This window comes from Methanomassiliicoccales archaeon (assembly GCA_013415695.1).
Lineage (GTDB): Archaea > Thermoplasmatota > Thermoplasmata > Methanomassiliicoccales > JAAEEP01 > JAAEEP01.
On record JAAEEP010000002.1, the window covers coordinates 55,552 to 150,109 of the forward strand.

General features: G+C 51.4%; 89 protein-coding genes and 1 tRNA gene (1 of these 90 cut by a window edge). 29 read left to right on the forward strand and 61 right to left on the reverse strand.

What is annotated here, in order from left to right; translation table 11 throughout:
• Both GKC03_01350 and GKC03_01355 read right to left on the reverse strand, forming a co-directional pair.
• Positions 1-1,709, reverse strand: partial view of a DNA polymerase II gene (locus GKC03_01350; protein ID NYT11180.1) — the 5' portion only. It extends 730 nt beyond the left edge of the window; the window shows 1,709 of its 2,439 coding nt (coding positions 1-1,709); the start codon lies at positions 1,707-1,709; its stop codon lies off the left edge, out of view.
• Positions 1,710-1,713: 4 nt separating this feature from the next.
• The gene (locus GKC03_01355; protein ID NYT11181.1) at positions 1,714-2,904 is read right to left on the reverse strand and encodes a redox-regulated ATPase YchF; all 1,191 of its coding nucleotides are present in this window, start codon (positions 2,902-2,904) and stop codon (positions 1,714-1,716) included.
• Between the two features lie 122 nt (positions 2,905-3,026).
• Here GKC03_01355 and GKC03_01360 point away from each other — a divergent pair, with 122 nt between their 5' ends.
• Positions 3,027-4,106, forward strand: a complete 1,080-nt coding sequence (locus GKC03_01360; protein NYT11182.1) for a DUF1611 domain-containing protein — start codon at positions 3,027-3,029, stop codon at positions 4,104-4,106.
• A gap of 2 nt (positions 4,107-4,108) precedes the next feature.
• Here the strand turns inward: GKC03_01360 and GKC03_01365 are convergent, their stop codons facing one another.
• Genes GKC03_01365 through eif1A form a run of 10 tightly spaced genes read right to left on the reverse strand, consistent with a single transcriptional unit; the run spans position 4,109 to position 10,365 of the window.
• Entirely contained in the window at positions 4,109-4,873 is a 765-nt protein-coding gene (locus tag GKC03_01365) for a DUF169 domain-containing protein (GenBank protein ID NYT11183.1), read from the reverse strand.
• Positions 4,874-4,921: 48 nt separating this feature from the next.
• On the reverse strand, positions 4,922-5,710 hold the full coding sequence (rsmA, locus tag GKC03_01370) for a ribosomal RNA small subunit methyltransferase A (GenBank protein NYT11184.1): 789 nt from the start codon (positions 5,708-5,710) through the stop codon (positions 4,922-4,924).
• A 7-nt stretch (positions 5,711-5,717) separates the two neighbouring features.
• Positions 5,718-6,266, reverse strand: coding sequence for a DUF655 domain-containing protein (locus tag GKC03_01375; GenBank protein NYT11185.1), 549 nt, complete (start codon positions 6,264-6,266; stop codon positions 5,718-5,720).
• Between the two features lie 12 nt (positions 6,267-6,278).
• A complete protein-coding gene (locus GKC03_01380; GenBank protein NYT11186.1) occupies positions 6,279-6,605 on the reverse strand; it encodes an RNA polymerase in 327 nt (108 codons plus the stop codon).
• 7 nt (positions 6,606-6,612) lie between these two features.
• Positions 6,613-6,903 (reverse strand): 50S ribosomal protein L21e, encoded by a 291-nt coding sequence (locus GKC03_01385; GenBank protein NYT11187.1) that lies wholly within the window; start codon positions 6,901-6,903, stop codon positions 6,613-6,615.
• Positions 6,900-8,144: a tRNA pseudouridine(54/55) synthase Pus10 gene (locus GKC03_01390; GenBank protein NYT11188.1), complete on the reverse strand. Its 1,245-nt coding sequence runs from the start codon at positions 8,142-8,144 to the stop codon at positions 6,900-6,902. The genes GKC03_01385 and GKC03_01390 overlap by 4 nt, the downstream gene beginning before the upstream one ends.
• Positions 8,145-8,169: 25 nt before the next feature.
• On the reverse strand, positions 8,170-8,712 hold the full coding sequence (locus GKC03_01395) for a hypothetical protein (protein ID NYT11189.1): 543 nt from the start codon (positions 8,710-8,712) through the stop codon (positions 8,170-8,172).
• Between the two features lie 9 nt (positions 8,713-8,721).
• Positions 8,722-9,261 (reverse strand): RNA-processing protein, encoded by a 540-nt coding sequence (locus GKC03_01400; protein ID NYT11190.1) that lies wholly within the window; start codon positions 9,259-9,261, stop codon positions 8,722-8,724.
• A 3-nt stretch (positions 9,262-9,264) separates the two neighbouring features.
• Positions 9,265-10,035, reverse strand: a complete 771-nt coding sequence (locus tag GKC03_01405) for a serine protein kinase RIO (GenBank protein ID NYT11191.1) — start codon at positions 10,033-10,035, stop codon at positions 9,265-9,267.
• Positions 10,036-10,050: 15 nt separating this feature from the next.
• Positions 10,051-10,365, reverse strand: coding sequence for a translation initiation factor eIF-1A (gene eif1A / locus GKC03_01410; protein ID NYT11192.1), 315 nt, complete (start codon positions 10,363-10,365; stop codon positions 10,051-10,053).
• A gap of 249 nt (positions 10,366-10,614) precedes the next feature.
• On the opposite strand from eif1A, the gene GKC03_01415 reads away from it, so the two are divergent.
• Positions 10,615-10,692, forward strand: a tRNA-Glu gene (locus tag GKC03_01415).
• 27 nt (positions 10,693-10,719) lie between these two features.
• Here the strand turns inward: GKC03_01415 and GKC03_01420 are convergent.
• The 9 genes from GKC03_01420 to GKC03_01460 form a co-directional block, all read right to left on the reverse strand.
• A complete protein-coding gene (locus tag GKC03_01420; GenBank protein NYT11193.1) occupies positions 10,720-13,038 on the reverse strand; it encodes a hydrogenase iron-sulfur subunit in 2,319 nt (772 codons plus the stop codon).
• Entirely contained in the window at positions 13,035-13,973 is a 939-nt protein-coding gene (locus GKC03_01425; GenBank protein ID NYT11194.1) for a heterodisulfide reductase, read from the reverse strand. Before GKC03_01425 ends, GKC03_01420 begins: the two co-directional genes overlap by 4 nt.
• A gap of 12 nt (positions 13,974-13,985) precedes the next feature.
• The gene (locus GKC03_01430; protein ID NYT11195.1) at positions 13,986-14,543 is read right to left on the reverse strand and encodes a 4Fe-4S dicluster domain-containing protein; all 558 of its coding nucleotides are present in this window, start codon (positions 14,541-14,543) and stop codon (positions 13,986-13,988) included.
• A gap of 291 nt (positions 14,544-14,834) precedes the next feature.
• Positions 14,835-15,233 carry a hypothetical protein gene (locus GKC03_01435; protein NYT11196.1) on the reverse strand — a complete coding sequence of 133 codons (399 nt, stop codon included), beginning with the start codon at positions 15,231-15,233 and terminating at the stop codon, positions 14,835-14,837.
• A gap of 170 nt (positions 15,234-15,403) precedes the next feature.
• Positions 15,404-16,015: a MarR family transcriptional regulator gene (locus GKC03_01440; GenBank protein NYT11197.1), complete on the reverse strand. Its 612-nt coding sequence runs from the start codon at positions 16,013-16,015 to the stop codon at positions 15,404-15,406.
• Between the two features lie 29 nt (positions 16,016-16,044).
• Complete coding sequence (locus GKC03_01445) at positions 16,045-16,557, reverse strand: hypothetical protein (GenBank protein NYT11198.1); 513 nt, start codon at positions 16,555-16,557, stop codon at positions 16,045-16,047.
• Positions 16,554-18,377, reverse strand: coding sequence for an ABC transporter ATP-binding protein (locus tag GKC03_01450; protein ID NYT11199.1), 1,824 nt, complete (start codon positions 18,375-18,377; stop codon positions 16,554-16,556). The genes GKC03_01445 and GKC03_01450 overlap by 4 nt, the downstream gene beginning before the upstream one ends.
• Positions 18,374-20,203, reverse strand: coding sequence for an ABC transporter ATP-binding protein (locus GKC03_01455; GenBank protein NYT11200.1), 1,830 nt, complete (start codon positions 20,201-20,203; stop codon positions 18,374-18,376). Before GKC03_01455 ends, GKC03_01450 begins: the two co-directional genes overlap by 4 nt.
• Before the next feature lie 62 nt (positions 20,204-20,265).
• The gene (locus tag GKC03_01460) at positions 20,266-20,622 is read right to left on the reverse strand and encodes a helix-turn-helix transcriptional regulator (GenBank protein NYT11201.1); all 357 of its coding nucleotides are present in this window, start codon (positions 20,620-20,622) and stop codon (positions 20,266-20,268) included.
• Between the two features lie 84 nt (positions 20,623-20,706).
• On the opposite strand from GKC03_01460, the gene hcp reads away from it, so the two are divergent.
• Together hcp and GKC03_01470 are read left to right on the forward strand one after the other, a co-directional pair.
• Positions 20,707-22,320: a hydroxylamine reductase gene (gene hcp, locus GKC03_01465; GenBank protein NYT11202.1), complete on the forward strand. Its 1,614-nt coding sequence runs from the start codon at positions 20,707-20,709 to the stop codon at positions 22,318-22,320.
• An 8-nt stretch (positions 22,321-22,328) separates the two neighbouring features.
• Positions 22,329-23,162: a 4Fe-4S dicluster domain-containing protein gene (locus GKC03_01470; protein ID NYT11203.1), complete on the forward strand. Its 834-nt coding sequence runs from the start codon at positions 22,329-22,331 to the stop codon at positions 23,160-23,162.
• 38 nt (positions 23,163-23,200) lie between these two features.
• On the opposite strand, the gene GKC03_01475 is transcribed toward GKC03_01470, so the two are convergent.
• From GKC03_01475 to GKC03_01485, 3 genes are read right to left on the reverse strand one after another with little or no spacing between them, the layout of a single operon-like run.
• A complete protein-coding gene (locus GKC03_01475; protein ID NYT11204.1) occupies positions 23,201-24,322 on the reverse strand; it encodes an HAD hydrolase family protein in 1,122 nt (373 codons plus the stop codon).
• 13 nt (positions 24,323-24,335) lie between these two features.
• The gene (locus GKC03_01480; GenBank protein NYT11205.1) at positions 24,336-25,163 is read right to left on the reverse strand and encodes a phosphoribosylglycinamide formyltransferase; all 828 of its coding nucleotides are present in this window, start codon (positions 25,161-25,163) and stop codon (positions 24,336-24,338) included.
• Positions 25,157-26,125 carry a carbohydrate kinase family protein gene (locus GKC03_01485; GenBank protein ID NYT11206.1) on the reverse strand — a complete coding sequence of 323 codons (969 nt, stop codon included), beginning with the start codon at positions 26,123-26,125 and terminating at the stop codon, positions 25,157-25,159. Before GKC03_01485 ends, GKC03_01480 begins: the two co-directional genes overlap by 7 nt.
• A 105-nt stretch (positions 26,126-26,230) precedes the next feature.
• Here GKC03_01485 and GKC03_01490 point away from each other — a divergent pair, with 105 nt between their 5' ends.
• Positions 26,231-26,920, forward strand: a complete 690-nt coding sequence (locus tag GKC03_01490; GenBank protein ID NYT11207.1) for a MarC family protein — start codon at positions 26,231-26,233, stop codon at positions 26,918-26,920.
• Between the two features lie 179 nt (positions 26,921-27,099).
• On the opposite strand, the gene GKC03_01495 is transcribed toward GKC03_01490, so the two are convergent.
• On the reverse strand, positions 27,100-29,139 hold the full coding sequence (locus GKC03_01495) for a hypothetical protein (protein ID NYT11208.1): 2,040 nt from the start codon (positions 29,137-29,139) through the stop codon (positions 27,100-27,102).
• A gap of 78 nt (positions 29,140-29,217) precedes the next feature.
• A complete protein-coding gene (locus tag GKC03_01500) occupies positions 29,218-31,014 on the reverse strand; it encodes a hypothetical protein (protein NYT11209.1) in 1,797 nt (598 codons plus the stop codon).
• A gap of 56 nt (positions 31,015-31,070) precedes the next feature.
• Here GKC03_01500 and GKC03_01505 point away from each other — a divergent pair, with 56 nt between their 5' ends.
• From GKC03_01505 to GKC03_01520, 4 genes are read left to right on the forward strand one after another with little or no spacing between them, the layout of a single operon-like run.
• Positions 31,071-32,096, forward strand: coding sequence for a sulfite oxidase (locus GKC03_01505; GenBank protein ID NYT11210.1), 1,026 nt, complete (start codon positions 31,071-31,073; stop codon positions 32,094-32,096).
• Between the two features lie 7 nt (positions 32,097-32,103).
• Positions 32,104-33,630: an energy-coupling factor ABC transporter ATP-binding protein gene (locus GKC03_01510; protein ID NYT11211.1), complete on the forward strand. Its 1,527-nt coding sequence runs from the start codon at positions 32,104-32,106 to the stop codon at positions 33,628-33,630.
• On the forward strand, positions 33,614-34,438 hold the full coding sequence (locus tag GKC03_01515) for an energy-coupling factor transporter transmembrane protein EcfT (protein NYT11212.1): 825 nt from the start codon (positions 33,614-33,616) through the stop codon (positions 34,436-34,438). The genes GKC03_01510 and GKC03_01515 overlap by 17 nt, the downstream gene beginning before the upstream one ends.
• A 10-nt stretch (positions 34,439-34,448) precedes the next feature.
• Entirely contained in the window at positions 34,449-35,210 is a 762-nt protein-coding gene (locus GKC03_01520; GenBank protein ID NYT11213.1) for a hypothetical protein, read from the forward strand.
• Here GKC03_01520 and mvaD read toward each other — a convergent pair.
• On the reverse strand, positions 35,198-36,157 hold the full coding sequence (gene mvaD / locus GKC03_01525; GenBank protein ID NYT11214.1) for a diphosphomevalonate decarboxylase: 960 nt from the start codon (positions 36,155-36,157) through the stop codon (positions 35,198-35,200). The two genes, GKC03_01520 and mvaD, sit on opposite strands and share 13 nt — an antisense overlap.
• Positions 36,158-36,165: 8 nt before the next feature.
• Positions 36,166-36,570: an archease gene (locus tag GKC03_01530; GenBank protein ID NYT11215.1), complete on the reverse strand. Its 405-nt coding sequence runs from the start codon at positions 36,568-36,570 to the stop codon at positions 36,166-36,168.
• Between the two features lie 144 nt (positions 36,571-36,714).
• Here GKC03_01530 and nadX point away from each other — a divergent pair, with 144 nt between their 5' ends.
• The 4 genes from nadX to GKC03_01550 are packed head-to-tail and all read left to right on the forward strand — an operon-like array spanning position 36,715 to position 41,415.
• A complete protein-coding gene (gene nadX, locus GKC03_01535) occupies positions 36,715-37,533 on the forward strand; it encodes an aspartate dehydrogenase (protein NYT11216.1) in 819 nt (272 codons plus the stop codon).
• Between the two features lie 54 nt (positions 37,534-37,587).
• Positions 37,588-38,676, forward strand: coding sequence for an aminopeptidase P family protein (locus tag GKC03_01540; GenBank protein NYT11217.1), 1,089 nt, complete (start codon positions 37,588-37,590; stop codon positions 38,674-38,676).
• Positions 38,676-40,052, forward strand: a complete 1,377-nt coding sequence (locus GKC03_01545) for a TldD/PmbA family protein (GenBank protein NYT11218.1) — start codon at positions 38,676-38,678, stop codon at positions 40,050-40,052. Before GKC03_01540 ends, GKC03_01545 begins: the two co-directional genes overlap by 1 nt.
• 1 nt (position 40,053) lies before the next feature.
• Positions 40,054-41,415, forward strand: a complete 1,362-nt coding sequence (locus GKC03_01550; GenBank protein NYT11219.1) for a TldD/PmbA family protein — start codon at positions 40,054-40,056, stop codon at positions 41,413-41,415.
• Positions 41,416-41,431: 16 nt separating this feature from the next.
• Here GKC03_01550 and GKC03_01555 read toward each other — a convergent pair whose 3' ends face one another.
• The 4 genes from GKC03_01555 to ilvB all read right to left on the reverse strand — a co-directional run bounded on the left by GKC03_01555 (position 41,432) and on the right by ilvB (position 44,924).
• Positions 41,432-41,800, reverse strand: coding sequence for a hypothetical protein (locus GKC03_01555; protein ID NYT11220.1), 369 nt, complete (start codon positions 41,798-41,800; stop codon positions 41,432-41,434).
• A 78-nt stretch (positions 41,801-41,878) separates the two neighbouring features.
• Positions 41,879-42,877 carry a ketol-acid reductoisomerase gene (ilvC, locus tag GKC03_01560; GenBank protein NYT11221.1) on the reverse strand — a complete coding sequence of 333 codons (999 nt, stop codon included), beginning with the start codon at positions 42,875-42,877 and terminating at the stop codon, positions 41,879-41,881.
• 74 nt (positions 42,878-42,951) lie between these two features.
• Positions 42,952-43,266, reverse strand: coding sequence for a hypothetical protein (locus tag GKC03_01565; GenBank protein ID NYT11222.1), 315 nt, complete (start codon positions 43,264-43,266; stop codon positions 42,952-42,954).
• A complete protein-coding gene (gene ilvB / locus GKC03_01570) occupies positions 43,245-44,924 on the reverse strand; it encodes a biosynthetic-type acetolactate synthase large subunit (protein NYT11223.1) in 1,680 nt (559 codons plus the stop codon). The genes GKC03_01565 and ilvB overlap by 22 nt, the downstream gene beginning before the upstream one ends.
• Positions 44,925-45,192: 268 nt before the next feature.
• On the opposite strand from ilvB, the gene GKC03_01575 reads away from it, so the two are divergent.
• The 4 genes from GKC03_01575 (at position 45,193) to GKC03_01590 (ending at position 49,592) form a co-directional block, all read left to right on the forward strand.
• A complete protein-coding gene (locus tag GKC03_01575) occupies positions 45,193-46,185 on the forward strand; it encodes a histone deacetylase (GenBank protein NYT11224.1) in 993 nt (330 codons plus the stop codon).
• A 106-nt stretch (positions 46,186-46,291) separates the two neighbouring features.
• Entirely contained in the window at positions 46,292-47,308 is a 1,017-nt protein-coding gene (locus tag GKC03_01580) for a type II glyceraldehyde-3-phosphate dehydrogenase (GenBank protein NYT11225.1), read from the forward strand.
• A 47-nt stretch (positions 47,309-47,355) separates the two neighbouring features.
• Positions 47,356-48,363, forward strand: coding sequence for a type I glyceraldehyde-3-phosphate dehydrogenase (gap, locus tag GKC03_01585; protein NYT11226.1), 1,008 nt, complete (start codon positions 47,356-47,358; stop codon positions 48,361-48,363).
• Positions 48,364-48,374: 11 nt separating this feature from the next.
• Positions 48,375-49,592 carry a phosphoglycerate kinase gene (locus tag GKC03_01590; protein ID NYT11227.1) on the forward strand — a complete coding sequence of 406 codons (1,218 nt, stop codon included), beginning with the start codon at positions 48,375-48,377 and terminating at the stop codon, positions 49,590-49,592.
• Here the strand turns inward: GKC03_01590 and GKC03_01595 are convergent, their stop codons facing one another.
• From GKC03_01595 to GKC03_01650, 12 genes are all read right to left on the reverse strand, one after another.
• The gene (locus GKC03_01595; GenBank protein ID NYT11228.1) at positions 49,593-50,744 is read right to left on the reverse strand and encodes an aminotransferase class I/II-fold pyridoxal phosphate-dependent enzyme; all 1,152 of its coding nucleotides are present in this window, start codon (positions 50,742-50,744) and stop codon (positions 49,593-49,595) included.
• A gap of 2 nt (positions 50,745-50,746) precedes the next feature.
• Positions 50,747-51,703: a diaminopimelate epimerase gene (locus GKC03_01600; protein NYT11229.1), complete on the reverse strand. Its 957-nt coding sequence runs from the start codon at positions 51,701-51,703 to the stop codon at positions 50,747-50,749.
• Complete coding sequence (lysA, locus tag GKC03_01605; GenBank protein NYT11230.1) at positions 51,595-52,854, reverse strand: diaminopimelate decarboxylase; 1,260 nt, start codon at positions 52,852-52,854, stop codon at positions 51,595-51,597. The genes GKC03_01600 and lysA overlap by 109 nt, the downstream gene beginning before the upstream one ends.
• A gap of 2 nt (positions 52,855-52,856) precedes the next feature.
• On the reverse strand, positions 52,857-54,212 hold the full coding sequence (locus tag GKC03_01610; GenBank protein ID NYT11231.1) for an aspartate kinase: 1,356 nt from the start codon (positions 54,210-54,212) through the stop codon (positions 52,857-52,859).
• Complete coding sequence (locus tag GKC03_01615) at positions 54,209-54,988, reverse strand: 4-hydroxy-tetrahydrodipicolinate reductase (GenBank protein ID NYT11232.1); 780 nt, start codon at positions 54,986-54,988, stop codon at positions 54,209-54,211. Before GKC03_01615 ends, GKC03_01610 begins: the two co-directional genes overlap by 4 nt.
• A gap of 12 nt (positions 54,989-55,000) precedes the next feature.
• A complete protein-coding gene (locus GKC03_01620) occupies positions 55,001-55,873 on the reverse strand; it encodes a 4-hydroxy-tetrahydrodipicolinate synthase (GenBank protein ID NYT11233.1) in 873 nt (290 codons plus the stop codon).
• Positions 55,874-56,296, reverse strand: a complete 423-nt coding sequence (locus tag GKC03_01625; GenBank protein NYT11234.1) for an Lrp/AsnC family transcriptional regulator — start codon at positions 56,294-56,296, stop codon at positions 55,874-55,876.
• 139 nt (positions 56,297-56,435) lie between these two features.
• On the reverse strand, positions 56,436-56,867 hold the full coding sequence (locus GKC03_01630) for a hypothetical protein (protein ID NYT11235.1): 432 nt from the start codon (positions 56,865-56,867) through the stop codon (positions 56,436-56,438).
• 9 nt (positions 56,868-56,876) lie between these two features.
• A complete protein-coding gene (locus GKC03_01635) occupies positions 56,877-57,518 on the reverse strand; it encodes an orotate phosphoribosyltransferase-like protein (protein ID NYT11236.1) in 642 nt (213 codons plus the stop codon).
• Positions 57,519-57,588: 70 nt separating this feature from the next.
• Complete coding sequence (locus GKC03_01640; GenBank protein NYT11237.1) at positions 57,589-58,497, reverse strand: 2-dehydropantoate 2-reductase; 909 nt, start codon at positions 58,495-58,497, stop codon at positions 57,589-57,591.
• Positions 58,498-58,504: 7 nt separating this feature from the next.
• A complete protein-coding gene (locus GKC03_01645) occupies positions 58,505-59,476 on the reverse strand; it encodes a methylated-DNA--[protein]-cysteine S-methyltransferase (GenBank protein ID NYT11238.1) in 972 nt (323 codons plus the stop codon).
• Complete coding sequence (locus tag GKC03_01650) at positions 59,451-60,197, reverse strand: hypothetical protein (protein ID NYT11239.1); 747 nt, start codon at positions 60,195-60,197, stop codon at positions 59,451-59,453. The genes GKC03_01645 and GKC03_01650 overlap by 26 nt, the downstream gene beginning before the upstream one ends.
• A gap of 410 nt (positions 60,198-60,607) precedes the next feature.
• On the opposite strand from GKC03_01650, the gene GKC03_01655 reads away from it, so the two are divergent.
• Entirely contained in the window at positions 60,608-61,114 is a 507-nt protein-coding gene (locus tag GKC03_01655) for a two pore domain potassium channel family protein (GenBank protein NYT11240.1), read from the forward strand.
• 53 nt (positions 61,115-61,167) lie between these two features.
• Here the strand turns inward: GKC03_01655 and GKC03_01660 are convergent, their stop codons facing one another.
• From GKC03_01660 to GKC03_01670, 3 genes are all read right to left on the reverse strand, one after another.
• Positions 61,168-62,652 (reverse strand): MFS transporter, encoded by a 1,485-nt coding sequence (locus GKC03_01660; protein ID NYT11241.1) that lies wholly within the window; start codon positions 62,650-62,652, stop codon positions 61,168-61,170.
• Positions 62,653-62,790: 138 nt separating this feature from the next.
• Positions 62,791-63,114 carry a cupin domain-containing protein gene (locus GKC03_01665; protein NYT11242.1) on the reverse strand — a complete coding sequence of 108 codons (324 nt, stop codon included), beginning with the start codon at positions 63,112-63,114 and terminating at the stop codon, positions 62,791-62,793.
• On the reverse strand, positions 63,111-63,611 hold the full coding sequence (locus GKC03_01670; protein ID NYT11243.1) for a nitroreductase: 501 nt from the start codon (positions 63,609-63,611) through the stop codon (positions 63,111-63,113). Before GKC03_01670 ends, GKC03_01665 begins: the two co-directional genes overlap by 4 nt.
• Positions 63,612-63,702: 91 nt before the next feature.
• On the opposite strand from GKC03_01670, the gene GKC03_01675 reads away from it, so the two are divergent.
• Positions 63,703-64,737 (forward strand): radical SAM protein, encoded by a 1,035-nt coding sequence (locus tag GKC03_01675; protein NYT11244.1) that lies wholly within the window; start codon positions 63,703-63,705, stop codon positions 64,735-64,737.
• Here GKC03_01675 and GKC03_01680 read toward each other — a convergent pair.
• Positions 64,734-66,257, reverse strand: a complete 1,524-nt coding sequence (locus tag GKC03_01680) for a mechanosensitive ion channel (protein ID NYT11245.1) — start codon at positions 66,255-66,257, stop codon at positions 64,734-64,736. The two genes, GKC03_01675 and GKC03_01680, sit on opposite strands and share 4 nt — an antisense overlap.
• 130 nt (positions 66,258-66,387) lie before the next feature.
• Here GKC03_01680 and GKC03_01685 point away from each other — a divergent pair, with 130 nt between their 5' ends.
• On the forward strand, positions 66,388-67,275 hold the full coding sequence (locus GKC03_01685; GenBank protein ID NYT11246.1) for a hypothetical protein: 888 nt from the start codon (positions 66,388-66,390) through the stop codon (positions 67,273-67,275).
• Here GKC03_01685 and GKC03_01690 read toward each other — a convergent pair.
• Genes GKC03_01690 through thiL form a run of 3 tightly spaced genes read right to left on the reverse strand, consistent with a single transcriptional unit; the run spans position 67,260 to position 69,930 of the window.
• Positions 67,260-67,916 carry a hypothetical protein gene (locus tag GKC03_01690; protein NYT11247.1) on the reverse strand — a complete coding sequence of 219 codons (657 nt, stop codon included), beginning with the start codon at positions 67,914-67,916 and terminating at the stop codon, positions 67,260-67,262. The two genes, GKC03_01685 and GKC03_01690, sit on opposite strands and share 16 nt — an antisense overlap.
• A 51-nt stretch (positions 67,917-67,967) precedes the next feature.
• Entirely contained in the window at positions 67,968-68,969 is a 1,002-nt protein-coding gene (gene amrS, locus GKC03_01695) for an AmmeMemoRadiSam system radical SAM enzyme (protein NYT11248.1), read from the reverse strand.
• 4 nt (positions 68,970-68,973) lie between these two features.
• On the reverse strand, positions 68,974-69,930 hold the full coding sequence (gene thiL, locus GKC03_01700) for a thiamine-phosphate kinase (protein ID NYT11249.1): 957 nt from the start codon (positions 69,928-69,930) through the stop codon (positions 68,974-68,976).
• A gap of 239 nt (positions 69,931-70,169) precedes the next feature.
• Here thiL and larA (GKC03_01705) point away from each other — a divergent pair, with 239 nt between their 5' ends.
• From larA (GKC03_01705) to folP, 3 genes are read left to right on the forward strand one after another with little or no spacing between them, the layout of a single operon-like run.
• On the forward strand, positions 70,170-71,411 hold the full coding sequence (gene larA, locus GKC03_01705; GenBank protein NYT11250.1) for a nickel-dependent lactate racemase: 1,242 nt from the start codon (positions 70,170-70,172) through the stop codon (positions 71,409-71,411).
• A 43-nt stretch (positions 71,412-71,454) separates the two neighbouring features.
• Positions 71,455-72,528 carry a (Fe-S)-binding protein gene (locus GKC03_01710; protein ID NYT11251.1) on the forward strand — a complete coding sequence of 358 codons (1,074 nt, stop codon included), beginning with the start codon at positions 71,455-71,457 and terminating at the stop codon, positions 72,526-72,528.
• Position 72,529: 1 nt separating this feature from the next.
• A complete protein-coding gene (gene folP, locus GKC03_01715; protein NYT11252.1) occupies positions 72,530-73,681 on the forward strand; it encodes a dihydropteroate synthase in 1,152 nt (383 codons plus the stop codon).
• Between the two features lie 7 nt (positions 73,682-73,688).
• Here folP and GKC03_01720 read toward each other — a convergent pair whose 3' ends face one another.
• From GKC03_01720 to cysK, 3 genes are read right to left on the reverse strand one after another with little or no spacing between them, the layout of a single operon-like run.
• Positions 73,689-73,883 carry a DUF2116 family Zn-ribbon domain-containing protein gene (locus tag GKC03_01720; GenBank protein ID NYT11253.1) on the reverse strand — a complete coding sequence of 65 codons (195 nt, stop codon included), beginning with the start codon at positions 73,881-73,883 and terminating at the stop codon, positions 73,689-73,691.
• Between the two features lie 36 nt (positions 73,884-73,919).
• Positions 73,920-75,056, reverse strand: a complete 1,137-nt coding sequence (locus tag GKC03_01725) for a M20/M25/M40 family metallo-hydrolase (GenBank protein ID NYT11254.1) — start codon at positions 75,054-75,056, stop codon at positions 73,920-73,922.
• A 4-nt stretch (positions 75,057-75,060) separates the two neighbouring features.
• Positions 75,061-75,987: a cysteine synthase A gene (gene cysK / locus GKC03_01730; GenBank protein ID NYT11255.1), complete on the reverse strand. Its 927-nt coding sequence runs from the start codon at positions 75,985-75,987 to the stop codon at positions 75,061-75,063.
• A 391-nt stretch (positions 75,988-76,378) separates the two neighbouring features.
• Between cysK and GKC03_01735 the strand changes: the two genes are divergently transcribed.
• From GKC03_01735 to GKC03_01745, 3 genes are all read left to right on the forward strand, one after another.
• Positions 76,379-76,921, forward strand: coding sequence for a 4Fe-4S dicluster domain-containing protein (locus GKC03_01735; GenBank protein NYT11256.1), 543 nt, complete (start codon positions 76,379-76,381; stop codon positions 76,919-76,921).
• A 1-nt stretch (position 76,922) separates the two neighbouring features.
• Positions 76,923-78,206 carry an NAD(P)/FAD-dependent oxidoreductase gene (locus GKC03_01740; protein ID NYT11257.1) on the forward strand — a complete coding sequence of 428 codons (1,284 nt, stop codon included), beginning with the start codon at positions 76,923-76,925 and terminating at the stop codon, positions 78,204-78,206.
• 83 nt (positions 78,207-78,289) lie between these two features.
• Positions 78,290-78,640, forward strand: a complete 351-nt coding sequence (locus tag GKC03_01745; protein ID NYT11258.1) for a hypothetical protein — start codon at positions 78,290-78,292, stop codon at positions 78,638-78,640.
• Positions 78,641-78,678: 38 nt separating this feature from the next.
• Here GKC03_01745 and GKC03_01750 read toward each other — a convergent pair whose 3' ends face one another.
• From GKC03_01750 to larA (GKC03_01760), 3 genes are all read right to left on the reverse strand, one after another.
• Positions 78,679-79,827, reverse strand: a complete 1,149-nt coding sequence (locus GKC03_01750) for a UxaA family hydrolase (GenBank protein NYT11259.1) — start codon at positions 79,825-79,827, stop codon at positions 78,679-78,681.
• Positions 79,828-79,842: 15 nt separating this feature from the next.
• A complete protein-coding gene (locus GKC03_01755; protein NYT11260.1) occupies positions 79,843-80,142 on the reverse strand; it encodes a UxaA family hydrolase in 300 nt (99 codons plus the stop codon).
• An 80-nt stretch (positions 80,143-80,222) separates the two neighbouring features.
• Positions 80,223-81,500, reverse strand: a complete 1,278-nt coding sequence (gene larA / locus GKC03_01760; protein NYT11261.1) for a nickel-dependent lactate racemase — start codon at positions 81,498-81,500, stop codon at positions 80,223-80,225.
• Between the two features lie 371 nt (positions 81,501-81,871).
• On the opposite strand from larA (GKC03_01760), the gene GKC03_01765 reads away from it, so the two are divergent.
• The gene (locus GKC03_01765) at positions 81,872-87,988 is read left to right on the forward strand and encodes a hypothetical protein (protein ID NYT11262.1); all 6,117 of its coding nucleotides are present in this window, start codon (positions 81,872-81,874) and stop codon (positions 87,986-87,988) included.
• Positions 87,989-88,097: 109 nt separating this feature from the next.
• The gene (gene bcp, locus GKC03_01770; protein ID NYT11263.1) at positions 88,098-88,571 is read left to right on the forward strand and encodes a thioredoxin-dependent thiol peroxidase; all 474 of its coding nucleotides are present in this window, start codon (positions 88,098-88,100) and stop codon (positions 88,569-88,571) included.
• Positions 88,572-88,586: 15 nt separating this feature from the next.
• On the opposite strand, the gene GKC03_01775 is transcribed toward bcp, so the two are convergent.
• The 4 genes from GKC03_01775 to GKC03_01790 form a co-directional block, all read right to left on the reverse strand.
• Entirely contained in the window at positions 88,587-89,630 is a 1,044-nt protein-coding gene (locus tag GKC03_01775) for a mechanosensitive ion channel family protein (GenBank protein NYT11264.1), read from the reverse strand.
• Positions 89,631-89,783: 153 nt separating this feature from the next.
• Positions 89,784-91,436, reverse strand: a complete 1,653-nt coding sequence (locus tag GKC03_01780; GenBank protein ID NYT11265.1) for an AMP-binding protein — start codon at positions 91,434-91,436, stop codon at positions 89,784-89,786.
• 9 nt (positions 91,437-91,445) lie between these two features.
• Positions 91,446-92,009 carry a cupin domain-containing protein gene (locus GKC03_01785; protein NYT11266.1) on the reverse strand — a complete coding sequence of 188 codons (564 nt, stop codon included), beginning with the start codon at positions 92,007-92,009 and terminating at the stop codon, positions 91,446-91,448.
• 207 nt (positions 92,010-92,216) lie between these two features.
• Positions 92,217-93,341 (reverse strand): hypothetical protein, encoded by a 1,125-nt coding sequence (locus GKC03_01790; GenBank protein NYT11267.1) that lies wholly within the window; start codon positions 93,339-93,341, stop codon positions 92,217-92,219.
• Between the two features lie 108 nt (positions 93,342-93,449).
• Here GKC03_01790 and GKC03_01795 point away from each other — a divergent pair, with 108 nt between their 5' ends.
• Positions 93,450-94,235 (forward strand): 2-keto-4-pentenoate hydratase, encoded by a 786-nt coding sequence (locus tag GKC03_01795; GenBank protein NYT11268.1) that lies wholly within the window; start codon positions 93,450-93,452, stop codon positions 94,233-94,235.
• Positions 94,236-94,558: the final 323 nt, after the last annotated feature.

The window sequence follows — 94,558 nt, forward strand, 5'->3', positions numbered from 1 at the left end:
TCCTCATGTGGAGATTGAAGGAATAGAGAGTCGGTGTCGGAATATATGACCGTATGATCCTCGGCCTCCAGTCCCCTGATGATGCTCTTCACGGTCTCCCTCGCAAAGGCGGTGATGGAGGAACCGATGTTCTTGTCGGTGAAACGGTAGAAGGAAGAGGCGAATACCCCGTATACGGCGTTCATCAAGATCTTGATGGCCTGTTGCAGACCATCGTAGTACTTGTACTCCTCCGGCGTATTCGCAGATCTCATCCTCGCTTTCGTGTCATCCCTTTCGTTCATGAGCCTCTCCAGGATGCGAGGAAGAAGACCTTCCCTCTGATCTCTGCTGAGGTACCTCACGCCGTTGGGGGCGACGATCTCCCCCCTTGGGTTCAGAGTGGTGAAGCAGATGTTCTTGGCGATTATCAATGAGGGGTACATTGATTTGAAGTCAAGAACGCAAACCCAGTGGTAGAGCCCAGGTTCTATGGTGTGAACATAGCCTCCTTCGATGGCGTTTGTGCGCTCGTATTTACCTGTTAGCGGTACAGCTATGTGCTCTCGGTCAGCCTCCCTGATAAGGATCGAGTCTATCAGCGTGGAAGAGCCGCTGCTGAGAACGTCCTCCACCGGTAGTTTGGATACCGATGCCAGATCCATGTTCTTTCGCAGGATGTCCACATGCTCTAGAATACGTAGCGAGAGTTCAGCGTCCTTGATGCAGTACCTCATCACCTTCTCACGGTCCAGCTGCCACTCCTGATCCATCTGCTTTGGATCCACGTCAAGCTTTTCCTCCCCAAGGACAAGCTTCGCCACGTGATTGAGTGTCTCCTGCTTTGGTCTCAGCTCCATCTTGGCCGCCCACCAAGCGTCCGCCACCAATCGGCCGTTGAGCCTCCAGAATCTTCCCATTATGTGCTTGGGGCCAGTCCTGTCGCGACCCCAGTCTATCTCCTCGATGCCATTCTCCTTGGCTCTCTCCATGACCGTGGGGATGTCATAGTTGTCAATATTGTACCCAGTGATGACGTCAGGATCCTCTTCCGCAATGACCTCTCCAAAGGATTCGATGATCTCCCTTTCGGTTCCCTGGATCGGTTTCCCAGATCTAAGCTCCCCATCATCCCTGATGACGTAGCAAATGGTGTAGATGTTTCCCTCCCTGATGCTGGTCTCTATGTCGAAGGCAAGTATCTTCAGCTTGGGGTTGAAAGGTTCGATATTCTTGAAATTGGGCCTCTTCGATGGCTTACCAGGATCTCCTGTCACTTCCTCAAGAACATCCATATCCACGACAAGGTCCGTGGTGTAGGGTCCTTCAGACATCCTTCCGAACACCCGGATGCAGGATCCCATATCCATATCGTAGACGAACCGGTGATGGAAAGGGATGTCAGCCGCAAGAACCGTGAAGCGATCCTTGTACCTCTTCCTGAAGTCTGGAACAAGCCAAGGGAAGGTGACTACCACCTTCGCCGAATCCTTCCACTCACCCTGGTGGAAGAGCTTGATCGCTTCCACCCTCCTCACATTGGGATCGGACTCCAACTCCTTGATGGCAGCCTCGTTCGGCGACACCAGGTGGAAGTACGGCTCAAACCCCACGTACCTCACGGTGATAGACTCGCCCTCAGAGGTCTTGCCGAACATCTCGATCGTGAGATCGTTCCCGTTCTTCCTCCGGTACGATGCGGACAACAATCTGACATCCCAATGATCCATCGGCTCACCGTCTGGACACGATCGTGAGGATGTCTCCATCTTCGAGGACATAATCGTGTCCTACCGCTCTCTGTGTCCTAACATTGATGGCCCTGATGAAGTTTTCCCCAAGGTCTGTGTGGACCCGGTAGGCCAATTCCTTGGCTGTCGTCCCTTTCTTCACTAGGAAAGCGTCAGGCAGCACGTTCCCGTCGTGGTCCGTAAGCCTATGCTCGTCCTCCACAGGGTAAACCACTATAAGATCCAGGAGTTCAAAGGCTGCTCTCTCAAGACAGGTCTGGACCCCGGTTCCACCGCACTTCTCTATCGCCCTTCTGATGAAGTCTAGGGCCTTGATCTGGTTGTCGTTCAGGGAAGCTTCATCGGAAATCTTGAAACTATGGTCCCCTGGAATGTAGTCAATCAGCTTGGCCTTGCTCGCTTTCTTAAGGGCGAGTTCCGACTCTGAACAGGTGGGAATGGTGATGTATCCATCGACCCCATCTAGCTTCTTCAGCAAGTCATCGCTTGCAACATCGGCCTTGTTCAAGGCTATTATCATGGGCTTGCTGATCTTCCTAATGGTGTGTGCCATGGAGAGCATTTCTTCATCGTTCCAGTCCATGGGACTTTCAGGCAGAGACATGTTCCTCATTGCAGTTGCCACCTCATGCTCGCTCACACCAAGGCCGGTCAGGCGATCGTGGACCACCTTCTCCATCTTCGTCCCTTCCATGTGGGCTTGTCTGGCCATCTTGGTGAAACCCTTCTGGAGGATGCCTCTTATCCAGTAATCGATCTCTCTTTCCAGGAAGGCAATGTCTCCCAAGGGATCATGTGAGCCGAGACCGACGGGATTCCCCTCAATGTCCGTGCTCCCTGAGGCATCGACAACATGGATAAGGGCATCAGCCTGACGCAGATCATCCAGGAACTGGTTCCCAAGTCCTTTTCCCTGCCAAGCATCGGGAACAAGTCCAGCAACATCCAGCAGTTCTATGGGAATGAGTCTGGTACCTTTCTCGCAGATGGAATTCTTTGGATTGCACTGCACTCCGAACTCCTCGTGAGGACACTTCGCCCTTACGTATGCCACTCCCTTGTTTGCCTTGATGGTTGTGAATGGATACTGAGCTATCTCTGCGCTAGCCAGGGTTGCTGCGGAGAAAAAGGTCGATTTCCCAACATTGGGTTTCCCCACTATCCCTATCTGCATGCTCCTCATTACCTATATTGGGCTGAGTCTAGAAAACCTTGCCTACCAGCTGACTGAGGATATCACGCCCCGATCTCAGCAACCTTTTTCATTGAAAACCGCATGGCCCTATGGGTCATCGGATGCAGGAAGCCATTATCCTTTGTGAGGGCAAACTCGGGGAACCGACAGGGAAAACTGCTAGGGGTCTGGTAAGATATTCCAGAAAGTACAGGATCGCGGGCGTGATCGACAGTACAAGGGCAGGATTGGATGCCGGAGAGGTGGTTGATGGTACTAAGCGCGATATCCCTGTCTTCGCCTCACTTGAAGAGGCGGTCAGCTCCTTGGAGTCTATTCCGGAAGTCCTCATTATCGGGGTTGCCACAATAGGTGGAAGACTTCCCGTTGAATTCAGAGAGTCCATAAAGAATGCTCTGAGGGGAGGAATGGATGTGGTCGCTGGGCTACACGAATTCTTGTCAGAGGATCCAGAGTTTTCAAACATCGCTGCAAATAATGGATCCTCCATTCTCGATATTAGGCGAGAGCCTCCACTGGAGAAGTTGCATGGGTTCAGGAACTTGGCTTCATCGATGGACGCGATCCGCATTCCCGTTCTTGGCACTGACAGTGCATGCGGGAAGCGTACCACAGCGATAGAACTGACCGAGTCGCTCAATGGTATGGGGATCAAGACGATATTCGTGGCAACCGGCCAGACGGGCCTTCTTCAAGGTGCAAGGTACGGTGTGCCTCTTGATTCTATCCAGGGTGATTACATGGTGGGCGAGCTGGAGAACGCCATTTACCAAGCATACATCGACGAGGAGCCTGATGTCATAGTCATCGAGGGCCAGGGGAGTTTCACGCATCCGGCCTATGTGTGCGGCACGAGGGCGATAATATCTGCATCCAAGCCCAGTGCCATGATTCTTCAGCACGCGCCTGGGCGGAAGTACAGGAACTACAACCCGTCCCTGAAGATCCCACTACCCGACCTTGAAGAGGAGATATCCCTGCTCGAGGAATTCACCAAATCCCAGGTGATCGCACTTGGGATCAGCCATGAGGATCTGAAACCAGAGGAGGTCGAGAAGATCAATCACAGTCTCGAACAGCAGTTCGGAATTCCAGCTGTTGACATCTATCTGGAAGGGGCCGACAGGCTCGCCAAGACACTGATCAGCCACTTCCCACACCTCGTCGCTCACCTTGGCTAGTTTCAATCAATTACATATCGATCGGATGGGAACGCCGTTTCGGGATGCTTCTTGATGAAGGATTGGTTTAGATCTCCTTCCATCCTGCAGGCCACATGTAACGGAATGGACAATGACATCATGTCGGGGGGGAGCCATAGGTTTCCCGTAGGGTCCGTTGGTCCTAGAATCACGGAATCGCAGGGAACGTTGGAGACCATCCCCGATGCATAGGTGACCAGAGAGGCGCAAACAGGCCCCCAGGGTGACAAGATGGATGTCAGTGCCTGCGTCGTTCCGAAGTGTTGGAGCGAGCATAGGTTCCTAATGTTCTCCGCTCTCCCGAAGAGTATGATGCAGAGGCCATCTTTCTCGGATGTCATTCCCTCGGTCCTCTGTATGATGATGTTCTCAGCCGGCATGGTGATCTTACCTATGGTCTGGACGCTTTCCTCCACCATTTCCGGGCAGCGTTTCAGGTATTCAGCCCGGCCCTCCATGAACTCTGGAGTCCCGGTCGAAACGAAGTACTTCAGCCTCTCTGGGAATGATGATAACCCCAACCAGGCCTGTCCTCCAGGACAGCATCCAGCCTTGGCGGAGAGACTGATGTATCCCGGTGGCATCTCACGGACTGCCATGGTGTAGATTGCCTTTCCCACGCATCGGTCCATTGCCGCCAGCGGCTCTGCCCCTTCAGGCGGGTCCTCGGATCCATATACGATAAGCGGAGCGGTTACAAGCCTTCCAGCTTCTGCAAGAGCCCTGCCAATTCCTTCTATGCTCATCTGGAACACCTGACCCCAACTAGGTAATCGGTGCAATATATGAGTTGCTCAAAGAGACAGTATCGCATCCGACAGCTCACCTATCTCCTCAGGAGAGAGGACCTCAACCCTCTCATCTAAGAAGGGAAGAGAACCCAGTCGATCCTTGTCTGCCAGCTTCTTCATCTTCAGGATGGTCCTGATCTTCTTACGTCGATGCTGGAATAGCGAATCCACTAGATTGAGGTAGAATTCCTCATTTATTACCTTGAAGGGCGGTCGTCTGGGCACTATGCCCACCACCGCAGAATCTACCTCGGGTTCGGGCCAGAACCTGGATTTGGGCACCTTCTCCAGTATCTCACAATCTGCTTTGTAGTACATATTCACCGAAAGTCTGGAATAGTCGCCGGTGCCGGGAGAAGCGACCATGCGGTCTGCGAATTCCCTCTGCACCATGACCACCGCCTTCCTGAATCGATGCTCAAGGAGCTTGAATATCAGTGGGGAGGAGATGCTGTAGGGAAGGTTCGAGATGAAACGGTTGAAGCCTGGGAATGGTATCTTTAATGCGTCTCCCTCAATGAAAACAATCGAGTCTCCATACCTGTTCCTGTTGTACTCCGCCATTCCCTTGTCAAGCTCTATGGTTATGACCCTTCCAGCTCTCTCAAGTAGTATGTCTGTGAGAATACCCAGGCCCGGACCAACCTCGAGTATGGTGTCTCTGGGATCTGGATCGAGGTAATCGATCTCCCTTTCGGCCACACGCTCGTCTATCAGAAAGTTCTGTCCCTTGGCCTTGGTGGGAGTGACACCGTACTGCTCCAGGATCCCCTTTATCTCTGAGGGCAGCATAGTTACATCATCTGGCAACGAATAGATGATACTTCTGGTGTGGATCGGACAACTCAATCTCGATCCTTTTCGCCACGAGCTTCTCCGGGTGCTTCACCGAAGGTACCCTATCCGACAGGTCCTTGAAGTTCTTGAAATTCCCTTTCTTCCGTTCCTCCAGAATTGCCCACATGGTCTTTTTCCCCAGACCAGGTAGCAGTTCGAGCATGTGGTATCTGGTGGTTATCGCTTGGGCGGAGTTGAAGAATTGAACGAACCGATTCTCGTTGTCCATGACCAAATCCTGGATGATGTAAGGAAGCTCGCTGTGGGAGGCACTTGTAAGCTCCTCGTATCCCATACGACGCTTCACATGCTGGATCTTCTCACGCTTGTCCACATCCTTTCCGATGTAGACCTTCTCTCCTATCATGATGATCGCATCAGGCTTGGGAACCAGCTCGAAGAGCTTGAACTCACTCTCACCCAGGGCGTACGCTAGCGGCTCCCTCTTGAAGCTCCTCTCGCCCGGAAGCCCTTCCGGTAGATAGTCGAGAATGTATGCGTTGTCCTCCAAGGTCCCACCCACTCACTGATGCTCCTGAATGACCTCCAAGATCTGGTCAATATGGTCCTTCTCAAGGATTAATCTCTCCTTGGCGAAGAGAACTCTGATATCATCAGGATGGGAAGGAGTAATATCGACGATTTTGCAGGCCATCGCATCAGATACGAAGTCTAGCCTAGATAATGCTTCTTGAAGCTCTCTCGCTTTGGCGGTGGAAAGTCTCACCAACTTCTGCGAGTGATCCAAGGCTATCTTCTGGTCGGTATTGAGTTCCCTGCTCTCACTCTCCGCCTTGATCATATCAAGGACTTCTGCAAGAGGAACAAAACGATCGGGACTCATAGACATCGCCTCCTTAGCCTGATCTCCTCAGATGCTCGGGTCTAGAAACTACGGTCTTCAGTTTGTTTCCATCGCGGACCTTCACGACGAAGGCCCTGCCCTGGTTTCCCACTATAGTACCGGTCTTTCCGTGGAAGCGGGGATGGGGCATCCCACGATGAATGCTGGAATCGAGGACGATGTTCACCCTTTCCCCGACCTCAAAATCTTGAAACTCGTGAGTGATGGGAGACAAACCTCTCTTTCTAGGGCTCTTGCTGAGAACCTTCCTGGTCCTTCGCCTCGGTCCTTTTGATGCCTTCATGGATATACCTCATTAGCGTCATCGGCGATTGCGATCACGTCCAGGGAGATCACCTCGCAGGCGATCCCCAGTTCTTGGGAGAGATTGGGACGGGTCCTTCCCTGGTCCCCATGGACGAACTCCTTGACGTACGTCCCTGACTCTGTAGTCAGGACCAGGCTCATCATCTCGCCATCGAAGGACTCAACGAATGCGTCTTTTATCCTTCTCTCCCTGGCCTTGTCAGCCCGTCTGTGCGTGACCCTCAAAGGCGTCTGCTGGATAATCGCAGTTCCTTTTAATGAGCGCACAACCTCATTAAGTTTTTCCTTATCAACTTTTCCATTCAATCTGATCGTCACCCTATAGCTCTTATCAGGTGATACCAGCTTGACCCGCCTGACCTCTTCACGAGATGAGGTACGGAGTCCTAGCACCTCGACCCTTCCTTTTGCCTCTAGATTGATCCTATCATAAAGGGATTCTAGGTCAAGAGTCCTCTTCTTGGGCCCTCTCACCTCGAGGACAAAGGGTCTTCCTGTCCCCAGCATTAAAGCGTCGATGTCCTCCCTGCCCATGCCGTGGAATAGATGCTCATCACCCTCGACCTCCTCGAGTACTGGGTCCCCGATGATCTCCTGGACGGAGGTTTGGTACATCTTGCCGGTGAAATTGCACTTCTCGCAACCCTTGCCCCTGCATTTCTTGCAGGGCCACTTGGTCTGAGGTATCTCTCTACTGAGCTTGCGGTAACGCCCATAAAGGAAAATGGGAGTCACATCCAAGACCACGTGGTTGAATCTCGTGTCCACGATGGCCACCACATCAGGAGATGAGAACTCTACCTCTTTTCCTGTGAGGGGGCCCACGACCTTGCCGATCTCCCGGTTCAGCTCTGCCTTTATCGGCTCTGCCTCATCACCGCCCAGCTCGGACCATAACCTTTCCTCCCTCTCTACGATCGCGGGATCTATCCGGGTTCCAATCAGGTAGTTGGAAAACTCGACCTCCAACAGCTTCTTGGCGGCGCTCTTTGCGTACCTATCCACGTTATCAAAGATATCCTCGCAAAGCCAGCACTCCATGTGAATGGGCGGCTCATCATCTCTAATGGATCGGATGAGTGCCACTGCTGACCTCAGATTCCTTCCACGAATCTCGTTGGTCAGCCCTGTTGAACGCAGAGCGAATAACCTTCCGAGACAGTGATCGCAGAGGTCTCGCTGTAGTGCGGCTTCCGCCTTGCTGATGAGGTCATTCATCAGCCGGTGGATTGTACCCGCGCTCTTATAAGTTTCCTGGGATGCGGGGGCAAGATTGTCTTATGAATCTGCTCTCGCAGACATCTATTAGTGGGGTCAGATCGTCCCTGAGCAGTGATTCGTACCATGCTTTCACCGCGGGCTTGATCGCATTCCAAAGGTCGGCCAGGGTAGCCTTTTCCAAATTTGCCTCGTAGGCAACGAAGAACGCACACCTGCCTTCCTCCCCTATCTTCTCTGGGATGATGAAGCCCGTTCTCGTTCTGCTCTGACCCTTGACAATGACAAAATCAGAGAATATGGCAGAGCCTCTTGAGGACTCGTCGATCAGAAGTACCTCTCCCAGCTCTCCGAAGTCGAAATCATTCTTGATCTCCCAAGTCTTGTCGCCGTGGTAGGTTGCCACGTCCCACTGGTTGGGAAGCATCTTCATCCGTGCGTCTGTTCCCAGAGAGAATCGCACAAGGATGTTGAGATCGATCTCCACGATTCCTTTGGCTATTGACGCCGTGTCGCTCTTTCCCCGACCCACACTCAGTTGTTTATCAAGCTCTTCCAACCAGTCCATGCTGACCACTCATTCGAATCCCATTTCCGCTATGCGAAGATGCCCGCGCTGCCTCTCCATGTACCTGTAGACAGTGGAATGCTCGCTACCCTTGAGCAGCATATCAACTGCCTTCCGGGCGACGGGCATCTGTATGGAGTTGCCGATCAGGCAGACAGAGGAACCATACACTGAGACAAAGGCACCTGTGAGGTCTTCAATGAGTCTCCTTGTCTTGCCATTGGTTCCGATGACGCGAGCCCGCATACGGACCACGTGACTGCTCTTCTTGCCCACATAATCACGGATATCTATCACTTCGAAATACTCATCATCATCAAGAAGCCTCAGGGCCCTCTCGGGAGAGAAACCTCGACCAACGGCCCTTATAAGATCTGTTACCTTCATCACTATTAATGGGTCTTCTGAACCCCTGTTGTATATCCTCACCTCTCCCTCTGGATCGACCTTGATGAAGGTCTTGGTCCGATCTTCTATCATCTTCTTTGTCTCTCCCCCCTTCCCTATGAGGGAGCCAACTCTATCCATCGGGATCTTGAGCATGCTCATCTTCTAACCTCCAACGACCATTTTAATCATGCTTTCTGATTCCATCACATCAACGCCCAATCCACGGAAGTACCGGTTGAGATTCTCCACATCCCTCTTCAGGAAATCAATGGCGTTCGGATGCTCTGTCAGCAACGCCTGTCCGCAATCGATAACCACTGGCTCTCCATCCCGCATCAGCACGTTGTATTCACTAAGGTCTCCATGCACCAGTTCCGCCTTCTGATATGCTCTCTTCACATATTCCACGAGGGTCTTGTAAACTTTTTCCGGATCCTCGAGAACGACCTCCCTTAGCAGAGGGGAGGGCGAATCCTCATCGCCTATGTACTCCATTGCCAGCAAGTTCTTGTGGAATCTAATGGGTATAGGTACTCTCACTCCAGCGGTATGGAGACGCTTAAGGTTCCTGAATTCCTTGCTCGTCCATGCGAATATTATCTTACGATGAGAGCCGAGGATGCCTCTGAACCTGGGATCTCCCTCTATGTATCTGGATATACGTTTGAAAGTTGCCGTTGATATCCTGAATATCTTTATGGCTATGAGACCCCCCTCCGGGGTGGTGGCGAGGAACACATTCCCCTCCTTCCCAGTAGAGATCGAAAATTCGATCGTGTCGACAATACCCTCCTTCATGAGCTTGTAGACAGCAAGTAGCGTCTCCTTATCAAAGACCTCGTCGATGACCTTGCGATCCTCGGCACCCTTGTCTTTCTTCCGAAGAGCCTCGACCTTTCTCTCGAGGATGGATTCAATATCCTCCCGAGGCATTTACGTTCCCCCAAATCAGAATACATCCAGGTTCTTGGGGATCATTTTCCTCTTGCTCAGATAATTCGCCTGAGTCTTGGTGTAGCGGTACCTGATATCCGCCTTTTCGTCTTGAAAGTCCCAGGGACGGACGATGACCAGGTCTCCCTCACGTATCCACATCCTCTTTCTGATCTTACCAGGGATCCTGCCTATCCTGGACTTGCCGTCCTCGCACATCACCCTAATGCGAGATGCACCCAGTAGCTGATCAGCTATCCCAAGCATCTCCCCGTTCTTCTTATTGGGGAAACGACAGCGAAGGATTTCCTCACTTTGCTCCTCGTCCATCTCCTCTTCGTAACCTTCCAAACGAAGCCTCCGTTCAGTCAACTCCCACATAATCGTACCGTTTATATAACCTTGCGTTGGGTTGTATTCCATGGCCGTAATTTGATCGAATGATGTGCCAGGTCCATTTCATGATGATATATCACAGAGGGTGATCATGCCTTGGAGGTGGTCAACAGCCTCGGAATATGTGATGGAGTTGACCGCCAAAGTATAAGTACGGTTTCTTGCATCCACGCTTGAAATTCGGCTCCCGTAGTGTAGACCGGTCAATCATTTCGGCCTTTCGAGCCGACGACTCGGGTTCAAATCCCGGCGGGAGCACCATATCACTCATCTCAAAATGGGTCTTTTTCATGATCTGTATATGGCTTCCATGGATTGGATGCTCTGATAGAATTTATCAAGCCTTGATGCCATTCCCTTGAAATGGGGAAGGTAGGCCTCGTAGTAGTAGATCCTGCGAGGGTCGATTCCCAGTTCTAACATGCTACATCTCAAGCAATCGACATGACTGGATATGCTATCATCTACCGTGCCCTTCGAGGCGTGAACTGTCCCGTCTCCTATGAATATCCCGGCGATTCCCTTGTCAAAAGCATGCTTGAGATGCCTGGAATTGAGTCGGAAGACAGAAGGTATGCGTATGATCCTGACGCAGGAAGGATACTTGACACGGTTCATGCCTGCGTTGTCAGCTGCCACATATCCTATGTTGCGGTCCAGAAACGCAATGATTCGAGGATCCCCATCGTCAACGCATCCATCTATCCTCGCAAGGAGTTCCTGGTCGTTGTTGCCCATGATGATGATGGCGTTCTCCGGGCAACTGTTTATGCATCGACCCAACCCGATGCAGGAGATGGGGTCGATGTTCACCGTCCCGTTGGAGTATATCGCACCGTGAGGACATGCCTGTAGACATCTCCCGCAACGATTGCACAATTCGCTCTCGATCGTGGCGAAGTCAGGCTCGATCTCAATAGAGTTCAGCATCATCTCGGCCACCTTTGATGCGGTGGACTGGGCTTGCGCTATGGATTCCGTGATGTCCTTTGCTCCGTTTGCCGTCCCGCATACGAATATTCCGCGCGAGGTGGTGCAGCCTGGCTCGAGTTTCGGGTGTTTCTCCTTGATGAAGTACTCTGGGGTCGAATTCACATTGAGGGTCTTTGCGATCTCAACGGTCCCCTCCGAGGGTAATATCGCGCAGGAAAGGACAACCATATCAGTGTCGATGTCGAGTATCTCACTTCCCAGGGTGTCCTCCAACCTGACCATCAGATCGCCTCCTTTCTTGAGGACCTCCGACACCCGGCCTCTGATCAAACGCAACCCCTTCCCCTGAGCCTCCTGATAGTAGCTTTCATACGTTCCAAGCGTCCTCATGTCGGTGTAGCAGATGATGACTTCGATTCCGGGATTGTGCTCCATGATGTAGTTGGCGTGCTTCATCGCAATGATGCAGCAGATCTTGGAGCAGTATGGTATGGAACCTGGTTTATTTTCTCTGGAACCCACGCATTGGACCATGATAATTCGGCGGGGTATCTCTCCATTGATTTCCAGTTTGCCTCTGGTGGGTCCATTGATCGCAAGCAGTCTTGCCAGTTCCATCTGGGTAAGAACCTCGGGATACTTACCGTAGCCTAGCTCAAAACGCTCACTGGGATCCATCTCTGCGTGGCCAGTGGCAATCACGATGGCACCGACTGAGATGGAGTCCTTGACAACCATCCTGGTGAGATCGATAGCGTGTGAAACGCACGTATCAACGCAGTCCTCGCACCTGTTGCATGCTTCTGGATCAATGACGTATGAGGGAGGAATAGACTGGGAGAACGGGCGGTAGATGGCCTTGCGAAGTGAGAGACCGACGTTCCACTCGTCCGGTGCTGCGATCTTGCATGCATCGCTGCATTTACTACAGGACCTGCAAAGCTCGGGATCAACGTAAAAAGGTCCGGATTCAAGCTCGAGGGTGAACTCACCGGCGCGTCCTTTGCATCCGACCACACGGGTCAGTGTCTTAATCTCAACATGCTTATCCCTCGCCAATTCACCCATGAGCGGAGAAAGAGAGCACATAGCACAGTCTTCCGACAGCTTTTCGGGAGATATGACCTTACCGACCTTCACCATGTTTCCACCTATGGTCGGGCTCTTCTCGATCAGGCAGGTCTCGATCCCCATCTTTCCAAGGCTTCGAGCTGCGGTAATGCCAGCTATTCCTCCTCCTATCACGGCCACCTTCTTGACAACGGGGATACTCGGGGTTTCATATGGCTTCGCGTGCTGGATGGCATACACCGAGGAGCGTATGATGTCCAACGCCCTGCGTGTCGGATCCTCTGCGCTGATCCAGGCACATTGCTCTCGGACATTTGCGATGTCCACCATGTGAGGATTCAGACCGCTGTCCCTAGCGCAGGACCGGAATGTGTGCTCATGTATGTTAGGTGAGCAGGCAGCGATCACAATACGATCGAGTTTTTTCAATTTTATGCAGTTCTTGATCAGTTCCTGTCCTTCATCTGAACATAGGTACGGGACATCTTTTACCAATCCAACTTCTTCCCTTTGCAGCCCCTGCTTGATGCTGGAAATATCAATGGCATCGGATATATTGCCGCCGCAATGACATATAAAGACCCCGGTGGAGGATGGCCTCACGGACCGACCCCCAATATACCCATATTCTCCAGAAGAGGTTCGACTGGGACGGCATGCATGTCCAATCCAATGACATCGTAGGGATCAGCTCCCAACAAGAGCGCTACCAGCTCTGTCACATATAGGACTGGGATGTCCTTCTCCACGCCCAGGGTTTCCATAATGTTCTCCTGGTAGAGGTCCAGGTTCAAGGTGCATCCGGCACACTGGGTGATGATAACGTCTGGATTAACTTCGATTATGCCTGAGTATTTCCGCTTAAGAACTGATCTGGGATAGTCAGTGTTGCAGAGCGTATGGTGGAAGCCGACCCCACAGCACAGGAACCTATCCGGGTAATCAAGAGTACGACAACCAAATCCCTCAGCTATGTCATCAAGGACTCTTGGCCTCTCGAAGTTGCCAGATGCGACCTCGCGATAGAAGATATTAGAATAATGACAACCATGGTGAGTGACCGCCCTCACCCCTTTCATCGAGTGGACAGACCTTGCAAGGAGATGATTGAGCCTCTCGCGCAGGATCTCCGAGACGTGATTGATTGAAACCTGTCCTTGATATTCGATACCAGCTTCCCTGAGAGCTGCAATGGCCCTATCTCCAACGGGTGTTTCCTCATCAAGGAGACCCTTGCAGCTTTTCAGGTTGGCATAGCATGTCGGGCAAGTGCAAATCATGTTGGTCTTGTCTGAGTGGGACACCAATGAGAAATTCCTCGCGTTCAGGGCGACATTGGTCAACAAAGGTATCACTCCAATATGATATCCGCATCCAGTGCATGACGATTGTCGGGGATCGTCAGCGAAATTGGCACCGATTCTCTCTAATATGTAGCGGAGAGCCCGTTCAATGCCCGGATACCAGCTGCCAGCCTGGCAGCTCTTGAAAAGGTAGAAATCATCTCCAGGTATGTTCTTCCCCACCGTACCGTACATATCGTATCGCCCCTATCGAAAACCGGTCTTCTCAAGCAGGATCCTCACCTCGATCAGGGCGTCTTTGGGTAGCGGGGTCGCACGAGCTGTATCACCTGCGTAACCCAGTCGCTCCTTTCGCTTTGAATTGTCAAAGCACCTTTCCCTTGTACGACCCCCCAGATTCTCAAGTGGAAGGAGCAAGGTCGAAGGCAGTATGGTCTCTCCAGTTTCGTAGAGGTTCTTCTTCAGCGACGCTTCGATCTGCCTTATTTCATTATTCAGGGGCATCCTCTGCAACGACTGGCTCCTTAGCGCGAGTATGGCGTTTGCCACGCTGTTATCCCTTGGACACCGTGCAGCACAAGAGAAGCACTGACCGCATCTCCATATCTCGTTGCCAGCGACGAGATTCTCTACCTCTCCCATCATCAAACGTCGCATGATGTCTCGGGGGGTAAAATCCTCATAGATCAATGCGGCAGGACAGCTGGCAGAGCACCTTCCGCATTGAATGCATTTCTGAAATCCGCTATATGAGTCGATTTTCATATCATCCAATTTAGATGATATCCTATCATGATCCTGCATTCTGCAATATGTCATTAGCTCAAACCCCCCATTTCAAGCTAGATCTCTGCTGAGGCGATTCTACCTTCCTTATGGTATTCTACACTTGAGAAAATAAGTCTTGTGGGTTTGAATAATGGGAAAATCCGCACTATTCACCCATCCTCCATTATCCTGAAAACTCCTTTTTGACCCTGAATAGTCACGAACTAAGATCATTTTTTTTAGAATAGTTCATCAACCTTCAAGGAAAATGAAGAAAAAGTGGGAGGGGGCGACTCCCTAACTCAAACGATGGGACCCCGTCCATGTTCATTCTTCGGGTGTGTCTCCAGAGTACTGGTGAGCCCACTCGTATTGCCAGGACCACTCATTCTGGTTCTGCACCTGGTCTCCGCCTAGGGTCTCTATATCTCCTTCACATCCGTTTTGGTTGCTGTTCTGATACTGGTATGACCACTGGTACTGATTCTGTGCCATATCGCCATCGCCGCAGAGTTCTTGGTTCTCGCAGCAACTCCCGTCGCGAAGTTGATCCTTTGTCATATTCTGATTTTGATCACAATCACCGCTCCCTTGAGCCATCATTTGGCCGTCCGAGAGTGCTGACGTGGAGGAAACCCCGTCCGCAGACACCACGGAAACACCGATGATGCCGATGACGGCAACGATCCCCAATATGGCGAGGATCTTGGTGGTAATGCTTGTCATTTGTGCACCTCCATCGACGCGGTTCTCCCGCATCACTGTCTCTCTCGAGTGTGTGAAAAAGCCCTTGAATGTTCCCTTGAAATGGATGAAAAGCATTTCATCAGGGTGAAATAAGGTATTGAAAAGTACATCAATGAATTGATATGTGCAAATTATTCTTTGAGCCCGGGTCAATCACGATCGATGTCAATTCGCACCTTGTTGGTCATTCCGTGCCTCTCTTTCACGATGAGGCCCTTTTCCTCAAGACGGTCAAGGACCCGGGTGACCTTCGCATTAGACATCTTCGTTTTCTCGATCAGATCCTTCTGCAGCGATTCTCCCCCCGCATCCCTCAAAGCGAGGAACATTCGTCTCTCATCACCATCGAGCAAGCGAAGAACAAGCCCTTCTACCTCTCCCCCTTCGGATGAATCTCCTTTGGAATCGGACCTAACCTCAATTGTATCTGATGTAGCAGTAGGAATGGCATCCTCTCTGACCCTCTCAAGCCCGGTGGAGCTTATTCGATGGTTTTCGCCAAGGGTGGCGTAGGTTACCCCTAACCCCAGCAGAAATGCTCCTGCAATTCCAAGGATGATGTTCTCCAGGCCATACCAGATGTAGCTGTCACCTCCACCCTGATGTCCTCCGCCCACCTGGTAGAATATCAGGGATACAGCGATCATTATGATTCCTGATAGAATGGCGATCGTGGAGATGATAGTCCGCTTGCGAGGTCCTTTCTTCGTCATTGTACCTACCGAATATGAGGGATCGGCCTTTTCAGATTTGCGGGGCAACTCTCAGAATTGGATATCTCCTCTCTTGATCAGATGTCCCTTCCTTTTATTGAATAATCTTTGACACCAAGGGCGGAGGCGATATTCTTGAGCACCTTTACCTCGTCCTTGCTGATGACCTCACCACCTATTCCCATGAATTCGTCGGTGAGAAATGCATTGGCCACCTCCTCCCCGATGAATAGCAGCCATCGTTTGAATCCCTCTGTCTCCCCCTGATCGGAATTCCCAGCAAGTATTGATGACGCATTCTCGCATAGTTTGACGGTCCCTTCATGATAGCTTGCCCTTCTTTTGCGAAGGCTGCGATGCCCATCTTCTTTTTTCCTTTCGGATTCCGCGAATGGGGTTATCTCTTTAACAAGCTGGTTGCCGATGAAGTTACCGGTCATGTCAGCGATGGCGTCCTTCATGGCCCTCATCTCCCTTCGTCCTCCGAACAACCTGGTTGTGCTGGCTATCATCACCGAATGCCCGATCCTGCTTGGGAGACTCGCAAGCAATTGCCAGTCTGCATCGCTAAAATCCTTCCTTCCACTCAAATGGTCACCTCCTCCGTGTCATCGAAGGGAATGACCTCCGCAACCCTCCCCTTGTACTGGGTCATGTACAGATTGTAGTAGAATCCCCTTCTATCCATGAGCTCCTCGTGAGTTCCCCGCTCCACGATCTCTCCTTCATTAATGACAAGTATCTGGTCAGCATCTTTAATGGTGCTCAGTCGATGGGCTATGACAAAACTGGTCTTTCCCTCCTGCAAGTTATCAAGGGCCTCCTGGATAGCCTTCTCGGTTCTGGTGTCAACATTGCTCGTGGCCTCGTCCAAGATTAGCATTCGGGGGTTGGCCACCATGGCACGGGCGATGGTGAGTAGCTGCCTTTGACCCTGGCTGAGATTATTCCCTCTTTCACTCAGGACCGTTTCATAACCCTGTGGCAAACGGGTTATGAACTCGTGGCAGTTTGCTTTCTTGGCGGCCTCTATGCATTCCTCGTCAGTAGCCCCTTCCCTTGCATATTTGAGGTTTTTCATCACAGTGTCCGAGAACAGGAAAGCCTCTTGCAGCACGACTCCGACCTGCTTCCGTAGGCTCTCCTGAGTCACGTCGTATACGCTCTGTCCATCGATGACTATCGTTCCGCTATCGATGTCATAGTACCTGGTGAGGATATTGATGATAGTGCTTTTACCCGCCCCCGTGGGACCGCAGAGACCGATCATCTGGCCCGGCTTCGCCTCGAAGGTGTTCTTCTTCAGGACTTTCCTCCCAGGAATATAAGAGAAGTCAACCTCCTCGAAGACCACATGTCCCTCGACAGGTTTCATTGGCAAGGCGCTTGGCCTGTCAACTATCTGGGGCTTCTCATCAATGATCTTGAAAACCCTACTCGCTCCAGTTGCTGCCGAGATTATGTAGTTGTAGTTGGCAAATATGCTTATCAGAGGGAAGATGAAGAGGAGCGTGAGCGAAAGGAAGCTGGACAGGGTGCCAACGCTCACTATATCCCTTAACACGAAGACCGAACCGATAAGGCCGACTATGGCAAGGTCCAGATAGGTGCTCATCACGGTCAAGGGGTTTATCACTAGAGACAGTATCTGGGCCTTGGCCCCGCTGTTCCTAGCTCTCACACTCGCATCTTCCAAAGAATCTGCTGCGTGCTTCTGCTGCCTGTAGGCGATGACTGTCCTTTCCCCATCCAGGGTTTCCTCCATTATTCCATTGAGATCGGCCAAATTATCCTGCAGAGCAGCGAATGCTGGACCCGCGAATTTGCTGAGGAACCAGACCAGACCCAGGATCAGAGGAATAACCAATAATGCTATGATGGCGAGTTCCCAGCTGAGGAACACCATGGATATGACCGAGATCACCAGCATGAAAGCCCCAAGTATCAGTGTTCCGATCGGCGCCTGGTAAAGGACAGAGACGGTATCCATATCGTTGGTGATCCTGCTCATCAGCTCTCCTATGGGCTGCCTGTCGAAGAAGTTCAACGATAGTGTCTGAATGTGGTCAAACAGCTCCTTCCTTAGTTGGTAGAGAGCCGTCTGAGTTATGTCCGCCAACCACCTATAGGCTATGAAAAGCGTAATGAATGACACGAAGGCGGCTATCAACATGTAAAGGGCGGTGGTTAGGAGTGCATCCTTGTCCATCACCGTGGTAAGATTCTCGATCGCCTCTCCCAGAAGAACGGAGATCGAGAGGAACGATAACGCCCCTATGAAGAAGAGTACTACCACGCCAGCAAGCTTGGTCTTCTTTATCGTTAGATATCTGAGTAATCTGACCATAGTCTCCAGCCTTGAGACGCTGGCCTCTTCATGACCATTTGTTCCAGTGATATCGCGGGTCATGTCAGATCACTCCTTCTCAGCCCCCCTAACTGGGATTCGAATATTTCGCGGTAAAGCGGGCTTGAGGTCATGAGTTCGGTGTGGCTTCCAAAAGCCACCATCTCACCGCCGTCCAGAAGAACGATCTTATCGGCGTTGAGTACCGTGCTTATCCGTTGGGCGACCACCAGCTTGGTGGTCCCCTTCAACAGCTCATCCATCGCCTCCTGGATTCGTGTCTCGGTGGCGACATCCACAGCACTGGTGCTATCATCAAGTATCAGTATACGAGGCTTGACAGTGATCGCCCTAGCAATCGATATTCTCTGTCTCTGTCCTCCAGAGAAATTGGCGCCTCTCCTAGCGACCCTTGCTTCATAGCTCTCTGGTATCGCCGAGATGAAGCCATCGGCGTCTGCGGCCCTTGCCGCCTCTATGATCTCATCGTATGTCGCCTCTGGCTTGCCGAAAGAGATGTTGCCCTTGGCGGTTCCGCTGAAAAGGACTGCCTCCTGAAGTGCGATTCCCACGATCTCCCTCAGTCTCTCCTGGGACATATCGCGTACGTCAATACCATCTATCGTGACCTTCCCCTCGGTCACATCGTAGAACCTGGGGATGAGGTTGACAAGGGTGGATTTGCCAGCGCCTGTAGCGCCTAGGAACGCAACGGTCTGTCCAGGTTCGGCAACCAGATTGATGTTTCTGATAGATTCTCTGCCATTTACACCCTCATAGCTGAAGGAGACATTATCGAAGACGATCCTCCCCTTGATATCGGATGGGTCAACTGGTCTTGGTCTGGGCGGATCTTTGATGTCGGGTTGGGAATCAATGAGCTCACCCAGTCTTGCAGCCGAGGCTTCCGCAGAGGTGATCTGAGGAAGCACGATTGAGAGTATCCAAAGCTGGGCCAGTATTATGAAGAAGTACTGGCTGAACGCTATCAACTCTCCCACGTTGGTGGGTCCGCCATCGATGATCTCAACGCCGCCAAACCACACCACCATGGCTGTGGCTACACCCAATATCATGAAGACGGATGGTATTATCAGTGCCACCGAGCGAAGGGGTTTCATGGACGTACCCTTGAGCGCCTCATTAGCACTGTCGAACCTCTTCGATTCGTATTCCTCTCTGACGAAGGTCTTCACCACTCTGATGCCTGCTAGATCCTCCTGGAGAATGTCGTTTAGGTCGTCCGTCCTCTCCTGCCTTACCTTGTATTGCTTCTGCAGGAGATATGCAATGCCGCCGAGTATCAGCCCCCCAGTGGGAATGACGAATAGGAATATCCAGACAAGACTGGGGCTGTTGTACCAAACAAGGATCACCGCAATAATTATCTGGAAACCGGCCGCCAGTAAGAATCTCACTGAGAGCTGCACAGCCAGGTTGATCTGGTAGATATCGTTGGTCAGGCGAACCATCAGCTCTCCAGTTGGGTATTCATCCAGGTTCTTGAATGAGAATCTCTGGACCTTTCGATACATCCTGGTCCTCAGGTAGTTGGCGGTACCCTCGGCGAACAGGATCGCAAAGACCAGATTTAGCATGGTGAATGTGCCTGAAATGAAGGCGAATAGTATCATTAGAAGAGCACTGTCCAGGACCGCATTCAGATCTCCCTCTACGATCCCGTAGTTGATGATGTTGGATATTTGAGCCGGCACCAGCATGAGGAAAATTCCAGCAAGAAGAACGAATATTTGGGAGATGACAAGGGATTTCCACGCCTTACGGTAGATACCCATCATCCTCAGCAGCGCCGGAAAGAAAGCCACTTCTATCCTCCCCCAGGATGTCCCTTGCTTCTTTCTCTCATGAGGGAGAGCATCCTGATCCATAAGGGCATACTCTGGAGTTCATAAAATAATTATCGACAGAATTGGATATTGTGATTAGAACATCAGAGCTCGCAATCGCCGCAATCTTGGAGGGCGCAAATCTCGTTGTCCACTCGCCACCGAAGGGCCCACCGCTTGATATCCTTGATTATGTCGATGGCTTCCATTCCGCACTCTGTGAGTGAGTACTCTGCTTTGATCGGAAATGTAGATGAATCGACATTCTTGTTGATCAAGCCCTCGTCCTCCAGTTCCTTGAGGCGAATGCTCAGGACCTTGGGGGTGATATCATTTAGACAAATCTTCAGTTCGGAGAATCTTCGTGAACCGCCTCCTTTGTATAGTTCGAGGAGAATCAGCAGAGCCCATTTTCTCCCGAGATACTCGACGGTCCGCTGTACGGTGCACCCATGGTTCATGATATCGTCGAAGAAACCTACCACTATTAATAGCTTAGTATACATTGTATATCTAATATCTTTATGATACAATGGAGGAATAAGATGTTCTGTTTCCAGTGCGAGGAGACCCTCAACGGTCAGGGTTGCACGAAGCGAGGAATCTGCGGCAAGCCATCGGAAGTTGCAGAGCTTCAGGATCTGCTGATCAATATAATGAAGGGTATGGCATATAAGGCTGAGATATCCAATCTAAATTTCGATCTTGGAAAGGTGGATGCCTTCATAATCGACAGCCTTTTCTCGACCATTACCAATGTGAACTTCGACCCAACGCACTTCCAAGAATCTGTGACTCAAGCTCTAGCACTTAGGGATTCGATAGACGTGGATGATACTGATTCATTACCAGAAGCCTGCACTTGGGTCCCCAGCGGTCCTGAGGACATCCAGGCAAAAGCAAGGGAGGTCGGAGTACTTTCCACCGACAACGTTGATGTCCGCTCTCTCAGAGAGCTGCTGATATATGGGCTCAAAGGGATTGCAGCCTACTACCATCATGCCTCAGTCCTCGGCTATGAGGACTCCGAGGTCACTGACTTCATCAGACGGGCACTTGCCTCCACTCTCAAGGAGTTGACCGTAGACGAGATGACCGCCCTGGTGCTCGAGTGTGGCACGATAGGCGTCAGGACAATGGCCCTTCTCGACAAGGCAAATACTTCCACCTATGGTAATCCCGAGATAACCAACGTTGATATTGGAACTAGAGGCCGACAGGGAATACTGATCAGCGGTCACGATCTTTTAGACCTTGAAGAGCTGCTGAAGCAGACAGAAGGTCAAGGGATCGACATTTACACCCATGGTGAAATGCTTCCAGCGAACGCCTATCCTGAGTTGAAGAGGTACGAACACTTGGTGGGTAACTACGGAGGTTCTTGGTGGCGGCAGAAGGAGGAGTTCGAGAGCTTCAACGGTCCCGTACTCATGACCACCAACTGCCTGGTTCCCCCTAAGGATTCGTACAAGGACCGGGTGTACACCACCAGCATCGTGGGCTACCCTGGGCTGAAACATATCCCAGGAAAGACAGGGAAGGAAAAGGACTTCTCAGTTATCATCGAGCACGCCAAGTCATGTGACCCGCCTCAACAGATCGAATCTGGGAAATTGATAATCGGTCTCGCTCACAAGACGGTGATCGACATGGCCGGGGACGTTCTTGAACTCGTTAGTCAGGGCAAGATCAAAAGGTTCGTCGTGATGGCCGGTTGTGACGGTAGGCACAAGGACCGGGATTACTACACCAAGTTCGCGGAGGCTTTGCCATCGGATACCATCATATGCACTGCGGGTTGTGCGAAGTACCGTTACAACAAGCTTCCACTGGGAGATATAGAGGGTGTTCCGAGAGTGCTGGACGCTGGACAGTGCAATGATTCCTACTCCTTGGTGGCCATTGCTATGGCGCTGGCTGAGGCATTGGATGTAGGGATAAACGACCTTCCGATATCCTATAACATCGCCTGGTACGAACAGAAGGCTGTCCTGGTTCTCCTCGCCCTGCTGAGCCTGGGCGTGAAGGATATAACCTTGGGGCCCAACCTTCCAGCGTTTGTTTCCCCCAATGTTCTTAATGTCCTTGTCGACAAGTTCAATATCCGGAAGAACACCTCTGTGGATGAGGATCTACCATTGCTAGTCCCTGAGGTATAGGGGTAGAAATGAAGAGGAGCATAATCAGCATCGATGAGGACCTCTGTGATGGCTGCGGCCAATGCGCAGATGCCTGTCCCGAGGGTGCCATACAGATAATCGACGGGAAGGCCCGTTTGGTGAGTGGGATATTCTGTGATGGCCTGGGGGCATGCATCGGTGACTGCCCGACTGGGGCGATATCCATAAAGGAAAGGGAAGCAGAGGTTTACGATGAGCGCAGGGTGATGGAGAACATCATCAAGAAGGGAGAGGGAACCATCAGGGCGCATCTCAAGCATCTGAAGGATCATGGGGAAACTGGTTACCTGAAGGAAGCCCTTGAATTCCTGGAAGAAAAAGGAATTGATGTGGATTTCGAAGGCTTAAAGAAACCCCAAGCGAAAATACCCATGGTTTCATCAGAGTTTCCGGGTGGGGGAAAAGCGAGCTCGTTAATAGTTACGGAGGGGTCAGAGCTCAGTCACTGGCCGGTCCAGATGCATCTTATCTCCCCTACCGCCCCACAGTACAGGGATGCTGATCTCGTCCTTGCAGCGGACTGTGTGGCATTCGCCAGCGGGAGGTTCCATCAAGATTTCCTGAAGGGGAAGAGCCTCGCCATAGCCTGTCCAAAGCTTGACTCTGGTCTTGATCGATATCTTGAAAAGCTGGTATCACTCATCGACGAGGCCCGCGTAAGGACAATCACCGTGGTGACCATGGAGGTACCGTGCTGCCAGGGCCTTACCAGATTGGTGAAGGAGGCAATAGGAAGAGCAGAGAGGAAGGTGCCGTTGGAGCTCGTAGTGATCAGTACAGCTGGAGAGGTCTTGAAAAGGGAATGGATCAACCTGAGCTAACTTCATCAGACGACTGAAAGCACCTGGGATAGCAAGTTCTAACCAAGGCTACCTATCTCTAATCCTCTCACAGTCTTCCTGAATGCGGAACTCTCCCTAGTGAGACGATCGATGTTGTTGAAGGTGATCCTCTCAAGAGTGGGTAGCTTGTCTGGAAAGACCCTCTCAAGTTCCTTGATCAAGTAATCATGAACACAACCAGAGCGCCTCAGGAACTCCACCTCCCAGTTCTCCACTAGGTTCATGATCCCCTCCCTTCCTGCGGTACTGAATGTCTCCGCCAACACCGAGGTGACGACAGTGTTCGGTGAGATCACACAGATCTCTGCTTCCCTGACCGCATAAGCATTACCATTGAACGAGACAGCGACACCTCCACCATCTCGCACAAGCTGAAGTGCCTGTACATCTGTTATACTGTCCCCAAGGTACATGGTGCTCTCGAGCCCAATTCCGGTAGAACGCTGTATTTCAAGAATGGAATTAGCCTTCTCATCCCCTCCCACTGGATTCACCTCGAGTATAAGCTGGTATGTTGAGAGGTCGGTCATCTCTTCCCAGAATAGCAGGTCCAACCTTTCTATGGTCTGCCTGCTCTTGTCGTCGAAGTCATCCAAGGAAATGGCTCTATCTGGTATCTCTATCATCGGAAGCCGGGTGATCTCTCTCGCATAGTTGCGAAGGATATCACGCTCCCAGTCAGACATCCTTGCCGAATCGATCCTCAATGTGGTACAGTAGGCATTCTCGAATGGAAATCCGATCGTCTCGCACACGGCGTTGACATAGTGCTCGTAACTCGTCGACACAATGAACGCGGGCATGAGCTCGTTCACGAAGCGCATGGTCTTCTCGGCACCGGGGACCATGAGTATGTTCTTGCGCGAGAACTCGATCATGTTGCGATCAGTGGCACCATATGCTTTCAGGAAGGGAAGGATCAGTCTGAGGGTATCCCCTGCTTTGTACCTTGGCTTTCGGATGATGTCCGCGAGCACGTCGTCGTATTTGCTAACAAGACTGAATAGACGATCCCCGTCCTCTATCAACTCGCAGGATATCTCGAAAGCGTTATCGTTCTTGGTGACCGGTCCCTCCCCGTCGGTGATGAACTGCCTACCCTCATACCCTATGATCTCCCCGATATCATCGTAATCCATTTATCCCACCATGCTACCTGGATATTTCCTCATCAACCTCTTTGGTAAGGTCGTATGCCTCATCTAGATGAACACCTTCCACGTAAAGTCTCTGGTCCCTTATGAATACCTTCCCATCAGCAAAGAGCTTGATGGATTGGGCGAGCAGGGGAAGTTCCCTCATCTCTCCATCAGTCCTGATCCTCTTGAAGAGGGGCTCTGTTTCCCCCTCCTCACTGATGATGTCCTTCAGGGACCTGGTCCTGAGTTTATTTTCCATCTGTTCCCACAAGGGCAGGTACTCATCCGTCCTCAAAGAGAACGAGCAGTAGGTCAGGGCGGGCCCCTCGTCCCATTCCGGGGTCGTGAGGTGGATCATCGCTCCCTGTTTCTCAGCCTTCTGCTCTATCAGCTGCCAAATGACCTCCTGCCAGGTTCCTTTCGGACCTCCAGGTAGCGCCGGGTGCAGGTTGATGAGGTCGAACTCCTGGCAGGATTCATCATCTACCCAGAGCATGTATCCTGCCAGAATCCCGAGGTCGAATGGATGACTGGAGAGAAGTTTCCTCATCTCTCTACCGTATTCAATTCTCCATCGCTCCTTGTCCTCCTTTTTGAGGGCAGGCTCGAATTTCTTCCAGGAAAGAGTGACGATTGGAATTCCATAGGCGTGAATAAGTTCGAAGAACTCCTCTCTTTCCTTGAAGTCCTTCTGTTCCGGCTCTTCCCCCTCTTCCCAGTTGCTGAAGACGAACTCGATGGAGATTTCGAAGAAACCCTCCTCCTTTCGTTTAGTGACGGTCTTAAGAAGTTCCCTGGCCGCCTCATCCCTTCCCGTGGAGAACCATCCGATCCTCAGCATTTCCCCGTCTCCCTTTCAAACGATTCCAGAAATTCCTGATCGGGATAACCGTCCCTTCCATAATCAGATATGCTCCTGGCAGATGCCAGGGCGGCGAATTTACCGCACATCTCAAGCTCCCAGCCCTTGAGCATACCGGCTAGCATGGCAGCCGCGAAAACATCACCTGCCCCTGTCTTGTCCACGACCTCAGTCTTCACCGCAGGGATTTCGATCATCGTACCCTTGGTCACGATGATGGCGCCCTCCGCCCCCTTGGTGCAGACAACGATATCTGGTCCCATCTTCAGGAGCTTCTTGGCCCCCTTAATAGGATCGGTCCCGGTCAGCATCTTTATCTCATGGTCGCTTGGGAAGATGATGTCCGCTCTCTCAATGAGGGGTTTGATCACTTTCAAACCTTTCCTGGCGTAGATCTCACCCGGATCCAAGGAAACCATCACCCTGGGTTCAAGATCCTTGGCAATCCTCATCTGGGCTCTCATTGACCTTTCACCCACGAATGAGGTTAGGTGGACGACCTTGAATTTTCTCAAGTATTCCAGATCACAGGGGGCGGTGATATACATGTCATTGGCGTTGGGAAGGACCAGCAGACTCCTTTCACCATCACTAATGATCGATATGCATAGACCAGTCCCATTTGCCCTTCTTATCTTGGTGGCGTCTAGGTACTTGAGATTTTTTATTATGAAATCGCCATAAGCATCTTTACCCACCATCCCAAGCAACCCTGTTCGAAAACCCATTCGGCTAAGGGCGCACACGGTGTTCGCGGCAGAACCTCCCCCGCTCTGGCTTACCATCTTACCCTTTGTTCTAACGATTTCAAGCAAATTCGAGAAATCTTCGGAGGTGCCAAAGACCTCTCTACCTGGTCGCAGTCTGAGATCCAGTAGTTCAGACTTGTCCACCTCGAATATCAGGTCAACATTGAGCGATCCTATTCCCGCGGCATCCATCAATCCTAGAAATTACTTCCGTCCAAAAATAAGTTGGCCCATGTCAGTGTTCGAAGCAGTCGATGAAAATCATTTATACAAATGCCTCAATTATATTCCTTGCCCATGGCGGATCTGACATATGCTTTGGAGTTCATCGGGGGAGCAATTATTTCCATAATTGTCATCTCCAATCCCATCTCCACCTCGGCGGTATTCATTGCCCTGACCCAGGGCATGACCCAGGATGAGAAGATCCGCATTGTGAAGAAGTCTGTCACCTACTCAACGGGCATCCTTCTTTTCTTCGCTCTGACCGGTTTCCTGATCTTTACGATATTTGGGTTCAGCATAGGTGCCTTCAGGATCGCAGGCGGTGTCCTGTTGTTCAGCACTGCGGTATACATGCTCAACCCTAAACCTAGCAGTGTGGCCGCCGATGAGACCTCTCGCGATATTGCGCTGATACCGCTTGCCATCCCATTCACAGCGGGTCCAGGAACGATTGTGACCGTGGTTGTGTTGATGTCGGAAGCCCAGAACCTGGTGGACGTCATCGACCCGGTAACCGGGATTCTGGCCATGATCGGTGTGATTATCGGCATCATGGTGACCATCATTGTATCGTACTTCATGATGGCCCGCTCCGACAAGATTGACGCGGCTCTCAAGGAAGGTGGACGCAACGTTGTGACCCGACTCATGGGCCTGTTGGTAATGGCGATAGCGATTCAATTCATAATCAACGGGATCAAGGACATTCTCCCCGAGTTCATCGAGATCGTGAATAACGCGGCTATCTTGCCTCTCTTCTGAGGGCCGCATGGATGAACCCGAAATCTAGGGGGCTTGTGAATTCCTAATCTCAGGGTTGACTGGTCACTTGCCATTGTGCTGATGGTAGGACGCTCGAAAAAGGGTTCTCAGAGGACTTAAGAAAGAGAAAATATGGAAAAAAGATGTTTGTCCGGCCCTGCGGGCCGGTTGGATGGCGATCACTTCCTCATCAACAAGACCACAGCGGCGATCACTATCACCACGATCACGATGATGATGATGGCCATGATCTCAATGGAGAGTCCACCATCACCACCTGCCTCCGAAATCTCGAAGTTGGCGGAGCTCATGCCGAAGACCTCGGGATCGTCAATGGCGACGATCTTGATCTTGAAGTCCTCTCCGGTGGCTTGACCCTCGCTGATGTTCCAGCTGAAACTACCATCGTTCGCGGTGGTAGCGGAAATTGTGGTGTTCAACGAACCGTCCTTGTACAGCTCGATCTTCACGTTCTCCACATCTCCGGTCGAGTTCCAGGTGATGTTGTGTATATCACCCTTCACCCAGTTCTCACCGCCATCTGGCGAGGTAACGGTGATGGTGGGCGGAATTATCGCATCGAAGCTGGCGTTGGCTGAATTCACGGTGTACCCGAAGGTGAACAGGCACTCAACAGTGTAACTGCCCGCAACAGACGGTACATATTCGATGCTTGCCACACCACTGGCGTTGGTCGTCGCTTCCCCTATCTTATCGTCACCGATCCAGAAAGTGATGTTCTGACCGCCGATGGGGGTCTGATCGCTGATGGTGGCGCTGATCTCCACAGAATCGCCAACGGCGATCTCGCTCTCGCTCGCTTCCGCTTCGATGTCAACTACCCAGTTGAGAACGATGTCTGAAACCCCTTTTATTTTGAAGGATTTACTGGGCAGATCGCCCTCGAGCTTCAGAGGCGGGTACATGTCGGTAAGAGGTTCTTCGTCGAACATGTTCGCCACTATGATGTCATCATTCTCGTCCACTTCATCGAAGGTAAGAGTCTTGTTGAATCCATCTGCAGCGTACACGGTGATGGTGTAGTTCAGACCAGTGGCGTACTCGTGAGCTCCTATTGACTCGGGATCGTCAACGTAACCACATAGCCTCCATAGCGGAATGCCTGAGTAGTTACCGTAAACCTCATTGTGGCAGGCTGCTCCACTATCGAAGGTTGCGCGGTCCATCTCCATCCTGAAAGCTCCTGTCAGGTTGAGCTGATAATCGACCACGCCCTGCAGAATGGTCATCGATGAAACCATCTTCGCCCATAAGTGTCCATCGGTCAGGGGGTCATCCTCGCCTATCAGGACGATTCTGGGCACTTCATCCTCATCCATGGGCACTCCATTCATGTCGTAGGCAAGTACCATCTCCACGGAATCATTCCAAAGTATCTGGTCGTAGGTGTATGTCAAATTGTAGTAACCATCTCTTGATTTGACCAACATCCCTTGACCCTCAGAAATCCCTCCAACGGCTTCCAGAAGATAGGTAACGTTTACACCGGTGTATGTGAATGGCCCTTCAATCGTACCTGATGATTTCTCGAAACTACCGTTAGCAGTATATGCAGTCATGTTCCTGATCATGAGGTCGCTGTACACAATGGACCAAGAATCATTCGTAAGAGTAACATTCCAGTTCGCTGTGTTTACAGTGATTGTCTGGACATACTTCGCCCACCTCTTACTTGCAGAGCTTGCCACCTCGTCCAGTGTTGTTGTCGCCGCACTATCGTTATTGTCATAAATCTCATCGTCGGGAAGGAATGCAATCAGAAGACCACTTGTCCAGGTTGGGACAAGGTCGCCCTCAAACTCGTATGCGAGTATCATATCTCCCTGGGTAGACGGATCGGGCCAAATATCGTACACATTGTTGTAGGAATATGTGGTGTTCCAATCATCCGAGGAAGTCACGGTTATGGTGTCACCGGGCTCCATTCCACCAACAAGTTCGACAAGGTCCGAGACCAAAACGCCGGTGTAGTTGCCCTCTCCGCCCCAGCCGACGCTCTTCTCGTACATGCTCTTTCCTGAGACCGCGGTCATTGCTTGAAGCTCGCTAAGGCTCAGTGTTTCTGTACCAGTCTTCCCGATTATGTTAACCTCCACTGTGGTATCAGCAGCTACCGAAGTATTAGATAAGAAAGCTACTCCCAACACGGAGAACATGGAGAAGACTACTAGAAATGTCAGAATCTTTGTAAGATTCATGGCTATCCTCCTAAGGGTTCAGAACTCGATATGAATATAAAAACATAACGATTTTCGTAATCTAGTCACCATCACTATCTACGAATAGCAAAGGACCTCGATGTATGCCACGTATTTGACAAATCTTGCGCCCGCCGACAGGTATACGTTACCGCCCTGTCCCTTACAAGAGGTCGCAAGGCAATCCTCGTTACTATAGCCCTCGTCTTCAGGAAGGAAGGCGGTACGGAAACCCTCATCCCACTCGGGGGGCATCTCCCCCTCGAAGCTGTATGCCAGTATGAATGGGCCCTGAATCGAGAGCCAGGTGGAATTCGGATAGACGTTTCCGTAGCAGAAATCCTGGTAGTATCCATCAATGCTCTTCACACGGAGCGTGTCGTTCACATTCATTCCACCAACGAGTTCTATTAGGTCCGCGATCAGCACGCCAGTGTAGTTACCTTTGTCTCTCCAGTTGCCGAAATTGTTCTCGTAAGAACTGTATCCTTCAACCGGGGTCATGGCGAGCAGGTCGCTCAGGTTCACGGTCACGCTACCATCGGGTCCGGAGATCAATATGGTCAGAGATTCTGGCTGCACCGGCTCGACCTCTACCACTTCCCAATTGATCGAAGTTGGTGTCACCGTGAATACCAGGAAATGATAGAAACCACCATCATCCAGTGGAACGTAGAGGTTGCCCCCCGCACCACCGCTGATGAAGTAATCGGTTCCGTTCCTGAAGGTGTGATTGAACATGTGGACATGTCCATTCAATACGATTTCCACATCATACTCGTCGACGATCGACTGGAATTCCTGACAATCATTCGGATCGTCCAAATGGTGGTCCTCCCCCTCACGTGGATCGTAGGACGGAACGTGCGAGAAGATGATCGCCCTCATATCTGTCGACTGATCCAGCAGCTGTCTCAACCATGTGAACTGATCTTGAGTAATGTTCTGTGATGAAGAATCGATCGATATGAACCTGCAGTCGCCCCGATCGAAGTAGTAATCCCCTGTCTCAAAGTAATCGTAGAATATCGTATCGTTCGCCATCACATCGTGGTTGCCAGGGGTGACATGAAGATCGGCCTCGAGACCTTCAACATGGGAAACGAATGTGTCCAGCAACCCCTCGGTCGCTCTAGGGACCGTATCTCCAAGATGCAGAACGAATTCTATGCTGCGATTGTTCATTTCTTCGACAACCGCATCTAGCACCAGGTTGTTACCTTGAGAATCACCCATCACCGCGAAGGTGAATACCTGATCTCCCTTGGTGAGGACGAGGTTCTCGGCATTTCTCACCCAGCGCGATCCGGCTGAAAGGTAGACATGGCCGCCCTGTCCCTCGCAGGAGGTGTTCAGGCAGTCCTGATTGCTGTACTCCCCGTCATCAGGCATGAAGATGATCATGGGCCCCTCCTCCCATTCCGGAATCCGGGTCCCGTTGAACTCGTAGGCGAGGACCATATTGCCCTGGATTGATGGATCGGACCACTCGTTCATCACATTTCTCCAACAGTAGGTCTGGTTGTATCCGTCTGTGGCGTAAACAGTGACATTGTCTCCCTCGGATATTCCCCCTATGAGATCAACCAGGTCGGATACGTTAACCCCTCGATAGATACCGTGCCCTCTCCAGTTGCCGAAGAAGTTCTGGTAAGAGGAGAACGCCTCTATGGATTCCATGGAAAGGAGATCATTCATAGTGATGTCGACCTCACTTTCGGGATCACCTTCGACTGATAACGAGAAAACTGCATCACCTTCGTTTCCTTCGTTGGTCAGGTAGAGAAATGCTAGCGGTGAGATGATTACTAGAAGCACCACGATCAAGGCGGCTAGTGCCTTTCTATTGACCGCTTGTCCCCCAGCTTCAGGCATGGAATTTAAGTTAACCGATATGTATATTTATGCCTATCGCTTAACTTGGGAATGGGATGAAGGACCGCTTCTATTTCAGCACCAGGGACCTGGTCACCATCGCTATTCTGAGCGCGCTAGGAGGTGTGCTCAGCACGTACATAGGGTACCTTGGCAATCTTATCAACACCACTTTGGGTGTCCCATTCGGTGCTGGGCAGATCATGGCAGGCCTTCACATATTCTGGATGATTGTTGCCTATGCCATAATCCCCCGGTTCGGTACCGGCACCCTGGTGGGATTGCTGAAGGGAACCGTTGAGCTCTTCGCAGGAAGTGCCCACGGAGTCCCGATAGTCCTGGTGTCCCTGGTGGAGGGAATACTTGTCGACATGACATTCGCGGTCTTCAGAAAGCCGACAACTGTTTCGTTTGTGTGCGCAGGTGCGTTGGCATCAGCGAGCAATGTTTTCGTCTTTCAAGCGCTGTACTTCGCTTCTGTGCCCTTCACCTATATACTACTTATCGCGGCGATGGCTGCCATATCTGGAGCGGTCTTCGCTGGTTACTTTGGACAGGGGGCCTACCAGATACTGGTCGAATCCGGTATCGTGAAGGTCAAGGGTGAGAAACCGGTTTTCAAGAAACTCACAGTGCAGAAGGCTTTTACGATTGCTGTAGCGGTAGCTCTCATCGGCGGGGCGGTCATCTACTTTACCGTGGTTTACAAACCCTTCATGGATCCTCTGACTTGTGATGTGGACGGTAATGTGGAGAGCCCCTTCGTCTACCGACCGGCCGACTTCGCAGATTACGAGGTGACGATAACCGCGGAGCTCATCGGTGAGTACACATATGTCCCCCCAACTGAGTACACGGGGGTACCATTGCACATCATCCTTGAACGGGCAAATCCCAATAGTGGCGCATCCAACATAAAGGTCATAGCCTCAGATGGATACGAAGCGAGGTTCGATTACACAGACGTGATGGAAGATGTGAACCTCATCCTCATTCAGGAGGATGGCAGGTTACGCCTCATAGCCGGAGAATATGAAGGTCAGTACTGGGTGAAAAAGGTCTCCGAGATAAGGGTGTCGTAGGGGGTGGTTGCACATAATCGATATTAGGGATGTTTCCTTCAAGTTCTCGGGCTCCAGCGAACCGGTTCTGAAGGACATAAATCTCAGGATCGGTACCAGTGAGTTCATCACCCTCACCGGCCCCTCAGGTTGTGGCAAGTCGACGCTGTGCCTGCTGATGTGCGGTTTCCTTCCACAGGAGGGGGACGACTTCCAAGGCACCATTCATCTTGGTAGGCAGGACGTACGAGATCATTCTGTCTACCAGCTATCCAGATGGATCGGCATCGTGCAGCAGGATCCCGAGGCACAGCTCTGCACCCTGAGCGTCATGGATGAGGTGGCGTTTGGACCCGAGAATTTCCTCATGTCCGAAGGCGAGATCAACGATAAGGTGGAGTGGGCCTTGGATGTGGTGGGTGCGAAGCACCTTATAGGCCGAGAGACCACCAATCTTAGCGGTGGGGAGAAGCAGAGGCTGGCGATCGCTTCAATCCTTGCGCTGGAGCCCAAGGCAATAATCTTCGACGAACCGACTTCCCAGCTGGATCCAAAGGGCAGTGCCCAGATATTCTCTATCATCACCGAACTCCAGCGCAGGACCGACATGACAATCGTGGTGGTGGAGCACAAGCTACGGCAGATACTGCCCCTGTCATCCAGGGTGGTCGTGATGGACCAGGGAAGGATTCTGGTGGACACTCCCTCAGATCAGCTGAAGGAACATCGATCCATTCTCCAGAGCGTGGGGGTCAGGCTGCCGGGCCAAGATTGGATCTCCAGGCCTCCAAGGGAGGAGAACGGTCACGACGGTGAGATATTGAGGATCGAGGGTCTCCACATGGCTTACCCCGAGGGGAAGAAGGTGCTAAACGGCGTGGATCTCTCCATAAGGAAAGGAGAGAAGGTCGGGTTAATGGGGGACAACGGCTCTGGAAAGAGCACGCTCCTCCTCAACATCCTTGGACTTGAACAGCCCAAGTCAGGAAAGATCATTCTCGACGGGAAGGATGCCAACAGGATGAGCATGAAGGACCGGGCCAAGACGATCGGCTTCATCTTCCAGAACCCCAACCACCAAATATTCGAGTCCACCGTGATCAAGGAGGTCCTGTTCGCTACCGAGAATTTCGGCATGGATGCCACGGAGTCGGTCGAGAGGTCCAGGAAACTGCTGGAAAGCTGCAACATAGGTCAGTATGTGGAGAGGCACCCATACGGTCTCAGCTATGGTGAGAAGCGGAGGCTGAACCTTGCTTCCATATTCATCTACATGCCCAAACTTCTTCTGATGGACGAACCATTCATCGGGCAGGATCTGAACAACCTGAATCAGCTAATGTCCCTTACCGACGACTTCGCTCGAAATGGTGGAGGGGCAATTATGGTCCTCCACGAGCCGGAAATAGCGGAGATGTACTGCGACCGGCTTGTCTTCCTAAGAGACGGGAAGATCGTCGTAGATGAGCCAACCTCGAGAGCCTTCCACATCCTGAGGGAGATGGGCGAGATAGAGTACGTTCCGGAGGTGTTACCCAATGGCCCTCGTCCCTGAGATGGCATTCCGCAAGGAAGATTCCATAATTCATAGACTTCATCCCATCACCAAGTTAGTCTTTCTCGTATGTTTCTGCATACTCGTCCTCGTTCTGGCCAACCTTTTCTTCTCCCTCCTGTTCCTTGTCATCATATTGCTTCTCATCAAGTTGGCCAAGATACCCTTAAGGGTCTTCGCAAGGAGGGCCAGGTTCATCATAATGTTCACGATCGTCCTGTTCCTGCTTCAGGTGATCTTCGTGGATAACGGGCGGATCCTCTTCTGGCTGATACCTGAGCTGGCCCCGGGTGTAGGACCTTTTGTGCCAGTGACAACTCTTGGGGTGGAGAGAGGTGTCGTGATCGCGTGCCGTTTCCTGTGCATAATCGCATCTTCCTTCCTGTTCGTCGCCACCACCCATCCCAACGACTTCGCCTATGCGCTCATGCAGATCGGCCTTCCATACCGCTACGGCTTCACTTTGATCACGACGCTCCGCTTCCTCCCCTTGTTCGGCAGCGAGTTCAACGTGGTGAGGAGGGCCCAGATCGCCAGGGGTATGGATACGGCGGTGAGACCCAGGACCCTGATGCGCACCATCAAGCTCACCTTCCTCCCACTCTTGGTCTCCGGTATGTCCAAGGTTGATGCCCTCTCCATATCCATGGAGGGAAGGGGATTCGGGCTTCACAAGAAGAGGACCTTCGTCAGGACTCTGAAATTCACGGGTACCGATACAGCGATTACCATGATCATCATATTGACCACCGTGCTGCTGTCACTATGGACAATGCTTGTGAGCATACCGATCGAGTACCATCTATGAGCTGAGGCATATGAACACGCTGGAGAAGACCATGACTGATCTCCTGGGAAGGGGAATCGATGTCACGCACGTCTCAGAGATGCCCCTGAATGCTCCCGTCCTCGAGGTCTTAAGATTGACCAGCAGGAAGAATGCCGTTTACTTGATCAAGACCCCCGATAGGGAGCTGGTCCTCAAGGTCTTCGAGAACGATAGGTGGGAAAGAGAGCAAACCATCCTACTTTCATGCCAGTCCAGGGGAGTCCTGGCCCCCAAGCCCCTCCTCATGGGTGAGGGGTTCATCGTCATGGATTATCTAAAGGGTCCCAACCTCTGTGACCTGGTCAACGAGACACTGGACCCGGTCTATCCCAGGATGATCGCCAGGTGGCTGGCCGACTTTCATGGAAACCTTGGAGATGAGGAGGTAACCCTCGTCAAGTCTGATGCAAAGCTCCAGAACTTCATCCTGACCGAGCGAGGTGTGGCGGGACTGGACTTTGAGCTGGCCCATGAGGGGGACCCGTTAGAGGACCTGGGCGAGGTCTGTGCCCATATACTCAACACCGATCCCATGTTCATCGAGGAAAAGTATGCACTTTGCGACCAATTCCTCCGGTGCTACCTGTCGATCACCGATCACTCGTTGGAGGGCATCACTTACTGGGTGGTCTCGGCTCTCAAGGAGGCCGCTCACTTCAGGCCCGATCAGCGGGAGAGGCTAGAAAAGGAGATTGAGGAACTCGATAGAGGAGAGGTTTGGCCATTTTATCATCACGATCAGAAAAGGTGATCATCGGTCAGCGCGGCCTCTCCACCAACCGTGCAGGCCAGCGTCTTGATTCCAAGTGATCCGATCCTGGACCTGACCTCTTCGAGATCGTGAGTTCTCGTGTTGATGTAGACCGTGGCACCAGTGTCAATTGAGAAGTAGCACTTGACCCCCTCTTCGAACATCCTCTTGACCTCCAATATCACCCTCAGGGTGTCGGGTCTCCAGAGAATGAGCCTCTCATCACCAGTCATGGTAATTCCGTGGAGGAGCAGCGTGTCCCTTTCGGCCAGTTCTCCGATGCCATTCACATCGCCCCTGCCGATAGCCTGTTCCATCTCGTCCAGCACGGAGGGCATGTACTCCAGGCGTGCCTTGAAGAAGGGCGAGCTGGTGACCTCGCGGTGGGCGGTGTCCGTGAACTTCATCGCTGGGACCACCGCCACCAGCATGGCCATGTGCGAATCTGCAGGAGAAGATATCCTTCGCGAAAAGGAACTCTCATCGTCATGGCCGGCGTACCATCGGGAGAATCCCCCGGTCACAGCCCGGGAGGCGGAGCCCGCTCCTCTCCTTGCGAATCTTGAGATCTCTTCCAGGGTGAGATCAAGGCCCAACGCGTCCGAGCAGGCGAGGGCGAGGGCAGCGAACCCAGAGGAGCTTGCGCCCAGTCCGATGTTCGAGGGAAAGTCGTTGATGGATGCCATCCTCATCCCCTTATCGATGCCAGCCATCTCCCTTATGGGCTCCACAACTGCGAGTATCCTCTCCAATTCTCTCTCGCCCGCCGATTTTCCGTCAATTTCCGCGCAATCGGGCCATCTCCCAAAATCCACCGTGGTCCGGGTGCAGAGGGGGGCAGTGCAGACGGAAATGGAATCATGATAGGGCAGCCTGAGGACCTCGTCTTTCAGGCCATGATATTTTATCAGTCCCTGTATGGGGTGCGCGGTGGCGCTGGACTTCATGGTTCACCTCATATGTCGAACAGCACGGTCACCGAAGGCGTGTCCTTGTCGACATTAAGCATGTGGTATGTCACTGCCTTGATCTCGGTCTTTGGTCTGTGCTTCTTCAGATCGAGCTCCTCTCCCTTGGCCAGGCAGCTAAGGCCTTCCTCCGAGAAGGAGACGTCGAAGGAGGAGAGCACCACATGTTCAACATCATGGAGGTATAAGAGCTCGGAAAGAAGGTCGAACAGAAGCTCTTCCTTCTCGTCGCCCTCGATCTTCACCTCCACCTCTCCAATTGGCTGGATAGTAGAGACATCTACTATCTGATCGAACATAGCCAGTGCGGCGTTGGCGAAGCATTCCTCAAGCGTGTTTCCGTATGCTCTAACCAGAATGTCGGCGGTGTGGTCAAGAAGCTCGAATCTCATCGTTCTTGGATTGCATGACAGGATAAAAATTGTTGTGCAGCGGTTCGAAATTCGAATTTTCCAGGTAATCTACGCTTTAAAGCTCCCTTAGAACACTCTGATTTTCAATAGTGTTATATTGCCGTTGTATATTCTCTCGGTACAATGCGAATCCTGATAATTGGGTGCGGTTCCATCGGCACTCAGATAGCAAGGGCCGTTGACGAGATGGAGGAGTTCGACAAGGTGTACATCACTGATCAAAGCCACATGTGCGCTGTCCACCTTCAAAGGATCCTTCGGAACGTGGAGTACGTCGAGCACGACGACGAAACGATGAACAATCTAGCCAAGGAACTTGACCTGGTGGTCGAGGCAGCCAGCCAGGCGGCGGCAAGACACTACGCCCCCTTTTTCTTGGGGCGCGGAGTCGATACCATGGTCATGAGTGTGGGGGTCTTTGCGGATGATGAACTCCGGGAGAGGTGCTTCAATCTTTCCAAGGAGAAGAACGCAAGACTCTACGTCCCATCAGGAGCGGTGTGCGGTACGGATGGTCTTCGAGCGGCATCGATAGGTCGCATCGATGAGGTCACGCTCATTACCAGGAAGGGCAGGAAGGGCATGTGCGAAGAGTCCAAGCTTAGGGAGAGAGGTGTTTCAATGGAGTCTCTCGCTGAGCCCTGTGTAATCTTCGAGGGAACGGCGAGAGAGGCTGCTCTTGCCTTTCCCAGGAACATGAACGTATCGGGCACGCTCAGCCTCCTTGGTGTAGGGTTTGACGACACCAGGGTGAAGATAATATGTGATCCAGATATTGAGAGCAACCAACATACTGTGATCGTGAAGGGAGAATTCGGTGAGTTGAGAGCCGAGACCAAGAATGTTCCTTCTCCAAAGACCCCATCCACGAGCTTTCTCGCAGCACTATCCGCGGTGGCGGCCATCAAGCGGATCGCGTCCAACATTTGGATAGGAATCTGAACAGGCTCCTTACTGTTATATTGGAGATAATGCCTTTATCGATTAAGTGATCCGATGAAGAGCAGGGTAGAGCGAATTTTCCAGCAGTTGGGTGAGGGGATAGATGCGGTCATATTCATGAACGCAACCGAACCCAATATCGATCTCTCATTCTTCTACATCACGGGGGCGGAGTCAGGGATCTTCGAGGGCTGTTCATCCATAATCTGGCCCGATGGTAGAATGGAACTGATAGTCAGTGAGCTGGAGGAGACGAGCTCCCGGAGGGTGAGTGCAGAGATCAAGACCTTCAAGACCACCGAGCAGAGGGCGGAGCTATTGAAAGAGTCCCTGAATGGCGTGAAGACGCTCGGAATTAACGGTGCCGCTCTCACCTATGGCAATCTCAAGAAGCTCAAGGAGACCGTGCCTGATTTCACCGAGGTGGATATAAGCAAGACGGTGGAGATGGTCAGGATGATAAAGGACGAGGAAGAGGTTGAGCGCATCAGGAAGGCCTGTCAGATCGCTTCTAGGGTGGCTGATGACATTCCCAATTTTCTCAAGGAAGGGATGCGCGAGAGTGAGGTCGGGGCCGAGATTTCGTACCGAATGCAGAGACTCGGGGCCAGCGGTCCAAGCTTTGATATGATCGCTGCGTTCGGTGAGAACTCGGCGGAACCCCACTACCTTGCAGGAGACCGCCCTCTGAATAGGGGGGAGGTCGCTCTATTCGATTTTGGAGCCCTCTATCGCAAGTACTGTTCCGACATCACGCGTACCTTCTTCGCTCGGGAGGCCAGCGAAAAGCAGGAGAGGATCTACGAGCTGGTGAGGGATGCCAACGAGCTGGCTCTTACCACGATTCGGGCCGGGATCCCAGCCAAGGAAGCGGATGCCGCGGCACGCGAGCTGATAGACTCCACGGAGTTCAAAGGGAGGTTCATCCACTCTCTGGGACATGGGTTGGGGCTCTCGGTTCATGACGGTGGAAGCATGAGCCCCGTAACCGACATCGTGCTGCAGGAGAACATGATCCTCACCGTAGAGCCAGGGATATACATACCAGGGTTCGGTGGAGTCAGGATAGAGGACGATGTAAGGATCACCAAGGAGGGTTGCGAGGTTCTCACCAACGCCTCCAAGGAGCTCATGGTGATATGATGAGAGATATTCTTCATGAAGCGCTAGAACGGATGACCGAAAACGGCGCAGAATTCTGTGATGCCAGGTTCCAGCAGCTAAGCATGCTTTCGGTGAAGGTGGTGGATGGCGGTGTCCGGTCCATCAAGAACGATTCAATGAGCGGGGTGTGCTTCCGCTCCAGGATAGGAGGATCGTGGGGATACTCTTCCACGGTCTCCTTGGACAAGGAATCGCTCCTCGAAGCATGTCTGGAGGCTCCCAGGAACGCTAATAGAGGAACAGCTCCCGGTGATCCACTACCCGAATACAGGTTCGACACCGGAACGGTGAAGGCCAAGGTGAGGTACTATCCCGCAGATATAGCACTAGAGGAGAAGCTGGCCGATCTGATGGAACTCGACAAGGCACAGAGGATCGAGGCCAGGATAGTGAACACCAATTCGGAGTACGACGAGGGATTGAAGCGGAATATACTCATCAATTCCATGGGAGCAGACCTCGAGTGGGAGGAGATCCGGACAAGGGTAACTGCCATGACCGTCGCATCCGACGGGGACAGGACCGAGTTCTACTACGATGCCCACGGTGGAACCAAGGGTTACGAGCTCGTGAAAGAGCTGGACCTGAACGAGATCGGCGATAAATGCGCAAGGGAGGCCATAGCCATGCTATTGGCCAAGAAGCCCCCTTCGGGCCTCTTGACCTGCATCAGCGATCCAGGAATTACTGGAACTCTGGCCCACGAGGTGATCGGTCACGCCGCGGAAGCGGACGAAGTGGTAAAGAACAGGTCCTTCCTAACCGGAGTCGTTGGAGAAAGGGTGGCTTCAGATCTAATCACCATGGTGGACGACGGTACTGTTCCAGGGGCAAGAGGGACTATTCCCTATGACGACGAGGGAATCAGAGGATCTCGTACAGTACTGATAGAGAATGGAATATACAAGGGGTACATGCACTCGCTGGAGACCGCGGCCATGATGAACGAGGCTCCAACCGGGAACGGGCGCGCCGAGGATTATTCAAGGAGGGTCTGGGTTAGAATGACCAACACCTACTTCGAGCCTGGAGACTGGACGCTGGAGGAGATGGTGGAGGATATAGATTTTGGCGTGGTCACGGACAAGACCATAAGCGGGATGGAAGATCCGGTGGGAGGCGGATTCGAGGCACAGACCCTAAGAGGCTACCTGATTGAGAGAGGCAAGATCTCTGGAATGATCAGATCCTTCGCTCTCACCGGGGACGCGCTGGAGATTTTGAAGACCACGGATGCCGTAGGGAAGGATTTCAAGCTTGACGGTGGAACCTGCGGGAAGGGAATAGAGGACTGGGCCCCGGTCTCCACAGGGGGAGCATACTGCAGATCCAAGATCATGGTTGGTGGTGGTTGAATTGTATCTCAATGACGTGGTAGAAAAGGCTCTCAGGAAGGCACTTTTAGAGGGAGCAGAGCAGGCAGAAGTGTTTACCGTTAAGAGCAGAACTCTTTCTCTGTACATTGAGGATTCCAAGGTGAAGAACCTGGAGGAGAAGTTCGATGTTGGCATCTCGGTAAGAGTTGCTGATGGCAAGAAGCTGGGGGAGGCTTCCTCGACTATAGCCTCACCTGAGCAGGTTGATGTGTGTACCGATTCAGCGATCAAAGCGGCCAGGGTTTCAGAGCCCGATGCCTTCTTCCAGGGGTTTGGCCTAGGCGGTGAGGCCGTGATCAGTAGGCCTCATGTGTGGGATGAGGAGGTTGCCAACCTCGACACCAAGAAGCTATCATCGAAAGGGGTAGAGATTGTCGACGCTTGCATTGGAGTTGGCGATGTCAAGATCCCAAGAGGTCTTATCCGGACTGCCAGTATCGAGACCGAGATAGGGAACTCCAACGGTATGAGCACTACTCACAGGAGCACGATGGTCTATCTCCACTTCACATCCATGACATCATCCGGTGTTGCGGGCGAGGGGGAAGAGTCGTTCTTCTCGACAAAACTGGATATGGACACCTCTGCGATAGGGACCTCTCTTGCCCAGGGAGCTATGAATTCCGCCAGGGCTGTTACCTTTAAAGGAAGGAGCGAAGTCCCCGTCTTCATTCAGGCAGCCTCCCTTGCTGAGATGTTCAAGACCTCGGTCGGTTTCTCCATCGACTCGGAGAATGTCAACAGGATGAGGAGCGCCTGGGTTGGGAAGATGGGAAACGAAGTAGCTTCCCCAAGCATCTCGATCGTGGACGACCCCACTGATCCCAGGGGCATCCTATGCACTACGCACGACGATGAGGGTACCCCAACGTGCAAGAGAAACATCGTTGAAGATGGGGTATTGAAGTCAATACTGTTCGACGGATACAACGCCTCGATGGCTGGAGTAAGATCCACAGGGAACGGGCTCAGGAGAACTGAACGAGATTCACAGAGCCTCTACCAGTTACCCGTGCATGTGTCCCCTATCAACATGGTAGTTCAGCCTGGATCCAAGGATAGGGATGAACTCATATCCACATTCGATAGGGCGGTACTTATCGAGAGGTTCGCCTGGCCTCAGGTGAATCCCATAACCGGAGCGATCGGTCTTGAAGTCAGATGTGCCCACATCATGGAAAGAGGAGAGATCGTCGAGACGGTGAAGCACGCGCTGCTTACTGGCAACTTCTACGAATCTCTCAAGAAAGTTGTTGGGATAGCCAATGATCAGAAGGTCCAGGGATCCTGGATAGTTCCCACAATAGGGTTCGATGGCATGGAGCTTGTGGGGAACCCCTAGATCTCGAAAGAAGTGATCATCCTTTGACCAGGCTGACCCTGGTCCTATCTCCTATTTTTTTCAGGACTTTAGCATCTCCCATGACCATTCCCACGGGAGATACATCGCTTACGGCTGTAGGGGCACCGTCGGCACTGACTGGCGTGGGACCGAAGAAGAAGCAGAGAGCGTTCCCGTTAGGCCAGAATGCCACCTCTCCCACCTTCATTCGGGTCCTGCCGTTCTCGATGGGCATCTCAACGGGTATCTCGAAGTAGATCTCCTCTCCCCAGACGTTGACGTACGCTTCGAATGGCAGAGCAAGCCATATGGCGTTGGCGGTATCCGAGTCGTTCAGCTCTATCTCGAACAGCTGATCCGGAGTCCTCATAACCATTTTCTTCATGACATCTCCTCCATTGAAAATATGATTATAGGCTATATGAATAAGGATTGAGAGGTAAATGGTTTAGGAGGGAGTTGATTACTCCTTCGGATCGCCCATCTCGAAGAGTGTGCGCAGCTCTCTGCCAACTACCTCGATCTGGCGGTCGTACTCTTCCTGGTACATCCCCTTCATCCGCTTGATCCCGGTCTTCCAGTCCGCTATCCACTCGTCCGAGAACTTGCCGGAAAGGATGTTGTCCAGCATCTCCTGCATGCCCTTCTTCACCCTCTCATCGATGATCATGCCCCTCTGGGACAGGCCACCGAACTCCGCGGTATTGGAAACGTTGTCCCACATGCCGGTAAGACCTCCAGCGTAGATGAGGTCAACGATGAGCTTCAGCTCGTTGAGGACCTCGAAGTATGCGATCTCGGGCTGGTATCCGTTCTCGACAAGCACTTCGAAACCAGCTATTATGAGTCCGGTAACGCCGCCGCACAGCACAGCCTGCTCACCGAAGAGATCGGAGGTGACCTCCTCGTGGAATGTTGTCTCAAGCACCCCGGGCTTGGTGGCGCCGATCCCCTTCGCGATGGCCAGGGCCACTTCCTTAGCTTGACCAGATACGTCCCTCTCGACCGCGATGAGCGCGGGAACGCCGAATCCCTGAAGGAAGACTTCCCTCTCTCTCTTTCCCGGTGACTTAGGGGCCATCATGATGACGTCCACACCCTCAGGAGGCACAATCTGATTGTAGATGATGCTGAATCCGTGAGCGAAGTCCAGTGTGCAACCAGGCTTGAGGTAGGGTTCGATCTGTTCATCGTACACGATCTTCTGAACCTCGTCAGGAACCAGGATCATTACGATATCCGCGCCATTCACCGCGTCGGGTATCTCGGCAACGGTCATTCCTTCCTCTTGGGCTTTCTTCCAGGAAGCTCCATCCTTCCTAACGCCAACAACCACATCGCAACCACTGTCCCTGAGGCATAGGGACTGGGCCCTGCCCTGGCTGCCATAACCAATCACTGCGATCTTCTTGCCGTCCAGGACCGAAAGGTCAACGTCGGCCTCATGATACACTTTTACCATACTCTCACCTTTAAATTGAACCTTATTCCGCTAAAGACAGATGCGTATAAAGAATATTCGCATTCCGCGGTCCCCTAGAAGGACAGCGAGCCTTTCTCCTTAGCGCTCTTAATGATATCGAAGGTATGCCCATTCTGGGGAACCGCCTCCCAATTACAGACCACTCGCTCGTTCAGGTACTCTGCCGAAAGCACGTCTGGTATAGCCTTCAAGGCGTAGAGGGTCTTCCCCTTTCCGGGAAGGTTGGTAATTCCCAGCAACATGATCATCTTACCCTCTTTCTTCCCTATGATGGCCGTCTCGACCATGATCTTTCGCCGCACCAGCTCGATGAACACCCTCTGACACAGACCCTGCGAATCCCTACCTACCACTTGGACGATTTCCATTTGCATCTCCCCTGTATTACCTGATCGGCTCCCGCTCCTGCGGGTACCATCGGGAGGACATCTTCCTCTGGATCCGTTATGACATCAACCATGAACGGGACGTCGGATTTTAACCCTCTTTCCAGCGCTTCTCTCAATTCAGAGGGTCTTTCGACTCTGACCCCCTCGGCACCGTACCCCTCTGCCAGCTTCACGAAATCTGGGTTATCCCTGAGCTCGGTGCCTGAGTAGCGCTTATCCTTGAAGAGCTTCTGCCACTGCTTAACCATGCCGAGCCAGCCATTGTTCATTACCACGACCATCACTGGCAGGTCCTCGGAAACAGCGGTGGCGAATTCCTGGATTACCATCTGGATGCTGCCATCGCCAGCGATATCCAACACCGGTCGGTCCGGGTATGCGACCTTGACACCCAGCGCAGCTGGGAAGCCGAATCCCATGGTCCCAAACCCTCCGGATGAGATGAACTGTCTGGGGCTCTTGACCCTGAAGAGATGAGCGGCCCACATCTGGTTCTGACCGACCTCCGTGGTGACCATCGCATTCTCTGGTACGAGTTCGTTGAGTTCATGCATGATCTTCTGGGGTTTAACAGGCATCTCCCCCAGGTCTATGTTACAGTCACAGAACTCCCTCATCTCCGTAATCCTCTGTGACCAGGGCGTATCGCCCCTGGAAGCTCCAAGACCCTGAATTATCGCGTTAAGAGCTTTCTTAGCATCTCCCACAAGCCTGACCTCTGTCTGGGGGCTCTTTCCCGCCTCGCCGGGATCGATATCCACGTGCACTATCTTCGTCTCGCTCGGAAGGTCGTTCTTGCCCGTGCTCCGGTCTGAGAATCTTGTGCCCACGGCTAGGAGAACATCGCACTCCATGTAAGCCCGTCTTGGACACGCTCTTCCATGCATGCCTATCAACCCCAGAGCCAGCGGGTGAGTCTCAGGAACAACGCTCTTTCCCATTAGCGTGGTTGTTATTGGGGCCATTAGTGTCTCGGCCAGCTTCACGATCTCCTGATGTGCCCCTGCCCATACACATCCGCCACCGACCATGATGAGAGGGCGCTCAGCGTTCTTCAGAAGCTTGATTGCCTGAGGCAGTTCTGAAAGATCCTCGGGATGAGGGTCTACTGGGTACTTCATCCTCATGAGTTCGTCTGGCACTTCTCCTAGCATGGCGTCCATGGGGAGGTCGATGTGAACGGGTCCGTAACGTCCCGTGGTGGCTATGGCCATCCCTCTGATGACCGCTTCTGGAAGATCGCAAGGATCAAGGATCCTGTAGTTGTGCTTTGTAACCGGCATCATGAGGCTGAAGGAGTCCCCCTCCTGGAAGGCCTGGTGGCCGATCACAGGGGTCCTGACTTGGCCAGTAATGGCCAATATTGGTGACGAATCGACGAAGGCCGTTGCAACCCCCGTAACGAGGTTGGTTGCCCCAGGCCCTGAGGTGGACATACACACCCCGATCCTTCCCGTGGCCCTGGCGTACCCATCGGCCATGTGGGCCGCACACTGCTCGTGTCGGACCAGCACGTGGCGTATGTTCGAGTCCAGGAGATCATCGTAGATGGGCATGGTGGTGCCCCCTGGGATGCCGAACATGACATCGACGCCTTGTTGTTCCAGAAGCTCTAGAAGCGCCTTACTACCTCTCATAGAGTATCCACTCCGCAAACCAACAATTCCTTGAGGACATCCAGAAAAGGGATGTCCTCTATCTAATGATAATCCCCACTCTGCGAATAACAGCAATGATGGGCGTTTCCCTCAGAATGGGTTGCTTAGACACGATTCTCGAAATCTTACCCATCGTATATAACATTTCCTCAAATTGTCGAACTTGAAGAATTCGATCTTTTCCCATGTTATTAGATAATGATTCCATGGAAAGTTATTTCGATTGGTCCTCACCTTCTACCCATGAATGAGCATCATCTTCCATCCACGATTTCTCGACCATCAGCAGTGGGAGAGTCATCCGGAATCTCCATTAAGGCTGGTAAGGGCGGTGGACAAGATGATGGAGCTATGGGTATGGAACAACGTCGTGTTTCCACAACCAGCGACCAAGGAGGATCTCCTGCTGGTCCATACAGATAGGCTGGTGTCCAGTGTGGCCAATTCAAGAGAATGCTATCTTGATCCAGACACCTTCGTCCACGAGGAGACCTATGGGATTGCCCTTTTAGCCGCAGGAGGAACCATCGAGGCTGCCCGTAGGGCGAAAGAGGAGGAAACACCGTCGGTCGCTCTGGTAAGGCCCCCTGGCCATCATGCAGGGGCCGATTTTCTGGGCGGATTCTGCTATTTCAACAACGCCGCCATCGCCGTCAAGAAGCTGGGAATAAGAGCAGCCATCGTTGATATCGACGTTCATCATGGCAATGGCACGCAGAGCATCTTCTGGGATGATGATGACGTTCTCTACATCTCGACTCACCAGTACGGCATATACCCGGGTACGGGAGCAGCTGAGGAAGTGGGTGAGGGTGCTGGTGAAGGGTTCACAGTGAACATCCCGTTCGACGGAGGGGCGGGGGATGCATCCTTCATGATGGCCTTTGATCGAATCGTGAAACCCGTTGTTGAGCAGTTCAAACCCCAGATGGTCATCATCGATATTGGCGTAGACGCCCATTACATGGACCCACTAGCATCCCTATCACTGTCATCACCCGGATACCTCGAGCTGTGCAAGAGGCTGATGACAATACCAGCGGATTATGGCGCCACATTCGTGTTGGAGGGAGGTTATCACCTTGATTCGACCGCGGAGGTGATCGGTGGTCTGGTAGCCATGTGTCAGGGAGTTCCCGCCAGGATGAAGTACTATCAGAACATGGATAACGAGTTGTGTGGTCTTCCCAACATCGAGCGGGTCGTTTCAATCCAGAAGGATTACTGGGACATAGAATGATTGAGGGATGCCCTGAAATATACCGTATGCCTTCTCAATTCCGAGCGGTAGGGGACCGCAAGGAAAATAATGACAAACCCATATCCCCTATGACGGAGGTATCAGGATGAAGGTCAGGGTCGGCATCAACGGATATGGTACCATCGGCAAGAGGACCGCCTACGCCATCATGAATCAGGATGACATGGAGATCGTGGGGGTCACCAAACGGAGACCATCTTACGAGGCCAGATTGGCAGTCAAACAGGGTCTGCCTCTCTATGTCACCAATGCGGAGGACATTGAGGTTTTCGAGAAGGAGGAAATCCCGGTGACCGGGACCCTCAAGGAGCTGTCGGAAAAAGCCGATATCATCGTGGACTGCACCCCAGGCGGGGTTGGAGCAACCTGGAAGGAGCTCTATGACCAATCCGGGGTGAAAGCCATATTCCAGGGCGGTGAGGAACATTCCCTCGCAGGCGTTTCCTTCAACTCTTTTGCCAACTACCACGAGTCTTGGGGGGCAAGGTACTCAAGGGTGGTCTCCTGCAATACAACCGGACTGATCAGGACCCTTTACCCATTGGACCGTGTTTTCGGGGTGGAGAGGGTCTTCGCATCATTGGTCAGGAGGGGGGCCGATCCCGGCGACAGGAAGGGCGCACCTCTGAACGCGGTTGAACCCTCATTGAAGCTACCCACTCATCACGGGCCAGATGTACAGACGATCCTGCCTTGGCTCAATATTCACACCATGGCCGTCAAGACGCCGACAACCATGATGCATATCCACTGCATCACGGCCGATCTAAAGCGAAAGACGAACGAGACGGACGTGTTGTCAGTATGGGATAACGTGCCAAGGATCAAGTTCGTCAGCGGAAAGCACGGGATCAAGTCCTCGGCTCAGATCATGGAGTTGGCCAGGGACCTCAATAGGCCCAGAGGGGACTTCATGGAGATAATCGTCTGGTCAGATGGTATCAAGGTGGAGGATAAGACGCTGTATTACTACCAGGCAGTCCACCAGGAGAGCGACGTTGTCCCGGAGATCATTGATTGCATACGGTCGATGATGAAGCTCGAGGAGGATCCGATCAAGTCCATCAGGAAGACAGATCGCAGCATGGGAATCGGGAAGTGAAGCGCAGAAGGATTTTTTAGCTCCTGAGGACGTGCAATATCGATAGTATGCTAAAGATCGCCATCAACGGATTCGGGAGGATCGGCAGGTCTTTCTTGAGGGCGGCGATGTTCCGTCGCGAGTACGGGTCGAAGTATGAAGTGGTTGCGGTGAACGACCTGGCCGCAGCCTCCACACTAGCATATCTACTGAAACACGACTCGGTCCATGGAAATCTTAGCAATGATATCAAGGCTACCGATGGAGGAGTATCGGTCGATGATAGATTGATATCGTTCATTAGCGAGAAGGATCCTTCCAGGCTTCCCTGGGAGAAGCTTGGGGCGGATGTGGTGATCGAGTCAACCGGTTTCTTCACGGATAGAAAGAGCAGCCAGATGCATCTGGATGCAGGTGCTGACAAGGTGATCATCTCAGCTCCGGCCAAGAATCCAGATGTCACCGTTGTGTTGGGCGCGAACCAGGAGGCTTACCACAGAGATGAGCACAGGATAATATCAATGGCATCTTGCACCACCAACAGTGTGGCGCTTCCGGCAAAAGTGCTCAACGACCGCTTTCACATCATGGCTGGGCTGATGACTACGGTACACGCGTACACCGGGGATCAGAGGCTTCTGGACTTCCCCCACACCGATCTCCGAAGGGCCAGGGCTGCCCCCCTGTCAATCGTACCGACGACAACTGGAGCGGCGAGAGCGGTCTCTCTGGTGCTTCCGGAGCTGAAGGGCAAACTGAACGGATTGGCGTTGAGAGTTCCCGTGCCTGATGGATCGATAACCGACCTCACGGTTTGGGTAGCTGAGGAAGCAGATCGGGAGAAGGTCAACTCCGCGCTTAAGGATGCGTCGGAGGGTGTGATGAAAGGGTTCCTGGGTTACTCTGAGGAACCATTGGTTTCCGTTGATATTGTGGGAGACCCAAGGTCGTCTATCGTTGATGCACCCAGCACGCTTGTTTCCAAGGAAAAGGGTAATCTAGTGAAAGTCTTATGCTGGTACGACAACGAGTGGGGATACGCCAACCGGCTTGTTGACTTTCTTTCCTATATCTGAGGTGGAAGGGGATGAAGGATTTCAACACTCTTGACGACTTCGATGTTAGCGGTAAGACGGTCATACTCAGGGTGGACATCAATCTTCCCTTGGACAAGGATCGTCTTGAGATAGTCGATGAAAACAGGGTAAGGATGATAGTACCCACCCTGAGAGAACTCCTAGACAGGGGGGCAAAGGTGGTCATATTGGCCCACCAGGGCCGTCCCGGGAGTTGGGATTTCACTTCCCTGGAGAGGCATTCCAAATCGCTTTCCTCCTGCCTTGGGAGGGAAGTCAGGTATGTGGATGATGTTCTTGGCGAAGAGGCGGAGAACGCCATCAAGAGCCTTAGAAAGGGGGAGGCGATCCTGCTTGGGAATGTCAGGGCATTAGAATGCGAAATGAAGAAGGCCAGCATGGAGGAGCACGGAGAATCGGAACTGGTGCAAAAACTGGCTCCCATGGCCGACCTTTATGTAAATGATGCTTTTGCAGCCTCTCACAGGCCTCAATGCTCTCTCGTAGGGTTCCAGGCAAAGCTGCCTTCCGCAGCGGGAAGGCTGTTGGAGCGGGAGCTGGATGCGCTTGCGAGCGTTTTCGACGAACCAAGAAGACCATCAGTCTTCGTCCTCGGGGGCGCAAAGTACTCCGATGCCATCGAGGTCATCGACCGTCTGATCGGAACCGAGAAGGCAAGCTGGGTCATCGTAACCGGAGCATGCGCCAACTTCTTCCTCAAAGCCTGGGGAATCAATCTGGGCCCCAAGACCGAGGAATTCCTCTTGGAGGAGATGACACCGGAGCTGCTTGAGGATGCGAAGTCCCTTCTGAGGAAGAGGGGAAACAGAATGATTCTTCCTTTCGACGTGGCAGTGGACGAGGATGGAAGGCGCGTCAACGTCATGGTAGGAGACCTTCCCTCGGACTATCCTATCCTAGACATAGGTGAGAGGTCGATAATTAAGTTCTGCAAGGTCCTGAAAGCCGCGAATACCATCTTCATTTCCGGTCCTGCGGGCATGATCGAACGCAAAGAATTCGCCCATGGAACGGAGGAGCTCATGAGGGCTGCCGTCGCATCCAACGCCTTTTCCATGGTGGGTGGAGGGCATACTGTGGGGATGGTGAACAAATTGGGGTTGGCCGATGGATTCTCCTATGTCAGCACAGGCGGTGGTGCCTTGGAAACCTATCTGAGGGGAAAGCCACTGCCTGTCGTTGAGGCGCTCAAGGCCGCTAAGCGCTGATCAAAGTACCTCTTCCATCCTTTCCAACGCTTCCCTCACCCTTTCGACTGATCGAGTAAGGGCAAGCCTGACGAATCCCTCTCCGTGCGCTCCGAAACCTATACCTGGAGTCACGACCACGCCAACGTCCAGCATCTTCTTTGTGAACTCCATGGAGTCGCCTCCAACGTTCAACCAGAGGTAGAATGTAGCCTTTGGATCAGGGGCGTCAAAGCCCAATTTTCTGAGCCCCTTTACCATCACGTCCCTCCTCTCCATATAGATGTCGCAGTTCCTCTTCACCATTGGTGGGATCTCCCTGCCCTGGTATTCCGCAAGAGCCTTCACAGCAGCCCTCTGGATGAACTTGGGGGCTCCTGAGTCTATCTGGGACTTTACCTTCTTAAGACCGGATATCAGGTCAGGGGATCCAACCGCATAACCCAGGCGGTACCCGGTCATATTGAATGTCTTGCTCACCGAGCCGAACTCGATGGCATTATCCCCGAACTCCAGAATGCTAGGGGCCGTGTAGCCGTCAAAGGTTATCTCGGAGTAGGCGTTATCGTAGCACAGGATGGTCCGGTTCTCATCACACCATTCCAAAGTCTCCCTGAGGAACGAATCGGTGGCAATGGCCCCCGTTGGGTTATTGGGATAGTTCATATAGAGCATCTTGGCGTCCCGGGGGAGCTCGGAGATTTCCATAATGAAACCATTCTCCTCCCTGAGAGGTGTCTTGACCGGTACTGCGTCGGTAAGAAGGGCGCCTCCCTGCGCATAGACCGGGTAAGATGGATCGGGCACGATCACCTTCTCCCCTGCGTTCACGAAGGCACGGCAGATATTGGCCAGACCCTCCTTGCTTCCAAGAAGCACGCACACCTGCCTATCGGGATCTATTTCCACACCGAATCTCTTAGAGTACCACTCGGTTATTGCCACCCGAGTGCCTTTCTCACCCTGGCTTGAGGGGTAGGTGTGGTTCTCGGGTTTTGTCACCTCTTCCCTCAATATGTCAACGATCTTCTTGGGGGTGGGGATGTCAGGATCGCCTATTCCAAAATCTATAAGGTCGACCCCCTGAGCCCTCTTCTTGGCGGCCTGCTCTTCCATCTCTGCGAACAGGTACGGTGGGAGGGCTCTCAATCTCGATGCGAATTCGAAACTCATGCTTACCAGTCCTCGATCTCTCCTTTGAAGACCCGGTAGGCTGGCCCTCTCATATAAGCTGCTGAGAGATCTTTTGGTAGCCGGACCCAAAGTTCGCCCCCAGTGAGCCTGATCCGGTTCTCTATGTCATAAGGCAATCTGCCGGTCAGCACAGCCGCCACAACGGTGGCGCATGCCCCGGTACCGCAGGCGAGCGTCCAGCCAACTCCGCGCTCGAAGACTCTGGCTTTCAAACCATCATCGTCAAAGGACGCGAATTCAACGTTGGTTCTCCGAGGAAATAAGCCATGTCTTTCCATTCGCGGTCCCAGCTTGTCTATCTCCTCATCTTTGAAAGGTTCGAAGGTGATGAAGTGTGGATTGCCCATCGAAACAGCAGTCCCCTTTATGGCCCTTCCATCGACTAGGATGTTCGATTCGATGAACCTTCCTTTCTCGTCGGTGGGGAGGTCCCTGCAATCCATGGGTATCTCCTTGCACTTCAGTCTAGGAGGTCCCATGTTGACAGTCACCTCATTTGCCTCCCCGCTCTCGATCTTCAGGTCCAGGGTCATGATACCCGCGAGGGTTTCAACCGTGATCCTTTCCTTCTTCTCCTTGTAGTCGAAATAATGCTTGGCAAGACATCTGATTCCGTTGCCGCACATCTCGGCCTCGCTGCCATCAGAGTTCATAATCTGCATGCGGCAATCTGCTTTGTCACTCTGCTGGAGATAGAGGATGCCATCCGCACCTATTCCAAAATGGCGGTCGCATAGCCTGGTGACGAATTTCTCGTCCTTTGGAGAACTATCATCCCAGTCCTCCAGTAGAATGAAATCGTTGCCCAAACCTTGATATTTCCAGAATTTCACAGCATCAACCTCGAAGGAATCCTTTGATGTTTCAAAATGTCGTCCAAACTCTCCGCCTCCCTGATGAGGCTTGCGTGCTCCCCCTCGACCAGAACCTCCCTGCATCTGGGGCGGGAGTTGTACTGGGAGCTCATCACGAAGCCGTATGCTCCAACATCATAAATCGCGATCAGATCACCTTCCTCCGCTTTTGGAAGAAGGCGATCCTTGGCTAGGTAATCACCCGTCTCGCATATCGGACCTACAATATCGTAGTTGATCTCCCCAGGGAGTGAGAACTTATTTGCGATCGCAGCGTGGTGATATGAACCGTAGAATGCAGGCCTAATGAGAGTGTTGAATCCGGCATCCACTCCCAGGAAGTTCTTCTCCCCGGTATATTTGATGTCGTTCACTCTCGTGAGAAGCACGGTGGAGTCTGCCACGATGAATCTGCCTGGCTCCAGTGCGAATGTGGGAATGGAGGAGTTTTCCTTCACAATGGATGTCATCTCCTCCGCGAGGGAATCAAGATCCAGTTTCCTTTCCTCTGGACGGTATGGGATGCCAATTCCGCCCCCAATATCCAGGAACTCGAGTGATATACCTAGCTCCTCCTCGATCTCGTTGGCGAACGCTACCAGTACATGGGTGACATCTAAGAATGGCTGGGTGTCGAGACCACCTGATCCAGTGTGGGCGTGAATTCCCACGGGTTTCAAGCCTAACTCTCTGGCTTCCCTGTATGCCGTAATGACCTGGTCCTTGGGTATCCCGAATTTCGTTCCCTTGGCCCCGGTGACCACCTTCTCGTGATGACCAGAACCAACTGCCGGGTTTATCCTCAAGGACACTGGGATATCCGTCACTAGCCTGGCCAGCCTTCTCATCTCCGAGATTGAGTCGATGTTGATGAGAATCTCCCTGGCAACCAGGGCTTTCAGATCCTTATTGGGAACCGATACTCCTGTGAAGAGAATTCGATTGGGAGAGAACCCCGCCCGGATACTAATGTCAACCTCTCCCATTGACACGGCATCGATGAAGCTGCCCTCCTGCTCAAGTACTCTGAGAATCGCGAGATTGGAGTTGGCCTTGCAGGCATAGTGGATGCGAGTTGGCATGTGCCTATTGAAAGCCTCATTTATCGTCCTGAAATTCTCCCTCACGGCATTTTCTTCCGTGACGTAGAGTGGTGTGCCAAATCGCTCCGCGACCTCCACTGCGGACAGTTTTCCTATCATCATATTATTGTCAACACTCTCAAAGTTGCGCATGATCAATCACCGATAAACATGCTGTGGAGCTTTCTTATTACCGATGGAGCGGCGTAGCTCGGTACCACGAAGTTCAGGGCGACATCTGAAGCACCTTCCGAGATCATCTCCAAATTTGCCCCTGCGTGCTCCACTGCATCGAATATTCTGGCCGCGACACCTGGGATATCTATCATGTTATCTCCGACGGCACAAACCAGGCATACATTGTCCTTCACTTTGATCCTCTCAATCTGACTCTCCTCCAGTGCGTTGAGGCTTGCCAGTGCCTCTCCCACCGCTGAGGAATGGATGACCACCGCAAGGGTGGAAAGTGATGTGGATATGGCGTAGGTGTTAACGCCGCTCCCAGAGATCGAACTTATGATCTTGCAGACCAGCTGCGGATCGTAGACGATCTCCGATGAGTATATCTTGACTATGGACAGGTTGGGTTTTAAAGCCACGCTTCTCAAGAGACCCTTACCGGGTCCCCTAAGGCGGTGGATGGTCGTACCCTTCCCTCTTGAGTTGAATGTGTTCCTCACTTTGATCTCTATGCTCTTTTGCCTGGCTGGCTCCATTGTGCGGGCGTGGAGCACCTTCGCCCCGAAGTATGCGAGCTCGGCCGCTTCGGTGTAGTTCATCTCCTCAATAGTCTCCGCATCCTCCACAAGCCTGGGATCGGCCGTCATGAAACCATCGACATCGGTCCAGATCTCTAAGCAGTCGGCATCCAATCCGTAGGCAACTACGGCAGCGGAGTAGTCAGACCCACCTCTTCCCAGGGTCAGTGGCCTGCCCTTATCATCGATACCATAGAATCCAGTCAGGACGACGGTCTTTCCCTCCTCAATGAGGGGAAGGATGCTCCTCTTCAGATTGGGGCTTGTGGCCTCTAGATCGCAAGCCCCCATACCTGGAGGGCCCTTGGCGACAATGCCCGCTACCTCCGATGTCAGACGAACTGCATCGACTCCGGCGCTCCTCAGGACATACAATAAGGACAATGAAGAGAGGCGCTCACCCCAACTTGATATGGCATCGGCCAGCACGGCCGATGGTCTGAAACTATAGTGCTTCATAAGTTCGGCCAGCTTCTCCAGCCGCTTCCTGACATCTTGTATGTAGGCTTCACCGAGTTCATTAGAAAGCAGAGGTTCCATGATCTCCATGTGCCTGTTGCAGAGCGTGTCCAAGATGTCCCCTATTGGAGGCTGCTGGCAGTCTATCCATGAGATGAGGAGATTGGTCACTTTAGACATGGCCGAAACAACGATAACCTTCTTGCTTGGCTCGTTGTTGACGATTGAAACCACATTGGAAAGGGCCTCCACCGATCCCATGCTGGTCCCGCCAAACTTCATCACCTTGATCATAGCCCGAGCACCTCGCCCATTCCATGGACTACGCCATCCTTTCTTCCCGAAACCCATTCTATTGCAGTTATGCATCCTTCGGCGAATGCCTCCCTTGAATGCGCTCGATGGGTCAACTCAATTCGCTCCTTCTTGCCAGCGAAAATCACGGTGTGTTCCCCTACAATATCTCCAGCCCTCACCGCGTGAATTCCAATTTCCCTCTTCCTAGCACCAACATCGCCCTGCCTTCCGTGTACAACATCATCGATTCCTACCGTGCTGGCGATTATCTCAGCTGCCCTGATCGCTGTGCCAGATGGTGCGTCCTTCTTCTTGTTGTGATGGACCTCGATGATCTCAACATCGTAATCCTTCAGGACACTTGCAAGATTCTCGCAGGTCTTCCAGAAAACATTGACCCCCACCGAGAAGTTGGGGGAGACAACTGCCGAAAGGCCGTTCTCCTTCACGCCCATTGCAAATTCTTCCATGACCTCTAGTGATATGCTGGTGGTGCCAATCACGGAGTTCACCCCAGTGCTGGGGATCCGAGGAAGGTTCTGGTTTGCCGCCGAGGGCGATGTCAGATCCACATACACATCAATTCCATGAAGCGCAGATTCCAGATCAGCAGGGCTGATTGTTGTTACTCCCGGAAATAACTCGTTACCGAGGTCAGGGTTCTCAGGAGAAACTATTGCCGCAACCAGTTCCATTCCTGGATGCGACTGGATAAGACTGGAGACCATGCTTCCCAGCTTACCGCTGGCTCCTGCAACAGCGACACGAATCATATTTAATCCGCCTCAGATTAGTTCAAGGTCCGTCAGAGTACCCTTCAGGATCTCGAGATTCTTGTCCTCCATGTCGCACATGGGTGACCGGAAACTTCCCGAGGGTTTACCCATCAGGCGAAGACTTGTCTTCACCGGTATAGGGTTCGTCTCCAAGAACAGGTGTTTGAATAATCTCAAGAGCCTGTAATTTAGATTCCGGGAACCTTCGAGATCACCTTCGAGCAACCTGTGGACCATGGAACTCACCTTATCAGGTACAATATTTGATGCCACTGATATCACTCCCTTGGCTCCCGAAGCCATCATGGGGAATGTCATGCTATCATCGCCAGAAAGCACCGAGAAGCTATCCCGAGCACCTTCGATTATCTCCATCACCTGTACTATGTTCCCGCTAGCCTCCTTGATCCCCACGACTCCCGGGATCTCGCTGAGTTCCAGGGTGGTTGAGGCCGGGAGGTTCACTCCAGTACGGCTCGGCACATTGTACAATATGATAGGCACATCAACCGCCTCTGCGATGGTCGAGAAATGCTGGACCATTCCCTTTCGCGTCGGCTTGTTATAGTAAGGAGAGATGGATAGCAGGTAATTGGCACCAAGGTCCTCAGCCGCCCGGCTGAGCTCCACTGCTTCATATGTAGAGTTGCTTCCGGTGCCAGCGATGACCTTCGCTTTCTTGACCTGATCTATTACTATCTCGATGACCTTAACATGCTCCTCAAAGTTGAGGGTGGCGGACTCACCAGTTGTACCGCAAGGCACTATGGCATCAACTCCTCCAGCCTCTTGGAAGTCAACAAGCTCCCTAAGGCCAGCCTCGTCGATCTGCCCGTCTTTTGTGAATGGTGTGATGATGGCGGTCCCGCACCCTTTGAACAATTAATCTCCTCCGAAATGCTCCTTGAGTATCAACCTCGTCCTGGTGGACTGGACATTATCGAATTTACGTACTCTCTCGATAATCTCGTTCAATTGGGGGGATGAGGCAACGTCGATTATAGCCACAATGTCCTCCTCGCCCGTGACCTCGAAAACCTCGGAAACGCCATCGAACTTAGCAATCTCCGATGCCACCTCGGCCGTGTTTACGTTGACGTCGATCTTGATCTCGATGATAGCCTTGACATTCTTGCTGCTGGTTTTAATGGTGAAGCTTTGAATGATCTCTTCATCAACCAGCTTCCTAACCCTGCTCCTGATCGTCCCCTCGGAAACCTTCAGTTGGTTAGCGATATCAACAAATGGCCGCCTCGAGTCCTTCTTCAGGATCTCAATGATTTTTTCGTCTAGATGATCCATCATGTAATCGCCTCGTACTTATCATCCAGGTGTCTTCCCAGTATTCGTACGATTTTCGTAGATATCAAAGAATTCCTATATATAAATTCCGAAAAAAAGTGGGGATTTCTGGTTATACAATAATATAGACAATTATCGATAATTACTTCAGAGAACGGACGAAATCCAGCCAGCGTCTCTCGTCATCAACTTTGCACAGGAGTGCCTGGAGCTTGACATCGGAACCGGGTCCTCCTCTCTTCTTGAGCTCGTCGATGGCCCTCATCAATCCCAGCGTGTGGTCCAGGATTTTTTCTGCCTCTCCTATGGTCAGGTCAGCATGCTTGATCTGACATTCCATATCGTCGACTTTATGCTGAAGATGCCTGGCCAGGGAGTAGGCTCCCTCCATCTCCTGAAGGGAGGGGTTTTCGTCGGCGATATATCTGAATACGATGTCCCTGAGATCCACCATCTCCCCTTCCACGTCCTCCTTTTCCGGTATTTGTCTTCCTACCCAGAATAGGGCAGAGTGGATTTTGGACAGGAGCTTCCTCCTGTCCGATTCGGTCAGGCTGGCATCATCAGCGTTCATCAGCCTTACTCAGCCATACGGGAACGAATGAAGTGGACCTCCGCCCAGTATGGTGCCTCCCATTGACCTAGCCCTGACGATACCGCGCAGAGGAACGCCATTGATATCGTTTCGGCTGCTCTTGTTGACGATCACCACCACCAGGACGGGGTCACCACCGGCTTCCTTTATGTCCTTGATTGTCTCTTCGACCGTTCCACCGGTCGAAAGCACGTCGTCCACGATAACAACCTTTTTTCCCTCGACGCTGGCATAGTTGGAGCTGAAGGCTCCCCCTTTCTTGCCTCTCTCAGCAGGGGGTCGGTAGACCACCAACTCGGTCTCGAGCATCTCGGAGATTATAGTAGCAAAGCTCACGCCGTTGATAGCGATGCCCAAGACCGAATCGATCTCCAGGTTTCGCTTTTCCAACTCCTCAACGATGATATCAGCCATGATCTCGCTCATCATGCCGATCCTCGTCCCATAGACGCCAATGCTACGCCATCCGATCTTCACGTCCGAGGGTGGGCAGGCGCCGGCGGCGCCCTCCTCCACCAAGAACCCGACCGTATCGACGCTGACATGAAGCTCGTCAGCGATCTCGCGATCGCTCAGGCCCTTTTCCTTATACTCCATGGCTTTCGCGGCCAGTTTCTTGACATCGACCATGGTATCCCGGATGCAAAATCATGTACTGGCGATATTAACCTTTCTAAAGATTGCCGAGCGGTCTTCATCATTACCGATCGAGGAGAACTGGGCCGTTGGCGGAGTATCTCACTAGTTCCCATAGTGTCCTGTTCACGGGTGTGGGTACTCCCATATCCTCGCCTTTTCTCACGATTGAACCATTTATTTCGTCTATCTCGGTACGCCTCCCCCTTTCGATATCCTGGAGCATGCTGGACCTATTTCCACTTGTCATATCCACGACCTCCATCACCCGTCCGAAAGGGTCGTCCCATGGAAGCTCGACTCCAGCCCTCTGGGAGACTTCGACAGCCTCATTACAGGCGCTTCTAGCAATCTGCAAGAGTCCCGAGTCTCTCAGACATCCGTTCTCCCTCCTGACCAAGGCCGTGATTGGATTGATGCACGCATTGACGATCGCCTTCATCCATATCTCTGGCCCTATGATGGAAGACACCCTGCACTCGATCTCCGCAATCCTGAAAGCCTGAGCCACCTTCTCGGCATCCTCAATTTCTCCAGCGATGGAACCGAAGACCACATCACCCCTTCCGGCAAACCTGACCTCTCCAGGGCTAATAAGTGTCGCTCCCCATGAGGTGAGGCCCGAGACAGCCCGTTGGATCTTCTTCGCAATGAGAAAATGATTGTCGATTCCGTTCTGGAGCGATACCACGATGGTGTCTTTCTTCTTCACAGAATCGACAATAGGGAGCACTCCCATGGTGTCGAAGGCCTTGACCATCAGGATGATCATGTCGGGTGTGTCGATCTCTTCGAGGTTCTCTACCACTTCTGGCCAGCATATCATGCCCTCCAGGCCAACAACCCTTAATCCTCTCTCTTTGATGCTCTTTACCTGCTTGTTCCGTGCTATAAGTGTGACATCATGAGCTTGGGAAAGATGGGCACCCATGAGCGATCCCATCGCCCCCGCACCCAGAATTGCTATCCTCATATCAGCTTCACTCCCAATCGACCCGAGCTTGATTGGCTAGAGCATGTGCTTTCCTCAAAGGTTCGGGTACCCTGTACTTCATGAAACGCCTACAAACTGATTCGCATATGGGAAGTGATGTTCTGTGTCCCACAGAGGCATATACCCCCTTGCCACCGTTCTTCTTCAACATCACTCCAGCCAGCTCCCCGTTCAAATAGACCGGTGCCGAATCCCCTCCTGAGTCATCCACTTTTCCGCAGAGGAGGCTCTTCGCCACCCCAATCGTGGGCACGTCCATGAATACCCCTAGGTGGCAGGCTATTCCAAATCTCCTGGGGTGAAGGGAGCCCTGTCCGTCCACGAGATACAATGTGTTCTCACTATCATCGATCAAATCTGCAAGCAAGGGAAGTTCTCTATATGAAAGATACCCAGGAATATATGGAAACTTGACTTCTTTGCTTACAACCCTCTCCTCGATGAGATCACCACTCTCCAGATCGAACGATGCCGCTGCCGAGAATCCCATGTTCTCCCGGTAGGCGACATCAAGACCAACCACCCTCTCAACCTCGAGGAGATTCTGATCCATCACTCTCTCACTGAGTTGTCGCTGTTCCTCCATCATCTCGGAAAGTACTGGTTCTATCTGAAAATCATGGAAGCGTCGTCTTTCGAAGTCGTGAACCACCCCGTGATCGATCATTATACCTTCCGAATCTAGTAGCTCAGTTTTTCTGTCGTTGCCCTTTCCCATTCCGCCATACCATCCCACACGACCGTTGGAGTATACTACCCTGTGACAGGGAATGATTATCGGCCTCTCGTTTGCTGCCATTATCATTCCCACCACTCTTGATGCCCTCACGTCCCCGAGAGCCCGGGCTATATCCCCATATGTCGAGACCATTCCTCGAGGTATCTGAGCTGCGGCATGACACACAATGCTTGTCAGATCAGGTATCCTCATCTCAGATTCTGGTGATATGAATCCCATAACTATCCCTTTCTAGATCCAATATGGTTACGCGTTCGACTGCTGGAAGAGCCACATTAATCACGAGCACCTTCCTCCTTCGCTTACCGAAATCCTCAAGGCTCGTTTGTGTTTCGAAGATCTCCACCCCTTTTCTACCCTTGTGCACGTGCCCATGGATCACAATGTCTGGCTTTCTTTGCTTGATGATTTCCTCGAACATTTTTGACCCCATCTCAGGAAAGCGGCTCTCATTCTCACCATCCATGGTGAGGTATGTGGGTGAGTAATGCATGAGAAGTACGAGTATATCTTCCCTGCCCCTAATCAGGAGATCCGAGATCCTCTGTATCCTCTCCTTGTACAATTGCCAGATGCCCTGAATATTGTTTCTCTGCCACCACGTTGGTCGATCCAAGGCGCCCTGGGTTCCGACAATCCTCACCCTCAACCCATCAATGTCTAGGACAAGGGATTCATCGTCCAGGAACTTTATTGGGAATCTGCTCCTGTATTCCTCATGACTCTGGGAGTACTCTTCGTTGCCGAATACTGATATTATGGGAGCATCGGTGCTGTTCTTCAGGATCTCTGTCGTCAAGGAGAAAGACTCCAAATCGTTCCTGTCTGTCAGGTCTCCTGCCAGGAGCAAGAGATCCATCTTCGCGAGATCCCTCAAGGAAGGAAGTAGGAACTCCATGTATCGATCTCCGTGGAGGTCCCCGAAGGCAGCAATCTGCATGCAACTCAATCTGTTTCAACCATAGAAATGACTGTTGGTTGCAGAGAAATATCTGGTATGGGCTTCAAAACACTCTCAAATGATCTTTTTCTCGTGTCTTCTTTCAGAAATCGAAAGTAACGAAATCGCCGGATAATGACTCAGAAATGGAGCGATTTCAGATATATATTATGATGTTGTTATTAATAACAGATTTTAAATAGAGCAATCACACATAAAAATCCATAGTGGATGGTCTAATTGAGAATATAAAGGGTCTACTAGATCGGATTTATGAGCGCCGCTTCACATACTTCTTAATCTTGCTTATCCTGACCCTATTCTCCTTGCCATTGGGTGTGATCGACCCCGAATTGAATCCGATTTTCATCCTGTTTCTATCACTATCAATAGTCTCAGGTGTATTTGCGATGAGCAGGGAACGGACCTTTATTTCAATCGCATTGCTCGTTGGGATACCGGCGATCCTAGCTAAGTGGATCACATATGCATTTCACTCCGACACGGGGGATATTTTTGGGTACGTCTTTTCAATCATCTTCTTTGGGTTCTTTGCAATTTTCCTTCTGATACAAGTACTCAAGTCAGATAGGATTACGGGCGATACCATTGCGGGCGCCATAAGCATCTATTTACTGATCGGCATCGCCTTCGCATTTTCCTACATATTAATGGAACAGCTCCAGCCCGGATCTTTCTATTTCAATGCTGAGATCAAACCCAATGGACTCAACCTTATGGATTATGTCTACTTCAGTTTCGTGACAATGACCACCATGGGATATGGGGACATCACGCCCGTTACCCCGACCTTACAGTCTGTCGCGTACTTCGAGGCGCTGATAGGGTCGATATACATCGTGGTGTTCATCGCCCGGCTCGTCAGCAGTTATGGGAAAGAACGTCAGAGGTTGTAATCCATCCAACGTCATCCAATCCGGATCATCATCGAATAATGTGCTGGCTGTCTTTACTCAGGTTGCAGAATGGCTTCAGCTGCCGGTCTTTCCCTGACCATTAGCACAATAGAGGCACTGATGAAAAGCAATATTCCAGTGACCACCACCGATAGTGTCCAGTCCCCCGTGATGTCCCGAAGGGTGCCAGCAACGACGGGTGATAGCACCGCACCTATCTCCGCCACGAGATTCCACATACCGAAAGCCTGACCCATCATCTCCTTTGGTGCTAGATCTGATGTCAAGGTCATATGGACCGTCTGCATAGCCGCAAATGGAATCCCTATGGAGAACATTGTGATTCCAAGAACGAAAACGTCATTACCCCCCGTCCATAGGTATACGGCCAGGAAAAGCACCAATCCACCAACCATGGCACAGAGAGCGATATAAGGCCATTTTCTACCACTCCCCCTTACGGCTGTATGATCACATACCTTCCCCCCTAAAGGATATCCGATAGCGTTGGCCACGCCAAAAAGACCGGCATAGATGGCTGCCCCTGACAGCCCAATGTCAGAAGCCTCCGAGACCACTAGAAGGCTCCAGAATCCGAAGAACCAGAGGGTGTACAGGATGGGGACGGCAGAAACATACATCAGGACCAGATTGCCGTCCTTCAGTACCGCTGCGGACTTCTGACCAAGCAGTCTGTAGATCACCGCCACCAATATCAATGCCACAAGCACCACGGCCAGCGCCTGTTCTATTGGGCCCCAGCCCTGCCAGAGGGTGAGCGTGAAGGTCGTCATTATGATCGCCATGAATATTCCGGTAAAGATGAGCAGTCTGGCGAGCGCTGGAAGGAATCTCTGTTTCCTCTCTCCCGGTGGCCTCACGAACCTCATGACCCCCATGGCTACCAGCACGGTGGGCAAGGAAAACAGGAGGAAAGGAACGAACCAAGCGATTTCATTTCCCCAGACCTCCGCTGCAAGATCAAGAATGTAGGGCGTGGCAATGGTGGCAATGGTCAGTCCAGCCGACAAGCCCACGAAGACAATGCCCATGCCAAGCCCTTTCTTCTCTTTGGGGGTGACCTCGCTAACCAATGCCCTGTCATTTGAGTAATAGGCTCCCTCACCGAGTCCTGTCAGAACCCGAGCGGCAACGAAAGCGTTCAAGGAACGGGTAAGGGCACTGATAAAGGTCGCCACACCCGCCCAAGCAGTGCTAATGACCACCAAGGTCTTCCGACCGAATTTATCGCCAAGGTAGCCGGCAGGGAATTGGGTAAGCATGTAACCCGCAAAGAACATGCTTCCAATGATGCCTCCAAGGGCATGGGGCATGGGAGCATCCACCATGAATGCCACATTGTTATCGATCATCCAGGCGACCACCGGACCGGTGATACTTCTATCGATGTACAAGAACATCCATGCAAGGAATAGCCAGACCCAGGCCGTATGGTATGGCTTCCAGCCTTTCCGAGCCTTTGATGTGGCAATCTCCGGATCTCTAGAATTATCAAGGCTCTTAGACTCGCCCGCCATCCTTTCATCTCCTTGCCATTTCCTGGATTGGCGGGCTGGAAAAGGTCAAACAATGCCCGGCTTGAAGATGTTGATTTTTATTATTAACTGTTGCCCTCGATACGGGATTGTCCGCTATTCAAAGTTGACGTTGATCGTTCATGGGAACTGAACCTCGACCATCACGAGGTCCCTGGAACAGCTATCGAAATAGTGCTCTTCGTTCTTGTCGAAGTACATGAAGTCCCCCTCATGGAACTCCCTGATCTCCTTTCCGTTATCGACCTTTCCACTGCCGGAGATGATGTACATCGCTTGTCTCATCGGGCGTCTGTGAATTCTCTTCGGCAGGTAAGTGGCCGGACCAGCAATTCTCAGTCCGAATACGATTTGCTCATCATTCAAGAAGTCGATGATCTTCACCTTACCTCTTTCAACTTTCACATCGATACTTCCCAGATCAGATGAGTTGACGATTCTCATTCCGTACCACCGTACTCCTCCCAGTGGAATAGATCTTCCATCTCCTTCCTGTGCCTTGGTTCTGGATCCTCGGCGGGATATCCAAGGGTGAGGCAGGCGGTGACAACCTTTCCTTCGGGGACCTTCAAGTATCTAGCCACAGCTTCACGGTCGAATGCTCCGATCCAACAGGTCCCAAGTCCCTTTTCCACCGCGGCGAGAGCGATGTGGTCGAATGCAATGGCCAGATCGACCCTCTGCCATTTCTGCTCCGGATTATCAACACCGACCAATAATACTGAGCAGTCTGCGATGAACTTCTGATCCTTGCACAAGGGTACCAGCTCTTTCTTCCTGGTCTCATCCCGGACCAAAATGATCTCCCAGGGCTGCCTGTTGGATCCTGATGGCGCCAGCCTGGCAACCTCGAGTAATTCCCTGAGATCCTTCTCAAGTATGGGCTTCTTGGTGTACTTCCTAATGCTCCTTCTTTTCTTGATTGCGTTCAGGACATTCAGTAAACCACCTCCTTTCCGCTTTCATCATATTATTACACCCCTGTCTAGAAATCGTTTTGGGAAAGGGTTAAGTCCAACTTGGGACGAATAGCTGGTGATGACCGATCCATTGGCAAGGTATTGGGGTATCCTCGAGGGAAGATCCAAGGCCTCCTATCTCTTGCTCCGCTCTCACGACGTGGAATTTGATACGACTCGCTCAACCGACGAACTCTGGGATATTCATCGTAAAGAGATGGATCGGTTTCGTCGAGGGGAGCATCCAGACTCTCACGCCACTAACCTATTGGATCTTAAAGAGGAGATCGCCAAGCGCATCATGCGCTCCTGCCAGTTCTGTGAGAGAAGGTGTCGTGTCGACAGAACCGAGGGGAAGAGAGGGCACTGCGGGGTACTCGAACCGCGGATATCAAGCGAGTTCATTCACCGCGGGGAGGAACCCCCTCTAGTACCTTCGTACACCATCTTCTTCGCGGGTTGCACCTTCGATTGCGTTTTCTGTCAAAACTACGACATCAGCACTGATCCTGACGCGGGGATATCCTTCGAACCAGAGGTTCTAGCCGATCGGATTGAGAGGCGGTTTGAACCAACCAGTATCGGAAGGTACTCGATCATCGAAAAGGCCAGAAATGTCAATTGGGTGGGAGGGGATCCTACCCCCAATCTCCCCTACGTCCTGACTGTGCTGAGGGAGTGCAGGGCCAACATTCCACAGGTATGGAACTCCAACATGTATCTCACCCCTGAGTCGATGGCGATTTTGGACGGCGTTATCGACCTGTATTTGACCGACTTCAAGTATGGAAATGATGAGTGCGCGGAGAGACTTTCCAACGCTGCCCGCTATTGGGAAGTCGCCACCAGAAACCATATCGAGGCTTATCGACAGGCCGATATCATCGTTCGGCATTTGGTCCTGCCCAATCATGTCGAATGCTGTTCCCACCCCATCCTTGAGTGGCTTGCGGACAACATGCCTAAAGCATTGGTGAATGTCATGGCCCAGTATCGTCCGGTCCACCGAGCAAAGGAGCATAGGGATATTTCACGTCATCTTCGAAACGATGAATACCTGGCGGCATTGAGTCGTGCAAGGGATCTAGACCTTCATCTGGTTATCTAGTTCCCGCCCTTATCGTTCTGTAACCAAACCGTTCTCTGCGGGAACGGTATATTGACATCATGCTCCCTGAACGCACGGTCAATGTTCTCCCTAACATTCGAGCCTACAAGCCATTGGTTGTTTAGGTCATCTACCCACAAGAACAGCTTGAATACCAGTGCGGAGTCCGCGAACTCGGTGAACCTGATCCAGGGATAATGTTCTGGGTCTTTGAGGACATGCGGCTCTGCCATGGCTGATTCCATGATCAGCTTCTTCACAAGTTCGATGTCAGAACCATAGGCCACACCCACTTCGACCTTGACCTTGTACCGGAGATCGGGTCTCACTATGTTGGTGATCTTGCGGCTTGCCATTTCGTTATTGGGGACGATGAAGTTCTCGGATTTGAATGTGTTATATAATGTCGTGGAACGCATCCCTATGCGCCTCACTTCGCAGACATCATCCTCATAGAGTATGAGGTCACCCACCTTGAACGGCCTGTCCAGGAGTATGGACATACCGCTGAAGAAGTTGGAAAGGGTGTCCTGTGCGGCGAATCCGATTATGATTCCCAGTACGCCGAATCCAGCAAGGAATACTGTAAGATCGTACCCGAAGTGATTGAATACGAGCATGACCCCTATGAACGGGATTATGATCATCCCTAGTTTCTCGAAGAGAGGTACCAAGGTATCATCCAGGTCCATCTCGGTCTTGTTTGAGTAAGCATGGGCGTATGATATCAGCACGTTATCATAGATCTTGTATGAAAGCCAGACGAGAAGAATGATGAAGCCTACTGCATAAATGTCCTCTATTGCTAGGAGTACGTTGGACGGTAGATTGAGTATCTTCAGCGACGACGTGAATCCATATAGTAGGATTATGAAGAAGACTGGGCCTCTTAGTATTTTGACGACACGGTCGTCAAGATCGGTTTCTGTTTTTCTAGAAATTCGGTGGACGATTGGATCCACGATCAGAATGATGAAGAATGCAATTCCAATCCAGCCCAATACCGTGATTATGAAAGCGCCGTATGTGGTGTCAAGGGGCGGAGGGAATGGATTGTCCCAGATGCCGAATATCTTGTTGTTTCCGGCCGTGGTCCCGTAGAGCGCCTTGACGGTTAGATCGAACTCCTTTGTGATGGTGATCTGGCTTTCAGGTGATTCCATGAGGGTTGCGTTGAAGAAGATGGTGAATTCGATCTCACTGCTGGACATCTCCCTGTGGGCGACCAAATAGACAATGAAAGTTGTTGAGTTGCTAGGCGTAATCGTTTGATATGCTGGTGAAATGCTGATCTCTAGATGTTCGATCGATGAAGGAGATAGTGAAGGTTTTACGATGATGACAGAGGTGTCGTTGTTGTACACCACCCATTCAAAAGATGTTCCCTCACTGGCGGTTATCTCCTTGTCATAGCTGTCCACCTCGAAGATGGTTATACTCTGAGCTGAGGCCATCGGTGCGACCACAGATACCAATATCAGTGCGAGCGGGATCGCCAGCAAGAGTGCCTTTGCCCTCATCTAGCAGCGGTCATCATCCCGAGACAATAAATAAGTAACCGTCTCCAAGCCCGCTTTTTCCTTTATTAATATTAACTCCATCGAATCCTAACAAAGCCTTTTTATTTCTGCAGGGGATAGCTGCCATCACATGGACTGGATGCCCATCCTAAAGATCGCCATCGCCTTCATCGTACTACTGCTCGCATCTTGGTCTGACTGGCGAACAAGGATGGCTTCCGATGGCTTCTGGATAATCATCGGTACCTTAGGTATGATCTTCCTTGCCTTCCAGATCTATCAAGATGGTGTATCCCCGCTGTACTACCTCTTCCTGTTCCCGTTGGGTGTATTCTTCTATGACATCTTCTGGGACAGGCCAGGTCTTTTTGAAAAGGATGGCGACGAGATTGCTCTAGGTCTCTATATATCCGCCTTCATAGTGCTCGGAGCCCTACTTGTGATATTCCAGACCGATGAATACTTCTGGAAAATGATATCCATTCCCATCGTCTTCCTCATCCTCATACTTCTTTATGTCTTCGATATATTGAAGGGTGGGGCAGATGCCAAGGCTTTGATATCCCTGGCATTACTATTCCCCTTCTACCCCGTGTTCCTCAATTTCCCTCTGATAACTATACCATCCGAGCTGGTTCAATATTTCTTCCCGTTTGCGATACTAATGCTCTTCAACGCGGCCTTGTTCCTTATGGTGTTCCCCATTTCCTTTGCGTTCTATAACGTGATCAAGGGCGATGCGAGGTTCCCGCTGATGTTCTTCGGTTATAGGATGAGCGTTGAGGATGCCAAGAAGAAGTTCGTCTGGACAATGGAAAGGGTGGACGATGATGGTGAGCGAAAGACCTTCCTCTTCCCCAAGGGAGATTACGAGCATGAAGAAGTCCTTGACGGGCTGGAAGCAGCGGGTGCAGATAAGATATGGGTAACGCCCAAGATACCCTTCCTGATACCGCTGACGATATCGCTCCTCTTCTCTGCATTCGTAGGGAACATCTTCTTCTACTTCTTTCCCTGAGCGAGACCGGTACTGCACTCCCATTCCAATGGACATTCCACGCATCTCGGATCGGGACGGCAGTACGTTTTTGCCAGCTGTATGAAAAGTGCGTACAATCTGCCAAGTTCGACCGGGTCATTGGAGAACCTGGACTCAACGTATTGCTGAACCTCGTCGTAATCGGTGGAGTCAAGAAGACCTGTTCTTTCCAGGATTCTGAGGACGTAGGCTGCGGCGACGAACTTGGATCTTTTTCCGGCGAAAAGAAGTATGGAATCCGCAGTCTCCTTCCCCACTCCTTTCAGGGATAGGAGCTCGGCCCTTGCGCTTTCGATCTCCTTGTTCAATAATAGTTCCGGCATTCCTTCGTACTCAAGTTGAATGTGAAGTGCCAATTCCCTAATCCTCTCGGCCTTCTGACGGTAGAACCCGCAAGGCCTGATTGATTTTTCCAACAAGTCAATATCGGCATATGCAAGCTTATCGGGCTCTAGCAAACCCCTTCTCCTCAGCTCGTTCAAGGACTTCTCCACACTGTCCCAGTTGGTCTGTTGGGTAAGGATGGCTCCCACCATCACCTCGAAGGCCGATTCGGAAGGCCACCAGTCTTCGACCTCGAAGCATTCTTGAAGTCTGTTGTAGAGGAGATCAAGGTCCATCAGAATCGCGAATGATCATTCCACGATAAAACGCTTATACATACGCATCTTTCATCGGACGATCATGTTGAGCGAACGTCCGCATTTTCCACATTTCCCATCCTTCAATTCAACGACATTCGTCCTGAATCCCGTTCTCTGGATGACCAAGGTCCCACAGTCTGGGCAGTAGGTGTTCTCCCGATCATCGGAAGGTACATTTCCAAGATATACGAATGCCAAGCCTTCTTTCTTTGCGGTGTTGAAGGCCATGTCCAGCGTGGAAATCGGAGTGGGTTTGATGTCTGTCATCATGTAATCAGGATGGAATCGGGTGAAATGAACGGGCATCTCGATGGAGATCGAGGAGACCCATTTCGAGAAATCCCTTATCTCATCCTCAGAGTCGTTCATGTCTGGAATGATGAGATACGTCAGCTCGACGTGGATTCCGAGAGAGTGGGCGAGTTCCACGGTGTTGAGCACAGGTTGAAGGTATGCCTTGCAGACCTTGCGGTAGAAGTCATCCCTAAAGGCCTTCACATCGATGTTCATCGCATCGAGGAAAGGAGCGATCTCCCTAAGGGGTTCCTCGTTGATGTAACCATTCGTTACATATGTCGTGGCCAAACCCCTCTCCTTGGCAACCACTGAACTGTCGAATGTGAACTCATGCCATATGGTAGGCTCGTTGTAAGTCCAGGAGATGATTCTGCACCTGTCACGCTCACTGATTTCGCTCACCTGCTCCGGGGACAGATTGCTAATTTGAAACATCTCCACATTGGCTTGCGATATGGAATAATTCTGGCAGTGAAGGCAGCGGAAGTTGCAGCCGATACTTCCCAGAGATAGTGCCATCTCTCCTGGCATGAAGTGGAATAATGGCTTCTTTTCTATTGGATCCACATGAATAGATGATGCTTTTCCATAGATCAAGGTCATTAGATTGCCGTTGTGGTTCTGCCTTACACCGCATATTCCTTTCTTATCAGGGGCTATGGCGCAAGTATGGGGGCAGAGGCCGCAGGAGACCTTTCCACCAGCCTTCTTCCAGAACTTGGCCATTTTCATATTATCAGGCAAAATGTTCCCAACCTCGATTCTCAAGGTTAACTATCTCCCCCTGCCTGGATAAAATGTTTTCTCTGCCCTCCATCGCCCTTCCAATGATCCTGATGCCTGGAATATCTCTCCTGACGTCATCCAGTCCATCTGGGGAGATGGTGAAGAGCAATTCATAGTCACCGCCGAAGAATAGCACCAGCTCTTCTAGGTCTACCCCAGATATCCCCGACATCTGAGCAACATCCTTTCCCATGGGAATCGATTCCCATTCCAGTTCGAAGGCTACTCCACTGGCGTTCGAAAGCAGATGTACAGAATGAGCCAGTCCATCTGATATGTCAATGCAGGCCGTGACATGACCCGATCCCGACAAGGACCTCCCTTCTATTATTCTAGGCCATGGCTCCATGAGAGCTCTTATTCCCCTAGGACAGTCGATTTTCTCCCTAATTGAAATGAATCCAGCTGCTGCCTGGCCAAGTTCCCCGGTCACGGCCAGGAGATCACCAGGTACCGCCCCGCTCCTTCTGAGGAGTCCCTCCTTATTGACCTTACCCAAGGCGGTGCCGGTCAGGATGATCTCCTTTGCTTCCTTGGTATCTCCGCCCAGGAGGCTCACTCCCATTTTTCTGGAGCAATCGTCGGCACCTTGGATCATTGCCATCACCCTATCGGCATCCATATCCCTGGGCAACCCCATTGCCAACAGCAGTCCGAGCGGTTCTGCTCCCATAGCTGCAATGTCACTGTAGTTAACCGCGGCCACCATCCAACCGATCTGCCAGTCAGTCATGCCAGATGGCGAGTGCGAGACCTTAGAGACAAGGTCGGTGCTGACAACAAGGTAAAAGGATCCCATATCGATGGCCGCAGCATCGTCACCCGGTCCTACTGCCACCCCACTTTCCAACCTTTCCAGTATTCTGGAGACAATGGCTTTCTCCCCCAGGTCGTCCAGTCTCGCCATGATGCATGGAGGGTACTAGGTTCGAGAAATAATTTTCTGAGGTTGCCAATCAATTTCATCATCACTTTTTCCATTTTATTCGATGAATTACTAGGATATTCGGAATGAAAATCCATTGAGATAACTGTATTCGAGATGATTCCCCGATTAATATCATAATTCTTGGTAGAAGTGAATTGATATTGATGTTCATTTTTTCCAAAGGATTAAAAAGCACCTTCCGATTAATCCTAGTTCCAATGAAGATCGAAGTCCCCTATGGCGTAGATGAGATTTTGGAGGCGGAGATCCCCGATATCAATTTGATTGGAATCGTCGAGCCGAATGAGGTCGAGTCCAAAGACGGCTTCGATGAAATACGGGATTCCCTTGACAACCCAATTGACTCTCCTGAGCTTGCTGAGTTTCTAAAGGGTTCCGAGAACCCAGTGTTCATACTCAATGATGGGACCAGACCAACACCTTCCAGCAAGGTCCTTGAGGCACTCTCAACAAGGATCAACATGTCATTCCCCAAATACCTGATCGCTACAGGGGCTCACCGGGCTCCAACTGAGGATGAGTACCTTTTCATCTTTGGCAGGTTCTACGATATGCTGAGAGGAAGGGTCCATGCACATGATTCAAGAAAGGATCGAACAGTCTACTTGGGAGATTCAAAGAATGGCACGGAGATGTGGATAAACGAGATCGCGGTGGACGCGGATAGACTGATCATCATAACTAGCGTCGAGCCCCACTACTTCGCTGGTTACACTGGCGGTAGGAAATCCATCCTACCGGGCGTTGCTTCATTCGACACCATCGAACAGAATCACAAGTTGGCCATGAGGAAGGAGGCTCAGTCCCTCTCTTTGGACGGGAATCCGGTGAACGAGGACATGGTGGACGCGCTGAAAGTGCTGGAAGGCAAGGAGATCTTCGCCATCCAGATCGTGCTGGATCGTCATCACAATATCTACAAGGTGGCATCTGGGAATCTGTTAAGCAGCTTCAGGAAAGCCGTGACCTGGGCAAAAGAGGTCTTCTCAGTGGATGTGGGAGAGAAAGTGGATGCGGTAATAACCGTGGCCCCATATCCCATGGACGTGGATCTTTACCAGTCCCAAAAAGCCATGGACAATGCCAAATGGGCTCTGAAGGAGGGAGGGAAGCTCATACTCGTCTCCAAGTGCAGGGATGGGATAGGGCACGATACTTTCTACAAGCAGCTTTCCATGTCGGAGAACCCATCCGAGATATTGGAGAATCTAAAGAAGGAGTACCAACTTGGGTTCCACAAAGCCGCAAAGCTTGCCGAGGTGGCTCTATGGGCGGATCTCTGGGCGGTTACCGACCTTGATCCTGGTACTCTCAGTAAAGCTAATATACAGCCCTTCGATAGCTTACAGGCTGCGGTCGACGCCGTCCTCCAGTGGAAGGAGGACGCCAAGATACTTGTGTTGATGAACGGCAGCGTCACAGTACCCAGAGTTGATTGAAATGACCGATTCAGACTTCATCGACGCGAAGCATCTAGAGAAGATGCGCAAGGCCTTGATGACCTGCACCTACTGCGGATTCTGCAAGAGCGTTTGCCCGGTCTTCGATGATGTGAGATGGGACCCAAGTGCGGCCCGGGGTCGAAATATTCTTGCCTACGGTCTGCTGAATAAGGACATACCCGCCGACGATTCGGTGATCGAGTATATCTATCAATGCACCACTTGCAAGGACTGCGAGAGACGCTGTCCTTCCAACATTGAAGTGGTGGACATCGTTGAGAGCTGCAGAAGGGACCTGGTGGAGAACGACAAGTTGCTTCCCAAGCACCGCAGGATAGTGGATAACATAATCAAGTTCGGTAACCCCTACGCCGAGGAAGAGAGCGTTGCCAAGACTCTGGGTAAGGAGCCTAAACATGCCGAGGTGGGTTACTTTGTGGGTTGCACTAGCGCCTACCGCAATCAGAGTACCGCCGATGCTACCATTTCCATTTTGGAGAAGACGGGAGTGGATTACACACTTCTGGATGAGGTGTGTTGCGGGAGCGTGATGCAGCGCATAGGATGGAACGAAGAGGATCTCGTGGATCTCATGGAACGCAACGTGAAAGCAATTGCTGACCTGGGGGTCGAAGAGGTCATTTTCTCCTGCGCTGGGTGTTACCGAATGTTCAAGGAGGAGTATCCCAAGTTCGTGGATGTTCCCTTCAAGGTTCTTCATGTATCGGAGTTCCTTGCGGATAGGAATCTCAAGCTCAAACCATTGGCCAAGAGTGTCACATATCATGATCCCTGTCACCTGGGTAGGCACTGTGAGGTGTACGAGGCACCCCGCGAACTGCTAGCCAAGATACCTGAAATAGATTTCAAGGAGATGCCGAGGAACAGGGACACTTCAAGATGCTGTGGTGGCGGCGGCGGAGTGAGATCTGCCTACCCTGAATTGTCTGGTGATATAGCAGGTGGGAGAGTAAGAGAGGCGGAGATCGCCGATATTCTGGTGACCTCATGTCCTTTCTGTGTGAACAACCTCAAGCTTGGATGCGATAAGGTAGGCTCAGATATCGAGGTCATGGACCTTGTAGAGCTGATAGAATCGCTCCTCAAAGAGTGAGATGATAGCTAGGTTCAGATTCTACGGCAGTCTGAGGGAGGCAAAGGCGGAATGGACCCGCTTCCATCTCCCGGCGATGGTTGATGATGAGCGGCAGCTCTTCACCAAGGCATTCGCCTTCATCGAGGACGCAGATCCGATAGAATTGGCAAGTCTTAAGGGCGATGTTGAAGACCTCGGGGGAAAAGCTTACCGTTGCGACACCTCCATCTCAAGAATGCTGATTGTCGGCTCTCGGGACATGTTCCCAGAACTATCGGAGATTGCATCTCCAGTCGCCGTCACCCTGAGGGAGGCGCTCTCCAATTTACTTTGCCGGGAGAATAGGACTATCAGAATTGGCGGACATGACATCGTTCTCGACCGTACGCAGGTAATGGGAATCGTGAACGTCACTCCAGATTCATTCTCAGATGGCGGTCTTTGTTTTGGGGTCGATAAGGCTTTTGATCGAGCATTGCAGATGGCGGAATACGGAGTGGACATGATCGATGTGGGAGGAGAGTCCACTCGACCATTCTCTGATCCAGTATCGGAGTCGGAAGAGCTGAAGCGTGTGATCCCGGTTATTGAGAGACTTTCTGATGAATTGAGAGTTCCAATATCCGTGGACACCAGGAGGCCCAATGTGGCCTCGAGGGCTTTGGAGTCCGGTGCGGTCATGGTCAACGACATCTCTGGACTTCGAGATCCCGCCATGATATCCGCGGTCGCAAATGCTGGAGTGCCAGTCGTCCTGATGCACATGAGGGGGGAGCCCAAGACCATGCAGGAGAACATTCGCTATGATGACGTGGTGGGCGATATAATGACGATTCTCAAGAGGAATATCTCCGCAGCGATGGAGGCTGGCATGGATCCTGAGAACATCATAATCGACCCGGGAATAGGCTTTGGAAAGACCACTGATAACAATCTGGAAATCATCCGCCGCCTATACGAGTTCAGATGCATGGACCACCCCATCATGGTGGGACCCTCTAGGAAGAATTTCATAGGCAAAATCCTGGATCTTCCCGTAGCGGAAAGGTTGGAAGGGACCCTGGCAGCCTCAGTGGCATCAATCATCAACGGGGCGGACATGATCCGGGTTCATGATGTGAAAGAAGCTGTAAGAGCTGCGAAAATGGCCGATTCCTTTAGAAGGTTCTGAAAAGGGGTCACATCGTGGCAACGAAGCCAATGATTATGAAGGCCACAGCCGCACCCATGTAGAAGATCAGCATCTTTCTTGATTCCTTCTTCCGTTTTTCCATTAAGGTTTTCTTGCACTCCTCTGAGCAGAAATCCTCACCCTCAGGTATTGGGTCATCACAGTAGAAGCAATGGGAATGTGGTGGAAGACTCGCCGCCATCCTTCACACAAACTCCTTGAACATACTTAATCCTTTTCAGGGGCCAGGTAATGAAAGGAATTCAAGCGCTGTCTGCTTAATTATCCTAGAGCAGGCGATCACGCTCTCGATGCTCACGAATTCCTCTGCCTCGTGTCCCTTGCATCCGCTTGGACCGAAGACCACAGATGGTATCCCGGATTGGTTCAGAATTCCGGCTTCTGGCCAACCCTCCATTCCACCCAATTGAATCTCCATACAAAGTGAATTGGCAGCGGACATGAGAGAATGGACAATATCCTCATCGGGTGATATTTCAGTAGCCTTCCTGAAGAAGATGATCCTTCCCTTGATATCGATGCCATTGTTCCGAAGGGACGATATTATCTCGTCGATCTCTTCCTGTATATCGGACTCCGTCTCGTCAGGCAACGTCCTCCTCTCGACTCTGAGTCTACAGTAAGCAGGGTATGTCGACCACCCCTCGCCACCGGAGACCTGAGAGGCGTGGAGCGATGCTCGTCCTAGGAGTTCGTGACCGGTCTCTGAGATCAAATCATCAAGCTCACTCAATCTTCCTAGGAGCTGACCGCATCCCATGATGGCGTCAATCCCAAATTCGGTATCGCTGCCGTGGGCTGCTCTCCCGCCAATATCGAATTCGATCCAGGCGAATCCCTTATGGGCTACCACCGCTTTCATGTCGACCGGTTCGATCACTATTGCGGCGTCTGCGGTGACCTCCTCAACGAGCCTATCCACCCCCACCGCTTCGAATTCCTCATCCATGGTAGCGGCGAAAATGATCTCGCCGGGCAACTCATGACCGAGAAGTCCTTCTAGTGCCAGGAGCGTGGCGGTCATCCCCCCCTTTGTGTCAGCGGATCCCCTTCCGTAGAGGCGGTCCCCTTCGATTCTTGGATCGAAGGGAGGGATTGTCATTGTGTCAATGCCCACCGTGTCCATGTGACTCACGATCAGCAGCTTTCTCTCTCCGCCTCCAAGTCTAGCTATCAGATTGCTCCGGCCGTTCTTAACCCTCTGCTCCTTGTATACTATGCCCCTCATCTCAAACCATTCTTTGAGGTAATTGGCAAGTTCCAACTCTCCTGGATGGGAGGGCGAGAGCGATGGATTGACGCTATCAATGGTGACCAGGTCGCTGAGCAATCCGATAACAGACTCTCGATCCATGGTCTCATTCCTTCTCGAAGAGGTCCGTCGAAAAATATCTCATGCCAGTATCGGGAGCCAAGGTGACCACTTTGTCCCCCGGTCCCAATTTCTCAGCCACCCTAAGTGCGGCGATCACGTTGGCACCAGATGAGATGCCGCCCATTATGCCCTCTTCCCTTGCGAGCCTCCGTGCCATTAGGATGGCATCCTCATCCGAGACGACCTCCACACTGGAGATAATGTCGGTATCGAGCACTTGCGGAATGAACCCGTCTCCGATGCCCTCTATTCTATGATCACCGTTCTCACCGTAAAGGATGGCAGAGCAACCCTCTGGTTCGACCGCGACAATCTGGGCATCGATCCCCTGCTCCTTGAAGTATCTTCCCACTCCGGTCAGCGTTCCTCCTGAGCCCACGCCAGCGATGAATGCCTTTAAATCACTTCCTGCCTGCTCCACGATCTCCGGTCCTGTCGTTAGCTGATGTGCTCTGACATTGTCAATGTTTTCGAACTGGCCGGGCATCCAATAATCTTCACTGCTCTCCAGTATCTCCTTCGCCTTGGCCATAGCAAGGTCCACGCCTACCTCTGTGCCTGGAGTGAAGACCAGATCGGCTCCGTAGGCGCGGATGACCATCTTCCGCTCCTCGCTCATCCTTTCAGGCATGACGATGGTTATAGGATATCCCTTGATTGCTGCCGCTAGGGCGAAGGCAATGCCAGTGTTTCCGCTGCTCGCCTCCACTATCCTTTTCCCTGGCTTGAGCTCACCGCGTCGCTCTGCTTCCTCGATCATATACAGGGCAATGCGATCCTTAACGCTTGCGCTGGGATTGAAGAACTCTAGCTTGATCAGCACTTGGGCTCCACTCTCTGGGGCAATATTCCTAAGTTTCAACATCGGCGTATTGCATCTAAGCTCAAGGATGTGATTTGCTACCTTCATTTCACCACCCTTCCGTTTTCTTTGGTACAATCCGCCATGGACTATCCCGGCTTTAAGAACTTTCCATTAACGCCCATGAAACCCAGAGTTGATAAATGATAAGCGGGATAGAATAGAAGGGAACATCCCCAATGACATCCTATAGAATACAATTTCTCGGAAATTCTCAACCAATCTCGAATTGAATATGATATTATTCGAACCTACATCGGTAGTAGCTACGAAATCTAGTTAATATCTGAACTATTCTTGATTTTGTTAGACGAATGCCGATGGTTGGTGAGAAAATCTTAATATTTCTGAAATCAGTGGGAGCTGCGGTCTATATTCGAAAAATGGGCTTGTGCTTTAGCTTTCAAGAATATTTCGTCAAACACCGGGGGTGTATGCGTTGAAGAAGATTAAGATAAATCTTGATAAGTGCCTCGGATGTAAGGCATGCGAGATAGCATGCGCAAGGGAGCATGCTTCATCTGAGAATCTTGCAGATGCTGCGAAGGAGAACCCCAAACCAAAGTCCAGGATCAAGATCCAAAGAGGAATCAGGATCCGGAATGAGGAAGAGCGAAGGGCCCCCTTCGGTGAATCCAAGAAGAAACTCCCCAAGAAGGCAGTATATGCTCTTCGATGTCGGCACTGCTCAAGTCCCCGTTGCGTGGACGCCTGCATAACCGGTGCCTTGAGGAAGGACAAGGAAGGTGTGGTGATCCACGAAGCGGACAAATGCGTAGGATGCTGGATGTGTATAATGGCATGTCCTTACGGGGCAATCAAGAGGGACCCCGCTTCAAAAATAATCCTCAAGTGCGATTTCTGTCTGGGGAGGTACACCCCAGCCTGTGTCGAGGCCTGCAAGACCGATGCCATAGTAGTAGTGGAGGTCGATGACTCCAGTGGAATCTTGGTCGAAGAGGTCGTTGAGGAGATTGGTTAAAATGGACAAGTTCAAATATATCGTGATCGGCAACAGCGCTGCGGGAATCGCAACCGTCGAGGGGATAAGAAAACTCGACGGTGAAGGGACAATTGCCGTTATATCTGACGAGGATATGCATGCCTACTGCCGCTGTCTCACATCCTATTACATCAAGGGTAAGGTGGCCAAGGAAGGCCTACTGTTCAGGCCCAAGACCTTCTATGAGGATCTTAAGGTAACCCCTTTCCTTGGGAAGAAGGCCATCAAGATCAAGCCAGAAGAGAACTGGGTGGAGCTTGAGGGAGGAACCAAGCTCGGATATGATGAGCTCATGCTTGGAACGGGTGCCAGCGCGGTGGTCTACGATATGCCTGGCCATGAAAAGAAGGGCGTGTTCGTATTGAGAAAATACGACGATGCGGAAAAGATACTCAGTGAGGTTAAACCCGGAAAGAAGGCCGCGGTCCTTGGCGGAGGGCTCGTAGGACTCAAATCAGCAGACGCCCTTCATGCCCGGGGGATAGAGACTTACGTCATTATCACCTCCAAACAAGTGATGTCCCAGACTATGGATCCTGAGGGTGCAAAGATCATACAGGACAGGCTTGAGGAGAATGGCCTACATGTCATCACTGGAACTAGTGTTGAAGAGATCCTGGGCGGTGATCATGTTGAGGGTATCAGACTTTCAAGCGGGGCGATCGTAGAGATTGATATCCTGGTCTTCGGAAAGGGAGTTTTCCCGAACATCCATCTTGCAGTTGACGCTGGTCTGGAGACCGATTACGGCATCCTTGTAGACGAGCACATGAGAACCAGTGTCGCCAATATCTACGCAGCGGGGGACGTGGCAGAAGCCAAGGACCTGATCAATGGAGGTCGTTACATCCATGCCATATGGCCTAACGCGGTGGAACAGGGTAAAGTCGCTGGACTGAACATGGCCGGCGGAAACGTGGAATACGAGGGAGGCATGGGAATGAACTCAGTCGAGTTGTTCGGCCTTCCATCGATAAGCATGGGCATCACCAAGCTTCGAAAGCCAGATGATTCATATGAGTTCCTGTCCAAGCTTGAGCCTGATAAACCCTTCTACCGCAAGATAGCCGTCAAGAACGGAAGACTGGTGGGCGCTGTTTGCATTGGCCAGGTGGAGAACGCTGGCATCTTCGCAGAGCTCATCCGCCAGAAGATCGATGTCTCCGAAATCAAAGAATTGCTACTGGATGAGGACTTCGATTACGCGAAGTTGCACGACCTCAAGATACTGGACGACGAGGACATGTTCGTGAAGGTGTCTTGAGGGTACTAATCGAACACAGACATTCCAGCCATCTTCTTCTATTTTTAACAATTTTTATCTAGGCGTAGCACATGCCATGGAACATGTGGAAGGTGTTCGGGGTACCCGAGAATATCATCGAATCTGGAGAGGTCTGGAAGAACCAGTTGATCGAGCTCTCCAGGAGGAAGAAGGGAAGGCCTCGGTTCTTGGAGATCATGGAGGTCGCTGAGGTCTCCCATTGGTTCGATAGCATCAAAGAGATACATGTGTTCTATGTTGAACTGCCGGAGAGGTTTGGGTCAGATGATGTTGAGTTCATTAAGGATTTCATCATTAAGATAATCAAGGGAAGCGAGGAACCCGTGATATCACTTTTCGATGATCCCCAGAGGTACACTGTGATCATTACCTCAGAGAGTGAGAAGGACGTCTACAGAGGAATGAAGAAATAGGATCGATATCCGCTAGGATAGTTATTCTCCATTTTTTGTCAGAGGGTGGGTCCAACTCTCCAAATGTCCACGAAGCGGTATCCAAGTACCTCCGCCTTTGTCATCTTGCCAGAGGCGACATTTAGTACTTCATGATAGAGCTTTTTACCTGCCTCTGAAATTCCCATTCCTGCCGTTATGATGTCGGATACATCGACGTCGATGTCATCCTTCATAGTCTTCGCTGTTCTGGGATTTCCCGTGATCTTCATCACAGGAACCACTGGGAGTCCAAAGGGAGCGCACAGTCCTGTGGAGAAAATTACCAGCTGAGCTCCTGCGGCCATGAAACCCGATACGACCTCGACCTCCCGCCCGGGAGAATCCATTACGATGAGACCATTCTCAGAAGGTTTCTCGGCGTACTCGATCACTTCATTTAGAGTCCTGCTTCCCGCCTTTGCTATGGCACCTATGGACTTCTCCTCGATGGTGGACAAACCTCCTTTGATGTTTCCGGGTGTTGGCTGAGATCCTCGTATGTCAACGCCGGTCTTGATGCCCTCCTCTTCTATCCTGTCAACGATCTGGAGCAGTCGCTTTGCCACCCTCTCGTTCTTCGCGCGCTTCGCCATAATATGCTCGGCCCCAATGATTTCGGTGGTCTCGCCGATTATGACCGTTCCCCCATCATCTATAATCATGTCCGCTGCATATCCAGTGGCCGGGTTCGAGGCAACTCCAGAGGTCGTATCTGAGGCTCCGCACTTGATTCCCACCGTAAGGTTCGACAGATCGAAAGGTTTTCTTGAAGTCATCGATGCCTCCTGAGCCATCTCCCTAGCAATTCTTACGCCTTTGTCTATTGCCTGAAGTGTTCCGTTCTCTTTCTGGATACCAATGACCTCAACGTGCTTTCCGGTTCTCGCGATATCATCAGCGAGCTGTAGGGGATCGACAGCTTCGCACCCCAAGCTAACGACGAGGACTGAGCTACAGTTAGGATTAGATCCAAAGCCCACCAAGGTTCTTCTTGTCATATCCAGATCCTTGCCCATCTGGATGCAACCCTGGTGATGCAGGAATGCTCGCGTATTCTCCACCCTCGCCTCTATTCGTTTGGCTACCTCGTTCGCACAGACTACCGAGGGAAGAATGGCGACATGATTCCTGACACCAGCATCTCCATTCTCCCGTTCAAATCCCATGAATGTTTCCATAGCTCATTCCTCCTGGGAAACGAGATCCCCTCTGCCTCTCAGACTCTCCACATTGTGAACGTGAACATGTGCTCCCTCTTTGATACTCACAGTGGCCTTTGCGATGACCTCACCATACTTCAATATCTCCTCTCCGAGCTCGATGTTCCTGGTTGCGAACTTGTGGCCAAAAGGAATGTCCTGAAGGATTTTTATAACTCTATCCTCGCCATTCCGTATTGTGACCTCTTCGCTCTCCTTGAGCTCATCCAGCGCGGTTGCCACATTATCCTTTTCGCTCAGAACTATAGCTTTGCTCATGATTTCCCTCCTTTTCTGTCAGATATCCATTCTCAATTATCTTGAACATTGGTAATGAGTATAACGACATTAGGCGAAATTATTCACCTCATGTCAGGAGGCACTGGAAGCACATCACCTCCGTGATGTATGATCCCTATCCTCGCCCCTTCTCCGTGCTTCTTGAGAGCCAATTCCAGAGCTTCTTGCACAGTGTCGGCGTGTATGAGGTCCATGGATTCCTTTTCCTCCCGTGTCAGCCCATCGGAGATCACATAAGTGTCCACGTCTCCTGTGGCTTTCTTAATGACCAGCAGTATCGATCCTGCCACCCGGTCATCGACCTGGTCACAAAGCATCATGCTCTTCAGTTCGGCGTAGGTTGAGCGGCCTTTCTCCGAGAGGAAGGGGTGGTTACCAATTCCATCGGGTGTCGCGCTAACGAAGATTAATGAACCGCCCTCATCTAGGGTGCGACGAGCGTAGGATAGCGGCTTGGTGGCCTGCCACATGTCAGCGTCCGCGGGTTGTGCTTCCATGATCACGATGTCCACCTTCTCCTTCAACTCCTTGACGAAGATGTCCTTTGAGTGTTTCATTCCCGCGTTATGGGCCGCGACCACATCGCCCGCGACCACCTTCACCAGCTCTTTATGAGCGTTGAACACAACATTCACGATGAAACGGAGTCCGGCCTGTTTTGCCACCTGTCTCATCTCATCCATAGCCTTGTTCTGAATTTTTCCGGCGAAGTGGAGCACGCGATCATCATCCTGGCATATGAGAAAGTGGGTGGCTGCAGTTGTTTCTGGACCGCTAATCCCTGGCTGGATGATCTTGGCTCCACCCGAAAAACCGGCAAAGCAGTGGGGGACGATGCTTCCAACCGCGATTAGGAAATCGGAGTCGTATGCCAACTTGTTGACCTTTATGGGTGTCCCGCTCTCAGTGTGGCCAAGATCAACCAATTTCTCTTCCTCCATCCACTCGTGATTGATGACCCTCACCCTCTTGTAGTTCTCCTCACCAATGCATTCCCTGATCTCCCCTTCCTCCATGTAGCGGTGAGTGCCAAGAGCCACCATCACAGTGATGTCACTGTCTGGAATGCCCGCATCATTCAACTCGTCCAGAAGGATTCTCAATATCGTCCTCCTTGGAGTGGGCCTTGTGAAGTCATCCACCAGGATCATGATCTTCATACCGGCGTTCACCAGTTTTCCCAATCTTTCGCTCCCAATGGGGTTGCTGATGGCCTCCTTTACCGCAATTTCCTCATTTTCCACAGGCTCAGCCTCTTCGGGCCAAAGTTCCCATGCTAAGCCATCATCAGGGACCTCGAAGTGTAGCTCCCTCTCTCCGCAGACCACTGATCGTTTCATTTTGCCCCTCTTTCTCTTCAATTCACGACACCATATATTTACTATGCCCCGTTAACTGCTCTCAAATGATCTGCTGGATAGAATATGGGAAAAATATACGAATATAGGAACATTGCTACGGAATACAGTAGAATATAAATTCACTTTAACTAGGATATTAACGGAACCTCCTCTGGTTTCATAAAACCCCCTCTCAAAGTCTCTTTTTATAGGGTTCTCACTATATGTAGCCGAATTCTTTCAAATGTCCAGTATTATCCTCATTTTATTCTTATCTAAAATGATTTTCATAACCAATAATCAGGTGATTGATAATCTGGAAATAGCCCTTTTTTATAGAGAATTCGAAGCCCACTATGTAGGTAAGACCAATGTCGGTGGCTTTCAAAGATGAGCACAGTGTTGTTCGTTTTCTAACGCTTTTCGTAGCGGCAACATTCATTCTTATCTTACCGTTGAGTGTGGTTTTCGCAAATTGCCCTCTCTGTGAACCAAGCGGGGCGATTACAGTAACGGAGTCTCCTGTTCAGGATGATCTCTTCCTACCAGAACCTGATGGTGAAACCCCCCTAATGAGAATCCAGGGGATGCTGACCGGAACGAACACCTCACCGGTCAGCCTTCACCATCTAACTCAGGCAGAAGCCGAGGACCTGATGGAAATATTGGGTACTCAGGATTCGAATGAGGAATATAATCTCCTGATCGAAGGATTTGGAACCGGTCTTACTCCCCCGTCCAAAGAGGAATGGGACCAGATGATCGGAAGCACAATCGTCGTTGAGGTGGGTGAATACTCCATCCTTTCAGCCCCTTCAGCATATGATCTCTCGACTGACCCGTGCTTTCCACAGGTAAGGAGTCAAGGAGGCCAAGGTTCCTGCGCCGCATGGGCCACAGCATACTATTCCTATGGCTACCTGGAAGCCAAGGACAACGGCTGGACGGATGCGTCCACAGGAAACGATGATCATCTCATGTCCCCTGCCTGGACATATAACAAGGTGAATGGAGGTTCTGATTCGGGTTCATCATTGACCGGCAATGCCAGGATCATCCGTGACTGGGGAATTGCCTCGATGGCCAGTATGCCTTACAATGATCAAGATTCCGTCAGCTGGGGTACTGAGAATGCCTGGCGTGAAGCCCCTCTTCATCGCTCGGTCGATTCGTTCTACCTATCATACAACGGTGACAGCACCCTCCAGTACGTGAAGGATCTCATCTACTCAGGTACACCTGTGGCCTTTGCGATGGACGCATACGAGTATAATCCAGCATTCTCCGATGGCAACTACATCATGTCATCGTACGAGTATGACTCCACAACGATCAACCATGCTCAGACCTTCGTAGGCTATGATGACTCGGTCACCGACGACGGGGAAACAGGAGCTTTCAAAGTAGTGAACTCCTGGGGCACGAACTTCGCGGACGATGGATACTACTGGCTGACCTACGATGCCTTCAAGGAGATGGGGAGCATGCTCTCGCTCCGCTATCTCGAGGATAAATCGGATTATGTCCCTTCCATAGTGGCAACCTGGGAGTTCAGTTCCTCGCCCTCGAGGGAGGCGGACTTCGAGGCGGGGATTGGATCTTACTCTTCCCCAGCTTCTACGAAGGTGCCATATTACAGCAAGAACTCGGCCTCTTACAACCACGTCTACCCTGGGTTCATGTGTCTTGACATCACTGAGTTCCAGTCCCAATACAGCGCTGGAAACAACGAATTCTATCTTGAGGTATCATCATCAGATATCTCTGGTGCTCTTTCCTCTTTCCTCATAGAGATATATCAGGGAGGGTACTCACCAGGGACTCCCAGTTTGCTTTCCTCCGAGTCCCCTGACGTACCCATGAGTAATCCCGGTCATGTCACCAACACGATGGAGGACAGTGGTGACACAACCCCTCCATCAATATCTATCTTTGAGCCTCTAGATGGAGCGGTCACATCTATGACCCAGATGACGATCTCATGGACCGGATCAGACGCCGAATCTGGAATAGACCGCTACGAGGTCAAGCTGGACACATATTCGTGGTTTGATCTAGATACCTTGACCTCATATACATTCACCAATCTCACCCAGGGTTCACACAGCGTGCAGGTAAGGGCGTACGACTGCTCTGGGAACAATGCCTTGGATAGCGTCTCTTTCTGCGTTGACAGCACTAATCCTGGGGTCGATATACTCTCTCCTTCGAACGATGCTCTTCTCAGCTCATCATCTCTCACTGTGAGCTGGACCGGGTCTGATGCGGTCAGCGGCATCGATCACTACACGGTGCGGTTGGACCTTGGACCTTGGATCGATGTAGGTACCCAAACATCCCGTTCCTTCAGTGAGCTTGGTCAGGGCTCCCACACCGTTCAGGTCAGGGCCTATGACATGGCAGGGAACAATGGCACCGACGAGGTCAGCTTCACAGTGGACTCCATTGGTCCTGACCTGGAGATCCTAGCTCCTTCAGATGGAATGGTATATAGCTCAACCACAATCGATGTCAGCTGGACGGGATCTGATGGCGATAGCGGCATTGACTATTACCAGGTGCGGATCGACCAGGGTTTCTGGCTGAACATAGGTGCTCAGACATCTCACCAATTCACAAGTATTTCCCAGGGCGACCACACGGTGGAGGTCAAGGCTCACGACCTAGCTGGTAACCTCGCCCTGGAATCGGTATCGTTCACTATCGATACGATCTCACCTTCAGTTGGAATAGTAACTCCCGAAGAGGGTGAAGAACTCACTCAGTCGAACGTGGAGGTATCATGGTTAGTCACCGATGCAGGTGGTGTAGAATATATCGAGCTTAGGCTGGATGGAGGGGGATGGAACAACATGGGTCTTGGAACATCAGCGTTCCTTAGCCTTGATGATGGATCCCACACAATCGAGATAAGAGCATTCGATCTCGCGGGGAACGTGGGTCAGGACTCCGTCAGCTTCAACATTGATTCCTCCCTGCCATCAGTGGAAATAACCTCCCCGTTCAATGGTTCGATATTCAATCTCACCCAGGTCACTGTATCTTGGACCGGTGATGATGGCGGATCTGGAATCGACCATTATGAGTTGAAGGTTGATGACGGTATTTGGACATCATGTGGCCTCTCCACATCGGTACAGCTTGAACTCGGTGATGGGTCTCATTTGGTCCTGGTGAGAGCACTCGATGGTGCCGGTCACGCCGCAACTGATTCAGTGGGATTCAGCATCGATACCATTTCCCCCCTGGTCACCCTAATCAACCCAAACCAGGGAATTCTCGACTCCTCCTCAATCATCGTGGAATGGCAGGGTTATGATTCGGGACTTGGAATACTCGAATTCGAGCTTAAAGTGGACGGTCAACCATTCTATTCTGGTACAAATACTCAATACGAGTTGAGTTCCCTTGATGAGGGGACCCATTTCCTCATCATAAGGGCGTATGACCTCGCCTTGAACCGGGCAGAAGAATCCTTTGCGTTCACCATTGACACAGTTGACCCCTATGTTACCATAGTCTACCCCTCGAATGGGGAGATGTTGAACTCATCAACAGTGACATTGCAATGGCAGAGTTGGGATGCCACCTCAGGTGTCTCAGGCTCCTGGATGAGGCTGGATTCAGGCAACTGGAACGGAATCGGTAACGCCACATCAATGACCATCTGGTCTCTCGATGACGGATATCATGAGGTCGAAATAATGGCGATCGATCAAGCTGGAAATCAGGCGATTGATTCCATTGGATTCTCTATTTGGACAGGTGTCCTCGAGATTGAGATCGTATCACCTCATGATGGGGAGCTGCTTTCGGTCGATTCTACGACCGCAACGTGGGCGTTCAGCGGATCACCATTCGGTCTGGACCATTACGAATTGAGGTTGGACTACGGCTACTGGAGCGATATGGGGCTTCAAACCACATGCAACCTTCACTTCCTTGAGACCACTTGGCACACACTAGAGGTACGTGTTTTCGATGGGGTTGGGAACTCAGCCACTGACACAGTGCAGTTCGAGGTAGACACTATGGCACCAACAGTCTCCATCACCTCACCTCTGGAAGGGGAGGGCATCACCGCTTCATTCGTGGTAGTGAGTTGGAACATCGAGGAGTTGGGCTCGGGATTGACCTCTGTCTTGATCAATCTAGATGATGGTGATTGGATTCATGCTGGTGAAGGTCACACATTCACATCCGTCTCCCCTGGTAACCATACAATAGCATTGTGGGCGGTCGATGTGGCTGGTAACTCAGGGAGCGCAACGGTCAACTTCACCATCGAAACAATGCCACTTGGAGTGGACATCCTACACCCAGCGGAAGGGGAAATCGTCTCCAATTCAGATATCGAGATTGCTTGGTCAGGGGTAGAAACCGTCTACGGTATCGATCATTATGAGATAAGAGTCGATGACGGCGCTTGGGTGAACGTCGGACTGAACGACACATACCAGATAGAAGACCTATCTGAAGGAGTCCATGAAATCCTCGTGATGATAGTGGATGGGATAGGTGATAATGCCTCATCATCCATCACCATTACGGTAGATGTCTCATCTCCATCAGTAGAGATCATATCACCATCCTCTGGAATAACAAGAGATACGACCTTGCTTGTACAGTGGTTGGGAAGCGATGCCATTTCTGGAGTCGATTACTTCCAGTTCAGGATCGATCAGGGGCCCTGGCAGGCGACCACCGGCACATCAACAACCATCGGATCGTTGCAGGATGGAGAGCATATCTTCGAGGTGGTCATTTTCGATCTGGTAGGTCACAGCTCCTCCGACTCCCTATCTGTCACCGTCGATACCACGCCTCCTGAATTGGAGATCCTGGATCCTGTGGATGGTCTCTTGACAAACCACTCTGATATTGAGGTACGCTGGTCCCTGGAAGATGCAGATGATTCCTCACTTGAGATCAGCATCGACGGCTCGGAATGGATATCGATCGGAGCGGTCGAATCATTGGAGATCGACCTGGATGGAGAAGGGGAGCACATCCTCGAGCTCAGGGTCAATGATGAAGCGGGCAACACAGCCGTCGATAGCGTTTCGGTATATCTTGACACCACACCCCCGGTCCTGCTCATAGAGACGCCCGAAGAGTTCCAACTGTTCAATTCCTCAGCAGTCTGCATAGCCTGGCTCGCCTCGGACAACCTCTCCGAACCCATCAGTTGCTATATTTCAATCGATGGAGGTTCCTGGATGAGCCTTGGATCAATGGCATCGTACAACATCGTTGATCAAGATGATGGAGATCACACCGTTGCTGTCAAGGCATTTGACCAGGCCGGCAATTCGTTCACCAGGAGCGTCTCCTATAAGGTAGATACCTCACCACCATCTATAGAAATCGAATGGCCATCTGGAGGGTCGGTCTTAAATCAGACCGATGTGACGATAAGCTGGACGGCTTCTGATCTCACGAGCGAGGTACTCTCTGTCGTCTTCTCCATCGACTCTGGAATCTGGATTGACGTCACGGGAAACAGCACCTTCGAAATCACATTCACGGATGGAGTTCATGTCATCAGCGCGAAGGTAGAGGATCTGGTGGGCAATTGCCTGATTTTGAACACATCCTTCACTATGGATACCGAACTTCCATACATCAATTTCCTATCCCCGGTCTTGGGATCGAGAATCAACCTCACTTCTGTTCACATTGAGTGGGATGCTGGGGACAACCAGACCGGTCTGCACCATTGCCTCCTATCGATCGATGGAGGTCCATGGCTGGATGTTGGAACCGATCATAATCTCACTGTGCAATTGCAAGGTGAAGGTAGTCACGTGATCACAATTATGGCACTCGATGGTGCGGGACATTTCCAGAAAGCCAACGTCTCCGTCATAGTAGATACAATAGCTCCATCAGTTGTCAACCACTCTCCAGTGGGCGACTCGGTTGAAATAGACGCCCCCATCACCATCACATTCTCGGAGCCAATGGACATTGGGAGTGTTGAGATCCGGCTCAATGACCTTGAGGAGATCCCATTGTGGAACGGTCAAACCGCTATATTGAATCCTTCAAACGGTTTCCAATATGGTTCGACCTATACTTTGGCGGTCTTTGGAAAGGACATATCAGGAAATCAGGTTCAGGAGGAATGGTCGTTCAGCACAATTGCATTAGGAATCATCAGTGGTATTGTCCTCGACGATGATGACCAGCCGATCGCAAATGCGTTGGTATCATTGGATACTGGAGAGAGCACCACCACAAACAGTGAAGGTCATTTCATTCTCGAGGCACCTCCTGGGAGCTACACGATCACCATCACCAAGGATGGCTATGGAGGAAAGGTGATGGACGTTCAGATATCGGATGGCCAGACCCAGGTGAGTAGTAATCTCGAACCGCTCGACGATTCATTCAGTCTGGATCAGAATATGATGTTGATCCTCATCATAGGAATCATATCTTGCATCGCAATAGCCGGTATAGCGGTCAGAAGTAGACACAAGTGATCAATGGAGAGGGGGTGAACGATCCCGCCATATCGTGCTTTCTCGAGGTAACGGTTATTATCCCCCTGCTTTAATGTTCATTTCATCGAACTTCATGGAGGTTTTCAAGATGGCTCGACTTGATGTGGGGGACAAAGCCCCTGATTTCTGTCTCCTGGACATGAATGGGAAAGAGATCTGCCTTTCCAACCTGAAGGGTGAATTTGCCGTGGTCTATTTCTATCCAAAGGACATGACAAGTGGCTGCACGAAGGAAGCACACGACTTCACCGAACAGCTGGATAAGTTCAAGTCCGTCAATGTCCCGGTCGTAGGAATAAGTCCTGATTCGCCTGATAGGCACAGGAAGTTCATCGAGAAGAATGACCTAACGATCACCCTGCTATCAGATGAGGGACACGAGGTCCTTGAGAGATACGGAGTCTGGCAGAAGAAGAACATGTATGGCAAGGAGTTCTGGGGCGTTGTGAGGACAACATTCATAATCGACCCGAAAGGAAATATCGCAGCCTCCTGGCATAAGGTGAAGGTACCTGGGCATGTTGACGATGTGCTCTCAAGATTGCTTACACTATTGAAATGAAAACAGAAGATTGGGTCAGGTACCCTTTCTCCTCATCTCCTCATTTACCCCAGATTTTTCATTCGTTGATATGCCTCCCAGGATCTGGGTATGTGGATAGGCTATTTCCACCTTCTCATCCTGATTGAACTTACTCCATATTCTCCTTGTGATCTCCGAGTGCACTCGTCTTCTGGTTGACGCTTGACACAGGTATATCACGTATAAATTCACTCCAGAATCCGCGAACTTCATTCGCACCTGTGGTTGTCTCGGGATCTCTGTCCGGAGGTCGTTCAGTTCCATTTTGTCCTTATATTCATCAAACTTGCGGATCATGAGGTCTCCGACAACCTCGTTTGCAGCCTCAGTGATGAGTTTGACGGCAATATCGGTATCACTTTCGTAGGTGACCAGGATGGAGATCTCGTCCCATATTAGTGGTAAGTCCCGGGTGTAATTATATATGGGGTGGGAGAACATGAAACCATTCGGAATTGAGACTATCCTCCCAGTGAATGTGTCTCCCGCCATCCAATCACCGAACTCTCTAATCTCGGTTTGAATGGTGCTTATGTCGATAACATAACCATTCACACCCGCTATCGAGACTCTATCACCGATTCTGTATATCGATCTCGTTGAGATGAACAACCATCCGACAATGTTCAGTAGCGGTTGCTGGAGGACGAAGGCCATTGCCGCCGCAAATAGACCCAGAATGATTGCCCAAGAGTTAGGATCGCTTATAACGCCAAATAGCAGGCCTATTATCACTAAAGCCCAAATTATGTAGCTGATGATCTTCCAGGTAGATCTGGCCTCTGCCTCTTTCCTCGTCGAAGTGACCATGTACCTTACGAAGACCTTCCCCCCGATCTGCAGGAAAAACCATGTGATCGAGAGGACGATTCCAGCTGTCAGTCCCAGATTGATGAATCCCTTGCCTCTTTCAGAGATGGATGTAAGAATGATCCCAGCGTTCATCAATATGAAGATTAGAATCATCACGCCTATTAGTGCTAAAATAATGAATTCCATCCTCGATACGAGGGGTTTCTGAATCTCCTCTTCGCTCAAGTGGTAGGTGTATTCCATCTTGGATTAGAAAAAGCTTCTTCAGGCCACTTCATCACAACACAGGTCAATTACAGAATTTGGAATGAGATGTTCATCTTTGGATGAGCACCAATTCTCGAACCGTAATGATCAGGACGGATTCATCGAGATGGATCATGCTTCTGACCAAAGAACGGTCGATTCTTCCCTGAGCTTGTACTTCATTATCTTGCCACTGGCAGTCAGGGGATAGGAGTCCACGAAAGTGATCAGCTTGGGTATCTTAAACCAAGCGATCTTCCCCCTGCAGTAATCCTGAATATCCTCGGCGGTCATCTCTACCCCTGGCTTGAGGATAATGAATGCGCCAGGCTGCTCACCGTACTTCTTGCTGGGAACTCCAACCACCTGAACGTCCTGGACGCCATCGATATGGTGAATGAAGTCCTCCACCTCCTTGGGGTAGATGTTCTCTCCACCACGAATGATCATGTCCTTGAGGCGACCAGTGACCGCGAAGTACCCCTCCTCATCGACGATACCTATGTCACCAGAATGGAGCCAACCCTCCTCGTCGATGGCCTTCGCGGTCTCCTCTGACATGTTGTAGTATCCTTTCATGACATTGTATCCGCGGCAGCAGATCTCTCCTGGTTCACCTGTCTCACAAAACTCTCCGGTCTCAGGGTTCATCACCACGGCTTCAATCCCAGGGTAAGGTTTTCCTACAGTGGAGCACTTCTTCTCTAGAGACGGCTCATCGAATAAAGTCTGGGTAATCCCCGGAGAAGCCTCGGTTAGACCGTATACAATCGTGACCTCCCTCATGTTCATCTTCTCTACGCTCTCGTTCATTGTCTTGACTGGGCATGGGGACCCCGCCATTATACCGGTCCGAAGTGTAGAGAAGTCAAACTTATCGAAGAGGGGATGGTCCATTATCGCGATGAACATCGTAGGCACGCCGTATAGAGCGGTACAACCCTCTCTCTCCACAGACATCATAACATTGATCGCATCATATTTCTCCAGGATGACCATGGTCGATCCGTGATTGATGCTCGAAAGGACTGCGAGCACGCATCCGAAGCAATGGAATAGCGGCACTGGGATGCATATCTTGTCATTTGGGCCCAAATTCTGATTTGCCCCTGTCCAGTAGCCGCAATTGCCTATGTTATGGTGCGTCAGCATTACGCCCTTGGGAAATCCGGTTGTTCCGGAGGTGTACTGCATATTCACCACATCGTGGCAATCGAGGCTTTCCTGACGGGCACGGTATTCATCATCAGTGGTCTGGCAAGCTAGTGCCATGATCTCGGGCATGGAGTACATTCCACGGTGCTTCTCAGGCCCCAGGAACATGACCCTCTTGAGATGTGGATATTTCAACGATCTCAGCTCGCCCCTCTGATGCTCTTTGAGTTCTGGAATAAGCTCATAGAGTGTGTTGACATAGTCTGTGTCCCTGTAACCATCTATGACGAAGATGTTCTCGGTTTCCGACTGCCTGAGAATGTAGTCTATCTCGGCCGATTTGTAGTTGATATTGATGGTCAGAAGTATGGCCCCTATCTTGGCCGTGGCTAGTTGAAGGGTTACCCAGTGCGGAACATTGGTGGCCCACACCGCCACCTTCTCTCCTTTCTTGACTCCAAGAGCCATCAATCCTTTGGCGACCCGGTCCACAGTGTCTGAAAACTCCTTCCAGGTCTCCCTGTAGTCGCGGTCAACGTAGACGATCGCCTCTGTGTCAGGATACTTGCCGACCGTCTCATCAAGGATCTGACCCAGAGTCACTTCCCTGGTTATTTCTTTCCTAGGCATCAAGCTCCCTCAGAAAGGCATGAACAGCGTGGCGTATATCTCCGCCCTGGAATCTCCCTTTGCGCCGAGGTAGTGGGGCACCAGGGAGTTGTAGTACATTGAATCCCCTGCCTTGAGATCGTAGGTGGCCTTCCCGTATATCAGTTCGACCTCGCCCGAGACCACTATGATGAACTCCTCTCCTTCATGGGAAGAGAGTGTCTTGCCATCACACGGATCTATCTTGATGAAGAAAGGTTCCATGTGCCTGTCGGTCTTTCCCTTGCCCAGGGGGTAGTAATGATAGTGCCCTTCCACACCACCAATGACTGAGGAGGTCTCCTCCTGACGATCCCCGTGTGCTACAATCAGTGGATCGTTGACGAACTGATCGTCCATGAAGGTTCCCAGCCTTTGTCCTAGTGCGCGTGCGATCTTGACGAGGACGTTGATAGCAGGGTAGACATCACCCTTCTCGATGCTTTCTATGAGAACGGTATCAACACCCGAGTTCTTGGCGAGTTCCTCAACGTCAAGGCCGAGACGCTCCCGATATGTGCGGATTCGTGTTCCAAGTTTCTCAGAAGAAGACATGTTTCCATCCAACCCTCTTTACCGGAAACATGGCAGGCCATGAAATCTAGACATGACCTCCGTGATTCGAATGGGCGGGAATCACATCAACTATAATAAACATTCTCGACTTCCCTTCAAGAATTCCTCACGATCTTTATTGGAAAAGGGGACCAGATATATCCAAATTGAGATCAGTATCTGTTCGAAGGTTGCGAAGAATAGAATTCAATCATCACCTGGTAACGAAACCTTTCTCCTCAGAATTTCATACCGTTCCTTGATGTTCTTGGCCAATTCGGAATCATAGTAATTGAAGAAAATATATGTGAAGAGAATGGCCAGGAGACTGAGTGTGACGTAGTAACCCACAAAGGAATTCAGGAGCGTACCGGCCTCGTACTCTCTTAACGCGAGTCGTATGAAGAGCGCAATGGTACCTAGAGCAACAAATGTCTGCAGGATTCTGGATTTGATTCCGTTGAAAAGCATGAAGTCCTTCTTCACGCCGGGTATTCGAGCGTTTACGGATGTCAGGGCAAACCATGGTATTACCACCAGAGGGATGATGATTGATAGCGTGCTCAGAATATTCACCGCATCCAACAAAGACAACGATTCCAGGACAACTGGATTGAGGCTGACATACACCGCAAGAACTGTCCCTATGAAAAGCTCCCAGCCCACTGCCTGAATGAACATCCGCTTTGGAAAATAACGCCTCTCGAAAGGCTCGCCGATCTTCAGTTCTGTCATTTCCAATACGTCTGGGATGTCCATGAACCACACGACGATTCTAGCTGAATAAGGATCATTCTTCCCTCTGAATCTCACTATCATGTTGAGTATATGGGGAAGGAGCCTTCGCGTGATCAACACCGTGATCCATATCACGCCAAAACCAATAGATGTGTAACCTAAAGCTCCACCCCAAACTCCGAAGGATAATCCCGCGAACAGAATGAGTGTGGATGTCAAATCCATGTAAGGGTTCAGCTCAATTGAGAAACCAGGAATTCCTATCGAGATGGGCTCATTGAAGAAGAAATAACAATAGAATGCTGCAATGGCTCCGACCACCACTGCTCCAATTGTCGCCCACTTGAATATCTTGTCGGTCGGAACGATTCCGTAGTCTCCACGAGCAACCCAGGACATGATGCCTATCGTGATAAACGTGAAGTTGAGCATGGTGAGAGCAATACCGTAGAAGGAATCCTCTTCCTCCGAGGTGAGGGAAGTGACCAAAATGATTGCGAAGCTGACAGCCAGAAGGATGGCAAAGACCTTGATTAAAGTGCGATCTGTTCTTTCAAGATGATCAGATATACTCTCCCCCGGCGCTCTATTCATCCGAAGAAAATAGGATTTTCAAGACTGTAATAGTTTAGTTAACGGAATAATGAGGTTCGGAGAAGGAAAACTAGATTAATCCATGAGAACATGAATTTGGTCGATCTCATGCTCACGAAGGAGGAAATAGCGGGATTTGCCAAGGAGCTTGTGGCAGCTGAGAGAAATGTGGAACCCATAGAACCACTGACCGCGAGAGCGGACATCACCATAGAGGATGCTTACCAGATCCAGCTCGAGATTATCAGGGTCAAGAAGGCTGATGGCGAGATCGAAGTTGGAAAGAAGATAGGACTCACCAGCAAGAGGATGCAGAAGGCCTTCGATGTCGACATGCCTGATTACGGCCATATAATGGATATAATGATGGTTGACGAGGGAACACCAATTCAACTTTCCGAACTGATCCAGCCGAAGATCGAGGCGGAGATCGGTTTCCTTCTTGATGACGACCTCGTCGGCCCGGGTATAACAGCCCTAGATGTACTCGATTCCACCGCCGGAGTCATGCCCACCTTCGAGGTGATCGATAGCCGGATAAAGGATTGGAAGATAAAGATACAAGACTCGATCTCCGACAACGCATCGATCGGTCGAGTGGTTGCAGGCGGCATGCTGACAGACATCCTAGGTTTGGACCTAAGGACAATTGGGATTGTGGTTAGGAAGAACGGGGACATAGTGGAGACCGCGGCTGGAGCGGAGGTCCTAGGGAACCCCGCGCAGTCTGTAGCATGGTTGGCGAACAAGCTCTCCGACTATGGTGTTTACCTCAATGCAGGAGACCTGATAATATCTGGCTCGGTGATATCGCCTATAGTCGTTGGAGAAGGAGATGTCATCCACGCCGAGTTCGGTGGAGGAATGGGTGGCGTGGTTGCGTACTTCAAGTGATCATTGATCGAAGATCGCTCACAAAAGATCTCCTTTCAAAATGGGAGAACGCCCATATTATCTGGATAAGAAGGAGAGTGGGTCCGCCCAGATTCGTGATTCCCATTGGCCAGACGTTGTTATTTCCAGGAGAATAACGCGATTTCGCGCATTCGTCGTTTCCGGCAAACCTTTTTCTTTTTATTGGAAAAGTATCGTCATTATCGTCATAGCGTCATCCAGTACCCTATGACGGTATCATGACGATAGATGCAACATCGTCATCAGATGGGATCAACGGGATTAGAAGCCGAAAAAACGTCTAGCTAGAGACTGATTTGTAC

Excerpts from the sequence above, each read along its gene's own strand:
- GKC03_01745 (NYT11258.1), top strand. The coding sequence starts at position 78,290 with ATGTGGAAGGTGTTCGGGGTACCCGAGAATATCATCGAATCTGGAGAG.
- larA (NYT11250.1), top strand. The coding sequence starts at position 70,170 with ATGAAGATCGAAGTCCCCTATGGCGTAGATGAGATTTTGGAGGCGGAG.
- hcp (NYT11202.1), top strand. The coding sequence starts at position 20,707 with ATGTTCTGTTTCCAGTGCGAGGAGACCCTCAACGGTCAGGGTTGCACG.
- GKC03_01355 (NYT11181.1), bottom strand. The coding sequence starts at position 2,904 with ATGCAGATAGGGATAGTGGGGAAACCCAATGTTGGGAAATCGACCTTT.
- GKC03_01780 (NYT11265.1), bottom strand. The coding sequence starts at position 91,436 with ATGCCTAGGAAAGAAATAACCAGGGAAGTGACTCTGGGTCAGATCCTT.
- GKC03_01625 (NYT11234.1), bottom strand. The coding sequence starts at position 56,296 with ATGATGGATCATCTAGACGAAAAAATCATTGAGATCCTGAAGAAGGAC.
- GKC03_01430 (NYT11195.1), bottom strand. The coding sequence starts at position 14,543 with ATGCAGGATCATGATAGGATATCATCTAAATTGGATGATATGAAAATC.
- GKC03_01500 (NYT11209.1), bottom strand. The coding sequence starts at position 31,014 with ATGCCTGAAGCTGGGGGACAAGCGGTCAATAGAAAGGCACTAGCCGCC.
- GKC03_01460 (NYT11201.1), bottom strand. The coding sequence starts at position 20,622 with ATGAACCATGGGTGCACCGTACAGCGGACCGTCGAGTATCTCGGGAGA.
- GKC03_01490 (NYT11207.1), top strand. The coding sequence starts at position 26,231 with ATGGCGGATCTGACATATGCTTTGGAGTTCATCGGGGGAGCAATTATT.
- GKC03_01665 (NYT11242.1), bottom strand. The coding sequence starts at position 63,114 with ATGAGAATCGTCAACTCATCTGATCTGGGAAGTATCGATGTGAAAGTT.
- GKC03_01795 (NYT11268.1), top strand. The coding sequence starts at position 93,450 with ATGCTCACGAAGGAGGAAATAGCGGGATTTGCCAAGGAGCTTGTGGCA.
- GKC03_01650 (NYT11239.1), bottom strand. The coding sequence starts at position 60,197 with ATGCAGATTGCTGCCTTCGGGGACCTCCACGGAGATCGATACATGGAG.
- GKC03_01385 (NYT11187.1), bottom strand. The coding sequence starts at position 6,903 with ATGAAGGCATCAAAAGGACCGAGGCGAAGGACCAGGAAGGTTCTCAGC.
- larA (NYT11261.1), bottom strand. The coding sequence starts at position 81,500 with ATGAAACGATCAGTGGTCTGCGGAGAGAGGGAGCTACACTTCGAGGTC.
- lysA (NYT11230.1), bottom strand. The coding sequence starts at position 52,854 with ATGCGCAACTTTGAGAGTGTTGACAATAATATGATGATAGGAAAACTG.
- GKC03_01640 (NYT11237.1), bottom strand. The coding sequence starts at position 58,497 with ATGAGGATAGCAATTCTGGGTGCGGGGGCGATGGGATCGCTCATGGGT.
- GKC03_01520 (NYT11213.1), top strand. The coding sequence starts at position 34,449 with ATGAACACGCTGGAGAAGACCATGACTGATCTCCTGGGAAGGGGAATC.
- GKC03_01485 (NYT11206.1), bottom strand. The coding sequence starts at position 26,125 with ATGGATGCCGCGGGAATAGGATCGCTCAATGTTGACCTGATATTCGAG.
- GKC03_01655 (NYT11240.1), top strand. The coding sequence starts at position 60,608 with ATGAGCAGGGAACGGACCTTTATTTCAATCGCATTGCTCGTTGGGATA.
- GKC03_01405 (NYT11191.1), bottom strand. The coding sequence starts at position 10,035 with ATGCCTCGGGAGGATATTGAATCCATCCTCGAGAGAAAGGTCGAGGCT.
- GKC03_01425 (NYT11194.1), bottom strand. The coding sequence starts at position 13,973 with ATGTACGGTACGGTGGGGAAGAACATACCTGGAGATGATTTCTACCTT.
- bcp (NYT11263.1), top strand. The coding sequence starts at position 88,098 with ATGGCTCGACTTGATGTGGGGGACAAAGCCCCTGATTTCTGTCTCCTG.
- cysK (NYT11255.1), bottom strand. The coding sequence starts at position 75,987 with ATGAAGGTAGCAAATCACATCCTTGAGCTTAGATGCAATACGCCGATG.
- GKC03_01435 (NYT11196.1), bottom strand. The coding sequence starts at position 15,233 with ATGACAAGCATTACCACCAAGATCCTCGCCATATTGGGGATCGTTGCC.
- GKC03_01580 (NYT11225.1), top strand. The coding sequence starts at position 46,292 with ATGAAGGTCAGGGTCGGCATCAACGGATATGGTACCATCGGCAAGAGG.
- GKC03_01630 (NYT11235.1), bottom strand. The coding sequence starts at position 56,867 with ATGAACGCTGATGATGCCAGCCTGACCGAATCGGACAGGAGGAAGCTC.
- GKC03_01725 (NYT11254.1), bottom strand. The coding sequence starts at position 75,056 with ATGGATCGAGAGTCTGTTATCGGATTGCTCAGCGACCTGGTCACCATT.
- ilvC (NYT11221.1), bottom strand. The coding sequence starts at position 42,877 with ATGGTAAAAGTGTATCATGAGGCCGACGTTGACCTTTCGGTCCTGGAC.
- GKC03_01530 (NYT11215.1), bottom strand. The coding sequence starts at position 36,570 with ATGAGATTCGAGCTTCTTGACCACACCGCCGACATTCTGGTTAGAGCA.
- GKC03_01575 (NYT11224.1), top strand. The coding sequence starts at position 45,193 with ATGAGCATCATCTTCCATCCACGATTTCTCGACCATCAGCAGTGGGAG.
- GKC03_01475 (NYT11204.1), bottom strand. The coding sequence starts at position 24,322 with ATGGATTACGATGATATCGGGGAGATCATAGGGTATGAGGGTAGGCAG.
- thiL (NYT11249.1), bottom strand. The coding sequence starts at position 69,930 with ATGGCGAGACTGGACGACCTGGGGGAGAAAGCCATTGTCTCCAGAATA.
- GKC03_01720 (NYT11253.1), bottom strand. The coding sequence starts at position 73,883 with ATGGCGGCGAGTCTTCCACCACATTCCCATTGCTTCTACTGTGATGAC.
- GKC03_01400 (NYT11190.1), bottom strand. The coding sequence starts at position 9,261 with ATGAGCATGCTCAAGATCCCGATGGATAGAGTTGGCTCCCTCATAGGG.
- eif1A (NYT11192.1), bottom strand. The coding sequence starts at position 10,365 with ATGGACGAGGAGCAAAGTGAGGAAATCCTTCGCTGTCGTTTCCCCAAT.
- GKC03_01610 (NYT11231.1), bottom strand. The coding sequence starts at position 54,212 with ATGATCAAGGTGATGAAGTTTGGCGGGACCAGCATGGGATCGGTGGAG.
- GKC03_01455 (NYT11200.1), bottom strand. The coding sequence starts at position 20,203 with ATGGATCAGGATGCTCTCCCTCATGAGAGAAAGAAGCAAGGGACATCC.
- GKC03_01545 (NYT11218.1), top strand. The coding sequence starts at position 38,676 with ATGAGAGATATTCTTCATGAAGCGCTAGAACGGATGACCGAAAACGGC.
- ilvB (NYT11223.1), bottom strand. The coding sequence starts at position 44,924 with ATGAGAGGTAGTAAGGCGCTTCTAGAGCTTCTGGAACAACAAGGCGTC.
- GKC03_01505 (NYT11210.1), top strand. The coding sequence starts at position 31,071 with ATGAAGGACCGCTTCTATTTCAGCACCAGGGACCTGGTCACCATCGCT.
- GKC03_01660 (NYT11241.1), bottom strand. The coding sequence starts at position 62,652 with ATGGCGGGCGAGTCTAAGAGCCTTGATAATTCTAGAGATCCGGAGATT.
- GKC03_01785 (NYT11266.1), bottom strand. The coding sequence starts at position 92,009 with ATGTCTTCTTCTGAGAAACTTGGAACACGAATCCGCACATATCGGGAG.
- GKC03_01540 (NYT11217.1), top strand. The coding sequence starts at position 37,588 with ATGAAGAGCAGGGTAGAGCGAATTTTCCAGCAGTTGGGTGAGGGGATA.
- GKC03_01515 (NYT11212.1), top strand. The coding sequence starts at position 33,614 with ATGGCCCTCGTCCCTGAGATGGCATTCCGCAAGGAAGATTCCATAATT.
- GKC03_01600 (NYT11229.1), bottom strand. The coding sequence starts at position 51,703 with ATGCAGGGAGGTTCTGGTCGAGGGGGAGCACGCAAGCCTCATCAGGGA.
- GKC03_01645 (NYT11238.1), bottom strand. The coding sequence starts at position 59,476 with ATGGGATTCATATCACCAGAATCTGAGATGAGGATACCTGATCTGACA.
- GKC03_01450 (NYT11199.1), bottom strand. The coding sequence starts at position 18,377 with ATGACCCGCGATATCACTGGAACAAATGGTCATGAAGAGGCCAGCGTC.
- GKC03_01690 (NYT11247.1), bottom strand. The coding sequence starts at position 67,916 with ATGGACCTTGATCTCCTCTACAACAGACTTCAAGAATGCTTCGAGGTC.
- GKC03_01495 (NYT11208.1), bottom strand. The coding sequence starts at position 29,139 with ATGAATCTTACAAAGATTCTGACATTTCTAGTAGTCTTCTCCATGTTC.
- GKC03_01360 (NYT11182.1), top strand. The coding sequence starts at position 3,027 with ATGCAGGAAGCCATTATCCTTTGTGAGGGCAAACTCGGGGAACCGACA.
- GKC03_01615 (NYT11232.1), bottom strand. The coding sequence starts at position 54,988 with ATGATTCGTGTCGCTGTTGCAGGAGCCAGCGGTAAGCTGGGAAGCATG.
- gap (NYT11226.1), top strand. The coding sequence starts at position 47,356 with ATGCTAAAGATCGCCATCAACGGATTCGGGAGGATCGGCAGGTCTTTC.
- GKC03_01565 (NYT11222.1), bottom strand. The coding sequence starts at position 43,266 with ATGGAAATCGTCCAAGTGGTAGGTAGGGATTCGCAGGGTCTGTGTCAG.
- GKC03_01685 (NYT11246.1), top strand. The coding sequence starts at position 66,388 with ATGGACTGGATGCCCATCCTAAAGATCGCCATCGCCTTCATCGTACTA.
- GKC03_01750 (NYT11259.1), bottom strand. The coding sequence starts at position 79,827 with ATGGGATTTGAACGGGAGAATGGAGATGCTGGTGTCAGGAATCATGTC.
- GKC03_01740 (NYT11257.1), top strand. The coding sequence starts at position 76,923 with ATGGACAAGTTCAAATATATCGTGATCGGCAACAGCGCTGCGGGAATC.
- GKC03_01480 (NYT11205.1), bottom strand. The coding sequence starts at position 25,163 with ATGCTGAGGATCGGATGGTTCTCCACGGGAAGGGATGAGGCGGCCAGG.
- GKC03_01635 (NYT11236.1), bottom strand. The coding sequence starts at position 57,518 with ATGGTCGATGTCAAGAAACTGGCCGCGAAAGCCATGGAGTATAAGGAA.
- GKC03_01710 (NYT11251.1), top strand. The coding sequence starts at position 71,455 with ATGCGCAAGGCCTTGATGACCTGCACCTACTGCGGATTCTGCAAGAGC.
- GKC03_01595 (NYT11228.1), bottom strand. The coding sequence starts at position 50,744 with ATGAGTTTCGAATTCGCATCGAGATTGAGAGCCCTCCCACCGTACCTG.
- GKC03_01790 (NYT11267.1), bottom strand. The coding sequence starts at position 93,341 with ATGAATAGAGCGCCGGGGGAGAGTATATCTGATCATCTTGAAAGAACA.
- GKC03_01680 (NYT11245.1), bottom strand. The coding sequence starts at position 66,257 with ATGAGGGCAAAGGCACTCTTGCTGGCGATCCCGCTCGCACTGATATTG.
- GKC03_01470 (NYT11203.1), top strand. The coding sequence starts at position 22,329 with ATGAAGAGGAGCATAATCAGCATCGATGAGGACCTCTGTGATGGCTGC.
- GKC03_01390 (NYT11188.1), bottom strand. The coding sequence starts at position 8,144 with ATGAATGACCTCATCAGCAAGGCGGAAGCCGCACTACAGCGAGACCTC.
- rsmA (NYT11184.1), bottom strand. The coding sequence starts at position 5,710 with ATGCTGCCCTCAGAGATAAAGGGGATCCTGGAGCAGTACGGTGTCACT.
- GKC03_01555 (NYT11220.1), bottom strand. The coding sequence starts at position 41,800 with ATGAAGAAAATGGTTATGAGGACTCCGGATCAGCTGTTCGAGATAGAG.
- folP (NYT11252.1), top strand. The coding sequence starts at position 72,530 with ATGATAGCTAGGTTCAGATTCTACGGCAGTCTGAGGGAGGCAAAGGCG.
- mvaD (NYT11214.1), bottom strand. The coding sequence starts at position 36,157 with ATGAAGTCCAGCGCCACCGCGCACCCCATACAGGGACTGATAAAATAT.
- nadX (NYT11216.1), top strand. The coding sequence starts at position 36,715 with ATGCGAATCCTGATAATTGGGTGCGGTTCCATCGGCACTCAGATAGCA.
- GKC03_01765 (NYT11262.1), top strand. The coding sequence starts at position 81,872 with ATGTCGGTGGCTTTCAAAGATGAGCACAGTGTTGTTCGTTTTCTAACG.
- amrS (NYT11248.1), bottom strand. The coding sequence starts at position 68,969 with ATGAAAATGGCCAAGTTCTGGAAGAAGGCTGGTGGAAAGGTCTCCTGC.
- GKC03_01395 (NYT11189.1), bottom strand. The coding sequence starts at position 8,712 with ATGGACTGGTTGGAAGAGCTTGATAAACAACTGAGTGTGGGTCGGGGA.
- GKC03_01380 (NYT11186.1), bottom strand. The coding sequence starts at position 6,605 with ATGTCTATGAGTCCCGATCGTTTTGTTCCTCTTGCAGAAGTCCTTGAT.
- GKC03_01590 (NYT11227.1), top strand. The coding sequence starts at position 48,375 with ATGAAGGATTTCAACACTCTTGACGACTTCGATGTTAGCGGTAAGACG.
- GKC03_01365 (NYT11183.1), bottom strand. The coding sequence starts at position 4,873 with ATGAGCATAGAAGGAATTGGCAGGGCTCTTGCAGAAGCTGGAAGGCTT.